This window comes from Streptococcus infantis SPAR10 (genome assembly GCF_000279535.1).
Lineage (GTDB): Bacteria > Bacillota > Bacilli > Lactobacillales > Streptococcaceae > Streptococcus > Streptococcus infantis_I.
On the sequence record NZ_ALCH01000005.1, the window covers coordinates 1 to 113,816 of the forward strand.

Here is a 113,816-nt window from a genome sequence, read left to right on the forward strand (position 1 = left end):
ACGTGCTTTTTTTACGAGGATTGCAACTAGTAGAAGTCATAATGCTATCTCCTAGTTTTTGTATCAAAAATAACTAATTGGTTTGATTTCCCACGATTTCATCCTCTTCAAAGTGTCCCACACCATCTTCAACAACAAATGGGCAAGTAACTTTCTTTTTTATTCCATTTTCATCATAGGAACTAGTGATGTTATAGATTCCATCGGAAAATGAATTTTTTGGTAAAGATAAGATTCTTTCCTTAAAGGCGTCCACAGGACTACCATTTTCTGCCTTTATAATCGAAAGGTCACAATCAAAATCGAGAGTAAGACCTTTGTTTTTCATGAGATCTTTTGTTGTAATATTATAAAATCCAGCTGCGTCAGAATCTCCTTTTTCTCGATTGCTGACAGCCTGCGCCATAATTGCCACATAGTAGTTTTCTATTGGATATTTTCCAAATTTAAAACTAGAAGCTATTGGTGTATCAAAAAGCTTATTTATTTTGTCAGCAGTAGTATTTTTGATACTATCTTCTTCTTGTTGTAGATTCGGTCTTTCTTTGTATACATCTAGTAAGAAACTGAATTCATCTTGTTTGACAGTGTGAAACAGTGCCTTTTCTTTGTCGTTAAGAAGTGTTTCAAGATCTGTTCCTGAAAGAAGAAAGAAATTTGATAAATGTTCTCCACTTCTTCCTTGAATTTGTGCAGTAGTAGTTTCTTTTAAAATAGTTCCATCGGATAATTTTTCTGTATATGTTAGCTTGTAGGCTGTTCCATAAAATGCTTCAATCTCTCTGTGTTTATCAACTACTTCAACCTTTCCTTTAAGCCCAAGTGATTGAAATTCTTCAGCGAAAGAAGGAGTAGTGTGTTTAGTAGTGTGTTTAATTGATGGAGAAGTGATTATAACTAGTGCTATGATAGTGAGAAAAATGATCATCCCCCCAAAGATAAAGCCAGCTATGGTAGCATTATCTTTTTCTTGCCCTAGCTTTATTGTCTGATAAATAGCAATCATGATAATGATAGAGTATACAATACTTGCGCAAACCAGTACGGGATAATTATCAATGTAATTAAGTGGAGCTCCCTTGAAACCTATTATTTGCATAAAAAATCCAATTGTAGCTAGGACTAACTGTATTGTAGAAGATTTTTGAATAAACGCATTATCTTCAAAGGAGGCTTTTAATTTTGAAATATCTCTAAACATAAAAATATTTCCTAGCACAATTGCCCCATATGAAAAGATAAGTTCTTTCCCCATGGATATAAAAGCAAAACCTCCGGAATCATAAGTAATCGAATAAGCATAATTAAAGATAAAGTATCCTATCATGATAAGACTGAGCCGAGCTACACTAATTTTGTATGGTTTCATAGGAGAACCTCCTCGTTTCTATTGACTAAATTATATCATATTTGAAGTGGAAAAGAGAGCGTTTACATAAAAGTGTAAATAAAAAAGATAGGCCGAATGACCTGTCTTTTTTTAATAGTTTAAATATTGTTCAATCTCAGATTTTTGGATTTCTTTACCGTAGTGACAAATCGGACAAGAAACGAAATAAGTTTTTCCGTAAGGAAAGAGTGGAATCCAATAAAGAGTGAACTTGCGTCCATATTCCGTAATTTCCCAAGTATCAACATTGTTACAATGGCCACATTCGATAGTAGTCTGTGTATGTCCCAACACTTTTTGGTAACCTTTTGACCCCCAAAATAGAATCATTTTACATCTCCTTATAACTAATGATGTTATTGTTTACTGAAATCGTAGTCTTTAACAATTTCGATACTATCGATAGTGATAGCAGTAGTCGGCTTGTCTTTTTCATCTTTTTCAGCCTTAGCAATTTTATCTACAACGTCCATCCCATCGATTACTTGACCAAAGACTGGGTGTTTTCCATCAAGAGTTGGATTTCCGCCTTCTTTGTAGGCTTCGATAATTTTCTTAGGATAGCTACTTGTAGGAAGTTTAGATGAATAGTCTGTTGTACTTTGGTTGATAAAGAATTGGCTACCATTTGAATTTGGCTGACCAGTATTGGCCATAGATAGAGAACCACGGATATTATAGAGATATGGAGAAATTTCGTTTTTGAAACCTGTTCCCTTGTCCTTGGTTTTATCCTTATCATGCCAGATAGATTCACCACCTGTTCCATCTCCCTTAGGATCCCCAGTTTGTACCATAAAGCCGTCAATTACACGGTGGAAAGTCACACCATTGTAGTAACCTTCTTTAGCATGAGTAAGGAAGTTTTCAACCGCAAGTGGAGCTAACTTAGGAAAGAGTTTGATACGAATATCACCTTGACTTGTGTGAAGGATAGCTTCAGCCTCATCTTCAGCTACTTCCTTAGAAAGTTGAGGGAAGTTAGCATTTTCGTTTGTTAAGGCGTCTTTCAAATCTTTTTCTGCTTGGGCAGCAGCTTTCGAACTCTCTTCAGCAGCAATTTTAGAATCCACGTAATCATCACCACGAAGTGCACGTTGGATGCTTGTGCATCCACCAAGAGCAAAAGTTGAAATGAGTAGTAGTGTAGCTAATTTTTTCATATTAGTCCTTTCAAAAATCATTTTTACTATTGTACCGTAAAAGAAAGGGGATTTCAAATTTTCAATTAAGAATATTTATCTAACACATGTAACTTTATAGCTTTACTTACTCCATTTTGTTCATTAGAGTCAGTAACTGCTTTTGCACAAGTTTTGACATCTCTAGGAGCATTCCCCATGGCTATACCTAGCCCTGCGGTTTCAATCATGGGAATATCATTATAATTGTCACCGAGAGTCATAATTGAGGTAAGGGGAAGTTGATAGTAATTTGCTAATTCTAACAGAGCTTGTTTTTTGGATACTTGATTATGTGTAACTTCTAGATAGTTATCTTTAGAGAGATAGAAGTCGGTTTGAGGGAAATCTATTGAGGATAAGGTTTTTTGAAGTTTCTGTATGGTATCCGTATTATCTATCAGCAAAAGTTTATGAACAAGAGTTTTCTCGTCTCTTATAAAATCTGCTAAAGATGTAACTTTTGGACTTTCTCCAGTAATAGTTGCTTCGATTTCTACCCATTCATCAATAGTATTCACAAGCCAATCTTTTCCAGAATAAACATTTATAGAAACTGTCGGGAATTCTTTTTTCAAAAAGTCATGAAGTAAGAGCAATTCGCTTTTATCAATAGAATACTGACTTAGGATTTTATCTCCTAAACTGATGAGTGCTCCATTATAGCAGGCAATAGGACAGTCGGTGATGCCAAGTTCTTTAGAAATTGGAGCTATACCGAGAGGAGATCTAGCAGAAGCTAGAACAAAAGGAATATTACATTGTTTTAAAAGTGGCATCAGTTCTATCAAATAAGAATCTAATTGGTGATTTTTATCCAAAATAGTGCCGTCAATGTCACTCATAATTAATTTAATTCTTGACATATTTTGCTCCTTTTTAAAATAGTATTGTTGTTCTACCATCTAAAGATTCTTGTATTTCTACATCAGGCTCTTTATCTGTAATCCAGTAATCAAAATCAGCTAGTTCAGAAAGTATAAAATGAGAGTGTTTGTTTATCTTTCCTGTTTCAGCTAACAAGACGCGAATTTTACTAGTTTTAAATGCTCTTTTTTTCATGAGAACATCTTCTTGATCCTCAAAACTAACTTGTCCGTCTGAAAGACTAGCAGCGCCAAAAAATGCTACATCAAATCTAATTCCCTCTAAAGTATTGGATTCTTCTAGTGAATAATAAAAACGATTCTGTCTATGAAATTTTCCACCGAGAATATGAAAATCGACATTTTCATTATTTCCTAAGATAAGTGCGTTATCTAATGAATGACTGAAAATAGTAACTTTTTTATCTATAATTTTTGCTAACTCAAGTATAGTGGTTGAAACATCAAAGAATATCAGTTGTGAATCAGAAATGAGTTGGGTAGCTAAATGAGCAATTTTCTCTTTTTCTTTAGAAGATTGTTCTGCTCTACCTTGAAAATCAAGAATCCTTTGCTTTTGAATTGGCAATAAACCTCCATGAGTTCTTCTTGCTCGTTTTTCCTTTGCGAGAATTGAAAAATCTCTACGGATGGTATCTTTGGAAACATGGAAATGGTCAACCATTTCTTTTGCTGACAGACTTCCTCTATCCTCTAAAAGTTTTATGATTTCTTCTAATCGTTGTTCTTGGTACATAGGAATTCCTCCTTTTTTTAATACTATACTCTTTTTATAAGCATTTGTCAATAATTGTAATGATTTGTAAGTGTTTTAAAAAATTACAAAAAAATCAACCAGCTTTGGTTGATTAAAGATTCTTTTTAGGATGGAGGTCAATGATTACTTGATGGTCTTTGAGAGCTTGTTCACCTTTTGGAGTTAGTTTATAGCCACGAATCGAAAAGCGGTTAGCTAATTCTTCTTCTGAAAAATGATCATGAAGTGCTTGATTCAATTCGGTGGCCTTCATCTTGGAGAGTCCAGTAACACCCTTCTTTTTAAGGATACTCTTTTTCATAGTAGCATTTAGATGGTAAAGCGAGTCAAAGGCGGTTTCGATAATAGCATATCCTTTTTCAACAAGCGTATCTAAATGTTTTGGGATATCAATGCCATAAGAATTACTATATTTTAAAAGAGTATATTTTCAAAGGATTTTTTCTTTCGGCTTCAATTCCTAATGAATCAATGAACTTAATACTAGGTCTCGAAAAGAATTATGCTTCCTATTTCTGTCTGAGTTCAAAGAGGTCTTCTACTTTCAGATTAAAAACTTGAGCAATTTTAAGAGCCATTTCCAGCGAAGGATTGTAACGATTATTTTCCAAGTGCAGAATTGTCTCGCGTCGCATGCCGATGAGGTCGGCTAACTCTTGCTGGGTCATGTCTGTGGACTCACGAACAGATTTGAGATTAGTAATAATATTGCTTTCTTTGGCCATGCTTATCCTCTACGTTCTAAGATAACATAGACAACCGCAAAGATGCAAATCAAGGCAGCTATGCTAATAAATATTTGGCCCATGTAAAGAGTGAGAGACCCCATATACCCAATGATAACTGCTAGGATCATCAGTGCGCCTAGTATAAAAACAAACATCAAGCTAGCTGCCTTGGCTAAATTAGCATAAAAGCGTTCGTCCGGAGTTTCCTTGACATTTTTCAAACAGAAAAAACCAAATACAATCACTTCAATAACGAGGCCAATTCCCAAAATCCATTCTTTAATACCAGAACTTACGCTTGGGGTCGCAAGCCAAATCCCTACTGTATAAAAAATGCTAGCTGCAAAAATAAGTATCGAGTAAAGCTTTGCAGACAAGTCAAAAATAATCTTCCCCTTATCTTTCTGACTCTTATGAGGCCGTGGTTTCATATGTAGCCAGCTCCAAATAGCTACAATCTGACCTAACGCTGAAATACCAACAATAACTAACTTGGGTTCCCAACTAAGATTAGAACCAAATAAAACAATAAAATCAATAAAGAGAGCTACGGCAATCATTGCAATGAGGCCACGCATTTTTTGACTTTTTTTCATGATAGACTCCTTTTTATGTTATAAATATATAACACTTAAATTTATGTTATAAATATATCACATTTAAATTTGGAAAGCAAGAATTTATGTGCCAATGAGGAAATTATTTGAAAAAACTTTTTAATTAAAGACCTCGCTAGTCAAACAACTAAAGAACTCTTTGAAGCAATGCATCGGATTTGGTTTGGATAGTTTTGTTAATAATATTTGATGATAAAGAATATTTGGAAAATCTAGATACTGTATGGATCTCTACTTTTTTTCTTAGACTGTTATAAAGTCTGTCAGAATAAGCTTTGTAGGTGTAGAAGTTCATTTTTTCTTTCTAATTTATCCCTATTAGTCTAAAAAATTTAAAAATTTTAAAGTCTGTCAAGTTTTTTTCTTGACACCTCTCAGAAATCTGTTATAATAGAACATGTGCTAAATAGCTTAGCTATTTCACCGAAATAAAAAATAAAAGAAAAGAGATATTAAAAATGGCAGTAAAAATCCGTTTGACTCGTATGGGTTCTAAGAAAAAACCTTTCTACCGTATTAACGTAGCAGATTCACGTTCACCACGTGACGGACGTTTCATCGAAACAGTTGGAACTTACAACCCACTTGTTGAAGAAAACCAAGTAACTTTGAAAGAAGACCGTATTTTGGCATGGTTGGCTGATGGAGCTCAACCTTCAGATACAGTTCGCAACATCCTTTCAAAAGAAGGTGTATTGAAGAAATTCCACGATTCTAAATTCTCAAAATAAGTTTAAAGTAGGTTGACAGATGGATACGATTGAAAATCTCATTATTGCAATTGTGAAACCTTTGATTTCACAACCAGATGCCTTAACTATCAAGATTGAAGATACACCAGAATTTTTGGAATATCATTTGGATCTTGACCAGAGCGATGTGGGTCGTGTAATCGGTCGTAAGGGTCGCACTATTTCTGCGATAAGAACGATTGTCTACTCTGTCCCAACTGAAGACAAAAAAGTAAGAATCGTTATTGACGAAAAATAAGAAAAGCGGGACAAGGTCTCGCTTTTTTTTGCAAGAAAATCCATGAATGTTCTTCATAATTAAAGAATCGTTATCCCTTTCTCCAACTTGTGAAAATCCCTGTAACATGATAAAATAAAGGGAGAAACAGATACAGGAGACAAGATGAACTACTTTAACGTTGGGAAAATCGTCAATACGCAAGGTTTGCAGGGTGAAATGCGAGTCTTGTCAGTGACAGATTTTGCTGAAGAACGCTTTAAAAAAGGGGCAGAGCTTGCCTTATTTGATGAAAAAGATCAGTTTGTGAGAACAGTGGTCATTGCAAGCCACCGTAAACAAAAAAACTTCGATATCATCAAGTTTAAAGATATGTACCATATCAATGATATCGAAAAATATAAGGGGCACAGTCTGAAGGTTGCTGAGGAAAATCTCAATGATCTTGATGATGGTGAGTTTTACTACCACGAGATTATCGGTTTAGAAGTCTATGAGGGAGATAACTTGATTGGAACTATCAAGGAAATCCTTCAGCCTGGAGCCAATGATGTTTGGGTAGTCAAACGCAAAGGCAAACGAGACCTACTCTTACCTTATATCCCGCCTGTAGTTCTCAATATAGATATTCCGAATAATCGTGTGGACGTTGAACTCTTAGAAGGGTTAGACGATGAAGATTGATATTTTAACCCTCTTTCCAGAAATGTTTTCACCCCTAGAACATTCCATCGTTGGAAAGGCTCGAGAAAAGGGTCTCTTAGATATCCACTATCATAATTTTCGTGACTACGCTGAAAAGGCCCGCCATGTGGATGACGAACCCTATGGCGGTGGTCAAGGGATGCTCCTACGAGCGCAACCCATCTTTGATGCCTTTGATGCGATTGAAAAAAAGAATCCGCGCGTGATCCTCTTAGATCCAGCTGGAAAACAGTTTGACCAATCTTATGCTGAGGATTTGGCGCAAGAAGAAGAGCTTATCTTTATCTGTGGTCACTATGAGGGCTATGACGAGCGGATTAAGGCCTTAGTAACTGATGAAATTTCTCTAGGAGATTATGTCCTTACTGGTGGAGAACTTGCAGCAATGACTATGATTGATGCGACGGTTCGCTTGATTCCAGAAGTTATCGGCAAGGAAGCTAGTCACCAGGATGATAGCTTTTCATCAGGACTCTTGGAATATCCTCAGTACACAAGACCTTACGATTATCGTGGAATGTTAGTCCCAGATGTGCTTATGAGTGGACACCATGAAAACATACGTCAATGGCGACTCTATGAGAGTCTTAAGAAAACCTACCAACGTAGACCTGATTTGCTGGAAGAGTATGAACTGACAGCAGAAGAAGAGAAAATGTTAGCAGAAATTAAAGAAAATAACAATTAAAAGGAGAAAACTATGCAAGTAATTAAACGTGATGGACAAGTCGCTGATTTTGATCCAGATAAAATCTACCAAGCTATCCTTAAGGCGGCTCAGACAGTCTATGTTTTGACTGACGATTTGCGCCAAAACCTAGCTCAAGTTACTAAAAAAGTTGTGTTGGATTTAGAAGAAGCAAAAGTAGAACGTGCGACTATCAGTATGATTCAATCAATGGTTGAGCACCGCTTACTTGGTGCTGGCTACATTACAATCGCAGAACACTATATCTCTTATCGTTTGCAACGTGATTTGGAGAGAAGTGGTTATGGCGACCACATCGCTGTTCACCTTCATTTTGAACAAATTCGCTAAGATAAAAAGAGTGAGATGATAGAAGCATCTCACTCTTTCTTAAATCTTCTTTTTTGGGCCGTTTGGATAGTAGAAGGAACGAAAGTTACTCTTCGAATATCCGACACTCGAATAATACGGCTGACGTTTTTGGCGAAATTTTTAACAATAATTTGTTGGCGGTCAGTATCATACTTGATAATATCGCCTGTAAAACTTGACTCAGCAAAAATAATGTGTACAGCTGTTTTTTTAGCTAGGGCTTCTTCAAGTCTAGCAATTAGGGGATCGCTTTTTTCAGGAATGGAATCTTCATGTCCATTAATAAAATCATGAACTTTTTGCAAAGCCTGTTTTAATAAATCTTTCATTCCGGCCTCCCTTCTTTTAATCATTATATAAAAATTTTATGAAATCTACAAGATTTTTCGAATAATCAATTGAGAACAAAAAGGAGAAAAACATGGCAGAATTTACATTTGAAATTGAAGAACATTTGCTAACTCTATCTGAAAATGAAAAAGGATGGACCAAAGAAATCAATCGTGTCAGCTTTAATGGTGCACCAGCGAAGTTTGACATTCGTAGCTGGAGTCCTGACCACACCAAGATGGGGAAAGGAATTACCCTCTCAAATGAAGAATTTCAAATCATGGTGGATGCTTTTAAGAATCAATAAACTTTCATCTAAGATTAATTAAAAAGAGGTTAGGGAAAATCCCTGCCTCTTTTATTTGCTTGAAAAATAAGCTTGTGTACGAAGACGTTGGAGTAGTGGTCGGCTGATGAAGCTAATGGCTACAATTTTGGCAAGATCAGGTATGATAAAGGGAATAACACCGACAGCCAGTGCTTTATCAAAAGGCATTCCAGCTAAGAAGTGGAGACTGAGAATACCACCAACAAAAACAAGTGAATCTCCCAAGAGATTTGCAAAGAAAATACGTAGGACACCACTATTGGTGTGAATGAGATAGGAAGCAAGCCCTGCATAGACAAGGTCGAACCAAAGATAACCAGCGCTTGGTCCAACTAAAACATGAAATCCAGCTCCACCGTTAGCAAATACCGGAAGACCAATAGCTCCAAGTAAGAGATAGAGTCCGACAGAGAGAACAGCTTCCCTTGGTCTAAAAACAGTAGCGATGAGTCCAATAGCAAAGTTTTGCAGAGTGAAAGGAACTGGACCAATCGGCATACTAATTTGGGCCAATACTGCAATAAGAGCCGCTCCAATAGCAGGAATAGCGTAAATGTGTGCTTTTTTCAAAATAGTTAACCTCTTCTATAAATTATAGTAACTATTATACTAAATGAGATATGAATGTCAACCTATTTTAAAATAAAAGGTTACAAATTTGTAACGGCCGATTTAGAGTAAAAAAGAGACCAAGGGGTCTCTCTTTTCTTTTAACGCATGGTCACAAATTCTTCTGAGCCAGTTGGGTGGATAGCGACAGTAGCATCAAAGTCAGCTTTTGTAGCTCCCATCTTGATAGCAACTGCGAAACCTTGAATCATTTCGTCAACGCCATAGCCGATTCCATGAAGGCCAACTACTTTTTCGTCTGCACCAGCTGTTACGAGCTTGAAGCGAGCTTCTTGGCGGTGACTAGTAACGGCAGAATACATAGATGCAAATTTTGAAGTATAGACTTTAACGTTTTCTTGGCCGTACTCTTTGATAGCTTCTTCCTCAGTCAGACCGACTGTTCCGATTGCTGGGTGTGAGAAAACTACAGTCGGAATAGTCGTGTAGTCCATTTTAGCATTGGTTTTACCGTTGAAAAGTCTTTCGGATAGGGTACGACCAGCCTTTATAGCGACAGGAGTCAGTTCCTTTTCACCTGTGACATCTCCAAGAGCGTAGATACCTTCAACGATAGTATTTTGGTATTCATCAACCTGGATAAAGCCGCGTTCATTGAGGGTAACACCAGCTTTTTCGAGTTGAAGTCCTTCAACATTTGGACGGCGACCAGTTGCCCAGATAACTTGACTGGCAGTATGAGAGCTGCCATCTTCGAAATGAATGGTAATACCTTGTTCAGTTTCTTCAAGTTTAGCAGGAACCTTATGGGTGTGGAGGTTTAGTCCTGTATTTTCCATTTCTTGAACTAGACTCTCAACGATATAGCCATCAAATCCACGTAGCGGACGTTCACGACGGACAAATAAATCTGTCTTTACACCAAGTGTATGGAGTACACCAGCTAATTCTACAGCAATGTAACCAGCACCTAGAATAGCTACCGATTCAGGTAACTCTTCCCAGGCGAAGATATCATCTGAGCTACCACCTAGTTCAGCACCAGGAATAGCAGGGATATGAGGATGAGCTCCAGTCGCAATTACAATATGCTTAGCACGGATCAATTCGCCATTAACACTGACAGTATGAGCATCAACGAACTCAGCACGTCCTTCAATCAAATCAACCCCGTTGCGCTTGAAGCTTCCATCGTAAGACGAGCGAGCACGATCAATATAAGCTTCACGATTCTTACGAAGTGTTGCGTAATCAAATTCGTTGTCAGTGCTTGTGAAACCATAGTCAGGTCCATATTTGTGGATACTCTCTGCAATTTGGGCTCCATACCACATGATTTTTTTAGGGACACAGCCGAGATTGACACAAGTTCCCCCTAATTTCTTTTCCTCAATAACTGCGGCTTTAGCACCATGTTCGCCAGCACGATTCATGGTAGCAATACCCCCGCTACCTCCTCCGATGGCGATAATATCATATTTTCTCATTGAAAGCTCCTTTACTTGTTTTCTAGTCATATTCTATCTTTTTTTGAAAGTCAATGCAAAAATTTACTACGTTTAAAATTTTTAAGAAAATGCTTGCAAAAATAAAAAAGAAGTTGTATTATATAACTAACACAACAATAAAAGATTTGGCAATTATTTTTGGATGGACAGAAAGCAATTGTCCAATTTTATGACTTGTGCTATAATCTTAATATATGTTTATAAAAGAGGTATGGATATGAAAAAGAAGTCAAAAGCTAAAAAATGGCCCCTATTTACAGCTATAGGAGTTACGTCAGTTCTTGTAGTAGGAGCAGCTGCTGTTCTTCTATTGAGACAACCAAATCAAGCTGCAACACAAGACGAAACTGCAAAAATCGTTCTTGCCAAAGAGGGATCAGTGGCTTCAACAGTTCTCTTATCTGGTACCGTAACAGCTCAAAATGAACAATATGTTTATTATGATGCTAGTAAAGGTGACTTGGATGAGGTTTCGGTCTCTGTCGGAGATAAGGTAAGTGAAGGCCAAGCTCTTGCTAAGTATAGTAGTACAGAAGCTCAGGCTGCCTATGATGCTGCCAGTCGTGCAGTTGCGAAAGCTGACCGTCATATCAATGAATTGAATGAGGCTCGAAATACCGCCGCAGCAACACCTGTGCTCCCTCAAGCTGGGGTTGAAGGCGCTACGGACCAAACCCAAGCACAATCTTCTACATCAGCTACAGCTTCTATCGATTCACAAATCAGTGATGCGCGTGATGTTCGTGCAGATGCAGCGGCACAACTTGAAAAAGCCCAGGCACAGTTGGATGCCGCTACAGTTTTGAGTACAGTAGAAGGTACAGTTGTCGAAGTCAATCGTAATGTTTCAAAATCTCCAACAGGAAATAGCCAAGTATTGGTACATATCGTTAGTAACGACAACTTGCAGGTCAAGGGAGAACTTTCTGAGTACAACCTTGCCAATCTATCTGTAGGCCAAGAAGTTACCTTTACTTCAAAGGTTTACCCAGATAAAACTTGGAATGGTAAGATTAGCTATATTTCAAATTATCCAAAGAACAGTAGCGAAGCAAGTAGTAGCTTAGCTGGTTCAAACACAGGTTCTAAATACCCATATACGGTCGATGTAACTAGTGAAATTGGCGATTTGAAACAAGGTTTTTCTGTCAGTGTCGAAGTGAAAAGTATGAGTAAAGCATTGCTTGTTCCTATTACAAGTATCGTCATGGAAGAAGATAAAAACTATGTTTGGATTCTTGATGAAAATCAAAAGGCCAAAAAGGTTGAAGTTGGATTGGGCAATGCAGATGCAGAAAACCAAGAAATCACATCTGGTCTGACAGATGGAGCAAAAGTCATCAGTAATCCGACAGCTTCCTTGCAAGAAGGAAAAGAGGTGAAGACTGATGAAGCAACTAATTAGCCTCAAAAATATCTGCCGTAGTTATCGAAATGGTGATCAAGAGCTTCAAGTTCTCAAAGACATTAACCTTGAAGTTCACGAGGGAGAATTCGTGGCTATCATGGGACCATCTGGTTCTGGTAAGTCCACCCTCATGAATACCATCGGTATGTTGGATACCCCTACAAGTGGTCAGTATTTTCTAGATGGAAAAGAAGTAGCTGGTTTGGGTGAAAAACAATTAGCCAAGGTGCGAAATCAAGAGATTGGCTTTGTCTTTCAGCAATTCTTTCTCTTGTCCAAAATGAATGCTCTCCAGAATGTCGAACTTCCCTTGATTTATGCGGGAGTTTCAGCTTCAAAACGTCGCAAATTAGCAGAAGAGTATCTGGAAAAGGTTGAACTGACTGAGCGTAGCCATCACTTGCCATCGGAGTTGTCTGGGGGGCAGAAACAAAGGGTTGCCATTGCACGAGCTCTTGTCAACAATCCATCTATTATCTTGGCTGATGAGCCAACTGGAGCTCTGGATACCAAAACGGGTAATCAGATCATGCAACTCTTAGTTGAATTGAACAAAGAAGGAAAAACCATCATTATGGTAACGCATGAGCCTGAAATTGCCGCCTATGCCAAGCGTCAGATTGTCATCCGTGACGGTATCATTTCGTCTGACAGTGCTCAAGTAGAAAAGGAGGAAAACTAAGATGCAGAATCTGAAATTTGCCTTTTCATCCATTTTGGCCCACAAGATGCGTTCCTTCCTGACCATGATTGGGATTATCATCGGTGTTTCCTCAGTTGTCGTGATCATGGCCTTGGGTGACTCTATGTCTCGTCAGGTCAATAAAAACATGACCAAGTCTCAAAAAGACATCCATGTCTTTTTCTCACCTACCAAGAGTAAGGACGGTTCCTTTACACAAAGACAATCTGCACTGACCTTGTCTGGCGGTCAAGAAGATTTTGTTGAACCACCAAAACCTCAAGAATCTTGGGTTAAAGAAGCTGCCAAACTAAAAGGTGTGGACAGCTACTATGTAACCAACTCAGCCAATGTGACCTTGACTTATAAGGATAAAAAGGTCGAACACGCTAACATGACGGGTGGGAATGTCACCTATATGGATGCGGTCGAAAATGAAATTATTGCAGGTCGTGGACTTAAAGCACAAGATTATAAAGATTTTGCAAGTGTGATCATTTTAGATGAAGAGCTTGCCAATAGCCTTTTTGGTTCTGCAAAAGAAGCCCTCAACCAAATTGTTGAAGTAAATGAAATCAGTTACCGTGTTATTGGTGTTTACGCAAGTAAGGAAGCCAAGGCAGCCAAAGCATTTGGTGTTGGAGGACTACCAATCACGACCAATATTTCCTTGGCAGCTAATTTTAACACAGACGAGATTTCAAATATTGTCTTCCGTGTTAACGATACGAGCTTGACTCAGACTTTGGGTCCAGAGTTGGCAAGAAGAATGACAGAGATTGCAGGTCTTCAACAAGGGGAATATCAAGTTGCAGATGCGTCTGCTGCCTTCCAAGAAGTTCAACAACTCTTTGGCTTCATAACAACGATTATTAGTGCTATTGCAGGGATTTCCCTCTTTGTTGGTGGTACTGGTGTTATGAACATTATGCTTGTTTCTGTGACAGAGCGTACCCGTGAGATTGGTTTACGGAAAGCACTAGGAGCAACTCGGGGTAATATCCTAGTTCAGTTTTTGATTGAATCCATGATTTTAACCTTATTAGGTGGATTCGTTGGTCTACTGCTTGCTGCAGGGGTGACTATGCTTGCAGGGGTTCTTCTTCAAAACTTGATTGCAGGAATCGAAGTTGGTGTATCCATCCCAATCGCTCTCTTTAGTTTAGCTGTCTCAGCTAGTATCGGTATGATATTCGGTGTTCTACCAGCCAACAAAGCCTCTAAGCTTGATCCAATCGAAGCTCTTCGCTATGAATAATTTAAAAGATAAAAAAACGAGATAGACATTTGTCTGTCTTGTTTTTGTATGGATTTCTCTATCGAAAATCACTAAAAATGTGGTATAATGAAGTGTTAGAAAAACAGGTTTCATTAGCCTGGAAAGGAAATATTATGTCTGAAAAGAATTTTTATATTACAACACCGATTTACTATCCATCTGGTAAACTTCATATCGGTTCTGCCTACACAACTATCGCATGTGATGTCCTAGCACGTTACAAACGCCTGATGGGCTACGATGTCTTTTATCTGACTGGTCTTGATGAGCATGGTCAAAAGATTCAACAAAAAGCAGAAGAAGCTGGCATCACGCCTCAAGCCTATGTTGACGGAATGGCAGTTGGAGTTAAAGAACTCTGGAAATTGCTTGATATCTCATACGATAAATTCATCCGTACCACAGATGACTACCATGAAAAAGTAGTAGCACAAGTTTTTGAACGCTTGCTAGCTCAAGATGACATCTACTTAGGTGAATACTCTGGCTGGTACTCAGTATCCGATGAGGAATTCTTTACAGAAAGCCAACTTGCGGAAGTTTTCCGTGATGAAGATGGAAATGTGACGGGTGGTATCGCTCCATCAGGTCACGAGGTTGAATGGGTTTCAGAAGAGTCTTATTTCCTTCGCCTCAGCAAATACCAAGATCGCTTGGTCGAATTTTTCAAATCACATCCTGACTTCATCACTCCAGATGGTCGCCTTAATGAAATGTTGCGTAACTTCATTGAGCCAGGTTTGGAAGACTTAGCAGTATCTCGTACAACCTTTACCTGGGGTGTACCAGTCCCATCAAATCCGAAACACGTCGTCTACGTTTGGATCGATGCACTTCTTAACTATGCGACAGCTCTTGGTTATGGTCAAGATGAACATGGTAACTTTGATAAGTTCTGGAATGGAACAGTCTTCCATATGGTTGGGAAAGACATCCTTCGTTTCCACTCCATCTACTGGCCAATCCTTCTTATGATGTTGGATGTTAAATTGCCTGACCGTTTGATTGCCCACGGTTGGTTTGTCATGAAAGACGGCAAGATGTCTAAGTCTAAAGGGAATGTCGTTTATCCTGAAATGTTGGTAGAGCGCTATGGTCTCGATCCACTTCGTTACTACCTCATGCGTAGCCTTCCAGTTGGTTCAGATGGCACCTTCACTCCAGAGGACTATGTAGGTCGTATCAACTATGAATTGGCAAACGACCTTGGAAACCTCCTCAACCGTACGGTTTCAATGATTAACAAGTACTTTGATGGTCAAATCCCTGCCTATGTAGAAGGTGTAACAGACTTTGACAATGAACTTGCTCAAGTGGCAGAACAATCAATTGCTGACTACAATACCTACATGGAAGCAGTTGACTATCCACGTGCACTTGAAGCAGTCTGGACTCTTATCTCACGTACTAATAAATACATCGATGAGACAGCTCCATGGGTACTGGCTAAGGATGAAGCTCACCGTGACCAATTGGCAAGTGTGATGAGTCACTTGGCAGCTAGCCTTCGTGTCGTAGCTCACTTGATTGAGCCATTTATGATGGAAACCAGTCGTGCAGTCTTGACACAACTTGGTCTAGCAGAAGTTTCTAGCCTTGAGAACTTGAGCTTGGCTGATTTCCCTGCAGGTGTATCCGTAGTTGCCAAAGGAACACCAATCTTCCCACGTCTGGATATGGAAGAAGAAATCGCTTATATCAAGGAACAAATGGAAGGCAACAAGCCAGCAGTCGAAAAAGAATGGAATCCAGATGAAGTCGAACTCAAACTAAACAAGGAAGAAATCAAGTTTGAAGACTTTGACAAGGTTGAAATTCGTGTTGCTGAAGTCAAAGAAGTTTCTAAAGTAGAAGGTTCTGATAAGTTGCTTCAATTCCGCTTGGATGCTGGAGATGGTGAAGACCGTCAAATCCTTTCTGGTATTGCAAAATACTATCAAAACGAACAAGAATTGGTCGGTAAGAAAGTACAAATCGTTGCCAACCTCAAACCACGTAAAATGATGAAAAAATATGTCAGCCAAGGGATGATTCTCTCAGCTGAACATGATGGAAAATTAACCCTTCTAACAGTTGATCAAGCTGTACCAAACGGAAGTGTGATTGGCTAAGATTTAAAAAGAACCAGTTTAAACTGGTTCTTTTCTTTTGTAAGGTATCAGTTGATAAAAGTGGCATTCTACTTTATAATGAAGAAAAACGGAGGAAATTGCCATGAAATATATTCCATTTGGTCAAGAGAAAAGAGAATTGTCCGAAATCGTTCTAGGCATGATGCGAATCAGTGACAAGTCGGTTAAAGAGGTTGAGGAGTTGGTTGAAACAGCCCTATCTGTAGGAATCAATGCCTTTGACTTGGCAGATATCTACGGTGGAGGTCGTTGCGAAGAATTACTGGGTCAAGTGTTAAAGCATCGTCCTGACCTGCGAGAAAAGATGTGGATCCAGTCCAAGTGTGGCATTCGCATAGAAGAATTTACCTATTTTGATTTTTCAAAAGATTATATTTTAGAATCAGTAGACGGGATTCTAAAAAGATTGCAGGTTGATTATCTAGATAGCTTGCTTCTCCATCGTCCAGATGCTTTGATGGAAGCTGATCAAGTGGCCCAAGCCTTTGAAATTCTACACAAATCAGGTAAAGTTCGAGACTTCGGTGTGTCCAATCAAAATCCTATGATGATGGAATTACTGAAGAAAGAGGTCAAACAACCTTTATCTATCAATCAATTACAACTAAGCGCAGCTTTCACGCCAGGATTTGAATCAGGTTTCCATGTCAATATGGAAGGTGACAAGGCAGCTTTGCGTGATGGTAGCGTCTTTGAATACTGCAAATTAAATGACATGGTTATTCAGGCCTGGTCAGTCTTGCAGTTCGGATATTTCAAAGGGAATTTTGTCGGCAATGAGAAGTTTCAACAACTAAACCAAGTCCTAAATCGATTAGCCTTAAAATACGGTGTGAGCCCTTCAGCTATTGCTATCGCTTGGGTGTTACGCTATCCAGCTAAGATGCAGGCAGTAGTAGGAACAACTAACCCTAAACATTTGATAGAAGCAAGCCAAGCAAGTAATGTTAACCTAACTCGAAAAGAATGGTATGAGATTTACCTCGCAGCAGGGAATGATTTGCCATAGGAAAAAATGCATTTTAAGAAATCACAGTCAAAAAGCCGTTGCAAAACGGTTTTTTGTTATAATAAAACAAGAGAACTATTAAGGAGAGAAACATGACATTTGAAGAAATCCTGCCTGGATTAAAGGCAAAAAAGAAATACGTGCGTATTGGCTGGGGTGGAGCTGAAAACTATGTGCAGCTTTTTGATACCATCGAGCAAAATGGCGTCGCCCTTGAAGTGACACCCTATTTCCTCATCAACGTATCTGGTGAAGGGGAAGGTTTTTCTATGTGGAGTCCAACTCCTTGTGATGTCTTAGCGACGGATTGGGTGGAAGTACATGACTAAACGGGTCTTGATTACAGGCGTGAGCTCAGGGATTGGTCTGGCGCAAGCTCGACTCTTTTTAGAAAAAAGTTATCAGGTTTTTGGAGTGGATCAGGTAGCGGATCCTCAGTTGCCAGGCGATTTTCACTTCTTACAGCGAGACTTAACCTTGGATTTGACACCAATCTTCGACTGGTGCCCTCAGGTGGATGTTCTCTGCAATACGGCTGGAGTCTTGGATGCTTACAAACCGCTTCTTGAGCAAAGCGCTCAGGAGATTCAGGAGGTTTTTGAAATCAACTATGTGACTCCGGTAGAGCTGACACGGCATTGTCTGACTAAAATGTTGGAGAAGAAGCAAGGGATCATTATCAATATGTGTTCCATTGCTTCTAGCCTAGCAGGAGGTGGCGGTCACGCTTATACTTCCTCCAAGCATGCTTTAGCAGGCTTTACCAAGCAGCTGGCTCTAGACTATGCTGAAGATGGAATTCAGGTCTTTGGGATCGCTCCAGGTGCTGTCAAGACTGGCATGACTGCTGCGGACTTTGAACCCGGTGGCTTAGCAGACTGGGTAGCTAGTGAAACGCCTATCAAACGCTGGATTGAGCCAAGTGAAATAGCTGAAGTTAGCCTCTTTTTAGCAAGTGGAAAAGCAAGCGCCATGCAAGGACAAATCTTGACTATTGATGGTGGCTGGAGCTTGAAGTAGGAGAATCTGATGGAAATCAAACACCGCTTTTTGTGTCTATGGTGTTTGCTATGAGAATGGGAAATTACTCTGCATTGAGAAAACGATAGGTCCGTATCAACACCGTTACAATCCACCTGGTGGTAGCTAGAAACTAGGATAAGGCAGAGTTACGAAGATTTCCAGAATTAGAACTGACAAGCTATAGAAATTGGAAGGTGAATGATGAGAAATCAACTAGCTCTTAGTGGCGAAAAAATTGTTGAAAAAGTTTATCCCCATTTATTGCACCACGTCGGCTTGATTCGTGGGGAATACTTGTTGAGAGAGCTCAACCAAAACATCCTGTTACCAAGTTGTCAGCAATTTGTAAAAGATTATCTAGACACTATTTGCCATTTATACTCAGATGAAGAAGTCTGGTATCGTTTTTCAGAGTTAACAAATGCAGAAGCAAATAGTCTAGACGGGACTAAAGAGTATTTTGACGAACGCCACCCATTATTTGGATATAGAGGGACTAGGCGTTTATTGGCGTGTCCAGATGAATTACAGGCTGAGGCACATGTCGTTACAGAAGTTTATCAAACCAATCCCAATCTGTCTGTTATTTTTCCTTTTGTGAATGATGCTGAACAGTTAAAACAAGCTATTAGGGTATTGCGCCAGCATGGTTTTACTGGAAAAGTTGGAACAATGATTGAATTGCCGTCAGCTTATTTTGACTTGGACAGGATACTGGAAACTGGTATTTCAAAGATTGTAGTGGGAATGAATGATTTGACTTCATTTATTTTTGCGACTATAAGAAACAGTCAATGGCATGATATGGAAAATCCCATTATGTTAGAAATGCTGGGACAGATGCAGGATAAAGCAAGGATGAAAAAGATAAATTTCGCTGTAGCAGGCTATCTGAATCCTTCTTTCATACAAAAAATGAATCAGATGGGGATTGAGTGCATTATCCACTACAGTTCTATTCCGGAGATTTTTAATTTAGAGATTGACCATCCAGATCATCTCAAATGTGTAAAAGAAGAAAGTAAAAAAATACAAAGGAGCAACCCATGACACCTCAAGAAATGTGGAATGCCTACAAGTAAATTAACCCCTCTATCGGAGATGAGATAGACGATTGGGCTTTTGGAGTGGCCCCAGACCTTTTGGCAGATTTGGTACTAAGAGGCGAAAAGACAGCAACTGCTTCAGCTTACGATCTTTACGCTCTAGAGGACGAACCCCTTCCACAAGAAGGGACCTTTGATATTATTTTAGACAGCCAAGACCAGGCTGTCTGCATTGTCGAAATTACAAAGGTTTCTGTTCAGCCTTTCTATCAAGTGTCAGCCGACCATGCCTACAAGGAAGGTGAGGGAGACAAATCTCTAGCTTATTGGCGTCAGGTTCATGAAGACTTTTTCAAAGACTGCTTTGGAGAAGCAGGTCTGACGTTTACACCTGACAGCAAGGTTGTTTTAGAAGAATTTCGCAAGGTTTACCCTCTATAGACTGCTATAAGAAAGAAAGTTTTGGAAATCACCGTCCAAAGCTTTTTTCTGATTTTAAATGATAAAATAGCCAAACAAAAAGCGGACAATCATGTCCGCTTTTTGAATCTATCAAGTGAAGTTGTGGATAAAGTATTGCAAAGATGTTTATCTTTTGAATCCCTATTCACGTCACTTCTACATTGGTTGATTATTTTTCGGTAAAAAAGAGAGAGCATTGCTCTCTCTTCTCTATAGAAACTTATCTAATATTATTTAGAAAGTTTACGTTTCATAACTACAGTACCTGCCAAGATTACCACACCTGCCAATACAAGTACTAGGCTTGTAGTCTCACCAGTAAATGGAAGACTTGGTCCTTCTTCTGTTGTAGTAGAACGACCTGGTTCTGGTGTTGTAGCAGGACGACCTGGTTCTTCAGTAGTCGTTGTTGTAGTTGGTGTTGGGGCTTCAGTAGACTTAGGAGCCTCAGTTGTTGTTGTAGTTGGTGTTGGGGCTTCAGTAGACTTAGGAGCCTCAGTTGTTGTTGTAGCTTCTGTTGTCGTTGTTGCTGCAGTTGTTGATTCAGTAGTCGTTGTTGACTCTGTTGTCGTTGTTGCTGCAGTTGTTGATTCAGTAGTCGTTGTTGACTCTGTTGTCGTTGTTGCTGCAGTTGTTGATTCAGTAGTCGTTGTTGACTCTGTTGTTGATGCAGTCGTTGATTCAGTAGTCGTTGTTGACTCTGTAGTCGTTGTTGTAGTAGTTGGTTTGTTTGATGTGTTGACGACCTTAATCACGTTTGCATCATCAATTTTTTCAACTTTAGAAGTATAACCTTCAGGTGTATTTGTTTCCACTACTGAGTACTCAATCTTCTTACCGTCTTTGATACCTGGTAATTTAGTAAATTCTGCTTTCCAACCAGTAGCTTTTGTAAGAGTTTGTGTCAACCCTTCTAAGGCTTGGCCGTCAGCATACAATTGAACAGTAATATCTTTACGGTCAGCTTCTTCGTCACCAACCCATTCTTTCTGAACGGTCACAGTTGTGTCACCAGAAACCCAGAATTTCAACTCATTGTTGTTCCAGAAGGCTGGGTCTGTTTGAGGTGTTGTGATTTCATCTGAAGTCAAGGTAGCGTTGTTATCGATACGGATAGTTGTCTTAGGAATGATTGTTTGGTATTCAACGATCAATTCATCGCTAGACGATGTTTTAAATACATCACTGACATCAGATAAGTTTACAGTGAATCCATTGCCATCTGCATCGAATTTCACATGTTTCCAGAAATCCCAACCAGAAGCAACTACTTGTCCACCTTTTCTTAAAGTGAAGGATGGTTTCAAGTAAGTTCCTACAAAGAATTCATTTGCAGCGTGGTTTGCAGCAGGAGCAAAAGTGATTTTTGAGTAATCGACGGCTGGAGCTTGGATTTTATCTGATACAACAGGGTTTGTGATGGCTTGTTTCTTACCATCTCCGTTGATACGGATGAACCATTTTGTTAGATAGTAGTCATCACCAACATTCATCCAGGCATAGTTTTCAGAAACGTCTAGTTTGAATTGCTTAGCTACATAGGAACCATCAAGGTTGTACTTGTTCAAAACAGATTCAAATACGCCAGGTCCATCAGGGCGAGTAATGATGACAGATTCTGAACCGACTTTAGAAGTGGCGGTCTTGTTTCCAGGATTTCCTGGAGTGCTATCCCACACTGCTCGGTATTGGAATCCACCCTTAACATTTTGGTTCATGGCTTCGATTGCTTTTTTAAAAGTAAAAGTAATCTTCTTGTTTGTCATTGACAAGGTAGCTACTTCAGCACCGTTGGCTTGAAGTGATTGCGTTGCGAGTTCTGTGATATTTAAACCTTCGGGAGCGTCGATGGTAAAAGTATCTCCTTCTTTAACAGATTTACCTGTTAAGTCCCAGTCAAAAGAAAATGTGACCTTTTGACCAGATGTATCTGCTTTAAGGTTTGTAATAGTCGGAGTGACAGTTGCTGCAGAAACTGGCTTGATGATTGACAAACCAAGAGCAACTACACTGAACATTGCTACAAACGCGAATAATTTTTTATAGAAAGTTTTCACTTGTTCCTCCATTCCTTTCTTCCATAAAATCTTCTTGTTTGGTAATAACACCCAAAATGTTGATTGATATCATTTAATAAAATTGACAGTCCTATTCTGACGTAAAATCCTTTCTTTATCGCAGTTTACTCCAGCTCCATTGAAGATAAATTAATGCAATAGTTTTAAGACTCCGTATGTTATTAACTAATTTACATTTAGAGTGACTTTTAAACGTAAAAGGGATTTTCTGCTAGTTTATTTCATGGACGTGAATCCAATATTTAAAAAATAACCAATGAATTTTTTAAATATTGGATTCACTTCTGAAGAAAACTAATAATAGAAGTGCAATATATTAAAAAAAACATAATGATTGTCATAGATTAAGTATTAATATACCAAACACACTAATTTTAGCACTAACGTATGCATTAGTCAACGAAATAGGTGCGAATTTCCTATAAATTTTGGAGTCTTTTGACTTGTTTTGACAAAATACCAAAACAGGCTTAAAATATAGAAATTCTAGGTGTTAATAAAAACCGTTTTCTTATTATTTTAGTTCAAAAAGACAAAAATTTTATAAAAGAACTTTCAAAGCTTTTTTCTGACTAAAAATATGATAAAATAGGTATGTTTGAACTAGAGCATATGCTCAGAAATTTAGAATAGGAGAATATGATGCAAGCAGTAGAACATTATATCGAAAAATTTGTTCCTGAACATTATGATTTATTTTTAGACTTGAGTCGTGAGACCAAGACTTTTTCAGGAAAAGTAACCATTACTGGTCAAGCTAAAAGTGACCGTATTTCCCTTCACCAAAAGGACTTGGAAATTGCTTCAGTTGAAGTAGCAGGTCAAGCTCGTCCATTTACAGTTGATAACGAAAACGAAGCCCTTCATATCGAACTTGCAGAAGCAGGTTCAGTTGAATTGGTTATTGCTTTTTCAGGTAAAATCACAGACAACATGACAGGAATCTATCCATCATACTACACAGTTGATGGTGTCAAGAAAGAAGTTTTGTCGACGCAGTTTGAAAGCCACTTTGCCCGCGAAGCCTTCCCATGTGTGGATGAGCCAGAAGCGAAAGCAACCTTTGATCTATCTCTTCGTTTTGACCAAGCAGAAGGCGAACTTGCCTTGTCAAACATGCCGGAAATCGATGTTGAAAATCGAAAAGAAACTGGTATCTGGAAGTTTGAAACTACACCTCGTATGTCTTCTTACTTGCTAGCTTTCGTAGCTGGTGATTTGCAAGGGGTAACTGCTACAACTAAAAATGGTACTTTGGTAGGTGTATACTCAACCAAGGCACATCCACTTTCAAACCTTGATTTCTCACTAGATATCGCTGTTCGCTCAATTGAATTTTACGAAGATTACTACGGTGTCAAATACCCAATTCCTCAATCTCTCCACATTGCCCTTCCTGATTTCTCAGCTGGTGCTATGGAAAACTGGGGACTTGTGACTTACCGTGAAGTCTACTTGGTTGTGGATGAGAACTCTACCTTTGCCAGCCGTCAACAAGTAGCCCTCGTCATTGCCCACGAGCTTGCTCACCAATGGTTCGGCAACCTTGTAACTATGAAGTGGTGGGATGACCTCTGGCTCAACGAAAGCTTCGCCAACATGATGGAATACGTCTGTGTGGATGCCATTGAGCCAAGCTGGAATATCTTTGAAGATTTCCAAACAAGTGGAGTGCCAGCCGCTCTTAAACGTGATGCAACTGATGGTGTTCAGTCTGTTCACGTCGAAGTCAAACACCCAGATGAAATCAATACACTCTTTGACTCTGCTATCGTTTATGCTAAAGGAAGCCGTCTCATGCACATGCTTCGTCGTTGGCTAGGAGATGCTGATTTTGCTAAAGGTTTGCGTGCTTACTTTGAAAAACACCAATACGGAAACACTATTGGTCGTGACCTTTGGAATGCCCTTGGTCAAGCATCAGGCCGTGATGTAGCAGCCTTTATGGATTCTTGGTTGGAGCAACCCGGTTATCCAGTTTTGACTGCTACAGTTGAAAATGATGTTTTGAAGATCTCACAAAAACAATTCTTCATCGGTGAGCATGAAGACAAGAACCGTCTTTGGGTAGTACCCCTTAACAGTAACTGGAAAGGTTTGCCAGACACACTCGAAACAGAAAGCATCGAAATCCCAGGTTATGCAGCGCTTCTTGCTGAAAACAAAACAGCTCTTCGTCTCAACACTGAAAACACTGCCCACTACATTACTGACTATCAAGGTGAATTACTGGATGCTATCCTTTCAGAATTAGTTGAACTTGATAACACAAGTAAGCTTCAAATCGTCCAAGAACGTCGTTTGCTTGCTGAAGCAGGACATGTATCATATGCAGACTTGTTGCCAGTCCTTGATAAACTTGCTAAGGAAGAGTCTTACCTGGTTGTTGCTGCAGTTTCTCAAGTTATTTCTGCCCTTGAGCGCTTTATCGATGAAGGAACAGAAGATGAGAAAGCCTTTAACACTCTGGTTGCTAAATTGGCCCGTCACAACTATGAGCGACTTGGCTTTGAAGCGAAAGACGGAGAATCAGATGAGGATGAGTTGGTTCGTCAATTGACCATTTCTATGATGATTCGTTCAAATGATGAAGAAGCTAGTCAGGTAGCAAGTCAAATCTTTGCAGCCCATAAAGAAAATCTTGCAGGACTTCCAGCAGCCATTCGTTCTCAAGTTCTTATCAATGAGATCAAACATCACGAAACTAAGGAATTGGTGGCGACTTATCTGGATCTATACACTCATGCAACGGATGCAGTTTTCAAACGTCAATTAGCAGCTGCGCTTGCATACAGTACAGATGCAGAAAACATCCAAACTCTTCTTGCAACTTGGAAGGACAAATTTGTCGTGAAACCACAAGACCTTTCAGCATGGTATCTCCAATTCCTTGGACACCAAGCTACCCAAGAAACTGTTTGGGTTTGGGCTCGTGAAAACTGGGATTGGATCAAGGCAGCCCTTGGTGGAGATATGAGCTTTGATAGCTTTGTTATCTTCCCATCACACATCTTTAAAACAGAACAACGTTTGGCAGAGTATAAGGCCTTCTTTGAACCACAACTTTCTGATCTTGCCCTTAGCCGTAATATCAGCATGGGTATCAAGGATATCGCAGCGCGCGTTGAATTGATTAAACGTGAAAAAGCAGCGGTTGAAGCAGTTGTTGCACAATATGGCAAGGCTTAAAAACTTCTTGACTAAATAGTATATAAAAACTCAACTTTCTCTTAGAAAAACAAGGAAAGTTGAGTTTTTTTTAAGATATTTTTGCTATAATGGATATAATAAGGAGGAATTTTTGATGATTAAAATTCTATTAGTGGAAGATGACCTAGGCCTGTCAAATTCAGTCTTTGATTTTTTGGATGATTTTGCAGATGTTATGCAGGTATTTGATGGCGAAGAAGGTCTCTACGAGGCTGAAAGTGGCGTCTATGATTTGATTCTCCTTGATTTGATGTTACCTGAAAAAAATGGTTTCCAAGTCTTAAAAGAACTACGTGAAAAAGGTGTTTCGACTCCTGTTCTCATCATGACAGCCAAGGAGAGTCTTGATGACAAAGGACATGGCTTTGAGCTGGGAGCAGATGACTATCTAACCAAACCATTTTATCTAGAAGAACTCAAGATGCGTATTCAGGCACTTCTCAAACGCTCAGGGAAATTTAACGAAAATACCTTAACGTACGGTGATTTGACAGTCAATCTATCTACTAATGAAGTTAAGGTTCAAGATGCCTCTGTTGAGCTGCTTGGTAAAGAATTTGAACTCTTGGTCTATTTCCTCCAAAACCAAAATGTCATCTTACCAAAAACCCAAATCTTTGACCGTTTATGGGGATTTGACAGTGACACAACCATTTCCGTTGTAGAAGTTTATGTATCAAAAGTTCGTAAGAAATTGAAAGGTTCAGCCTTTGCTGAAAATCTCCAAACTTTGCGTAGTGTTGGGTATATTTTAAAACATGTTTAAGAAATTAAAAAAGAATTGGTACGCAGAAGATTTTAGCTACTTTATCCGTAATTTTGGTGTTTTCACCCTAATTTTCTCTGCCATGACCTTGATTATCTTGCAGGTTATGCACTCCAGTCTCTACACATCAGTGGATGAGAAACTGCTATCTCTCAGCAACAATCCTCAGGACATCATTCAATTGGCCGTCAATCGTGCAACTGAAGACGTTAAGGATTTAGATAGTGGCAGTGTCGCTTCAGCATCTGATAAAAAGCCAAATGTGAGTTCCAATACTGAAGTGATTTTGCTAGATTCAAATTTGAATCAATTAGTGACTGGCAATCGCTTTTTGGGATTAGACAGAATAACTTTCAATAAAAAGGATTTAAACCATATCCGACAACTTCATGTTGTGAATAGCTACGGCCAGGATGAGATTTATCGGGTGGTCTTAACGGAAATGAATATTGATTCTGTTTCGACTAATATTAAGTATGCTGCTATACTGATTAACACAAGCCAACTAGAGCAAATTAGTCAAAACCACGAGCAGTTAATCGTGGTGGTAATGGCAAGTTTTTGGATTCTATCTATCTTAGCCAGTCTCTATCTTGCACGTGTCAGTGTTAAACCCTTACTTGAAAGTATGCAAAAGCAGAAAAGCTTTGTGGAAAATGCCAGTCATGAATTACGGACTCCGTTGGCAGTTCTTCAGAACCGTCTGGAAACTCTTTTTAGAAAACCAGAGGCGACTATTATGGAGTCAAGTGAGAGTATCGCTTCTAGTTTGGAAGAAGTTCGAAATATGAAGTTTCTAACGACTAACCTTCTCAATCTGGCACGTAGAGATGATGGAATCAAGCCTGAGTTTGGAGAGGTAGAGCCAGACTTCTTTAATACAACCTTTACTAACTATGAGATGATTGCGTCCGAGAATAATCGTGTCTTTCGTTTCCAAAATCGTGTTCATCGCACCATTATCACAGATAAACTCCTCCTCAAGCAATTGATGACCATTCTGTTTGACAATGCGGTCAAGTATACAGAAGAAGAAGGAGATATATATTTTGAGATTTCAACGAAAGAACGAAGCCTCTATCTAACGGTAGCTGATAATGGGATCGGTATTTCTGCAGCTGATAAAAAGAAAATTTTTGATCGTTTTTATCGCGTGGATAAGGCACGTACACGGCAAAAGGGTGGTTTCGGTTTAGGCTTGTCTTTAGCTAAGCAGATTGTCGATGCCTTAAAAGGCTCTATCAGTGTGAAAGATAACAAACCTAACGGAACAATTTTTGAAGTCAAGATAGCTATCACAACACCATCAAGACGAAAGAATAAATAAAAAAACCTTCGATTTATCGAAGGTTTTTATTTGAATTTTTTCTTGATAAAAGTGCGCTGAAATTGTAAAGCTATAAGACTGAGGCCGATAGCCAAAGCAAATGATAAAACAGTGTTCAATTTAAGCGATAAGAACATGAAACTAAAGATAGCTAAAAAGACACAGAAGCAAGCAATGTTAACAAAAAATAGGACTTCCTTTACACTAGCAACAGAAGTATTTTCTGGAACATAATCTTGAAACTGAGCAGTTTTTATACTTTCTTGTTCTAACTCATACGGGTGTAGTTTTCTTGCGGGCATATTTCTCTCCTTAACAGTACATTACTATTTTATCATTTTTTAAAGAGAGAATTATTACAGGATTGTTACAAATTGCATAAAATCTGTTATCAAGGCCAATTTAGGAATTCTTGACATGCTGATGGGAAAATGATAGGATGAGTAAACCGTTTAAACTTTATTATTTTTCTCTTATTTCAACGAGGGGAAATTTGATGGTTAAAACGAATAAAAATCATACACAGATGCAAATAAATTCAATTTTGAAGTAAGGACAGGATTCTTTTAAATTGATTCTAGTTGTTCATGACGAGATAGTTTTCTATCTTTAGTGCTATGGTAAAGAGGAGATTTGTTCCCTCGACAACAGAATACTTAAAGGAGATTGGCATGTATCTTGCTATCAAAGAAATTTTACAGAATAAACTGCGTTACAGTTTAATTCTAACAACTATTTTTCTTATTGCTTTTATGGTCTTTTTTATGACTAGTTTGGCTCTCGGGCTTGTTCGAAATAACAGGGCTGCTATTGATAATTGGCAAGCAACAGGAGTTGTGCTATCCGATTATGCAAATGATAATTTAACTGCATCCTTTATACCAGAAAAAGACTACAAAGATAAAGTGTCTGGGGATGCTGTTCCTCTAAGCTACATGTTTGCGGTGACAAACCTTGTCGATAGTAGTGACAAGATGAATGTCTCTATTTTTGGTCAAGAGTGGGACAGCTTTATCTCGCCAACCTTGATTGAAGGGCGTTACCCAGAAAATGACCAAGAAGTGGTAGTGGATCAGTCTTTTGAAAATTACGGCATCAAACTCGGGGACGCTATTCAACTCAACGGAAGTGAGACAAGTTTTAAGATTGTAGGTTTGACCAGAGAAAATAAATTTTTCACAGAACCTGTTGTTTTTACGAGCCTAACAACCTATTGGAATTTACAAGGAACAACAAAAGCTAATCGCTCTATCTCTGCATTGGTATTGCAAAATGATGTAGAAGTGACTGGCGATGGCTTGAAGCAGATTTCTATTAAAAAAATGATTTCGAAAATTCCTGGCTATACCCCTCAGGTCAATGTATTCTCAGGAATGATTCTGGCTATGATTGTCATTACAGGTCTGATTGTAGGAATTTTTATCTACATCATTACCATTCAAAAATTAGGCCTCTATGGCATTATGCGAGCGCAAGGGATTCAGATAAAATCCATCGTATGGTCCCTTTTCTGTCAGATTTTTCTTCTATCTGGTTTGGGTATTGGATTGGCCTTAGTAGCCATTTGGGCTGTCATCTTAGTTTTACCTGCAACCTTCTTTTTCTACTCTAGTTGGTTGGCATACTTTATGCTAAGCCTGGTCATTTGCTTGATGGCACTACTAGGTGGCGTCATTTCGCTTCCGCGTATACTTAAAGTAGATCCAATTACAGCGATTGCAGAATGATAAGGAGAATGATATGACGACATTAATTGAGATGGTTCAAGTGACAAAAACTTATGGCGAAGGCAATATGAAAGTTACAGCTCTCCATGAGACCAATTTTCAGCTAAACGCTGGGGAGTTTGTAGCGATTGTGGGGCCTTCTGGATCAGGTAAAACAACCTTTTTAACGACTCTAGGCCAACTTCAGGAAGCTTCAAGTGGAAAGATTCTAGTAAAGGGAAAAGAGACTGGGCATTTATCTGAAAAAGAAAAAACGGATTTGCGCTTTAGTGAATTTGGTTTCATCCTCCAGGCTTCAAATTTGATTCCATTTTTAACGGTTAAGGAGCAATTAGATTTAATTGACCGTTTGGATAAAAAGAAATCAGAAAAAAGTGACCGACAAGAGTTGTTCAATTTGTTGGATTTGGAAAAGGTTCAAAATCACTATCCCAAAGCTCTCTCTGGTGGTGAACGCCAACGAGCTGCAATTGCTAGAGCCCTTTATAATAATCCTAGTATTGTACTTGCAGACGAACCGACAGCTAGCTTGGATACACAACGTGCTTATCAAGTGACGGATATGTTGGCTTCAATTGCCCATGAGCAAGGCAGGGGAGTTGTCATGATTACGCATGATACTCGCTTGCTAGATAAGGTTGACCGTGTTTATGTGATGAATGACGGACGACTTGTTGAAAAGACACAGGCATAAATCTAAAAAGTGAACTGTTATTGGTACGGTTCACTTTTTTTAAAAATTTGGACTAACAAGACCCACTTTTCTATATAGCTGATTTTTTGGAAATGTGGTATAATTTTCTCTATGGAAAAGATTATCATTACAGCAACTGCTGAAAGTATTGAACAAGTAAAACAGCTACTTGAAGCTGGTGTCGACCGAATTTATGTCGGTGAGAAAGATTTTGGTCTTCGTTTGCCAACGACCTTTAGCCATGAAGAATTGCGTGAAATCGCAAAAATTGTTCATGATGCCGGTAAGGAATTAATCGTTGCGGTCAATGCTCTTATGCACCAAGACATGATGGACCGGATCAAGCCCTTCTTGGATTTTTTAGAAGAAATCAAAACGGACTATATCACAGTTGGAGACGCAGGTGTCTTTTATGTGGTTAACCGTGATAACTATTCTTTCAAAACGATTTACGATGCCTCAACCATGGTCACAAGCAGTCGTCAGATTAACTTCTGGGGACAAAAAGCAGGAGCGTCAGAAGCTGTTTTGGCGCGTGAAATCCCATCTGCAGAACTCTTCAAAATGCCTGAAATTTTAGAAATTCCTGCTGAGGTCTTGGTATACGGTGCTAGTGTCATCCACCATTCTAAGCGTCCACTCTTGCAAAACTACTATAATTTCACACAGATTGATGATGAAAAATCTCGTCAACGTGACTTGTTCTTGGCTGAGCCAAGTGACCCAGAGAGCCATTATTCTATTTTTGAAGACAATCATGGGACTCATATCTTTGCTAACAATGACCTTGATTTGATGACCAAGTTGACTGAACTAGTAGAACATGGTTTCACTCATTGGAAGCTTGAAGGTCTTTATACACCTGGCCAAAATTTTGTAGAAATTGCAAAACTCTTTATCCAAGCGCGCAATTTGATTCAAGAAGGTAACTTTACACATGACCAAGCCTTCTTGCTTGATGAAGAAGTTCGCAAGCTCCATCCTAAAAATCGTTTCTTGGATACTGGATTTTACGACTATGACCCTGATATGGTTAAGTAAACATCACAAAACCCGAAATAAAATGTTCGGGTTTTTCTAGTGTAAGGATGAATTTGAAGCGTATTCATGATATAATAGAAGTAGCTTTATTTGGAGGTGTATAAGTGGAAAATCTGAAAAAAATGGCAGGGATTAAAGCTGCCGAGTTCGTCAAAGATGGTATGGTTGTCGGGCTTGGAACAGGCTCAACTGCCTACTATTTCGTAGAAGAAATAGGTCGTCGTATCAAGGAAGAGGGCTTACAGATTACAGCTGTAACGACCTCTAGTGTGACCAGCAAGCAGGCAGAAGGACTCAATATTCCTCTTAAGTCTATTGATCAAGTGGACTTTGTAGACCTGACAGTTGATGGTGCAGATGAAGTAGACAGTCAGTTTAACGGAATCAAAGGCGGTGGTGGGGCCCTTCTCATGGAAAAGGTTGTCGCAACTCCATCTAAAGAATATATCTGGGTTGTTGATGAAAGTAAGCTAGTAGAGAAACTTGGTGCCTTTAAATTACCAGTAGAGGTTGTTCAATATGGTGCTGAACAGGTCTTCCGTCGATTTGAACGAACTGGCTATAAACCGAGCTTTCGTGAAAAAGATGGTCAACGTTTTGTGACGGATATGCAAAACTTTATCATCGATTTGGCCCTGGAAGTGATTGAAGACCCAATTGCTCTGGGACAAGAATTGGATCATGGCGTTGGTGTCGTCGAGCATGGGTTGTTTAACCAAATGGTGGATAAGGTCATCGTTGCTGGACAAGAGGGCGTTCAGATTTTAACTTCAACAAAAGCAAAATAATCAAAATAAAAAGGAGACACACTATGCCAAAATTTAATCGTATTCACTTGGTGGTACTAGATTCTGTAGGAATCGGTGCAGCACCAGATGCTCATAACTTTGTCAACGCTGGTGTTCCTGATGGTGCATCAGACACGCTTGGACACATTTCAAAATCAGTAGGTTTGAATGTTCCAAATATGGCAAAACTTGGTCTTGGGAACATTCCTCGTGAACAAGCCTTGAAGACTGTTCCAGCTGAGAGCAATCCAACTGGTTACGCTACGAAGTTAGAAGAAGTCTCTCTTGGAAAAGATACCATGACAGGTCACTGGGAAATCATGGGGCTCAATATCACTGAACCGTTCGATACTTTCTGGAATGGATTCCCAGAGGAAATCCTTACTAAAATCGAAGAATTTTCAGGACGTAAGGTTATTCGTGAAGCCAACAAACCATACTCAGGAACAGCTGTCATCGATGACTTTGGACCACGCCAAATGGAAACTGGCGAGTTGATTATCTATACATCAGCTGACCCAGTTCTTCAAATCGCAGCTCACGAAGATATCATTCCTTTGGATGAACTCTACCGTATCTGTGAATACGCTCGTTCAATTACCCTTGATCGCCCAGCTCTTCTAGGACGTATCATTGCTCGTCCTTATGTTGGTGAGCCTGGAAACTTCACTCGTACGGCTAACCGTCGTGACTTGGCTGTATCTCCATTTGCCCCAACTGTTTTGGACAAATTGAACGAAGCTGGTATCGATACATATGCAGTTGGTAAGATTAACGATATCTTCAACGGTGCAGGTATCAACCACGATATGGGCCACAACAAATCAAACAGCCACGGTATTGACAACTTGATCAAGGCTATGAAATCAGAAGACTTCAAACATGGCTTCTCATTTACAAACTTAGTAGACTTCGATGCCCTTTATGGACACCGTCGTGATCCACACGGCTATCGTGATTGTTTGCATGAGTTTGATGAGCGCTTGCCAGAAATCATTGCAGCAATGAGAGAAGACGATCTTCTTTTGATTACTGCTGACCACGGAAATGACCCAACCTATGCTGGTACTGACCATACTCGTGAATATATTCCACTTTTGGCATACAGTCCATCCTTTAAAGACAATGGATTAATTCCAGTTGGACACTTCGCCGACATATCAGCAACGGTTGCGGATAACTTTGGAGTTGAAACTGCCATGATTGGTGAAAGTTTCTTAGATAAATTAGTTTAAGATGATTCGCTACGCTCTACTTGTTAGAGGTATTAATGTCGGTGGAAAGAACAAGGTGGTCATGGCTCAACTGCGTCAAGAATTGACGGAGTTGGGATTAGAAAATGTAGAAACCTACATCAATAGTGGTAATATTTTCTTTAATAGCATTGTGCCTAGAACTAAATTAATAGAGAATTTACAGGCTTTCTTTGAAAGACGCTATCCATTTATTCAGAGTTTTTCCTTGCTGAGTCTTGAAGACTATGAAAAGGAGCTTAGAAATCTTCCTGATTGGTGGAATCATGAGATGGCTCGAAAAGATGTGCTCTTTTACACTGAGAGCTTGGATGTGGATCAAGTCATCAAGAAAGTGAACAGTTTGGAACTGGTCGATGAAGTGCTTCATTTTGGGGAATTAGGGATTTTCTGGGCTAAATTGTCAGAAGCTAGCTACTCTAAAACAGCTTATCATAAGCACTTGCTTAAGATGCCTTTCTATCGCAATATTACCATTCGTAACGCTAATACCTTTGACAAAATTGGTCAATTTTTAAAACATAAAGAAGGAGATACCTAATGACATTATTAAATAAAATCAATGAAACAGCTGCATTTTTGAAGGGCAAAGGAATCGAAGCTCCTGAGTTTGGCTTGATTCTTGGTTCAGGACTTGGAGAGTTAGCTGAAGAAATTGACAATCCAGTTGTTGTAGACTACGCTGACATTCCAAACTGGGGTCGTTCGACGGTTGTCGGGCATGCTGGTAAATTGGTTTATGGTGATCTTGCTGGACGTAAAGTTTTGGCCCTTCAAGGACGTTTCCACTTCTACGAAGGAAACCCACTAGAAGTGGTGACTTTCCCAGTTCGTGTCATGAAAGTGTTGGGATGTGAAGGGGTGCTTGTCACCAACGCTGCTGGTGGTATCGGCTTCGGTCCTGGTACCTTGATGGCTATCACTGACCACATCAACATGACTGGTCAAAACCCATTGATCGGTGAAAACTTGGATGACTTTGGTCCACGTTTCCCTGATATGTCGAAAGCTTACACTCCAGAATACCGTGAGACTGCTCATCAAGTAGCAGACAAATTGGGCATTAAACTGGATGATGGGGTTTATATCGGTGTAACTGGTCCAACTTATGAAACACCAGCTGAAATCCGTGCCTATAAGACTCTTGGTGCAGATGCTGTCGGTATGTCAACTGTTCTTGAAGTTATCATCGCGGCTCACTCTGGTTTGAAAGTTCTTGGTATTTCATGTATTACCAACTTTGCGGCTGGTTTCCAAGAAGAGCTCAACCACGAAGAAGTTGTGGAAGTGACAGAACGCGTCAAAGGCGACTTCAAAGGATTGCTGAAAGCGATTCTTTCTGAATTGTAATCATGTTACATGAGTTGAGGAGGAGTCTTCAGAAGATCCCATATAACCTCAAATTAGTTCTAGCGGTCATCATGCTAGGGCTAGTTTCAGGTATATTCGGAATTTTGCTCCATTATCTTTTAGAGCTGGTCGAAGGGATTGCTTTTGGTCAGACAGAGCATAACACTGGATTCTTGACAGATGGGGTTGCCTCATCACGGATAGGTATCAGTTTAATCATCCTAGGCGTCAGTTCTGCCTTGGTATGGTATTTCTTGCAAAGAAAAGCAAAGATTTTTTCCATCAAAGCGCAGATGAAAGATGAAACATCACAATACAAACTTCATTTTTTAAAACAACTAGTTCATTCAATTTGGCAGATTGTTGCAGTTGGAGGAGGAGCGCCTATCGGTAAGGAAGCTGCGCCACGGGAGATTGGAGCTTTATTTGCAAGACCTATTGCCAATATATTTTCTCTCTCCGTGAAGGACCAAATCTTTCTCATTGCCTGTGGAGCTGGTGCGGGTTTAGCAGCTGTCTATCAGGTTCCGTTAACGAGTGTGTTTTTCGTTTTTGAAACCTTGGGAATTGCTTTATCTGTCAAACGTTTTTTCTTGGTTGGTCTGACTACATATGTATCAGCCTTTATAGCAGGCTTTGTTGTTTCAGATCATGCTCTCTACCAGATTCCAGCTTTGACTTGGTCACTAGGTGATATGTGGCTTATTCCCTTATTAGTTCTTTTCCTGACTCCACTCGCTTGGCTTTTTAGTCGCTTCAACAAACAAGCTTCTTCAAAGAGAATTAAGGACAAGCGGATACTCTATACTCTGCCTGTAACATTCCTTTTCCTTGTTGGATTGGCTAGCCATTTCCCTCATCTACTTGGTAATGGGCGTATGATGGCTCAGGAAATTTTAAACGGCAGTAATGCAAAGACGGTAATCCTCTTATTTGTCTTGAAAGCCTTGGTCGTTTTAGTCACCCTTTGGGCAGGTGCCTATGGCGGTACCTTGACCCCATCTTTTGCCTTGGGGATGGCAGGAGCTGCACTCTTGACCATGTTTTTAGGTAGTGGCAACCAGCCAGCAGTTTTACTATTAGGTTCGGTTTGCTTTTTAGCTGTGACCTTGAAGGCACCCCTGTCTGCAACTGGATTGGTAATGGGTTTCACTGGTCAGTCATTTGAGGCTATGCCTTTTCTTTTGGTGACTGCTTATTTGGCATTTAGTTTTGCTAGAATGCTGGACCGAATCCCTTGGGAGAAATACTTAGACCAAAGACAAGGATAATAGAAAATTAATAAGAATACTCTAGTTTTTCTAATCCAAAATATATTTTAAATTTATAATCAATATCATTTAATAAAGAAAGGTAGAGCATGTGTTCAGATTTGAACACAAGCGGAAAGCTTTTTTGAACAAAATACACACAGAAAGGATGGGTTAACCGTATTCGCTGAACTGAATACTGTTTACTCTCCTCTAAATCATAAAATTTAAGAAAGAAAGGAATTGAACCCACCCTAAAAGCAGTGGGAAAAAGATAGTTGGTCTAGCGAGCATCGCTCACTGCGCCCAACTCCTATTTTCCCTTCGCTTTTTGACGGGTTTGGTATCTTATATTATGTCTATCCATATTGCTGCTAAGCAAGGTGAAATTGCTGATAAAATTCTTCTTCCTGGGGATCCTCTTCGTGCGAAATTTATCGCTGAGAATTTCCTTGAAGATGCTGTTTGCTTTAACGAAGTCCGTAACATGTTTGGTTACACAGGTACTTACAAAGGTCACCGTGTATCTGTTATGGGAACAGGAATGGGGATGCCATCCATCTCTATTTATGCGCGCGAGTTGATTGTTGACTACGGAGTGAAGAAATTAATCCGTGTGGGAACGGCTGGTTCTTTGAATGAGGATGTTCACGTCCGTGAATTGGTCTTGGCTCAAGCAGCTGCAACCAACTCAAACATCATCCGCAACGATTGGCCTCAATACGATTTCCCACAAATCGCTAGCTTTGATCTTTTAGATAAGGCTTACCACATTGCCAAAGACCTTGGTATGACTACTCATGTCGGAAATGTATTGTCATCAGACGTTTTCTATTCAAACTACTTTGAGAAGAACATTGAACTTGGTAAATGGGGCGTGAAAGCTGTAGAAATGGAAGCAGCAGCCCTCTACTATCTTGCTGCCCAACACCACGTCGATGCTTTAGCTATTATGACGATTTCTGATAGCTTGGTTAATCCAGAAGAGGACACTACAGCAGAAGAACGTCAAAACACCTTCACTGATATGATGAAGGTTGGTTTGGAAACATTGATTGCTGACTAAAAGAGAACGCAAAAGGAAGACTTTCTGGATGAAAATCTTCCTTTTTTAGTCATTCAGTCCATACTGTGACCTTAATGAAATGTTGCTCTATCGTCTATTTTGAAGAGATTGTAAGAAACAATCAATCTCTGCTTGAGAATGGAGAATGCGCATCTTCTTAGGGTATGTTTTGTTTAAGTATTGGTATCTATCCTTAGCATTTTTCGTTCGTCCATCCCAAAGAATCCAGCGGATAAACTCCCAGTCAAAACGTTCAGGACAACCGTCTGCCATACTTTCTCTAACTTTTCCTCTGTATCTTAGATAGCGTTTAAAGGCTCTTGCTAAACAATTCCATGCTGAGAAGTTTAAAAAGATAATCTGATCAGCTTGCTCCATTCTTTCCTCATAGCAACACCAGCTATAGTTGCCGTCGATAACCCAATCCTCATGTTTAGAAAGGAAAGTTTTCATTTTCTTTAACATCCAATCGCGATCGCTATCTTGCCACCCAGGCTGAAATTGCAATCGGTCTATATGGAGTTTAGGAATGGAGTAGTAGCTGGAAAGTTTTTCAGCCAGAGTAGATTTACCTGAGCCTGAATATCCTATAATAGCAATTTTCATGATAACCTCCAGAAAAATGTGTACAAAAAAAGCTCCGAAGAGCTCATTTTGTATCCAGTTAAAGATTAACCAAGTTTAGCTGCAAGACGTGCTTTATCACGGTTAGCTTTATTCTTGTGGATCAAACCTTTAGTTTCTGCTTTATCGATGGCTGAGCTAGCAGCACGGTAAAGTTCTTCAGATGGGTTTGCTTCAAAAGCTTTGATAGCAGTACGCATAGCTGATTTTTGAGCTGAGTTCTTTTCGTTTTGTTTAACGTTCAATTCAGCGCGTTTGATAGCTGATTTAATGTTTGCCAATGTTCTTACCTCCATATTTACTAACTATACCATTATATCTGAAAACTATTATTTTGACAAGGGGAAATCACTTTTTTAAATAAATTTCATCAATTTCATGATTTTTAGATTTATGAAGAATGACTTCAGCCCGATTTCTTGTCGGTTCGATGTAGTTTTGTAGATTGGTCAAATTAATACTTGTCCAAACCTGATGGGCAAAATCTTTGACTTCACTAATTGGTTGCTGGGTGAAACGATAGTAATAGTTGTTTGGATCATCTTGTGCAAAGCTAAGAAGTTTCAAGAAACGGTCCAAATACCAGCTCTCAATATCCTCGACTGCAGCATCTACATAGATTGAAAAATCGAAGAAGTCTGTAATATAAAGACGGCTATTACGTGGTGTTTGAAAGACGTTGATACCTTCTACAATGACAAAATCCGCTGCTTGAACTCTTTGTGTTATATCAGGTACGATATCGTAGATTTCGTGAGAATAAACAGGAATGTCAACATCCTGACCGTTTTTAAGTTGATCAAGGAAATCGAGCAAGCTTTCCATATCATAACTCTCAGGGAAACCTTTTCGGTTTAGGATATTTCGCTCATTTAAGATGCTGTTAGGATACAGAAAGCCATCAGTTGTCACTAATTCAACACTTGCTTCTGGAAAAATACGGGAAAGCAAAATTTGTAAGAGTCGGCTAGTAGTTGATTTGCCAACAGCGACACTACCTGAAATTCCGATAATAAATGGCTGATTTTTACTCTCCCTTTGGAGAAAAATCCCTTTTGAAAAGGCTAGATCTTCTTTGGAGCGTTTGTAGATTTGAATCAGATGAGCTAGCGGTAGGTAAATATCTGTTACATCTTGGAGACTAATCTGGTCATTAAAACTCTTAATCGAATCCAATTCCTCCTCGGTTAAAGGAGGTGTAGTTTTACGATGTAAAGATTGCCAAGTTCCGCGACTGATTTTTTCATAATGTATAAATTCGTTGGTCATAAAATTTCCTCGTTTGATACCTCAGTATACCATAATTTACAAAGAAAGACATCTGAATCATTTGAGAAAAAGTGCTCTCTTTGTTAGAATAGAGGTAGAATAAACATCAAAAGAGGTGGTGTTATGAGACTAGTGGTGAGTGATAAAATTCTAAAACTGACTAGCTTACTAGCAGTGATTCTGTGGTTATCTCCTACTTTGATTGAGTTTACCGTTAGTTTAGGAAGTCAAACCTTTAGCTGGTCTGCCTTTGTCTTGTTGTTCTTGCTACCAATTATTGGTTTTATCTACTTGATTCTCGCCATTTTAATAAGAAAATGGTGGCTTTTCTTGTTTGGTCTAGCCTGTATTTTTTCCTTTGCTATCACTATGGCATTGGGTTATTACTTGCTCGGTCCTTAAAAGGAAATTCAACTTATATTATTTTTCAATAAATCGATGGCAAAGAAAAGCCTTTGTTGTCATGTAAACGATTTACAATTAACTTATTTATGTGGTAAAATGAAACTATGAGTAAAATGTATTATGCAGAAAATCCAGATGCAGCCCATGATGTTCATGAACTTAGAGTTGAGCTACTTGGGCAAAAGATGACCTTTTTGACAGATGCAGGTGTCTTTAGCAAAAAAATGATTGATTTTGGAAGTCAGTTGTTGTTAAGATGTTTGGATGTCGAAAAAGGTGAAAAAATACTTGATGTTGGTTGTGGCTATGGTCCTATTGGCTTGTCTTTAATCAAGGCATATGGTGTTCAAGCGACTATGGTGGATATCAATAATCGTGCCCTGGATTTAGCCCAGCAAAATGCAGTGAAAAACAATGTTCAAGCGACTATTTTCCAGTCCAATATTTATGAGCAGGTAGAAGGGCAATTTGATCATGTCATTTCGAATCCACCCATTCGTGCAGGCAAGCAAGTCGTCCATGAAATCATCGAAAAAAGCATTGATTATCTTGTAGACGGTGGTGATTTGACCATTGTCATCCAGAAAAAACAGGGAGCTCCTAGTGCTAAAAACAAGATGGAAGAAGTCTTTGGTAATTGTGAGGTCGTGAAGAAAGACAAGGGTTATTATATCCTTAGAAGTGTGAAAGAATGAGAGCAGTAGATCTAATCCAGAAAAAAAGAGACGGTCAAGAACTAACCTCAAGTGAAATCAAATGGCTGGTAGAAGGCTATGTAGCTGGAACTGTTCCAGATTATCAAATGTCTGCTTTTGCTATGGCTGTTTATTTTAAAGGCATGACCACACGTGAGATTTCTGATTTGACTATGAACATGGTCAAGACAGGTCAGGAATTTGATTTATCCGCTATTGAAGGTATAAAGGTCGATAAACACTCTACCGGGGGAGTAGGAGATAAGGTTACCTTGATTTTAGCTCCATTAGTCGCTAGTTTTGACGTACCAGTTGCCAAGATGAGTGGTAGAGGTCTGGGGCACACCGGAGGTACTATCGATAAATTAGAATCTATCAAAGGTTTTCAAGTCGAACGCAGTCAAAATGACTTTATCAAACAGGTTCAGGATATCGGGGTTTCAGTTATTGGTCAATCTGACCAACTAGTCAAAGCGGATAAACTGCTCTATGCACTACGTGATGTGACCGCAACAGTTGATACTATTCCCTTGATTGCTAGTTCTGTCATGAGTAAAAAGATTGCAGCTGGAGCGGATGCTATTTTGCTGGATGTTACTGTCGGTGAAGGTGCCTTTATGAAAACAGTCGACGAGGCGCGTGAACTGGCTCAAACCATGGTGAATCTCGGGAAAGCTGTGGGGCGTAAGACAGTAGCAGTCATTACGGATATGAGTCAACCTTTGGGACGTGCCATTGGGAATCGCTTGGAAATTCTAGAAGCACTAGAAATTCTTCAGGGTAAAGGACGCGAGGATATTAGTCACTTTATCTGTGAGTTAGCCCAGATTATGCTTTCTCTGGCAAATGTTGAAAAAACAGTCGAGGAAGTAAGGCAACATCTTGAAAATGGTCAGGCACTCAAGAAATTCGAAGCGATGGTCCTCGCTCAAGGTGGAGATTTAGAAGATCTTTATCGACCTGTAATAGTTGATCATGTGGTAGAAATTCCTGCTCAGGAAGATGGTGTTATTGAGGCACTGCCAGCCATGGAGTTCGGCCTTTTCGCTATGAGATTAGGTGCTGGTCGTGCAGTCAAAACAGATGCTCTTGATTATGAGACAGGAATTGTTTTTGAGAAGAAAGTTGGGGAATCAGTCAAAAAAGGTGAAATTGTCGCAAAAGTATATGCAAATGGCAAAATTTCTCCGGAACTAGTTACAGATTTCCAAAAATATGTTAAAATTAAAATAAGTGATGAAACGCTTAAAACGCGTGAAATCATCGAAATTATCTCCTAATTTAAGGAAAATCCGAAATGAAATTAAATAAATACATTGATCATACGCTTTTAAAGCAAGATGCGACCGAACAACAAATCGATCGTTTGCTATCTGAAGCAAGAGAGTACGGTTTTGCCAGTGTTTGTGTGAATCCTTGCTGGGTTTCGCATGCAAAAGCTGGTCTAACAGATACTGATGTCAAGGTTTGTACAGTTGTAGGTTTTCCTCTTGGAGCTACAACTTCAGCTGTCAAAGCCTATGAAACCAAAGAAGCCATCCAAAATGGTGCTGACGAAATTGATATGGTTATCAACGTTGGTGCACTAAAGTCAGGAAATCTTGCATTAGTTGAGACAGACATTCAAGCTGTTGTTGAAGCAAGTGGAGACAAATTGGTTAAGGTTATTATTGAAGCTTGTTTGTTAACGGATGAAGAAAAAGTTCTGGCTTGCCAACTTGCTCAAAAAGCTGGTGCAGACTTTGTCAAGACTTCTACAGGATTCTCGACAGGTGGTGCGACCCTACCAGATGTTCAATTAATGCGTCAGACAGTTGGTCCTGATATGGGGGTCAAAGCAGCTGGTGGAGCTCGTTCTTATGCAGATGCAGTTGCCTTTGTTGAAGCAGGAGCTACTCGTATTGGAACATCTTCTGGTGTTGCGATCTTAAAAGGAGAATTAGCTGATGGCGACTACTGAGTTGATTGAATTAGCGATTGAAACTAGTAAAAAAGCTTACGTTCCCTACTCACATTTTCCGATTGGCGCTGTTTTGGTAGCCAAGGACGGAAGTATCTATACAGGGGTTAACATTGAAAATGCTAGCTACCCCTTGACCAACTGTGGCGAAAGAACTGCAATCTTTAAGGCGGTTTCTGAAGGACAACGAGACTTTTCAGAATTGATTGTCTATGGTCAAACTGAGAAACCAATTTCGCCTTGCGGTGCTTGTCGTCAAGTTATGGTAGAATTTTTTAAACCAGATCTAAAGGTGACTCTAGTCGCCAAAGATAAAACGACGGTCGAGATGACGGTCGGGGAATTACTTCCATATTCTTTTACAGACTTGCAATAGTCTGTGTCACTCTCTGAGTGGCAAGGGTCCTTGTGACCAATCAATTCATACTTGCAACTTAGTTGCGCATCTTATTTAGGAGGTTCAGTAATGAACAAGAAACAATGGCTAGGCCTTGGTCTAGTTGCAGTAGCAGCATTTGGACTTGCTGCATGTGGTAATCGCTCTTCTCGTAACGCAGCTTCATCTTCTTCTGATGTGAAGACTAAAGCAGCTATCGTTACAGATACTGGTGGTGTTGATGATAAATCATTTAACCAATCAGCTTGGGAAGGTCTTCAAGCTTGGGGTAAAGAACACAACCTTTCAAAAGACAATGGTTACACTTACTTCCAATCAACAAGTGAAGCTGACTACGCTAACAACTTGAACCAAGCAGCTGGAAGCTACAACTTGATTTTCGGTGTTGGTTTTGCCCTTCACAACGCTGTTGAAGAAGCAGCAAAAGAACATTCAGATAAAAACTATGTTTTGATTGACGATGTAATTAAAGATCAAAAGAACGTTGCTAGCGTTACTTTCGCAGACAACGAAGCAGCTTACCTTGCAGGTGTTGCAGCTGCTAAAACTACAAAAACTAAACAAGTTGGTTTTGTAGGTGGTATGGAATCTGAAGTTATTTCTCGTTTCGCAGCTGGTTTTAAAGCTGGTGTTGAGTCAGTTGACCCATCTATCAAGGTACAAGTAGACTATGCTGGATCATTTGGTGATGCGGCTAAAGGTAAAACAATCGCTGCAGCTCAATACGCTGCAGGTGCAGACGTTATCTACCAAGCAGCTGGTGGTACTGGAGCAGGTGTCTTCTCTGAAGCTAAATCATTGAACGAAAGTAAAAATGAAAACGAAAAAGTTTGGGTTATCGGTGTAGACCGTGACCAAGTTGATGAAGGTAAATACACTTCTAAAGACGGTAAAGAAGCTAACTTCGTGCTTGCTTCTACATTGAAACAAGTTGGAACAACAGTTAAAGACATCTCAAACAAGGCTGAAAAAGGTGAATTCCCTGGTGGTCAAGTTATCGTTTACTCATTGAAGGATAAAGGTGTTGACTTGGCAGTGACAAACCTTTCTGAAGAAGGTAAAAAAGCTGTTGAAGATGCAAAAGCTAAAATCCTTGATGGTAGCATCAAAGTTCCTGAAAAATAATTGAAGGAAGTCATTTCTTAGGAAGCGGCCAGTGGCCGCTTCTTTAAGGATTGAGACAAATGGTTTTGTCTCAATAGAGCTTGCTAAATTTCTTTAGCAGGTTTTATTGAAACAAAATATAATTCTGAAAGGAAGAGCACATGGCACACGAAAATGTCATTGAGATGCGTGAAATTACCAAAGTTTTTGGTGAATTTGTCGCTAACGACAAGATTAACCTTGAACTTCGTAAAGGTGAAATTCATGCACTTTTAGGAGAAAATGGAGCTGGTAAGTCCACTCTTATGAACATGCTAGCGGGGCTTCTAGAACCAACTAGTGGTGAAATTGTGGTCAACGGTCAAGTTGTAAAGCTAGATTCGCCATCAAAAGCGGCTAGCTTAGGAATTGGGATGGTCCACCAACACTTTATGTTGGTAGAAGCTTTCACTGTTGCTGAAAATATCATTTTGGGGAGTGAATTGACCAAAAATGGTGTGCTAGATATTGCTCGTGCAACTCGAGAAATCAATGAGTTGTCTGAACGTTATGGCCTTGCTGTGAATCCTTCTGCCAAAGTTGCAGACATCTCTGTTGGGGCTCAACAACGTGTTGAAATCTTGAAGACACTTTATCGTGGAGCAGATATTCTTATCTTTGACGAACCTACTGCTGTTTTGACGCCATCAGAAATTGATGAATTGATGGCTATTATGAAGAACCTGGTTAAAGAAGGTAAATCAATTATCTTGATTACCCATAAGTTGGATGAGATTCGTGCTGTATCAGATCGTGTTACAGTTATCCGTCGTGGTAAATCTATTGAAACAGTTGAGATTGCTGGTGCGACTAATGCTGACTTAGCTGAGATGATGGTAGGACGTTCTGTTTCCTTTAAAACTGAGAAACAGGAAGCTCAACCTAAAGAAGTTATTCTGTCTATTAAAGACCTAGTAGTAAACGAAAACCGTGGTGTTCCTGCTGTTAAAAATCTCTCACTCGATGTTCGAGCTGGTGAGATTGTCGGAATTGCCGGTATTGATGGAAATGGTCAATCTGAATTAATCCAAGCTATCACTGGTCTTCGTAAGATTGAGTCTGGTATCGTGGAGTTGAAAGGCCAGTCTATCGTAGGTTTACACCCTCGTCAAATTACAGAAATGAGTGTAGGCCACGTTCCAGAAGATCGCCACCGTGATGGTTTAGTTTTAGAAATGATGATTTCTGAAAATATCGCTCTTCAAACCTACTATAAGGAACCTCTTAGCAAGAAGGGAATCTTAAACTACACCAATATCATCGGGTACGCTAAACAGTTAATGCAAGAATTCGATGTGCGTGCTGCTAGTGAGATTGTTCCAGCATCAGCTCTTTCTGGAGGAAATCAACAAAAAGCAATTATCGCTCGAGAAGTCGATCGAAATCCTGATCTCCTAATCGTCAGTCAACCTACTCGTGGTTTGGACGTCGGTGCTATTGAGTACATTCACAAACGCTTGATTCAAGAACGTGATAATGGGAAAGCTGTCCTTGTAGTCAGCTTTGAACTAGATGAGATTTTAAATGTCTCAGATAGAATCGCTGTTATCCATGATGGTAAGATTCAAGGAATTGTTACACCAGAAACAACCAACAAGCAAGAGCTTGGTGTCTTGATGGCTGGTGGTGAATTGGAAAAGGAGAAGAGTGATGTCTAAAAAATTACAACAAATTTCGGTTCCCTTGATTTCTGTTATTTTAGGAATTCTACTCGGAGCCATCGTCATGTGGATTTTCGGTTACGATGCAATCTGGGGCTATGAAGAACTGTTCTACACAGCCTTTGGTAGTGTTCGAGGAATCGGTGAAATCTTCCGTGCCATGGGTCCTTTAATTCTGATTGCCCTTGGATTTGCAGTTGCAAGTCGTGCTGGTTTCTTTAACGTCGGACTACCAGGACAAGCTCTTGCAGGCTGGGTTATGAGTGGCTGGTTCGCTCTTTCTTTCCCGGATTTACCACGGCCATTGATGATTCTTGCAACGATTGTAATCGCCTTAGTTGCGGGAGGAATCGTTGGTGCCATTCCTGGTATTTTAAGAGCCTACCTTGGGACATCTGAGGTTATCGTAACCATTATGATGAACTACATAGTTCTTTATGTGGGAAATGCCTTTATCCACCACTTCCCTAAAGAAATCATGCAAAGTACTGACTCATCAATTCGAGTAAGTGCAAATGCAACATATCAAACACCTTGGCTTGCTGAGTTAACTGGAAATTCTCGTATGAACATTGGGATTTTCTTTGCTATCATAGCAGTTGCAGTTATCTGGTTCATGCTTAAGAAGACAACTCTTGGTTTTGAAATCCGAGCAGTTGGTCTCAATCCAAATGCTTCTGAATACGCAGGTATTTCAGCCAAACGCACCATTATTCTATCAATGATTATTTCTGGTGCCCTTGCAGGACTTGGTGGCGCAGTAGAAGGACTAGGTACCTTCCAAAACGTCTACGTCCAAGGTTCATCGTTAGCAATCGGATTTAACGGTATGGCAGTAAGTCTACTTGCTTCAAACTCACCAGTTGGAATTCTATTTGCAGCCTTCCTTTTCAGTGTTCTTCAAGTAGGTGCTCCTGGTATGAATGCTGCACAAGTACCATCTGAGCTTGTAAGTATCGTTACAGCCTCAATTATCTTCTTTGTCAGCGTTCACTATATCATCGAACGCTTTGTCAAACCAAGAAAACAACTTAAAGGGGGTAAATAAGGATGTCGATTACAACAATGTTAACCCTTATGGTTTCTTCAATGTTGATTTATGCAGCACCACTTGTTTTCACAAGTATCGGAGGAGTTTTCTCCGAACGTGGTGGAGTTGTTAACGTTGGTCTTGAAGGAATCATGGTCATGGGTGCCTTTTCTGGAGTTGTTTTTAACCTTGAATTTGCTCAAGATTTGGGAGCACTAACTCCTTGGTTGGCTCTCTTAGTTGGTGGATTAGTTGGAGCTATCTTCTCGCTCATTCACGCAGTAGCTACAGTTCATTTCCGTGCAGACCATGTTGTCAGTGGTACTGTGCTTAACTTGATGGCGCCAGCCTTGGCAGTTTTCTTGGTGAAGGTGCTTTATAATAAGGGACAAACGGATAACTTAACGCAAACCTTTGGGCGTTTTGACTTCCCGGTATTAGCTAATATCCCTGTTATCGGAGATATCTTCTTCAAGTCAACTAGTCTACTAGGTTACCTAGCAATTGCTTTCTCATTCCTAGCTTGGTTTATCCTCTTTAAGACTCGCTTTGGACTTCGCCTTCGTTCAGTTGGTGAACACCCACAAGCAGCAGATACTTTGGGAATCAATGTCTACAAGATGAGATATCTTGGAGTAGTGATTTCAGGCTTCCTTGGAGGAATCGGTGGAGCTATTTACGCTCAGTCAATCTCCGTCAACTTCTCAGTTACAACTATCGTAGGACCTGGATTTATCGCTCTTGCGGCCATGATTTTTGGTAAATGGAATCCTGTTGGTGCTATGCTTTCAAGTCTCTTCTTTGGACTATCACAAAGTTTGGCAGTTATCGGTTCTCAACTTCCTTTCTTGCAAGGAGTTCCAGCCGTTTACTTGCAAATCGCACCATATCTCTTGACCATTGTCGTCCTCGCTGCCTTCTTTGGTAAAGCTGTTGCGCCGAAGGCAGATGGTATCAACTATATCAAGTCTAAATAACATAAAAAAACGTCAGTTGAAACTGACGTTTTATTTTTTTGGTTCTTGGTGTGTTATGTTAAGTCCCCAAGGAATGAGATTTTCTGTTTTATTTTGGATCCGTTTGATATTGTCCTTGTGTCGTATAATCACTAGACTTGCAAGACCAATAATAATCAAAGTGAAAAGTAGGTCATAACTAGTTAAAATAAATCCAAAGAGAGGAAACAGAAGGACGCCAATAATTGCAGCAATAGCAGCAGAGATACTAGAGAGGGAAATCATACTTCCCAGATAAAGGATTCCAAAGAAAATGACTGCAAGGTAAAGGCAAAAGAGAGGAGCAAAACCAAAAATAACTCCAGCACTGGTTGCAACAGCCTTACCACCCTTAAATTTGGCAAAGATAGGGAAGGTGTGGCCAATGACTGCTAAAAGCCCAAAGACAATTGGTGAAACTCCCTGCACATGGAAGATTAGTGGAAGTAGAGTGGCCAAAGTACCTTTAAAGAAATCAATTACAAAGGTTGCCATTCCAGCTTTCTTGCCTAGGATTCGGAAGGTATTGGTCGTCCCAGTATTACCAGATCCATGTTCTCTTAGATTGATGTTAAAGAATATTTGTCCAATCCACAAGCCTGAAGGAATTGAACCTAATAAATAAGCTAAAATTAATAATACTATTGTCATCATGTTTCTATTATACCATGAAATAGGAGAGAAACGAAACTGAATCTTTTCACCATTTGTGACATCTGATAATTTTATAAGTAGAAAAAGTTTTAAATGAATAGTATGATTATTCGGAAGTCAAGTCTAAAGTTTTAAAAATTCATGAAAATTTCTGAAATGCTTTATATTTATGTTTATTTATGCTATAATGGGAACAATTATTTTTAGGAGGTGGAGTATGTCTTACTTATTCGAGATATTACCAAGTTTATTGAGCGGTGCGACAATGACTTTACAAGTTTTTGCACTGGTCATACTCTTTTCAATCCCTTTAGGCATTTTGGTTGCTTTTTGCTTACAGGTCCATTGGAAACCCCTCCATTACATGATTGATATCTATATCTGGGTGATGCGCGGGACACCCTTGCTCTTGCAACTAATTTTTATTTATTATGTCCTTCCAAGTATTGGGATTCGTTTAGATCGTGTGCCTGCAGCGATTATTGCCTTCACGCTTAATTATGCAGCCTATTTTGCTGAAATTTTCCGTGGAGGAATTGCAACTATTCCTCAGGGCCAATATGAGGCAGCGAAAGTTTTAAAATTCAATCCTATCGATACCGTTCGCTACATTATCTTGCCACAGGTGACCAAGATTGTCTTACCAAGTGTATTTAACGAAGTAATGAGTTTGGTTAAGGATACTTCTTTGGTTTATGCACTCGGTATTTCAGATTTAATCCTAGCCAGTCGTACTGCGGCCAATCGTGATGCTAGTTTGATTCCAATGTTTTTAGCAGGTGCTATTTATCTGCTTATGATTGGTATTGTTACAATCCTAGCTAAGAAACTTGAGAAGAAGTTCAGCTACTATAGATAGGAGGTTAACCATGTTAGAGTTAAGAAATATCAGCAAAAAATTTGGAAAAAAGAAATTTTATCCAATTTTAGTTTAACAATTCCTGAAAAGCAGATTTTGGCCATCGTTGGACCTTCTGGTGGTGGGAAGACTACCTTGCTTAGAATGTTGGCTGGACTTGAGACCATTGATTCAGGTGAGATTTTTTATAATGGAGAATCCCTACCTTTGGATGAACTTGAAAAGCGTCACTTGTTAGGTTTTGTTTTTCAAGATTTTCAGCTGTTTCCACACCTTTCCGTTATGGAGAACTTGATTTTGTCGCCAATCAAGACTATGGGTATGTCTGAATCAGATGCTAAGAAGAAGGCGGTAGAATTACTAACTCGTCTGGGTCTTGAAGCACACGCTGATGCTTATCCATACTCCTTATCTGGTGGTCAGAAGCAACGTGTTGCCTTAGCACGTGCAATGATGATAGATCCAGAAGTGATTGGGTATGACGAACCAACTTCGGCTCTTGATCCAGAGTTGCGTCTCGAAGTTGAAAAACTGATTTTACAAAATCGAGAATTAGGCATGACTCAAATTGTCGTAACCCACGATCTCCAGTTTGCAGAGAATATTGCTGATCAGATTCTCAAAGTGGAGCCTAAGTAGGAGGTGTCTATGAATCGAAAGAAAATCAGCCTTGTTTTGGTATTCTTTCTGGCTTTTTTCCTGGTAGGATGCACGCAAAAGGCTAGCAATCCTAAAGTAGATAATTGGGAAAAATACCAACAACAGGGAACAATTACTATCGGATTTGACAATACTTTTGTTCCTATGGGATTTGAAGAAAAGAATGGGCAATATGTGGGATTTGATATTGATTTAGCCCAAGCCGTTTCTGAAAAACTTGGGTTCAAGGTTCAGTTTCAACCCATTGATTGGGATATGAAGGAAACAGAGCTTCAAAATGGAACTATTGATGCTATTTGGAACGGCTATTCTGCGACAGATGAACGTCGTGAGAAGGTAGCTTTTAGCATCCCTTACATGGAAAATCAGCAAGTTCTCGTCTCTAAAAAATCGCAAAATATCCAATCAGTGTCTGATATGGCAGGTAAAGTTTTAGGTGCTCAGGCAGGTTCTTCGGGTTATCTAGATTTTGAAGCTCAGCCTGAACTCTTGAAAAATATCGTAAAAGATCAAAAAGCTAACCAATATCAAAGTTTTAATGAAGCCTTGATTGACTTACAAAATGACCGGATTGATGCCCTTCTAATTGACCGTGTTTATGCTAATTATTATCTTAAAACTGAAGGGATATTAGACCAGTATGAGATTTTTCCAGCTGGTTTTGAGAGCGAGTCTTTTGCAGTTGGAGTGAGACCAGCTGATAAGACCTTGTTAGCAAATTTGAATAAAGCTTTTGTCGAGCTCTATCAAGAAGGAAAATTCCAAGAAATCAGCCAGAGATGGTTTGGCGAAGATGTGGCTACGAGCCAAATTAAAGGAAAAGAAAACTAAGATTTTTATCTTGGTTTCTTTTTTGGTATAACTAGGTGATGTTTTTGCTAAAAAGACTTGGGAATAGGCTTTTTAACTAGAAAAACTTTGCAAAATCGCTAGAAAACCTGTAAAATAGTAAAGATGAACAAATAGGAGGTTCCTTGTGTCAAAAAAGGAAATCAATATTAACAATTATAATGATGACGCCATTCAGGTGCTAGAAGGGTTGGATGCGGTCCGTAAACGTCCAGGGATGTATATCGGATCGACTGACGGTGCTGGTCTCCACCACCTTGTCTGGGAAATCGTCGATAATGCTGTCGATGAGGCCTTGTCTGGATTTGGTGATCGGATCGATGTGACAATCAATAAAGACGGAAGTTTAACGGTTCAAGACCACGGACGTGGAATGCCGACTGGAATGCACGCTATGGGAATTCCAACGGTTGAGGTTATCTTTACCATCCTTCACGCCGGAGGAAAATTCGGTCAGGGTGGTTATAAGACATCAGGAGGTCTCCACGGGGTTGGATCTTCTGTCGTCAATGCCCTCTCTAGTTGGTTAGAGGTAGAAATTACTCGTGATGGAGCAGTTTATAGACAGCGTTTTGAAAATGGAGGCAAGCCAGTTACAACTCTAGAAAAGGTTGGGACTGCACCTAAGTCTAAGACAGGTACCAAAGTGACCTTCATGCCAGATGCCAGTATCTTTTCTACGACAGACTTTAAGTACAATACTATTTCAGAGCGTCTCAATGAGTCAGCCTTTCTATTGAAGAATGTAACCTTGTCATTAACGGACAAGCGAACAGATGAAGCAATCGAGTTCCATTATGAGAATGGGGTACAGGACTTTGTTTCTTATCTTAACGAAGACAAGGAAACCTTGACGCCAGTCCTTTACTTTGAAGGGGAAGACAATGGTTTCCAAGTAGAAGTAGCCCTCCAGTATAATGATGGCTTTTCAGATAACATCTTGTCCTTTGTCAATAACGTTCGTACCAAGGATGGTGGAACGCATGAGACTGGACTCAAGTCTGCTATCACTAAGGTCATGAATGACTATGCACGTAAGACGGGGCTTCTCAAGGAAAAAGATAAAAATCTGGAAGGGTCAGATTACCGTGAAGGTTTATCAGCTGTTCTTTCTATCTTGGTTCCGGAAGAACATTTGCAATTTGAAGGACAGACTAAGGACAAACTAGGAAGTCCACTAGCTCGTCCAATCGTTGATAGTATTGTTGCTGAAAAACTGACCTTCTTCCTTATGGAAAATGGGGAATTGGCTTCGAATCTGATTCGTAAAGCCATCAAGGCCCGTGATGCCCGTGAAGCAGCACGTAAAGCGCGTGATGAGAGCCGCAATGGCAAGAAAAACAAAAAAGACAAGGGATTGCTTTCTGGTAAATTAACGCCAGCCCAGTCTAAAAATCCAGCTAAGAATGAACTCTACCTAGTCGAGGGTGATTCTGCCGGTGGATCTGCCAAACAAGGTCGTGACCGTAAGTTTCAGGCTATTTTGCCTCTTCGTGGTAAGGTCATCAATACAGCCAAGGCCAAGATGGCAGATATCCTCAAAAATGAAGAAATCAATACCATGATTTATACCATCGGTGCTGGTGTGGGGGCAGACTTCTCTCTTGAAGATGCTAACTATGACAAAATCATTATCATGACCGATGCGGACACCGATGGTGCCCACATTCAAACCCTTCTCTTAACCTTCTTTTATCGCTACATGCGTCCACTAGTCGAGGCAGGCCATGTCTATATCGCCCTTCCGCCTCTTTACAAGATGTCCAAAGGTAAGGGCAAGAAAGAAGAAGTAGCCTACGCTTGGACGGATGGTGAGCTAGAAGAGCTTCGTAAGCAGTTTGGCAAAGGCGCAACACTCCAACGATATAAAGGTCTTGGTGAGATGAACGCGGACCAACTTTGGGAGACAACCATGAATCCAGAAACTCGAACTCTCATTCGTGTTACGATTGAAGACTTAGCACGCGCAGAACGTCGTGTCAATGTCTTAATGGGTGATAAGGTCGAACCACGTCGTAAGTGGATTGAAGATAATGTCAAGTTTACATTGGAAGAAGCGACTGTGTTTTAAGTAAATCTTCCTCCTTCAAAATCTTAGCTCTCTAAAAGAGGTATACATCATGATAAGTTTATTGTATCATACTCCTTTTCTTGCGATAGTTTTAGCTATAGGTGCAGTTATGTTTATAACAGCTAAACAAGGAAAACCTGAGAAAATTCGCTTTCTTGAATTCTTACTATTAGCTATAGTAACCGCCTGTGTCTTTTTATTTGATAATCCTTTTAGATCCAATCCTTATGCAGGTTTGCTATTCTATACTTTTGACATTTTTATTTTCACACCAGCTAGCTTAGCTTTTGGATTCACAGCTATTTATAAGAGCAATAAACATCTCAAACATTATCCTAGTAGTTACTCAAAACTTCTTAGGCTAAATGCCTGGTTTTTAGAAATATTTTCAGTTATTAATTTCCTATTTTTAATGCTGACGGAAGAAATGGGAATTATGTTGCTGCTACCATTTTTTGGAATTAGTTCTATCATTCAATTTATAGTCGGAGAGCTTGAAAGAAAAAGAGTTCGAAAACTACAACAACAAAAGAAAGAAGATGCTCCTTTTACTAACCATGTTTCAGATGAGGGTAAAATAGATGAGAACTGACCAGGAAATGTTTGAACTGATTTTTGGAATAGTTAAACCTTAAAAGTTGACACTGGTAAGAACACAAGTATCTCTTCTTGAATAATCTAACGGAAAATATCACTCAGACCTGTTTCTTTAGGGGTGTGGATGCTTCATATTATTACGAAGGGTATAACCTTTACTAGACAGGGAAGTTGTAAAGTTCAAGTAAAGGTGACGATCATCTTTTGTATGTAAACAATCGCTAAAACTATTGGAGGTGCGGTATTGATTACGTTATTAATGTTGCCTTTTTTCCTTGTTCTCCTAGCCATTTTTGGAATTATATATGATTTGATGACCAATAAAGGTAGAAAAGAGTGTGCTCGCACAGTATCTTTATTTATATTGAACATCCTCACTATTTGTATCTGTCTATTAGATCTACCAATGGAGAGTAAACCATACTCAGGAATAGGGTTTATCTTATTTTATGCACTTGCTTTCACCCCTTTGATGATTGTTTTTTCACTATATACTCTCTATAGGATTGGAAAACATTATAGGTATTTTAAGAGTAAGTTTGCTATAATACTCCTATTCAATGCTACTTTACTTTTCCTTCTTTCATTAGTAAATACTTTTGTATTATGGAGAAGCTTTAAAATATATCATAGAAACGATATGAATTTGTTTTATTTTATTTTAATCGTTTTGGGGATTTGCTCAACTAGCCAATTAATCGTAGGGGAACTTGAGAAGAAAAGAATACGAATCCTTCAAAAACAAGAGGAGCTAGATAGTTATGAAAAATAACTTGATTAAAGATAGGTGCAGAAAATATAGAAGTCAAGAGCAAATGCTGAGGTTGATTTCACAGACTGGACAAACTTTACAAGTTGATGCTGTGGCATTATCTGGTTCACGAACGGATACAAAAGCTCCAAAAGATGAGTTTCAGGATTACGACGTAGTCTATGTCGTAGATGACATAGACAATCTAACGAGTGACCTTTCTTGGTTGGACCAGTTCGGTAAACGCGTCATTGAGCAAGAAGTTGCTCTTGGACATCGCCATCTTTACCTCATGCTCTTTGAAGATGGGAATCGCATTGATTTGACTCTCTGCCCACAAGAACACATACAAGAATGGGTGGATAGTGAGGCAGGCTTCACAGTTTTAGAAGATAAGAAGGGTATTTTTGAGACTTACTCTCCAAGTCCAGAGCGTTTTTGGATACATCCAGCTAGTGAGACGGATTTTGAAAAAGTCTGCAATGAATTTTGGTGGGTATCAGCCTACGTGGTTAAAGGGATTTATCGTAATCAGCTCATCTACTCGACCGACCATCTCTACGGTATTTGTCAGCAAGAACTCTTGAAAATCTTAGCTTGGCAGGTAGCAAGTGATAGAGGTGCTGTCGACATTGGTAAAAATTACAAGTATCTCTTCAACTACTTGCCAATTGAGAAGGAGAAGGAATTCTCTGCTCTTCTTGATTTCTCAAGTTTAGAGAAAATAACTCAGTCTTTATTTGCTACCATGCAACTTTTCCACCAAGAAGCTCAATATCTTGCTCAAAAGATGGGCTTTAAGTATAAAAAAGAAGTGGCTGAGAAGATGATTGAGTATGCTAAGGAGAAATTGGAATAGTATGTTAAATTTTATTTTTACAATATTTTTTCTGGGATTCCCAGGAATACAGATTTTGGTAGCAGTGTTTTCTATTTTTCTAGCTCTTAAAAGAAATAAGTTGAATAAACGGATGTATGGGCTATTTTTCCCGATAATTTTAACAATGTGTAATATTTGGCTTATATCAATCGATCGAACCGAGATTTACGATGATGTTTTAAGATTTTATTTCTTTCTAATATCTTTTTGTTTTCCAATGCTCATTATAGCAGTAATTTATCATGCTTTTCGATTATCTTCTGTCAATTCTCTATTAAGGTGGAAGGTAATAGTTATTAGCTTCTGTTATTTAATTGGTTTAGTCTTCCATCTTGTTAATACTATGTATTGGAATGAAGTTTTTCAAGGGCATCAAAATGTATTTAATGCATTTCTTATTGGGACAGCTGTTATTTCATTTCTCCCTGCCATCTATTTATTTTTTGTCCAAAGAAAAATCAAACAAGCATCAACTAGCTAAATTTAAGTAAACTAAAATGTTTTAACCTGATATAAAAAATTAAAACTACAGAAAGGATAGTTTGGCTACTAGAGGTAACTGAACACGGGACTAATTTCCGTAAAGTATCCTTCACTGTATAAAAACCTACTCTACATTTTTTGAAAGGAGTTGAACACGCCCTAAATGCTGTGTGAAAAAGATAAATTCTCTTGTGAGCATCGCTCACTGTAAGAATTTCCTATTTTCACTTTGTATTTTACGGGCTTTGTATCCTATATGAGTAATATCCAAAATATGTCCCTGGAGGACATCATGGGAGAGCGCTTTGGTCGCTACTCCAAGTACATCATTCAAGACCGGGCTTTGCCAGACATTAGGGATGGATTGAAGCCGGTTCAACGCCGTATTCTTTATTCGATGAATAAGGATGGCAATACTTTTGATAAGAGCTACCGTAAGTCGGCCAAGTCTGTCGGTAATATTATGGGGAATTTCCACCCACATGGGGACTCTTCTATCTATGATGCCATGGTTCGTATGTCTCAGGACTGGAAAAACCGTGAGATTCTAGTTGAAATGCACGGAAACAACGGTTCAATGGACGGAGATCCACCTGCGGCTATGCGTTATACTGAGGCTCGTTTGTCTGAGATTGCAGGCTACCTCCTTCAGGATATCGATAAAAAGACAGTTCCTTTTGCTTGGAACTTTGACGATACGGAGAAAGAGCCAACTGTCTTACCAGCAGCTTTTCCAAACCTCTTAGTCAATGGTTCAACAGGTATTTCAGCTGGTTATGCCACAGATATTCCACCGCATAATTTGGCCGAAGTTATTGATGCGACAGTCTACATGATTGATCATCCGACTGCCAAGGTTGATAAGTTGATGGAATTTCTGCCTGGACCAGACTTCCCTACAGGAGCCATTATTCAAGGACGAGACGAAATCAAAAAGGCCTATGAAACTGGTAAGGGGCGCGTGGTTGTTCGTTCCAAGACTGAAATTGAGAAGTTAAAAGGTGGTAAGGAACAAATCGTTATCACTGAGATTCCTTATGAGATTAATAAGGCTAACTTAGTCAAGAAAATTGATGAAGTTCGTGTCAATAACAAGGTAGCAGGTATCGCTGAGGTTCGTGATGAGTCCGACCGTGACGGTCTTCGTATTGCTATCGAACTCAAGAAAGATGCGAACACAGAGCTTGTTCTCAACTATCTTTTTAAGTATACTGACTTGCAAATCAACTACAACTTCAACATGGTTGCGATTGACAATTTCACCCCTCGTCAGGTTGGAATTGTGCCTATCTTATCTAGCTATATTGCCCACCGTCGTGAGGTCATCTTGGCACGTTCTCGCTTTGACAAGGAAAAGGCTGAAAAACGTCTCCATATCGTGGAAGGTTTGATTCGTGTCATCTCTATTTTAGATGAAGTCATTGCTCTAATCCGTGCTTCTGAGAACAAGGCTGATGCCAAGGAAAACCTCAAGGTCAGTTATGATTTTACTGAAGAGCAGGCTGAAGCTATTGTTACCTTGCAACTATATCGTTTGACCAATACAGACGTAGTTGTCTTGCAGGAAGAAGAAGCAGAACTTCGCGAAAAAATTGCTATGCTGGCGGCTATCATTGGTGACGAACGGACTATGTACAATCTCATGAAAAAAGAACTTCGTGAGGTCAAGAGACAGTTTGCGACACCTCGTTTGAGTTCTTTAGAAGATACAGCGAAAGTGATCGAAATTGATACAGCTAGCCTTATCGCAGAGGAAGATACCTATGTCAGCGTGACGAAGGCTGGCTATATCAAGCGTACTAGCCCTCGTTCTTTCTCAGCTTCAACGTTAGAGGAAATTGGTAAACGGGATGATGACCGATTGCTATTTATCCAATCTGTTAAGACAACTCAACATCTCTTAATCTTTACGACATTAGGAAATGTTATCTACCGTCCTGTCCATGAATTAGCAGATATTCGTTGGAAGGATATTGGGGAACACTTGAGCCAAACGATTACAAACTTTGAAACCAATGAAGAAGTGCTATACGTAGAAGTTGTGGATCAGTTTGATGATGCGACGACCTACTTTGCAGCGACTCGCCTTGGACAAATCAAGCGTGTCGAACGTAAAGAATTCTCTCCATGGAGAACCTATCGTTCTAAGTCTGTCAAATATGCTAAGTTGAAAGACGAGACTGACCAGATTGTAGCTGTTGCACCAATCAAACTTGATGATGTTTTGTTGATTAGTAAAAATGGATATGCCCTTCGCTTTAATATCGAAGAGGTTCCAGTTGTTGGAGCCAAGGCTGCAGGTGTCAAAGCTATGAATCTGAAAGCAGATGATGAGCTTCAAGCTGCCTTTATCTGCAATACTTCATCCTTCTATCTGTTAACGCAACGTGGAAGCTTGAAACGTGTATCAACAGAGGAAATTCCAGCAACCAGTCGTGCTAAGCGTGGTCTTCAAGTTCTGAGAGAATTGAAGAGTAAACCACATCGCGTCTTCTTGGCCGGTTCTGTCTCAGAACAAGGATTTATCGGAGATCTTTTTAGCACCGAAGTGGAAGACGGAGAACAAACTCTTGTTATCCAATCAAATAATGGAACAATTTACGAAGCAATTCTGCAAGATTTGAATCTATCAGAGCGCACAAGTAATGGAAGCTTTATCTCAGATACTATTTCAGACGAGGAAGTTTTCGATGCCTATCTCAAAGAAGTCTTTAAAGAAGAAAAAGATAATTAATAAGAAAATCAGTCCTAGTGACTGATTTTTTATAAATAAAATTTTCAGAAAATTACAAATAATACTTGAATTTTTAGGAGAATAGTGTAGAATAGAACACAAAGCTTGATTAGAATAAAGGAGATTGTCATGACCGTTACGATTGATTGGGAAAATCTCGGTTTTTCCTATATGAAACTACCTTATCGTTATATCGCTTATTTTAAAAATGGACAATGGACTCAAGGAGAATTAACAGAAGATGCAACCTTGCATATTTCAGAGTCTTCTCCAAGCCTTCACTATGGACAGCAAGCATTTGAAGGATTGAAAGCCTATCGTACAAAAGATGCCAGTATTCAACTCTTCCGTCCAGATGAAAATGCTAAACGACTCCAACGTACCTGTGATCGTCTATTGATGCCCCAAGTTTCAACAGAAATGTTTGTAGAGGCTTGTAAGTCAGTAGTTCGTGCTAATGAAGAATACGTACCCCCTTATGGAACTGGTGGAACCCTTTACCTTCGTCCGCTCTTGATTGGTGTTGGAGATATCATTGGGGTAAAACCAGCTGAGGAGTATATTTTTACCATCTTTGCTATGCCAGTTGGAAATTACTTTAAGGGTGGATTGGTTCCAACAAACTTCTTGATTCAAGATGAGTATGACCGTGCTGCACCAAATGGGACAGGAGCTGCCAAGGTCGGTGGTAACTATGCAGCTAGTCTTTTGCCAGGAAAAATGGCTAAATCCCGTCATTTCTCAGACGTTATTTATCTTGACCCCTCAACCCACACCAAGATTGAAGAAGTCGGTTCAGCGAACTTCTTTGGAATTACAGCTGATAATGAGTTTGTAACCCCATTGAGTCCATCAATCTTACCATCTATTACCAAGTATTCATTGCTTTACTTGGCAGAGCATCGTTTAGGCTTGAAGCCTGTTGAGGGAGATGTACCAATTGATAGTCTGGATCGATTTGTAGAAGCAGGTGCCTGTGGAACAGCAGCAGTAATCTCACCTATTGGGGGAATCCAACATGGTGATGATTTCCATGTTTTCTACAGTGAAACAGAGGTTGGTCCAGTGACTCGTAAACTATACAATGAATTGACAGGTATCCAATTTGGTGACATTGAAGCACCAGAAGGTTGGATTGTAAAAGTAGATTAAAAATTATTAAAGGAGATCTTTATGAAAACGAAAAAGTGGATGTTAACAGCAGGAGTTGTCCTGAGTACAGCAGTTCTTCTTGTGGCTTGTGGTAAAGCTGATAAAGAAGCAGATGCACCTACAACCTTCTCTTATGTCTATGGAGTAGACCCATCATCTTTGGACTACAGTATTGCAACTCGTACTTCAACAACGGATATTATTGGTAACGTCGTTGATGGTTTGTTGGAAAACGATGAATATGGAAATTTGGTTCCTTCACTAGCAGAGGATTGGACTGTCTCACAAGACGGTTTGACCTATACTTATAAACTTCGTAAAGGAGTTAAATGGTACACGTCAGAAGGTGAAGAATACGCTGAAGTGACAGCGCATGACTTTGTTACTGGACTAAAACACGTAGCAGATGGTAAATCAGACGGTGTCACTCTTATTCAAAACTCCATTAAGGGCTTGAATGAATATATGACTGGTGAGACTAATGACTTCTCTACAGTTGGGGTTAAGGCATTGGATGACTACACAGTCCAGTATACTCTTAATGCACCTGAAAGTTTCTGGAATTCGAAAGTGACTTCAGCAACCATGTTGCCGGTAAACGAGGAATTCCTCAAAGCTTCAGGTAAGAACTACGGAGCAGTAAGTCCATCTGGAATTCTTTATAACGGTCCGTATATCCTGAAGACATTGACTTCAAAATCTTTAATCGAATACGAAAAGAACCCAAATTATTGGGATAAAGAGAAGGTTAAAATCGAGAAAGTAAAATTGACCTACTATGATGGTTCAGACCAAGAATCATTAATCCGTAGCTTCTCTTCAGGTGTTTATACAACAGCTCGTATCTTCCCAAGTAGCTCAAACTTTGCTTCTACATTGGAACAATACGGAGATAAAATCACATACAGTCCACAGGATTCAACTAGTTATTACTTTACCTTTAACGTAAACCGTCAATCTTACAATAAGACTGCGAAAACAAGTGAAGAACAGAAAACTTCTACAAAAGAAGCGATGTTGAACAAGGACTTCCGTCAAGCAATTAACTTTGCCTTCAACCGTCATTCTTATGCTGCACAGCTCAATGGTGAAGATGGTGCGGACAAGATTATTCGTAACAGTCTAGTTCCAGATAACTTTGTACAATCTGGCGGTAAAAACTTTGGTGATATCGCTCAAGCAGAATTGGTCAACTATGGAGACCAATGGAAAGGCGTTGAGCTTGTAGACGGAAAAGATACTATCTACAATCCTGACAAAGCTAAGGCTTCATTCGAGAAAGCTAAGAAAGAATTGGAAGCAAAAGGTGTAACCTTCCCAATTCATTTGGATGTTCCAGTTGAACAGACAGATACAATCGCCGTTCAACAAAGCAATTCCTTCAAACAATCAATCGAGTCAACTCTTGGTTCTGAAAATGTCGTGATTGATGTCCTTCAGATGACCGATAACGAAAAGGAAAGCATTACATCGCAAGCGCGTGTTCCAGCACAAAAAGACTATGACTTGAACAGTACTGGATGGGCTCCAAGCTACCAAGACCCAGCAAGTTATCTCAATATCATGGATCCTAAGACTGGTTCTGCTATGAAACACCTTGGTATTACGAAAGGTAAAGACAAGGAAGTAGTAGCTCAACTTGGTCTGGATGAATATAAGAAACTCTTGGATGATGCAGTTTCTGAAACAAACGATTTGGACAAGAGATATGAAAAATATGCTAAAGCGCAAGCTTGGCTCACTGATAGTTCTCTCTTGATGCCAACAGCTTCATCAGGTGGTTCACCAGTTGTCAGCAACGTTGTTCCATTCTCTAAACCATACTCACAAGTAGGTATTAAGGGTGATCCATATATCTTCAAGGGAATGAAATTGCAAAAAGAAATTGTATCTGCTAAAGAATATCAAGCAGCTCTTGAAAAATGGCAAAAAGAAAAATTGGAATCAAACAGTAAATACCAAAAAGAACTAGAAAGTCATGTCAAATAAAACAGACTAGTATTTTTGGAATAAAGGGGCCTATATGGAATGGATTAAACTAATAGGGATAGTTATCATTGTGGTTGGTTTTATCTATAAATTAGATACCATCGCAACGGTAGTCTTAGCTAGTTTAGTTACAGCTCTAGTTTCTGGAGTTTCTCTTGTTGAGTTCTTGGAAATTTTAGGAAGAGAATTTAGCAATCAACGAGTTCTTACGATTTTTATGGTAACCTTGCCCTTGGTTGGTTTATCTGAAACTTTTGGCCTCAAGCAACGTTCGATTGACTTGATTCAAAGGATAAAGGGGCTGACCGTAGGAAGTTTTTATACCGTTTATTTCTTTTTTCGGGAACTCGACAGCTTCTTTGCCATTCGTATCGGAGGGCAGCCACAGTTTGTAAGGCCTCTGGTTCAACCCATGGGACAAGCAGCGGCAGAGTCACAATTAGGTAGAAAATTAACGGAGCAGGAGAGCGAAGCGCTAAAAGCGCGTGCAGCAGCAAATGATAATTTTGCAAATTTCTTTGCTCAGAACACTTTCGTTGGTGCAGGTGGTGTCCTCTTAGTTGGGGGCACTCTGGACCAATTAGGTTACGAAAGTAATTATGCAGGGATCGCTTCGGATTCTCTTATTGTTGCAGGAGTTGCCCTACTTGTGGTAGGGATTTACAATTACTTATTTGATAGAAAACTGCTAGCGAATAAGCTTAGTAAAGGAAAAGAAGAATGACCAATCTAGCAAGACAGTTATTAGAGTTAACCTATATTGTGATTGGTTGTCAATTTCTTCACACGGCCTATTGTAGCTACAAAGACAAAACAAACCCAGTTCGATATGGAACAGCTGGGTTTTGGGCTTTATTGGGAATCAGTTTTATTGGTGGTTCCTATCTACCATCTATCTGTATTGGAATTATCGTAGTGCTCTTAGCCCTACTAACACTCTTTAAACAGGTTCGTATCGGAACCTTGCCGTCTCTGAATGAAGTCAAGGCAAATATTGAAGCTAAACGGTTGAAGAATAAAATTTTTATTCCGGTCATGTTGATGGCTTTGATTGCTTTAGTATTAGCAAAAATGATCCCTGAGTTTAGTAAGATTGCTATCAGCCTTGCAGCATTTCTTGCAACCATCTCTCTTTTATTGATTACTAAAAGTTCTCCTAAAAGCTTGCTGGCAGAAAATAATCGCATGGTTCAGCAAGTCTCAACTAGTGGGATTGTGCCCCAACTTTTAGGGGCTTTGGGAGCGATTTTTACCGTAGCAGGAGTTGGAGATTTAATGTCACATCTGATAAGTGGTTTTGTTCCTTCGGGGAGTCGGTTGATGGGTGTAGTGGCTTATGTGTTGGGAATGGTTCTATTTTCAATGATTATGGGAAATGCCTTTGCGGCCTTTACTGTCATTACTGCTGGAATTGGTGTTCCCTTTGTATTTTCCTTGGGAGCAGATCCAATCATGGCGGGTGCTCTTGCTATGACAGCAGGTTGTTGTGGGACTCTATTAACCCCAATGGCTGCCAATTTCAATACTCTACCTGTGGCCCTTTTGGATATGAAAGATCCAAATGGCGTTATCAAAGCGCAAATAGGAGTAGCTATTGTCATGATTATCATACATGTATTTCTGATGTACTTTTTGGCATTTTAGTAAAGGAAATAAAATGAGAATATTAGTTACAGGATTTGATCCTTTTGGTGGTGAAAAAGTCAATCCAGCTCTAGAAGCAGTTAAATCATTACCGTCTGTAATTCATGGAGCTGAGATACGCTGGGTAGAGATTCCAACAGTCTTTTATAAATCAGCAGAGGTTTTAGAAGCAGAAATAAATCGATACCATCCAGATGTTGTGCTTTGTATCGGACAAGCAGGAGGAAGAGCGAGTTTAACTCCTGAGAGAGTTGCTATCAATCAAGATGATGCTAGAATTCCAGATAACCAAAGAAATCAACCGATTGACACTCCAATTCGCCTAGATGGAGAAGCTGCCTACTTTAGCACACTCCCTATCAAAGCAATGGTACAAGCCATAAAAGAAGAAGGGCTACCTGCTTCAGTATCCAATTCAGCTGGAACCTTTGTTTGCAATCATCTAATGTATCAGGCTCTCTACTTAGCGGATAAGAAATTTCCTAATATGAGAGCAGGCTTTATGCATATTCCCTATATGACAGAACAAGTGGTAAATAAGCCTAATACTGCATCCATGTGCTTAAGAGATATTGTCCGAGGTATCGAAGTTGCTATTGGTGCTATCGTAGACCATAAAGATAAAGATTTGAAATTAGTCGGAGGGGCGACTCACTAATGATTCAATTTTCAAATTAAAAAATATTCCTTAAACTCTCTATCAAGATTAGCTTGATAGAGAGTTTTTTCTTGCTAGATTAGGGATTTTCTTGTAAAATAGAAAAAGTGAAAAGAGGTATGGTATGAGCAAAAAAGATAAAAAAATTGAGATTCAATTATCAGATGCTAAAGTAGCAGTTGGAAAAGATAAGTACGCTGGTTACACATTAACAATTGGTAAAAAGTTAATCGGTGAAATTGCCGAACTAGATGACCAATTTGCAATCATAAAGAATGGAAATGTCGATAGTTTTTACAAAAATCTTGAAAAAGCTGTGGAAATATTGATTGAGAACTATAATTTAGCAAAATAATGCTTGTTTTTTGCAAATTTTCATGATATAATAGTTTTCGTTGATTGTCGGAGAGATAGCGAAGAGGCTAAACGCGGCGGACTGTAAATCCGCTCCTTCGGGTTCGGGGGTTCGAATCCCTCTCTCTCCATATCATCAATGGGGTATAGCCAAGCGGTAAGGCAAGGGACTTTGACTCCCTCATGCGTTGGTTCGAATCCAGCTACCCCAGTTCTTAGGTAATAAATTCAAGATAAAAAGAAAAATATCTTAGGGTATTTTATTTTTATAATTGAAGGACGTTCGAGATGTTCATGTCGTTGCGGGTGCTTAGGAAAAAAATTATAAGTATGTCAAGTTAAAAAAGACTTGATTGTTGGAGGATTTTTTAGATGAATGAATTTGAAGATTTGCTAAATAGCGTTAGCCAAGTTGAACCTGGTGATGTTGTTAGTGCTGAAGTATTGACAGTTGATGCTAATCAAGCTAACGTTGCAATCTCTGGAACTGGTGTTGAAGGTGTCTTGACTCTTCGCGAATTGACAAACGATCGCGATGCAGATATCAATGACTTTGTAAAAGTAGGTGAAGTATTTGATGTTCTTGTACTTCGTCAAGTAGTTGGTAAAGATACTGATACAGTAACATACCTTGTATCTAAAAAACGCCTTGAAGCTCGCAAAGCATGGGACAAACTTGTAGGACGCGAAGAAGAAGTTGTTACAGTTAAAGGAACTCGCGCTGTTAAAGGTGGACTTTCAGTAGAATTTGAAGGTTTGCGTGGATTTATCCCAGCTTCAATGTTGGATACTCGTTTCGTACGTAACACTGAGCGTTTTGTAGGTCAAGAATTTGAAGCTAAAATCAAAGAAGTTGACCCTAAAGAAAACCGCTTCATCCTTTCACGTCGTGAAGTTGTAGAAGCAGCTACTGCAGCAGCTCGTGCTGAAGTATTCGGTAAATTGGCTGCTGGTGATGTAGTAACTGGTAAAGTTGCTCGTATCACAAGCTTCGGTGCTTTCATCGACCTTGGTGGTGTTGATGGATTGGTTCACTTGACTGAATTGTCACACGAACGTAACGTTTCACCAAAATCAGTTGTAACTGTTGGTGAAGAAGTTGAAGTTAAAATCCTTGACCTTAACGAAGAAGAAGGACGTGTATCACTTTCACTTAAAGCAACAACACCTGGACCATGGGATGGCGTTGAGCAAAAATTGGCTAAAGGTGACGTTGTAGAAGGTACGGTTAAACGTTTGACTGACTTCGGTGCATTTGTTGAAGTATTGCCAGGTATCGATGGACTTGTTCACGTATCACAAATTTCACACAAACGTATTGAAAATCCAAAAGAAGCTCTTACAGTTGGTCAAGAAGTTACTGTTAAAGTTCTTGATGTTAATGCTGATGCAGAACGTGTATCACTTTCTATCAAAGCTCTTGAAGAACGTCCAGCTCAAGAAGAAGGACAAAACGAAGAAAAACGTGCTCCACGTCCACGTCGTCCAAAACGTCAAGAAAAACGTGACTTTGAACTTCCTGAAACTCAAACAGGATTCTCAATGGCTGACTTGTTCGGAGACATCGAACTTTAATCAATCAGAACTAATTATAAATCCTTTGTTGTAAAACAAGGGATTTTTCTTTTTTCAACTAGTATTTTTTGATATAATGGACTTATGTTACATTCCGAAAAAGAATCAATTTACCAAATTGTAAATGAACAACTCTCTAGTCTTTTAGAAGGTGAGACCAATGTGTTGGCTAATCTATCAAATGCTAGTGCTCTCTTAAAAATGAACTTTCCTCGTACTGTCTTTGCAGGTTTCTATTTATATGACGGAAATGAGCTTATTTTAGGCCCTTTTCAGGGTGGAGTCTCATGTGTTAGAATCGCTCTCGGAAAAGGAGTTTGTGGTGAGTCAGCGGCTAGCCGTCAAACAGTTATCGTTGGTGATGTCAAGACTTATCCAAATTATATTTCTTGTGATAGTAGTGCTCGTAGCGAAATCGTACTTCCAATGGTAAAAAATGGACAGCTTTTGGGTGTATTAGATTTGGACTCATCTCATGTTGATGATTATGATTATATAGACCAACAGTATTTAGAAGAGTTTGTGTCCATTTTACTAGATAAGTCAGAATGGAAATTTTCAATGTTTGAGGAGAAAGCATAATGTATCAGGCGCTTTATCGAAAATATAGAAGTCAAAATTTTTCACAGTTAGTGGGCCAGGAAGTTGTTGCTAGAACCCTTAAACAGGCTGTGGAACAGGATAAGATTAGTCACGCCTACCTCTTTTCAGGGCCTCGTGGAACTGGTAAGACTAGTGTGGCTAAGATTTTTGCTAAGGCTATGAACTGCCCTAATCAAGTAGGGGGAGAACCTTGTAATAACTGTTATATCTGTCAAGCTGTTACGGATGGAAGTTTAGAAGACGTTATCGAAATGGATGCTGCTTCTAATAATGGGGTTGATGAAATTCGTGATATTCGTGATAAATCAACTTATGCTCCAAGTATAGCTCAGTATAAGGTTTATATCATTGATGAGGTTCATATGCTTTCGACTGGTGCCTTTAATGCTCTTTTGAAAACACTGGAAGAACCAACTCCAAATGTAGTCTTTATTTTGGCAACGACTGAGCTTCATAAAATTCCTGCAACTATTTTGTCTCGTGTTCAACGATTTGAGTTCAAGTCCATTAAGACTCAGGATATTCGAGATCATATCTTCCAGATTTTAGAAAAAGAAGGGATTGATTACGAAACAGAAGCTGTTGAAATTATTGCTCGCCGAGCTGAGGGTGGTATGCGGGATGCCTTGTCAATTCTAGACCAGGCATTAAGCTTAACCCAAGAAGCAACATTGACAACTGCAGTCTCAGAAGAAATCACTGGTACCATTAGTTTAAGTGCCTTGGATCATTACGTAGCTGCTTTAGCTCAGAAGGATGTACCAGGAGCCCTTCAAAATCTTGATTTGATTTTTGAGAATGGAAAGAGCATGACACGTTTTGTAGTCGATTTGCTGCAATATCTACGTGATATCTTAATTGTCCAAGCAGGCGGAGAAAATACACATCATAGTGATGCATTTGAGAAAAACTTAGCTCTTCCGCAGGATGTCTTGTTTGAGATGATTAGTCTTGCTACTAAAAGTCTAGCTGATATTAAGGCTAGCCTACAACCTAAAATTTATGCCGAAATGATGACTATTCGTTTAGCAGAAATTGATTCTCAACCAGAACTTTCAAGTGAGGTGGCTGAGGAATTGTCTTCTCTTCGAGAAGAAGTTGTACGATTGAAACAAGCTCTTGCCAATGTTGGTTCTAATCCCAAACAAACTGTTTCTACACCAAGTCGTCCGACTAACAGTAAGTCAATCTATCGTGTAGACCGAAATAAGGTGCAGTCTATTCTTCAAGAAGCAGTAGAAAATCCAGACTTGGCCCGTCAAAACTTAATCCGTCTTCAGAATGCTTGGGGAGAAGTCATTGAAAGCTTATCAGGGCCAGATAAGGCACTCTTGGCTGGTTCTAAACCAGTTGCTGCTAATGAACATCATGCGATTTTGGCTTTTGAATCTAACTTCAATGCTGGTCAAACCATGAAACGAGACAATCTTAACACCATGTTTGGCAATATTCTTAGTCGTGCTGCTGGATTTTCTCCAGAGATTCTTGCTATTTCTATGGATGAATGGAAGGAAGTTCGAGCTGCATTTTCAAGCAGAGCTAAAGGTTCTCAAGAACAGATCAATAAGGAAGAACCCGAAGAATCCATACTTCCTCAAGGCTTTGAATTTTTAGCAGATAAAGTGACCATAGCAGAAGACTAATAGGAAGTTGTGGTAAAAGACTATGAACAGACAACAATTTATTATCATGGCCTTATTTACTGCTGCTGAGACTTATTTCTTTAATGAATCCATCATGGAGCAACGGTATATCGTGGCCTTGCTTTGGGCTATTTTGATCCTGAGAAATTTTCGCGTGAGCTATATCATGGGTAAAATTGTGAGCGCTATAGATGATCATTTTCAAGGGAAGAAGTAGCTCCTAGCTTCTAGACAAAATCAAAGCCTTTTAGGCTTTTTTTGTTATACTATAAAGGTATATTTATTGACATTTTACCGTATTTTCTAAGACTTTAAAAAAGTTGAATTTTAGTGGGTACTGTAAAAAGGATTGAAAAGAAAGGAACTATCATGTCAGTATTAGAGATCAAAGATCTTCACGTTGAAATTGAAGGAAAAGAAATTTTAAAAGGAGTCAACCTGACTCTTAAAACAGGGGAAATTGCAGCTATCATGGGACCAAATGGTACCGGTAAGTCTACTCTTTCAGCTGCAATTATGGGAAACCCGAACTATGAAGTCACTAAAGGTGAAGTCTTGTTTGACGGTGTAAATATCCTTGAATTGGAAGTGGACGAGCGTGCGCGCATGGGACTTTTCCTTGCTATGCAATACCCATCAGAAATTCCTGGAATCACAAATGCTGAGTTTCTTCGTGCAGCCATGAATGCTGGTAAAGAAGATGACGAAAAGATTTCAGTTCGCGAATTTATCACTAAGCTAGACGAAAAAATGGAATTGCTCAACATGAAAGAAGAAATGGCTGAGCGTTACCTTAATGAAGGATTCTCTGGTGGTGAGAAAAAACGTAACGAAATTCTTCAACTCTTGATGTTGGAACCAACTTTTGCACTCTTAGATGAGATTGACTCTGGTCTTGATATTGATGCCCTTAAAGTTGTCTCTAAAGGTGTGAATGCTATGCGTGGTGAAGGTTTTGGTGCTATGATCATTACTCACTACCAACGTCTTTTGAACTATATCACACCAGATGTGGTACACGTTATGATGGAAGGTCGTGTTGTTCTTTCTGGTGGTCCAGAATTAGCTGCACGCTTGGAACGTGAAGGATACGCGAAACTAGCTGAAGAACTTGGCTATGACTACAAGGAAGAATTGTAATTCCCTCGTATCTTTTAGGAGAAGTAAATGACTAAAGAAACTATTAAACTTTTTTCAGAAATGCACGCTGAACCAAGCTGGTTGTCAGACCTCCGTCAAAAAGCTTTTGATAAGATTGAGAGTTTGGAATTGCCAGTCATTGAGCGTGTAAAATTTCACCGTTGGAATCTTGGTGATGGTACCATCACGGAAAGTGAACCATCAGCAAATATTCCTGATTTCACTGCTTTAGATAATCACTTGAAATTGGTGCAGGTTGGAACTCAAACAGTTTTTGAGCAAATTCCAGTTGAGTTGGCTGAACAAGGAGTGGTCTTTACAGACTTCCATTCGGCTTTAGAAGAAATTCCAGAACTCGTAGAAGAATTTTTCATGTCATCAGTAAAATACGACGATGACAAATTGGCAGCCTACCACACAGCTTACTTTAATAGTGGTGCTGTTCTCTATATTCCAGACAATGTCGAAATCACAGAACCAATCGAAGGAATTTTCTACCAAGATAGTGATAGTGATGTGCCATTTAACAAGCATATTCTGATCATTGCAGGTAAAAACTCTAAAATCAGCTACCTCGAACGTTTAGAATCACGCGGTGATGGTAGTGCTAAGGCGACTGCTAATATCACTGTTGAAGTGATTGCACGTTCTGGTGCTCAAGTGAAATTTGCTGCAATTGATCGTCTTGGTGAGAATGTCACTGCCTACATTAGCCGCCGAGGTAAATTGGGCAACGATGCAAGTATTGACTGGGCTATCGGTGTCATGAACGAAGGAAATGTCGTTGCTGACTTTGATAGTGACCTATTTGGAAATGGTAGCCATGCAGACCTTAAGGTCGTAGCTCTTTCAAGTGGTCGTCAGGTGCAAGGGATTGATACTCGAGTGACTAACTATGGTTGCAACTCTATCGGTAATATTCTTCAACATGGTGTTATCCTTGAAAAAGCAACTTTGACTTTCAATGGTATTGGCCACATCATCAAGGGTGCTAAGGGAGCAGATGCCCAACAAGAAAGCCGAGTGCTGATGCTTTCAGACCAAGCACGTTCCGATGCCAACCCAATTCTTTTGATTGATGAAAATGATGTCACTGCAGGTCACGCGGCTTCTATTGGTCAAGTTGATCCAGAAGACATGTACTACCTCATGAGCCGTGGATTGGACAAGGCAACTGCAGAACGTTTAGTTGTTCGTGGTTTCCTTGGATCTGTAATCGTTGAGATTCCTGTCAAGGAAGTTCGTGATGAAATGATTGCGACGATCGAAGAAAAATTGTCAAAACGCTAAGGGGAAGCATATGTTAGATGCAGAAGTGATTCGCAAGGATTTTCCAATTTTAGACCAGATTGTTAATGACGAACCTCTGGTTTATTTGGATAATGCTGCGACGACACAAAAACCACTAGCTGTTCTGGAAGCCATTAACCGCTACTATGAGCAGGACAATGCCAATGTTCACCGAGGGGTTCATACTTTGGCAGAGCGTGCGACAGCATCTTATGAGGCTGCTCGTGAAACCATTGGTAAGTTTATCAACGCAGGCTCTACAAAGGAAGTACTCTTCACTAGAGGAACTACGACTAGTCTCAACTGGGTGGCACGTTTCGCTGAGGAAATCTTGACTGAAGATGACGAGGTCTTGATTTCAGTCATGGAACACCATTCCAATATTATTCCATGGCAGGAAGCTTGCCGAAAGACTGGGGCAGAGCTTGTTTATGTCTATCTCAAAGATGGGGCTCTGGATATGGATGACTTGCGTTCTAAATTGACTGACAAAGTTAAATTTGTTTCACTAGCTCACGCATCAAACGTTCTTGGAGTGGTTAATCCTATCAAAGAAATCACGCAAATGGCTCATGAAGTTGGAGCTATTATGGTGGTGGATGGTGCTCAGTCTACACCTCATATGAAGATTGATGTCCAGGACTTGGATGTGGACTTCTTCGCCTTTTCGGGTCACAAGATGGCTGGTCCGACTGGTATTGGTATTCTTTACGGTAAAGAAAAATATCTGGAGCAAATGTCACCAGTTGAATTTGGTGGCGAGATGATTGATTTCGTCTATGAGCAATCTGCTAGTTGGAAGGAATTGCCTTGGAAATTCGAGGCTGGAACTCCTAATATGGCTGGTGCTATTGGGCTTGCAGCTGCCGTGGATTATCTTGAAAAGATTGGTATGGACGTCATTGAAGCCCACGAACAAGAATTGATTGCATACGTCTATCCAAAATTACAGGCAATTGAAGGTTTGACCATTTACGGTTCGCAAGATTTGGCTCAACGTTCAGGTGTCATTGCCTTTAACCTAGGCGATCTTCATCCTCATGACCTCGCGACTGCTCTGGATTATGAAGGAGTAGCAGTTCGTGCGGGTCACCATTGTGCCCAACCATTGCTTCAATATTTAGACGTCCCAGCAACAGCTCGTGCTAGTTTTTATATCTACAATACCAAGGCAGATTGCGACAAGCTGGTCGATGCCTTACAAAAGACAAAGGAGTTTTTCAATGGCACTTTCTAAACTAGATAGTCTTTATATGGCAGTGGTAGCGGACCATTCGAAAAATCCCCATCACCAAGGGAAGCTAGAAGATGCTGAACAAATCAGTCTCAACAATCCGACCTGTGGTGATGTCATCAATCTATCTGTCAAGTTTGATGCTGATAATCGTTTGGAAGATATCGCTTTTCTAAACTCTGGTTGTACCATCTCAACTGCCTCTGCTAGTATGATGACGGATGCAGTTTTAGGTAAGACCAAGCAAGAAATTTTAGAACTTGCGACCATTTTTTCTGAAATGGTTCAAGGTCAAAAGGATGAGCGTCAAGATCAACTTGGAGATGCAGCTTTCTTATCAGGAGTTGCCAAATTCCCTCAAAGAATCAAATGCGCAACCCTAGCTTGGAATGCCCTTAAAAAAACAATTGAAGACCAAGAAAATAAATAAGACAAGCTTTCTTTGTCTTATAAATCATTAGAAATAAAGAATGAAAGAAAGGATATTATGGCTGAAGAAAGAGTAGAACCAAAACCAATTGACCTTGGTGAATATAAATTTGGTTTCCATGACGATGTAGAGCCTGTCCTATCGACAGGAAAAGGATTGAATGAAGATGTCATTCGTGAACTATCAGCAGCTAAGGGAGAACCTGAGTGGATGTTGGAATTCCGTTTGAAATCTTATGAAACCTTCAAAAAAATGCCTATGCAAACTTGGGGAGCAGACTTGTCAGAGATTGACTTTGATGACTTGATCTACTACCAAAAACCATCTGATAAACCAGCCCGTTCTTGGGATGACGTTCCTGAAAAAATCAAAGAAACCTTTGAACGGATTGGGATTCCTGAAGCTGAGCGTGCCTATCTAGCTGGAGCTTCTGCCCAGTATGAATCAGAAGTGGTTTACCATAACATGAAGGAAGAATTTGAGAAGTTAGGAATTATCTTTACAGATACAGATTCTGCCCTCAAGGAATACCCAGACTTGTTTAAACAATACTTTGCGAAGTTAGTACCGCCGACAGATAACAAGTTGGCTGCCCTCAACTCAGCAGTATGGTCAGGTGGAACCTTTATTTACGTGCCAAAAGGTGTTAAGGTAGATATTCCACTTCAAACTTATTTCCGTATCAATAACGAAAATACTGGACAGTTTGAACGTACCTTGATCATCGTTGATGAGGGAGCAAGTGTACACTACGTAGAAGGATGTACAGCGCCAACTTATTCAAGCAACAGCTTGCACGCTGCTATTGTAGAAATCTTTGCTTTGGACGGAGCTTATATGCGTTATACGACTATTCAAAACTGGTCTGACAACGTTTATAACTTGGTAACCAAACGTGCTAAAGCTTTGAAAGATGCGACTGTTGAGTGGATTGATGGAAACTTGGGTGCCAAAACGACGATGAAATATCCATCTGTTTACCTAGATGGAGAAGGTGCGCGTGGGACTATGCTTTCGATTGCCTTTGCCAATGCAGGGCAACACCAAGATACTGGTGCCAAAATGATCCACAATGCTCCACATACGAGCTCGTCTATTGTCTCTAAATCAATCGCTAAAGGTGGAGGTAAGGTAGACTACCGTGGACAAGTAACCTTTAATAAAAACTCTAAGAAATCTGTTTCTCACATCGAGTGTGACACCATTATCATGGATGACTTGTCAGCGTCAGATACCATTCCATTTAATGAAATCCACAACTCGCAAGTTGCACTTGAGCACGAAGCCAAGGTATCTAAGATTTCAGAAGAACAACTCTATTACCTTATGAGTCGTGGCTTGTCAGAGACTGAAGCAACTGAGATGATTGTCATGGGATTTGTAGAGCCCTTCACCAAAGAACTTCCAATGGAATATGCAGTTGAGCTTAACCGCTTGATTAGCTATGAAATGGAAGGGTCAGTTGGATAATCATTATGAATAAAAACTGAGCAAATATTACATTTGTTCAGTTTTTTTAGATACAATTTTATAAATATTCACAAAATACATTATTTGTGGTAAAATAAAACAATTATTGTTAGTGGAGATCAAGAATGAATATTTTTAGAACAAAAGACTTCAGTCTAAGTAAAACAGAAATGCATCGTCATTTGAAATTATGGGATTTAATTCTCTTGGGAATTGGTGCCATGGTTGGTACAGGAATCTTTACTATTACAGGAACAGCGGCAGCAACATTAGCGGGTCCTGCCCTTGTTGTATCTATCGTAATTTCAGCTATCTGTGTTTCCTTATCGGCGCTCTTTTTTGCAGAATTTGCTTCTCGTGTTTCAGCAACTGGTGGCGCATATAGTTATTTATATGTGGTTTTGGGAGAATTTCCAGCTTGGATAGCTGGTTGGCTAACTATCATGGAATTTATGACAGCAGTCTCTGGTGTAGCTTCAGGTTGGGCTGCCTATTTTAAGGGGTTGCTTAGCCATTATGGAATTTCCTTGCCACAAGCCTTGAATGGAACTTTTAATCCTGAGCATGGTACTTATATTGATTTCTTACCAATTTTAGTGATTATGCTTGTTACAGCAGTCGTCCTCATGAATTCGAAAACTGCACTTCGCTTCAATTCGATTCTTGTCGTTTTAAAATTTTCTGCTCTTGCTTTATTTATCTTAGTTGGAGTCTGGTATATCAAGCCTGAGAACTGGTCAGACTTTGCTCCATTTGGTTTTGGTCAAATTTACGGTGGAAGCACTGGAATTATGGCAGGTGCTTCACTCATGTTCTTTGGATTCTTAGGTTTTGAGTCCATTTCTATGGCAGTTGATGAAATTCAAAATCCACAAAAGAATATTCCACGTGGGATTGTTTTATCCTTAATCATTGTAACTATTCTATATGCCATGGTTACCTTGATATTAACTGGTATCGTTCACTATAGTAAGCTCAATGTTGATGATGCAGTGGCTTTTGCTCTTAGAAGCATTGGTATTGGTTGGGCGGCTAATTATGTCTCACTCGTTGCAATTTTTACTTTGATTACGGTATGTATTTCCATGACCTACGCCTTGTCACGAATGATTTATAGTTTGGCTCGTGATGGGTTGTTGCCTAAGACTTTTAAAGAAGTGACCAAGACAAGTCGTGTTCCAAAGAATGCGACAATCTTAACAGGTCTTGTTTCAGCGATTGCAGTCGGAATCTTTCCTCTATCAAGTATCGCAGCCTTTCTCAATATCTGTACTTTAGCCTATCTCATTCTCTTAGCTTATGGAATTATTAAATTAAGAAAAGACAAGGGAGAGCCTAAAGAGGGAGAATTTAAAACGCCCTTGGTTCCTTTTCTACCAATCTTATCGATTTTAATTTGTCTGTCCTTTATGCTTCAATATACTCTTGAAACTTGGATAGCATTTGTATTAGCACTAGTAGTAGGAGTTATTATTTACTTTACTTATGGCTATAAAAACTCTACACTATCAAAAAATCAATAAAGAAAAAATCGCGATTTTTCGCGATTTTTTTATAATTTTTCATTTACAAATCGAACGAAACGATTCCACCATACTTTTAAGAAGAAGGCTTTCTCAACATTCTTTTCAGCGACCATTTCAAAGGTTGGTTTGTCAGTGGTGATATAACCTTGACCGACTAAGTCTTTGTCATCGTAAGTCAGATGTCCAACGACTGTACCTGCTTCAAGTGGTGCAGTATGCTCAGTACTATCAGGTGTGTAAGTAACAGATGACTGTGCTCGACTACCGAGACGTTGAACAATTTTTATATCTTCTTTAGCGACTGCTGTAACCGTATCTTGCTTCCCATCATAAACTGGAGATTTGCTATCTTGGTAACTTTCTCCTTGATTGACGATTGTTTGAAGAGCGAAATTGGATGAGATATAATCTAAAAGAGCTGAAGTTGCTGTGAAACGAGCGTAGGGATTGGTATCTTGGTTGTCAGCGTTAAGGACAACTGTAATGATACGCATTCCTTTTTCTACAGTTGTTCCGACAAAGGATGCTCCAGCTTTATCAGTCGTACCAGTTTTAAGACCATCAACACCACCACGATAGGCAGGTAATCCCTCTAACATATAGTTTGTAGAATGAATAGTCATCCCTGCAAAAGTAGAAGAAGGTTTCTTGGTGATTTCTAAAACCTGTGGGTATTTGAGGATAAGATTACGAGCGACAACTGCAACATCATAGGCACTCATCTTGTTTTCGTCATCTTTCTTAGAGCCAGGATAGATATTATCTCCAAGAGTTTCATTATTTAGACCAGTTGAATTGACGAGGGTAGCATCTTGAATTCCCCATTCAAGAAGTTTGGCTTTCATCATATCGACAAAGTCTTTTTCCGATCCAGCAACCTTTTCTGCCAACGCGATAGCTGCACTATTGGCACTAGATACCAATGTTGCTTCTAACAACTCTTCAACAGTATAGTTACGAGCTTCCATAGGAACGTTACTTGCCGCAGAATTGGTTGTCAACTGGTAGGGATAATCTGAAATTTCTACCGGAGTGGAAAGAGTGATTTTCCCTTGTTCTAGGGCCTCATAGACCAAGTAAACAGTCAGCAACTTACTGATAGAGGCAATCTCTACAGGTTGAGTGGCATCTTTTTCATATAAAACCTTACCAGTATTAGCTTCAACAGCGATGGCGTGTTTTGCTGGGACATCAAAATCCTGAGCAAAAACAGTAGTAGCCGAACCAAATGAAATAAGTGTTAGTAATGTTAAAAATAATTTCTTCATAGTAATTGTATTCTATCATAAAGACAAAAAATATTCTTGTTTTTATAATGAAGGTTATCAATCTTTTTCGAAATATGGTAAAATAGGAAAAAGAGGAGGTGGCTTATGTTTCGGAGAAATAAATTGTTCTTCTGGACCACTGAGATATTATTAATTACCTTAATTTTCTACTTATGGAGAGAAATGGGTGCTATTGTTACACCGTTTGTAAGTGTCGTAAATACAATCATGATTCCCTTCTTATTAGGAGGATTTCTCTACTACTTAACAAATCCAATTGTCATTTTTTTAGAGAAGGAATGTCGCATTAATCGAATCATTGGTATTTTGTTAACACTTTGTGTTCTCTTTGGAACCATAGTGATAGCTGTCGTCTATCTCTTGCCGATTTTAATTAATCAGTTGAGTAGCTTGATTAATTCTAGCCAAGATATCTATTCTCGAATCCAAGATTTAGTGATAGAATTATCGAAATATCCTACTTTCCAAGAGCTAGATATTCAACAAACAATCCAACAATTAAATCTTTCTTATGTCGATATTTTACAAAATATCTTAAATAGTGTGACAAATAGTGTAGGAAGTGTCCTTTCTGCTTTGGTAAGCACTGTTTTAATTATCATTATGACACCGGTTTTCTTGATTTATTTCCTTTTGGATGGTCATAAATTCTTACCGATGCTAGAAAGAACTATTTTAAAGCGAGACAAACTCAATATATCTGGTTTAATAACAAACTTGAATGAGACTATTTCCCGTTACATAAGTGGAGTATCAATCGATGCATTTATTATCGGGTGTTTGGCTTTTATCGGTTATAGTGTGATTGGCTTAAAATATGCATTAGTTTTTGCTATTTTCTCAGGTTTAGCAAATTTGATTCCTTATGTTGGACCGAGTATTGGACTAATTCCAATGATTATTTCAAATCTGTTTACGGATCCTCAAAAGATGATTATAGCAGTTATCTATATGCTGATTATCCAACAAGTAGATGGGAATATCCTATACCCTCGTATTGTTGGTGGAGTCATGAAAGTTCATCCGATTACAATTCTCGTGCTATTATTGTTGTCAAGTAATATCTATGGTGTCGTAGGTATGATCGTTGCCGTTCCTACCTACTCAATTCTCAAAGAAATATCCAAATTCCTAGTCCGACTTTATGAAAAACATAAAGAAGTACAAGAAGTGGTAGAAAAATAAAGATTTTAAAAAGAAACGGATTCATCTGTTTCTTTTTTATCAATAAATCGACAACTTATAGTAAGAACAAGAATAATTAATAAAAACTTTGTAAAACACTTGCAATTTAGCTAAAATTTGATAAAATAGTAAGGAAAGTTAGACTGTATTGCCTACTGTCTATCTATAAAATATATTTTATTGGAGGCTTTTACTCAAATGGCAAAAGAAAAATACGATCGTAGTAAACCACACGTTAACATTGGTACTATCGGACACGTTGACCACGGTAAAACTACCCTAACTGCAGCTATCACAACTGTTTTGGCACGTCGCTTGCCTTCAGCAGTTAACCAACCTAAAGACTATGCGTCTATCGATGCTGCTCCAGAAGAACGCGAACGCGGTATCACTATCAACACTGCGCACGTTGAGTACGAAACTGAAAAACGTCACTATGCTCACATCGACGCTCCAGGACACGCGGACTACGTTAAAAACATGATCACTGGTGCCGCTCAAATGGATGGAGCTATCCTTGTAGTAGCTTCAACTGACGGACCAATGCCACAAACTCGTGAGCACATCCTTCTTTCACGTCAGGTTGGTGTTAAACACCTTATCGTCTTCATGAACAAGATCGACTTGGTTGACGACGAAGAATTGCTTGAATTGGTTGAAATGGAAATCCGTGACCTTCTTTCAGAATACGACTTCCCAGGTGACGATCTTCCAGTTATCCAAGGTTCAGCTCTTAAAGCTCTTGAAGGTGACTCTAAATACGAAGACATCATCATGGAATTGATGAACACTGTTGATGAGTACATTCCAGAACCAGAACGTGACACTGACAAACCATTGCTTCTTCCAGTCGAGGACGTATTCTCAATCACTGGACGTGGTACAGTTGCTTCAGGACGTATCGACCGTGGTACTGTTCGTGTCAACGACGAAATCGAAATCGTTGGTATTAAAGAAGAAACTTCAAAAGCAGTTGTTACTGGTGTTGAAATGTTCCGTAAACAACTTGACGAAGGTCTTGCAGGAGATAACGTAGGTGTCCTTCTTCGTGGTGTTCAACGTGACGAAATCGAACGTGGACAAGTTATCGCTAAACCAGGTTCAATCAACCCACACACTAAATTCAAAGGTGAAGTTTACATCCTTACTAAAGAAGAAGGTGGACGTCACACTCCATTCTTCAACAACTACCGCCCACAATTCTACTTCCGTACTACTGACGTTACAGGTTCAATCGAACTTCCAGCAGGTACTGAAATGGTAATGCCAGGTGATAACGTGACAATCGACGTTGAGTTGATCCACCCAATCGCCGTAGAACAAGGTACTACATTCTCTATCCGTGAGGGTGGACGTACTGTTGGTTCAGGTATGGTTACAGAAATCGAAGCTTAATTCGATTTAGTTCCCAGAAGAACAATTATTTAAGTCAGACATTAAAAGAATCTTGCTATGCAAGGTTCTTTTTTTCTAGTTACACAAAGACAAAATAAGACAGTATGATAGTTGATTAGGAATATAGAAACTTAATTAAATAAATATCTTATTTATTAACGAATGTATATCCTAGTTTTTCAGAATAAATTTTTATTAGGTTAAAAAGCTTTTCACAAATGCCTGTTTTTTTGATAGAATAGAAGGAAGAAAAAAAGAAATGAGTTCGTCATGTCAAAAGGATTTTTAGTCTCTTTAGAGGGGCCAGAGGGAGCTGGTAAAACGAGTGTGCTTGAAGCTATCCTTCCTTTGTTAGAAGAAAAGAATATTGAGTTTTTAACAACACGTGAGCCAGGTGGTGTTTTGATTGGTGAGAAGATTCGAGAAGTCATTTTAGATCCTAGTCATACTCAGATGGATCCAAAGACAGAGTTGCTTCTCTATATTGCAAGTCGTAGACAGCACCTAGTAGAGAAGGTCTTGCCAGCACTTGCAGCTGGAAAATTGGTCATCATGGATCGTTTTATTGATAGTTCAGTTGCTTATCAAGGCTTTGGTCGTGGTTTGGATATTGAAGCTATTGACTGGCTCAATCAATTTGCGACAGATGGTCTTAAACCAGATTTGACACTTTATTTTGATGTTGAAGTGGAGAAGGGGCTTGAAAGAATCGCGGCAAATAGCGATCGCGAAGTCAATCGTTTAGATTTGGAAGGTTTAGACCTGCACAGAAAAGTTCGTCAAGGCTATCTTTCTCTTCTTAAGAAAGATGGTGAACGCATTGCTAAAATCGATGCAAGTTTACCGCTAGATCAAGTTGTTGAAAATACTAAACAAGTTTTGTTTGACAGAATGGGGCTGACAGAATGAATCAAGAGCAATTAAGAGCTTGTCAACCACAGCAATTTGACCGTTTTGTTCACATCTTAGAACAAAGACAGCTGAATCATGCCTATCTCTTTTCAGGGTATTTCGGAAGCATGGAGATGGCCTTATTTCTGTCTAAGAGTCTATTTTGTACAGATAAGCAGGGTGTCTTACCTTGTGAGTCTTGCCGAAATTGTAAGTTGATTGATCAGGAAGAATTTCCTGATGTCACTATTATTCGTCCGGTAAATCAAATCATTAAAACAGAACGAATCCGAGAATTAGTTGGCCAGTTTTCTCAATCAGGAATCGAAAATCAACGTCAGGTTTTTATTATTGAACAAGCAGAAAAAATGCATGCCAATGCCACCAATTCACTACTAAAGGTCATTGAAGAACCGCAAAGTGAAACCTATATTTTCTTCTTAACCAATGATCAAGAGCAGATGTTACCAACTATCCGAAGCCGGACTCAAAATTTCCAATTTAAGAAGCAAGTCGAAAGCCTTAGGAATCAACTTGAACAAGCAGGATTGGTCAAAAATAAAGCAATGCTTTTAGCTGAATTTAGTCAATCGCAAGCAGAAGCCGAAAAACTGACAAATCAAACAAGTTTTTGGACTCTACTTGAAGAAAGTGAACGATTCTATTCTTGGTTAGATGCTGGGAAAAAGGAATCTTATTTACAGGTCTCAAAATTAGCTAGTTTAGCAGATGACAAAGAAAAACAAGACCAAGTTTTTAGAATTTTAGAAGTTTTAGCAGGCCAAGAGATTCAAAAAAATGCAGCACGTGCAATATTGCAAAACCTTCTCAAAGCCAGAAAAATGTGGAAAGCAAATGTGTCTTTCCAGAATTCTTTGGAATACCTAGTTTTACAATAAAATGAACATGAAGACAGAAAAAGAAAGGGCTGTTCATGAACAAGAAAGAATTATTTGATGCCTTAGATGATTTTTCTCAACAGTTGTTGGCAACCTTGGCAGATGTCGAAGCCATCAAAAAAAATCTCAAGAGTGTTGTAGAAGAGAATACAGCTCTTCGCTTAGAAAACGATAAACTGAGAGAGCGCTTGAGTGAGGAAGAAGAAACAGCTCCAACTAAGACCAAGCATGTTAGAGAAAACGTGAGCCGAATCTATGACGACGGTTTTCATGTGTGTCGCGACTTTTATGGCCAACGTCGTGAACAAGATGCAGAATGTATGTTTTGTGATGAATTGTTGTTTAGGGAGTAAGCATGCAGATTCAAAAAAGTTTTAAAGGGCAGTCACCTTACGGTAAGTTATATCTTGTCGCAACTCCGATTGGGAATCTAGAGGATATGACCTTTCGTGCTATTCAGACTTTGAAAGAAGTGGACTGGATTGCTGCCGAGGATACTCGTAATACTGGTCTATTGCTCAAGCACTTCGATATTTCAACTAAACAATTCAGTTTTCATGAGCATAATGCCAAGGAAAAGATTCCTGATTTGATTGGTTGGTTGAAACAAGGTCAAAATATTGCTCAGGTCTCGGATGCTGGTCTACCTAGCATTTCTGACCCAGGTCATGATTTAGTCAAGGCGGCAATTGAAGAAGATATAGCAGTTGTCACAGTTCCAGGTGCTAGCGCAGGAATTTCTGCCTTGATTGCCAGTGGTTTAGCTCCACAACCCCACATTTTTTATGGATTCTTACCTCGAAAATCGGGACAACAAAAGCAATTTTTCGAATCAAAAAAGAGTATCCTGAGACCCAGATTTTCTATGAATCTCCACATCGTGTGGCTGATACTCTAGAAAATATGCTAGAGGTTTACGGTGATCGTTCAGTTGTCTTAGTTCGAGAATTGACTAAGATTTTTGAAGAATACCAACGGGGGAATATTACAGAGTTACTAGAAAGCATATCTGAAACACCGCTCAAGGGCGAGTGCCTTCTCATCGTAGAAGGTGCTAGTCAAGAAGTAGAAGATAAGGATGAAGAAGATTTATTCTCTGAAATACAAAATCGTATCCAAGAAGGTGTTAAGAAAAATCAAGCCATTAAGGAAGTCGCTAAAATATATCAGTGGAACAAAAGCCAGCTCTATGCATCTTATCATGAATGGGAAGAGAATCAATCGGATGACTAAACAGGGAAGTTTGCCTTCTTCCCTTTTTTTGTTATACTAGTAAAAGAAAAATTAGAAAGATTTGTGGGTGTCAAACAGTCCAGTAGCTTGTTTTTATTTGGACCTAGGTTCCACCCAAAGAGGTATTAGTGTCGTGTCTCAATCTTATATTAATGTTATCGGAGCAGGTTTAGCGGGGTCTGAAGCTGCTTACCAAATCGCAGAGCGTGGTATTCCAGTTAAACTCTATGAAATGCGTGGTGTCAAATCAACACCTCAGCATAAAACAGATAATTTTGCAGAATTAGTGTGTTCCAACTCATTACGAGGAGATGCTCTTACAAATGCTGTCGGGCTCCTTAAGGAAGAAATGCGTCGTCTTGGTTCTGTGATTTTAGAATCAGCAGAAGCAACCCGTGTTCCTGCAGGTGGAGCCCTCGCAGTTGACCGTGATGGTTTCTCCCAAATGGTCACTGAAAAAATTGCTAATCATCCTTTGATTGAAGTGGTTCGTGATGAAATTACAGAATTGCCGACAGATACTATTACAGTTGTAGCGACTGGTCCTTTGACTAGCGATGCCCTGGCTGAGAAAATTCATTCTCTTAATGGTGGTGACGGTTTTTATTTCTATGATGCGGCAGCGCCTATTATCGACGTCAACACCATCGATATGAGCAAGGTCTATCTCAAGTCTCGATATGACAAGGGAGAAGCTGCCTACCTCAATGCACCGATGACCAAGCAAGAGTTTATGGATTTCCATGAAGCCTTGATCAATGCGGAAGAAGCACCCCTCAACTCATTTGAAAAAGAAAAGTACTTTGAAGGGTGTATGCCAATTGAAGTTATGGCCAAACGTGGTATCAAAACTATGCTCTATGGCCCTATGAAACCAGTTGGTCTAGAATATCCAGAAGACTATAAAGGATCTCGTGATGGTGCCTTTAAAACACCGTACGCAGTCGTTCAGCTTCGTCAGGACAATGCGGCTGGAAGTCTTTATAACATCGTTGGTTTCCAAACTCACCTCAAATGGGGTGAGCAAAAACGTGTCTTCCAAATGATTCCAGGACTTGAAAATGCTGAGTTTGTCCGTTATGGTGTCATGCATCGTAATTCCTATATGGATTCGCCAAATCTTCTTGAACAAACATACCGTTCTAAGAAACAGCCAAATCTTTTTTTCGCTGGTCAGATGACAGGTGTGGAAGGATATGTTGAGTCGGCTGCTTCAGGATTAGTTGCTGGAATCAATGCTGCTCGTCTTTTCAAGGGAGAAAGTGAGGCTATTTTCCCAGAGACTACAGCTATCGGTAGTTTAGCTCATTATATCACTCATGCTGATAGCAAGCATTTCCAACCCATGAATGTTAACTTCGGGATTATCAAGGAGTTAGAAGGTGAGCGTATTCGTGATAAAAAGTCTCGTTATGAGAAAATTGCGGAACGCGCCTTGTCTGATTTAGAGAAATTTTTATCTGTCTAATTTTTTTGAAAGAATCGCTCATGATACTATAAAAATCCTTGAAATTGTGATAAAATAGGTAGGATGAAAAAAGGAGAGAGAAAATGGTAGAACCTAAGTATAAACGTATCTTAATCAAGCTATCTGGTGAAGCCCTTGCTGGCGAACGTGGTGTCGGTATTGATATCAAAACCGTCCAAAGTATGGCCCAAGAAATCAAGGAAGTTCACGAGCTAGGAATTGAAATCGCCTTGGTTATCGGTGGTGGAAACCTTTGGCGTGGAGAACCTGCAGCAGAAGCTGGTATGGATCGCGTTCAAGCGGATTACACTGGAATGCTTGGGACAGTCATGAATGCTCTTGTGATGGCAGATTCATTGCAACAAGCTGGTGTTGATACTCGTGTACAAACAGCTATTGCCATGCAACAAGTAGCAGAACCTTATATTCGTGGACGTGCCCTTCGCCACCTTGAAAAAGGACGTATCGTTATCTTTGGCGCGGGAATTGGTTCACCTTACTTCTCTACAGATACAACAGCGGCTCTTCGTGCAGCTGAGATTGAAGCGGACGCTATTTTGATGGCTAAGAATGGTGTAGACGGTGTCTATAATGCGGATCCTAAGAAAGATAAAACGGCTGTTAAATTTGAAGAATTGACTCACCGTGATGTTATTAATAAAGGACTCCGTATCATGGATTCAACAGCTTCAACTCTATCTATGGATAACGATATTGACTTGGTAGTCTTTAATATGAACCAACCTGGCAATATCAAACGTGTTGTATTTGGTGAAAATATCGGAACAACTGTTTCAAACAATATCGAAGAAAAGGAATAAGAAAAATTATGGCTAACGCAATTGTAGAAAAAGCTAAAGAGAGAATGACTCAATCTCACCACTCGCTTGCTCGTGAGTTTGGTGGTATCCGTGCTGGTCGTGCTAACGCAAGCTTGCTTGACCGTATCAATGTTGAATACTATGGTGTCGAAACACCTCTTAACCAAATCGCTTCTATCACAATTCCTGAAGCGCGTGTCTTGTTGGTAACACCATTTGATAAATCTTCATTGAAGGATATCGAGCGTGCTTTGAACGCTTCAGATCTTGGTATTACACCAGCTAACGATGGTTCTGTTATTCGCTTGGTAATCCCAGCTCTTACAGAAGAAACTCGTCGTGATCTCGCTAAAGAAGTGAAAAAAGTTGGTGAAAATGCTAAAGTAGCGATCCGTAATATCCGTCGTGATGCTATGGATGAAGCTAAAAAACAAGAAAAAGCTAAAGAAATCACTGAAGATGAATTGAAGACTCTTGAAAAAGAGATTCAAAAAGCGACAGACGATGCTGTTAAACACATCGACGACATGACTGCCAATAAAGAAAAAGAAATCTTGGAAGTCTAAAAAATAAACAGAAAAACTCAGTTGGCATTGCTGGCTGAGTTTTATTCGAAAGAAGGAAACATGAATACAAATCTTGCAAGTTTTATCGTTGGACTCATCATCGATGAAAATGACCGTTTTTACTTTGTCCAAAAGGATGGTCAAACCTATGCTCTTGCTAAGGAAGAAGGTCAGCATACAGTTGGTGATACTGTTAAAGGTTTCGCCTACACGGATATGAAGCAAAAACTTCGCTTGACAACTCAAGAAGTGACTGCGACTCAGGATCAATTTGGTTGGGGAACTGTAACAGAAGTGCGTAAGGATTTGGGTGTTTTTGTTGATACAGGGCTTCCTGACAAGGAAATCGTTGTGTCACTTGACATCCTACCTGAACTGAAAGAGCTCTGGCCAAAGAAGGGCGATAAACTTTATGTTCGTCTAGAAGTAGATAAGAAAGACCGTATCTGGGGAGTTTTGGCTTATCAGGAAGACTTCCAACGTTTGGCACGTCCAGCATACAACAACATGCAAAATCAGAACTGGCCTGCAATTGTTTATCGTCTTAAGTTATCAGGAACTTTTGTCTATCTACCAGAAAACAACATGCTTGGATTTATTCATCCAAGTGAGCGCTATGCAGAGCCACGTTTGGGCCAAGTGTTAGATGTGCGTGTCATTGGTTTCCGTGTAGTTGACCGAACTCTTAATCTATCACTAAAACCTCGCTCTTTTGAGATGTTAGAAAACGATGCACAAATGATTCTGACTTACTTGGAAAGTAATGGTGGATTTATGACCTTAAATGACAAATCATCACCAGATGACATCAAGGCTACCTTTGGTATTTCTAAAGGTCAGTTTAAAAAAGCTCTTGGTGGTTTAATGAAAGCTGGAAAGATTAAACAAGACCAATTTGGTACAGAGTTAATTTAGGGAGGCTTATGCGAAAATCATTTTATACTTGGCTTATGACAGAGCGTAATCCTAAAAGTCATAGTCCCAAAGCAAATTTAGCGGATCTTGCCTTTGAGGAGTCAGCCTTCCCAAAACATACGGATGATTTCGATCAGGTGAGCCGATTTTTAGAAGAACATGCTAGTTTTTCCTTTAATATGGGAGACTTCGATCGTATCTGGCAAGAATATTTAGAACATTAAAAAGGGCATTGGTGTTAAGGATAGCAATTTCTAATTGCCTTTGCTATAATAAAAAGAAATTAAAGAGTTAGAGAGGTTCTTTATTTGAAGGAACATTCAATAGACATTCAGTTAAGTCATCCAGATGACCTGTTTCATCTTTTTGGTTCCAATGAACGCTATCTTCGCTTGATGGAGGATGAGTTAGATGTTATCATCCATGCTCGTACAGAGATTGTACAAGTCTTGGGAGAGGAGTCTTCTTGTGAAGAAGCACGACAAGTAATTCAAGCCTTGATGGTCTTGGTCAATCGTGGCATGACAGTAGGAACTCCGGATGTGGTGACAGCCATCAATATGGTTAGAAACAATGAAATCGATAAGTTTGTTGCCCTCTATGAAGAAGAGATTATCAAAGACAATACTGGTAAGCCGATACGTGTAAAGACACTAGGTCAAAAACTTTATGTAGATAGTGTTAAGAACCATGATGTGACCTTCGGGATTGGGCCAGCGGGGACAGGTAAGACCTTCCTAGCAGTGACCTTGGCTGTTACAGCTCTCAAACGTGGCCAAGTCAAGCGTATTATCCTGACTCGTCCAGCAGTAGAAGCTGGAGAAAGCTTGGGATTTCTTCCAGGTGACCTTAAGGAAAAAGTAGACCCTTATCTTCGACCTGTCTATGATGCCTTGTACCAAATTCTTGGGAAGGACCAGACAACTCGTCTCATGGAGCGAGAAATTATTGAAATTGCCCCTTTGGCCTACATGCGTGGACGTACTCTGGATGATGCCTTTGTCATTTTGGATGAAGCGCAAAATACAACCATCATGCAGATGAAGATGTTTTTGACTCGTCTTGGATTCAATTCAAAAATGATTGTCAATGGAGATATTAGCCAGATTGACCTACCGCGTAATGTTAAATCAGGTCTGATTGATGCCCAGGAAAAACTTAAGAACATTCACCAGATAGACTTCGTTCATTTTTCAGCCAAGGATGTGGTTCGCCATCCAGTCGTTGCTCAGATTATCAGAGCCTATGAACCTCGACCTGTCAAAGCTGAAGAAAATCAAGAAGAAACAGAATAAAGAAAAAGAGCAGTTGAAAAACTGCTCTTAATTTTTTTTGAATTTCTTATTAAACAAGCTCACTAATAGGTGTATAGTCACGTTCTAAACCTTCAGCAACTGGTTGACTAGTCAATTGACCTTGGTAAGTTGTAACCCCTTCACGCAAACCAGCATCTTCAAGGATTGCTTTCTTAAATCCTTTTCCTGCCAAGGCTTCGATATAAGGAAGGGTCACATTTGTAAGGGCGATAGTAGAAGTACGAGCAACTGCTCCAGGAATGTTAGCAACCGCATAGTGAAGGACACCGTGTTTCTCATAGACAGGCTCATCATGGGTTGTCACACGGTCAGCTGTTGCAATAACACCACCTTGGTCTACAGCAACGTCTACGATGACAGAACCAGGACGCATTTGTTGAACCATGTCATCTGTCACTAATTTTGGAGCTTTAGCACCAGGAATCAATACTGCACCGATAACAACGTCTGCTTCACGCACACTTGCTTCGATATTAAATGGGTTAGACATGAGTGTTTGGATTTGGTGACCAAAGACATCTTCAAGTTCAGAGAGACGTTTAGCACTGATATCTAGAATAGTTACTTGAGCACCTAAACCAAGAGCGATACGTGCTGCGTGTGTACCAACGACACCACCACCGATAATGGTCACTTTTCCTTTTGGTACACCTGGGACACCACCTAAAAGAACTCCAGAACCACCAGCTTGTTTCGTCAAGAAGTGAGCTCCGATTTGGACAGCCATACGACCTGCAACCTCACTCATTGGAACCAATAGAGGAAGTTGACCTTCAGTATTGCGTACAGTTTCATAAGCAACACCAGTTGTTTTCGCTGCAAGCATAGCATCCGCTAATTCTGGGGCTGCTGCCATGTGCAAGTAGGTGAAGAGAAGTAAATCGTCACGCAAGAACTGGTACTCACTAGCAAGGGGTTCCTTGACTTTAACAACTAACTCTGCAGCCCAGGCTTCAGCAGCAGTTGCGACAATCTCAGCTCCTTGCTTTTCATAGTCAGCATCAGCAAAACCAGATCCAAGTCCAGCATTTGTTTCAATGAGGACTCGGTGACCACGACCGACAAGACTCTGTACACCAGCAGGTGTCAAAGCAACACGATTTTCATTATTTTTAATTTCCTTTGGAATTCCAATTAACATAGAGATTAGCTCCTTATTTAACATCTAGGTTCTTATACGAAATCATCACAGGAAGAACCCAGTCATTTCTTGTGATGTTCTTATTTTATATGAAACCGCTAAAAATTGCAAGAAAAACTTATTTCTCTACTTAAGATATGTCTTGAATAAGGAAGATTATTTTGCAAATAAGTAAGCAGTTGAAAAGATTTTTCAGCTGTTTTTTCTTTGCATTACGAATAAGATAAGAGAGGAGAAATTATGGAAGAACTTATTGAGATAATCAAAGAATATAAAATCATTGTTATCTGTGCTAGTTTGGGTTTGGTCTTGGGTGGCTTTTTCCTACTAAAGCCAGTCGCTCAAACACCGGCTAAGGAAAGCAATTTGCAAACAGAAGTTACAACTGTTTCAAAGGATTCGACGGATGAAAAGGATGATAAAAATCAGAAGGAAGAAGTGGTGAAGCAAGATCTGATTACTGTTGATGTAAAAGGTGCGGTCAAATCACCTGGAATCTATGATTTGCCAGTTGGAAGTCGTATCAATGATGCTGTCCAGAAAGCGGGTGGCTTGACAGATAATGCAGACAGTAAGTCTATCAATCTTGCCCAGAGAATTAGTGATGAAGCACTTGTTTATGTTCCATCTAAGGAAGAAGCTACCAGTCAAGAGGCGCATTCAAATGCTTCCAACACCAAAGAAAATAAGAAAGTCAATCTTAATAAAGCCAGTTTAGAGGAGCTGAAACAAGTCAAGGGGTTGGGAGGCAAACGTGCTCAGGATATCATCGACCATCGTGAGTCCAACGGTAAGTTTAAGTCAGTTGATGAGCTCAAAAAGGTTTCTGGTATTGGTGCAAAAACGATAGAAAAGTTAAAAGAGTATGTCACAGTGGATTAGTCGATTTCCCATCCCCAAAATCTATCTCAGTTTTCTCCTGCTTTGGCTCTACTATGCTATCTTTTCAGCAAGCTTTTTAGCACTCTTGGGCTTTGTCTTTTTACTTCTCTGCCTCTTTTTTCAATTTTCATGGAAGACTGTGGTCAAGGTTCTCTTTGTTTGTGCTCTTTTTGGGAGCTGGTTTATATTTCAAAAATGGCAACAAGAAGAAGCGAGTAAACATCTTGTTGACTCAGTTAATACGGTACGAATCTTGCCTGATACTATCAAGGTCAATGGAGATAGTTTATCCTTTCGTGGGAAGGCTGATGGTAGACTCTTTCAGGTCTATTATAAATTCCAGTCAGAGGCTGAAAAGGAAAGGTTTAAAGAGTTATCTGAACTGCATGAGATAGTAGTAAAAGGAAAGCTAGCTATTCCTCAAGGAGCAAATAATTTTGCGGGATTTGATTATCGGAACTATCTCAAAACACAGGGGATTTATCAGACCTTAACTATATCGGAAATTGTCGAATTAAAGAAAGCATCCAGCTGGGATATAGGAGAAAATCTATCCAGCTTGCGGAGAAAAGCAGTTGTTTGGATAAAAAGGAATTTTCCTGATCCCATGCGTAATTATATGACGGGACTCTTATTGGGTCATTTGGACACAGATTTTGAGGAAATGAATGAACTCTATTCCAGTCTAGGGATTATTCACCTTTTTGCTTTATCAGGGATGCAGGTTGGTTTCTTCATGAATGCTTTCAAAAAGTCACTCTTACGATTGGGTTTGACGCAAGAGAAGTTCAAATGGCTTGCCTATCCCTTTTCTTTGGTCTATGCAGGTTTGACAGGGTTCTCAGCTTCTGTTATTAGAAGCCTGTTGCAAAAACTTTTGGCTCAGCATGGTTTCAAGGGGCTGGATAACTTTGCTTTGACAGTCCTTGTCTTGTTTATCGTGATGCCGAATTTCTTCCTAACTGCTGGAGGAGTGCTCTCCTGTGCCTATGCCTTTATCCTGACCATGACTGGTGAAGAAGTAGCAGGGATAAAAGGTCTAGTTAGAGAAAGTTTTATTATTTCCTTAGGAATTTTGCCAATTTTATCATTCTATTTTTCTGAATTTCAACCTTGGTCCATACTCTTAACCTTTGTCTTTTCTTTTTTATTTGATATGGTCTTGCTACCACTTTTATCAATACTCTTCTGTCTGTCATGGATATATCCTATTACCCAGTTTAACTTTCTCTTTGAATGGCTAGAGAACATCATACGCTATGTTTCTCAACTATCTACTAGACCCTTTGTTTTTGGTCAACCGAATCTCTGGGTTTTGGTATGTCTATTAGTCTCTTTAGCGCTAATTTATGATTATCGTAAAAATTTGAAGAAAGCACCTTTGCTTATCCTATTTATCGTTTACCTTTTCTTAGTAACCAAACATCCACTGGAAAATGAAATCACAGTCCTAGACATGGAGCAGGGGCGAAGCATTTTCCTAAGAGACATGACAGGAAAGACAATATTACTGGATGTCGGTGAAAAGTTAGCAGTTGAGAAAAAAGAAGCTTGGCAGGAGAAAGTCACCTCGAGCGTTGCCAAACGGAGTTTAATTCCCTATCTGAAAAGTAGAGGAGTGGCAAAGATTGATCAGCTTGTTTTAACGGATAGTGAACCTAAGCAACTAGACAATCTACTAGAAATTAGTAAAGCCTTCAATCTTGGAGAGATTCTAGTAACTGAAGAAACTCTATCTAAAAGTGAATTTATGGATAAATTAAAGGAAAATAACTTGAAAGTACGTCCTATTAAAACAGGAGAGCAGTTATTTATTTTTGGGAGTAGTTTAGAAGTAATCGAAAATCAAAACAGTGATAGTAAAGCCTCAATAGCAATGTATGGGAAGCTACTAAATCAAACTTTTCTAGTCACTGGAAATATAGAGGAGAAGTTCTTAAACAAGTCTTATCCAAAAATCCAAGCAGATGTAGTGCTAACTCATCAGCAAGCATCGAAGAAAAAGACTGATGTCGAGGTCTTAAAAGCTTTACAACCTAAAATCTCAGTCATTTCTGTAGACAAGAAGAAAAAATTTAAAGAAAAAAATGGGGAGAATAACCAAGAACTTGGGAATTCGATTTACAAAACGGATCAAAAGGGGGCCATTCGTTTTAAAGGTTGGAGTGCTTGGAAAATAGAAACAGTTCGCTGAGCTTAGCTTTACAAGAAAATTAAAATTGTCTAAACAATCAATCAAAACTTGATTTTAGAACCTTTTTGCTATAAAATGGTAAAGATTAGTGTCAAACTTTTATATTGCAAATAGGAGAAAACATGACAAAAACTTTGAAACGTCCTGAGGTTCTATCACCTGCAGGAACACTTGAAAAACTAAAAGTAGCTGTTCAATATGGAGCAGATGCTGTCTTTATTGGTGGTCAGGCCTATGGTCTTCGTAGCCGTGCAGGGAACTTTACTTTCGAACAAATGGAAGAAGGAGTACAGTTCGCGGCTAAGTATGGAGCTAAGGTATATGTGGCTGCCAATATGGTTATGCACGAAGGAAACGAAGAAGGGGCCGGCGAATGGTTCCGTAAATTACGTGATATTGGGATTGCAGCGGTTATCGTGTCTGATCCAGCCTTGATCATGATTGCTGCAACAGAAGCACCAGGACTTGAAATTCACCTTTCAACCCAGGCTAGTGCGACTAACTACGAAACCCTAGAATTCTGGAAAGAACTTGGTTTGACTCGTGTTGTTTTGGCGCGTGAGGTTTCTATGGAAGAATTGGCAGAGATTCGAAAACGTACAGATGTTGAGATTGAAGCCTTCGTCCATGGTGCTATGTGTATCTCATACTCTGGTCGTTGTACTCTATCAAACCACATGAGCATGCGTGACGCCAACCGTGGTGGATGTTCACAATCTTGCCGTTGGAAATATGACCTTTACGATATGCCGTTCGGTAAGGAACGTAAGAGTCTCAAAGGAGAAATTCCTGAAGAATTCTCTATGTCTGCGGTTGATATGTCTATGATTGACCATATCCCAGATATGATTGAAAATGGTGTGGATAGTCTGAAGATTGAGGGCCGTATGAAGTCTATCCACTATGTTTCAACAGTAACAAACTGCTACAAGGCTGCTGTTGATGCCTATCTTGAGAGCCCTGAAAAGTTTGAAGCGATCAAGCAAGACTTGATTGATGAAATGTGGAAGGTTGCCCAACGTGAGTTGGCTACAGGTTTCTACTACGGAACACCATCTGAAAATGAGCAACTGTTTGGTGCTCGTCGTAAGATTCCAGAATACAAGTTTGTCGCTGAAGTTGTAGCTTATGATGATGCAACACAAATTGCAACTATTCGTCAACGTAACGTTATCAACGAAGGCGACCAAGTTGAGTTCTACGGTCCAGGTTTCCGTCATTTTGAAACTTTTATCGAAGACCTTCACGATGCCAAAGGAAATAAAATCGATCGCGCCCCAAATCCAATGGAACTCTTGACCATTAAAGTTCCTCAACCTGTTCAAGCAGGGGACATGGTACGTGCCCTGAAAGAAGGTCTGATCAATCTCTATAAAGAAGATGGAACAAGCGTCACAGTTCGTGCCTAGATAAGGAAAAAGAATGGTTCAAGCTCAGGGCTTACTAGTAGATCATGAAAGCAGATGTGTTCATTACCATAGTGATAAGGATATCGTAGCCTTACAGTGCTATGAGTGTCAGAAATACTATGCCTGTTATCAGTGTCATAATGAACTGGAGTCGCACATATTTTCTCCCTATCCTTTAAATCTGAAAAAGGATAGACCTATCTTATGTGGATCCTGTGGGAAAACACTAACGTATGAGGAGTATACAGAGACGGGCACTTGTCCATTTTGTAATGCTGCATTTAATCCAGCTTGTCAAAATCATTACTCAATTTATTTCAGATAAGAACTGACAAAACCGAGTTGTAAAACTCGGTTTTTTGTTTTCAGAAAACAAGGAAAGGTAGTGAAAGTGGTATGAAAAGACAATAAAATTTTCTATATAATTGTCTTGAAAATCCTAAAATTAGAAATAAATGATTCGAAACGCTTTCAATACTAGTAAAAAGTTGACAAAAGCAAATTTTAGGACTAAACTAGGGAGGTAAATTTAATTTAAAAAAGGAGAATTCGTCATGAATTTAACATTTTTCGGACTTTGTCTTGCCTGTATGGGTGTATCTATTGCTGAAGGATTGATTATGAGTAATCTCTTCAAGTCTGCCGCTCGTCAACCTGAAATTATTGACCAATTACGCAGCCTTTTAATTCTTGGTGTTGCCTTTGTAGAAGGTACCTTCTTTGTAACCCTAGCGATGGCATTTGTCATTAAATAGACAACTCTATTTAGAAATGGAGGTGTCAAACCATGGAAGAAAGTTTGAATCCAACCGTTAATATTGGACCAATATCCTTTGATTTGACCCTGCTTGCCATGTCTCTTGTAACTGTTTTGATGGTTTTTGCCTTTGTCTATTGGGCAAGTCGAAAAATGACCATCCGTCCCAAGGGCAAACAAAATGCTCTTGAGATGATTTATGACTTTGTAGTTAGTTTTGCAAAACCAAACATTGGAGATTCATACATCAAGGACTATTCCTTGTTCCTATTTTCTCTATTCTTGTTTATCTTGGTTGCCAATAATATTGGTTTAATGGCAAAAGTACAAACAACAAACGGTTATAACTTGTGGACTTCTCCAACAGCCAACCTTGGATACGATTTATCCCTCTCATTATTGATCACTTTGATCGCTCATGTAGAAGGAGTTCGTCGTAGAGGCGTTAAAGAATATTTGAGAGCATTTGTTACACCTGGCTTCATGACTCCGATGAACATTTTAGAAGAGTTCACCAATTTTGCCTCCTTGGCGATTCGGATATACGGAAATATTTTTGCCGGTGAGGTTTTAGCAGGATTGCTATTGGCCTTGTCACAACATGCCTTGTATTGGTATCCTTTTGCCTTTATTGCAAACATGTTATGGACAGCCTTTTCGATTTTCATTTCATGTATTCAAGCTTATGTATTTACCATGTTGTCATCTATGTACATTGGTAAAAAAATAAATGAAGGGGAAGAGTAAGTAGAGGAGGATTAGAAGATGGATTTAACTATTAGTACCATTATTGGTGACTTTATTCTGATCGCTGGTTCCTTCCTTTTATTGATCTTTTTAGTGAAGAAATATGCTTGGGGAAATATTACCAGTGTCTTAGATGAACGCGCTGAAAAGATTTCTTCAGATATTGATGGTGCCGAGGAAGCCCGTAAAAAGGCAGAGGAACTTGCTAGCAAACGCGAAGCTGAGTTAGCAGGTAGCCGTACCGAAGCTAAAACGATTATCGAGAATGCAAAGGAAACAGCTGAGAAAAGTAAGGCCGATATTTTGGCTGAAGCTAAACTTGAAGCAGGGCGCTTAAAAGAAAAAGCCAACCAAGAAATTGCTCAAAATAAAGCTGAAGCTTTACAAAGCGTTAAGGGAGATGTGGCAGACTTGACAATCAGTCTAGCTGGAAAAATCATCTCTCAAAACCTTGACAGTCAAGCCCATAAAGAACTCATTGATCAGTATATCGATCAGCTAGGAGAAGCTTAATGGACAAAAAGACTCTAAAGGTAATTGAAAAATACAGCATGCCTTTTGTCCAATTGGTGATTGAAAAAGGAGAAGAAGATTCTATTTTTTCAGACTTGTCTCAAATCAAGCAAGTAGCTGAAGAAACAGGCTTACCTTCTTTTTTAGCTCAGGTGGCAGTAGATGAGTCGGATAAAGAAAAAACGGTTCGTTTTTTCCAAGACTCTGTGTCACCTTTAGTGCAAAACTTTATCGAGGTTCTACTTTACAATCACAGATCAAACCTATTTTATGATGTGATTGTAGATTGCTTGAATCGTCTTGAAAAAGAAACCAATCGTTTTGAAGTGACTATTTTGTCTGCACATCCTTTGACTGATGAACAGAAAGAACGACTAATCCCTCTAATCGAGAAAAAGATGTCTCTAAGAGTTCGTAGCATTAAGGAAAAAATCGACGATAGTTTAATCGGTGGTTTTGTTATTTTTGCCAATCACAAGACAATTGATGTGAGTATTAAACAACAACTTAAAGTTGTTAAGGAAAATTTGAAATAGAAAGTGGTGTTCTTTTGGCAATTAACGCACAAGAAATCAGCGCTTTAATTAAGCAACAAATTGAAAATTTCAAACCCAATTTTGATGTGACTGAAACAGGTGTTGTAACCTATATCGGTGACGGGATTGCGCGCGCACATGGCCTTGAAAATGCCATGAGCGGTGAGCTATTGATTTTTGAAAATGGCTCTTATGGTATGGCGCAAAACTTAGAGTCAACTGATGTTGGTATCATCATTCTTGGGGACTTTACAGATATCCGTGAAGGCGATACAATTCGTCGTACGGGTAAAATCATGGAAGTTCCAGTTGGCGATAGCTTGATTGGACGTGTTGTCGATCCCCTTGGTCGTCCTGTAGACGGACTTGGTCCAATCAACACAGATAAGACTCGTCCAGTTGAAGCACCAGCTCCTGGTGTCATGCAACGTAAGTCTGTCTCAGAACCATTGCAAACTGGTTTGAAAGCTATTGACGCCCTTGTTCCAATCGGTCGTGGCCAACGTGAGTTGATCATCGGTGACCGTCAAACAGGGAAGACAACTATCGCTATTGACGCTATCTTGAACCAAAAAGGTCAAGATATGATCTGTATCTATGTAGCGATTGGACAAAAAGAATCAACAGTTCGTACACAAGTAGAAACACTTCGTCAGTACGGTGCCTTGGATTACACAATCGTTGTGACAGCCTCAGCTTCCCAACCTTCTCCATTGCTCTTCCTTGCTCCTTATGCAGGGGTTGCTATGGCAGAAGAGTTTATGTACCAAGGGAAGCATGTCTTGATCGTTTATGATGACCTATCTAAACAAGCGGTAGCTTATCGTGAACTTTCTCTCTTGCTCCGTCGTCCACCAGGTCGTGAGGCCTTCCCAGGGGATGTCTTCTACCTTCACAGCCGTCTACTTGAGCGTTCTGCAAAAGTATCTGATGAGCTTGGTGGTGGATCTATCACGGCTCTTCCATTTATCGAGACCCAAGCAGGAGATATCTCAGCCTATATCGCGACAAACGTAATCTCTATTACGGATGGACAAATCTTCCTAAGTGATAGCCTCTTTAATGCGGGTATTCGTCCAGCTATTGATGCGGGTTCTTCTGTATCTCGTGTTGGTGGTTCAGCTCAGATTAAAGCCATGAAGAAAGTTGCTGGTACTCTTCGTATCGACCTTGCTTCATACCGAGAGTTGGAAGCCTTCACTAAATTTGGTTCAGACTTGGATGCTGCTACTCAGGCTAAATTGAACCGTGGTCGTCGTACTGTAGAAGTATTGAAACAACCAGTTCACAAACCACTACCTGTTGAGAAACAAGTAACCATTCTGTATGCCTTGACTCATGGATTCTTGGATACTATATCAGTTGATGATATTGTTCGTTTTGAGGAAGAATTCCATGCCTTCTTTGATGCGCAACATCCAGAGATTTTGGAAACTATTCGTGAAACAAAAGACTTGCCAGAAGAAGCAGTCTTGGATGCTGCGATTACTGAGTTTCTCAACCAATCTAGCTTCCAATAAGAATAGAGGTGTCAGATGGCAGTATCTCTAAATGATATTAAAACAAAAATCGCCTCAACGAAAAATACTAGTCAAATTACTAACGCCATGCAGATGGTTTCTGCAGCTAAGTTAGGTCGTTCTGAAGAAGCTGCACGTAACTTCCAGATTTATGCTCAAAAAGTCCGTAAACTCCTTACAGACATCCTTCACGGAGATGGTGCTGGCGGATCAACAAATCCAATGTTGATTAGTCGCCCTGTCAAAAAAACAGGCTATATCGTCATTACATCTGACCGTGGTCTTGTTGGAGGATATAACTCTTCAATCTTGAAGGCTGTCATGGAACTGCAACAAGAATATCATCCATCAGGTGATGATTTCGAAGTCATCTGTATTGGTGGTATGGGAGCAGACTTCTTTAAAGCTCGTGGTATTCAGCCAATTTATGAATTGCGTGGTCTCGCAAGTCAACCAAGCTTCGATGAAGTTCGTAAGATTATTTCAAAAACCATTGAAATGTATCAAAATGAACTTTTCGATGAGCTCTATGTTTGCTACAACCACCACGTGAATACACTGACAAGTCAAATGCGTGTGGAGCAGATGCTTCCAATTGTCGACTTGGACCCAAATGAAGCAGATGATAACTACAGCTTGACATTTGAGCTTGAAACAAGTCGTGAAGAAATCTTGGATCAACTATTGCCACAGTTTGCAGAAAGTATGATTTACGGTGCTATTATTGATGCCAAGACAGCTGAAAATGCGGCAGGGATGACGGCTATGCAAACAGCTACAGATAATGCTAAAAAAGTTATCAATGATTTGACTATCCAGTATAACCGTGCCAGACAGGCGGCGATTACACAAGAAATTACAGAAATTGTAGCAGGAGCTAGTGCTTTAGAATAGGCTCTAGTCCAGCTCGTATGAAAATGAACTTATACTCAATGAAAATCAAAGAGCAAACTAGGAAGCTAGCCGCAGGCTGTACTTGAGTACGGTAAGTCGATGCTGACGTGGTTTGAATTAGATTTTCGAAGAGTATTAGGACCTAGTTGAGCTAGGAACCGACAGTATCTTATACAGAATAGGAGAAGTAGATGAGTTCAGGTAAAATTGCTCAGGTTATCGGTCCCGTTGTAGACGTCATGTTTGCAGCAGGTGAGAAACTACCAGAGATTAATAATGCACTTGTCGTCTACAAAAATGACGAAAGAAAAACAAAAATCGTCCTTGAAGTAGCCTTGGAGTTGGGAGATGGTATGATTCGTACCATCGCTATGGAATCAACTGATGGCTTGACCCGTGGTTTGGAAGTATTGGACACAGGCCGTCCAATCTCAGTACCAGTTGGGAAAGAAACTCTAGGACGTGTCTTCAACGTTTTGGGAGATACCATTGACTTGGAAGCTCCTTTTGGTGAAGATGCAGAGCGTCAGCCAATTCATAAAAAAGCACCAACTTTTGATGAATTGTCTACCTCTTCAGAAATTCTAGAAACAGGGATCAAAGTTATCGACCTTCTTGCCCCTTATCTTAAAGGTGGTAAGGTCGGACTCTTCGGTGGTGCCGGAGTTGGTAAGACCGTATTGATCCAAGAATTGATTCACAACATTGCCCAAGAACACGGTGGTATCTCAGTATTTACTGGTGTTGGGGAACGTACTCGTGAAGGGAATGACCTTTACTGGGAAATGAAAGAATCAGGCGTTATCGAAAAAACAGCCATGGTATTTGGTCAAATGAATGAGCCACCAGGAGCACGTATGCGTGTTGCTCTTACTGGTTTGACAATTGCTGAATACTTCCGTGATGTAGAAGGTCAAGACGTTCTTCTCTTCATTGACAACATTTTCCGTTTCACACAAGCTGGTTCAGAAGTATCTGCCCTTTTAGGTCGTATGCCATCAGCCGTTGGTTATCAACCAACCCTCGCAACAGAAATGGGTCAATTGCAAGAACGTATCACTTCAACTAAGAAGGGGTCTGTAACCTCTATCCAGGCCATCTACGTGCCAGCGGATGACTATACTGACCCAGCGCCAGCAACAGCCTTCGCTCACTTGGACTCAACAACTAACTTGGAACGTAAATTGGTTCAATTGGGGATCTACCCAGCCGTTGACCCACTTGCTTCAAGCTCACGTGCCTTGGCACCTGAAATTGTTGGAGAAGAGCACTATGCAGTAGCTGCTGAAGTGAAACGTGTTCTTCAACGTTACCATGAGTTGCAAGATATCATCGCCATCCTTGGTATGGATGAACTTTCTGATGAAGAAAAGACTTTGGTTGCTCGTGCACGCCGTATTCAGTTCTTCTTGTCACAAAACTTCAACGTTGCGGAACAATTTACAGGTCAACCAGGATCTTATGTTCCAGTAGCTGAAACTGTTCGTGGCTTCAAGGAAATTCTCGACGGTAAACACGATCATTTGCCAGAAGATGCCTTCCGTGGAGTAGGTTCAATCGAAGATGTTATTGCTAAGGCTGAAAAAATGGGATTTTAAGAGGTGATCTATGGCACATTTAACTGTCCAGATCGTGACACCAGATGGCCTCGTCTATGATCACCATGCCAGCTTTGTATCGGTACGAACTCTGGATGGTGAGATGGGGATCTTGCCACGACATGAAAATATGATTGCGGTTCTAGCAGTTGATGAAGTAAAGGTTAAACGCATCGATGATGATACTCATGTGAACTGGATTGCAGTAAACGGAGGAATTATTGAGATTGCTAAAAATGTCATTACCATTATTGCTGACTCAGCTGAACGTGCGCGCGATATTGATGTTAGTCGTGCAGAACGTGCTAAACTTCGTGCAGAACGTGAAATCGAAGAAGCACAAGACAAACACTTAATCGATCAAGAGCGCCGTGCTAAAATTGCATTGCAACGTGCTATTAACCGTATCAATGTCGGAAATAAATTATAAAATAAAAAATGAACTTGATTTAACAAGTTCATTTTTTATTAGTTCTTATTTATTGAAACTTATGCAGACTGCTTCAGGAACATGAAATTCATTAGAGATTTCTGCCAGTCTACCAGTTTCAGGATTGCGCTTAAAGACTGTAGCGTTATCAGAATCCTGGTGAACAGCGATAAGGAATTCTTGGTCAGGTGACAAATCAAAATCACGTGGATTTTTCCCATTGGTTGGAACAATCTCTAATAATTCCAAGCTTCCATCTGCTAAAATGCTATAAACAGCGATAGAATCATGGCCTCGGTTAGAAGCGTAGAGGAATTTGCCATCTTTAGAAAGACGAATAGCCGCAGTACCATTAAAGCCATTATAGTCATCTGGTAAGGTTGAAATGACCTGCATTTGTTCAAATTCTCCGACTCCATCGTAAATCAAAACTTCAATCGTACTGTTGAGTTCACAGATGAGATAAGCAATCTTGTAGTGGTGGTGGAAAACAAGGTGACGAGCACCAGCGCCAGGATTACAATTATAAGTTGCTAGTTTAGTCAACTTTCCTTCTAGATCGACATCATAGGTAGTGACCTCGTCAGTACCCAAGTCACAAGTTACCAAATATTGGTCTGGTGTTAAATCGGTGTAGTGTACGTGGGGAGAAGATTGATTTTCATGTGGACCATGGCCAGTGTGTTGAACTTTGTCTGCCAATTCAAGACAGCCATCTTCTTTACGTTTGTAGACTAGAACTTGACCTTTATGATAGTTAGCGCCATAGACTAGACTCCGTGTCTCATCGACTGCAACATAGCAGTGAGGAGCACCTTCTTCAACGACGTGATTCAGGAGGACACCATCAGTTTTGTATGCTGCGATTCCACCTTTGTCCTCATGGCTTCCGACAGTATAGAGATGCTGATGCTGATCAAAGGCTAGGTAGGTTGGACTTGGTTCTGCTGCAAAGAGTTCTAGATTTGAGAGTTTGCCAGTCTCAGTATCAAAATCAGCCTTGTAAATCCCTTGAGAAATACGTCGTGTATAGGTTCCAAAATATACTATTTCTTTCATATTCATACCTCTAGAAAAAGATAATTCAATTATAACATAAAAAGGCCTGCTAGATGAAAAATCTAAGTCAGAAAAAACAGCTCTTCCCTTGTCAAGAAGACAAATTTATCTCTTGCTAAAAGACTATAAAAAACCCTTATTTTTCTTAAAACATGGTATAATGTTAGGACAAAGGAAAGGAAGAAAAAATGGAACAAAAAGAGAAACACTTTACCTTATCTTGGTTTTTTAAATGGTTTTTAGACAATAAAGCGACCACTGTTTTCTTGGTGACCTTGTTATTAGGTCTCAATATTTTTATTCTCAGTAAAATTAGCTTTTTATTTTTCCCAGTTATAGACTTTTTATCAGTAGTGATGTTGCCGGTTATTTTATCGGGTCTACTTTTTTACCTCTTAAATCCACTAGTAGATCTGATGGAGAAGTACAAGATTAACCGTGTCTTAGCCATCAGTATTATCTTTATCATTATTGCAATACTCTTGATTATTGGACTAGCCGTTGCAATTCCAAACCTTCAACGTCAAGTAGTCGTTTTTGCGCAAAATGTCCCAAGTTATCTCGAGGATGCTGACAGAGTTATTGATGATCTTGTTACCAAGCGTTTGCCGGATGACTTTAGACCACAATTGGAGCAAGTTTTAGCTAATTTTTCAACACAAGCAACTGCTTGGGCAAGTAATATTTCTTCTAAGGCTGTTAACTGGGTGAGTGCTCTTATCAGTGGAACGTCACAGGTCATTGTCGCTCTGATCATCATGCCATTTATGCTCTTTTATCTCCTTCGAGATGGAAAAGGACTTAGAGACTATATTACTCAATTCTTACCAAATAAATTGAGAGAACCAGTTGGTAAGGTTCTTTCAGAAGTCAATCAACAACTTTCCAATTATGTTCGAGGGCAAATTACAGTGGCTGTAATCGTCGCCATCATGTTTATTATCTTATTCAAGATTATAGGACTTCGTTATGCTGTTACTTTAGGTATTACAGCCGGTTTTCTCAATTTAGTTCCTTATCTAGGTAGTTTTCTTGCAATGATTCCAGCCCTTATTTTGGGTTTGATTGCTGGTCCTGTTATGCTCTTAAAAGTTATTATCGTTTTCATTGTAGAGCAAACTATAGAGGGACGTTTTGTTTCTCCACTGATTTTGGGTAGCCAATTGAATATTCACCCAATTACCATTCTTTTTGTACTGTTGACTTCAGGATCCATGTTTGGTATTTGGGGTGTATTGCTAGGTATTCCAATCTATGCTTCCGCAAAAGTAGTCATCTCAGCAATTTTTGATTGGTATAAAGGAGTTAGTGGACTTTATGAACCAGTAGAGGAGACTGAAGGTGAACAATAGTCAACAAATGCTCGAGGCCTTGGAGCAACAAGATTTATCAAGAGCTGATTCTTTTTTCCAAAATGCCCTAGAGGAAGATTCAGATGAAGTTCTTCTTGAACTTGCTGCATATCTCGAAGGGATTGGTTTCTATCCACAGGCAGCACAGATCTATGAGAAATTAGCGCCGAAATTTCCAGAAGTCTACATCAATCTAGCTGCAATAGCTGGTGAGGATGGACTTATCGAAGAAGCTTTTGATTATTTAGAGAAGATTGGTCCAGAAAGTGAATGGTACGTATCAGCTCTTGCCTTAAAAGCAGATTTATATCAGATGGAAGGATTGACAGATGTTGCGCGTGAGAAGCTTTTAGAAGCTCGTAGCTACTCTGATGATCCTCTCCTGATATTTGGACTAGCTGAACTAGATAGTGAGCTAGGAAACGATTTAGAAGCCATTAAGGGCTATGCTCAACTAGATAATCGAGTTATCTACGATCAAACTGGAATTTCGACCTATCAGAGAATTGGTCTTGCTTATGCACGTTTAGGTAAGTTTGAATCTGCAATAGAATTTTTAGAAAAAGCCTTAGAGTTAGAATATGATGATCAAACAGCCTTTGAGCTTGCAAGTCTCTATTTTGACCAAGAAGACTACCAGAAAGCCGTACTATACTTTAAACAACTAGACACTATTTCTCCAGATTTTGAGGGTTATGAATATGGTTATAGTCAAGCACTGCATAAGGAGCATCAGACAGAAGAGGCTCTTAAAATAGCTCAACAAGGCTTGTCAAAAAATCCTTTTGAAACTCGGCTCTTACTCCTTGCATCTCAGCTATCTTATGAGTTGCATCAACCTGAGCAAGCAGAAGCTTATCTGATTCAAGCACAAGAAAATGCTGATGACCAGGAAGAAATTTTGCTACGCTTAGCTACCATCTACCAAGAACAAGAAAGATACGAAGATATTCTAGCTTTAGCAGTCTATGAACCTGAAAACCTCTTGACTAAATGGATGATTGCGCGAAGCTATCAAGAGACTGAAGAATTAGATGCAGCATATGATCTCTATAAGGAACTTGCTACTGAACTCAAGGATAATCCAGAGTTTTTGGAACAGTTTATTTATTTGTTAAGAGAGTTAGGTAAGCTAGAAGAAGCAAAAGACTACATTCAATCCTATCTACAATTAGTACCTGATGATTTACAAATGCAAGATTTGTATGATTATTTATCTTAAATACAAAAGATAATCACCAAGCAAAGGTGATTTTCTTTTTTTATTAAAAAGAAGTATAAATTGCTTTAAATTTGGGTGGATTGAGTATGAACTTTTAGTATTTTTTTGATATAATTGTTATAGTTATAAGTTGAACAATCAACAATAGTAAAAATAGAAAGATTGGCAAAATGACAAAAGTAAAAATTGTAACGGATTCTTCGGTTACTATTGAACCGGAAGTGGTTAAAGAATTTGATATTACTGTTGTTCCACTATCTGTGATGATTGATAGTGTCCTTTATTCAGATGCAGATCTTGAAGAAGGAGAATTTCTTCGCTTGATGCAAGCTAGTAAAAATCTTCCTAAGACTAGTCAACCACCAGTGGGACTCTTTGCAGAAATTTTTGATGATTTGGGTAAGGATGGTAGTCAGATTCTAGCTATTCACATGTCCCATGCTTTATCAGGAACTGTTGAAGCGGCTCGTCAAGGAGCAAGTTTGTCAACAGCAGATGTAACTGTTTTGGATAGTTCATTCACAGATCAGGCCTTGAAATTCCAAGTTGTGGAAGCTGCTAAACTAGCTCAAGAAGGAAAAGACCTTGAAACTATTCTAACCCATGTAGAGGAAGTAAAAAATCACACCGAACTCTACATCGGTGTTTCAACTTTAGAAAATCTTGTAAAAGGTGGTCGCATTGGCCGTGTTACTGGTTTGCTGAGCTCTTTACTGAATATTCGAGTAGTCATGCAGATGAAAGATAATGAATTGCAACCGATTGTCAAAGGTCGTGGTTCAAAAACCTTTAAGAAATGGTTGGATGAGTTAGTAGCCACTCTTTCAAATCGTTCAGTAGCTGAGATTGGTATTTCTTATGCAGGTACAAATGAATTTGCAAACGAGATGAAAGCTGTTCTACAACCTTACGTTGAAAAACCGATTTCAGTCCTAGAAACAGGCTCAATTATCCAAACTCACACCGGGGAAAACGCCTGGGCGATCTTAATTCGCTATAATTCCTAAAAAAATGAAGAAAAATCAATAAAAACGTGTTTTTGACTTGACCTAAAAGCAATTTTAGGTTATGATTATAAGTGTTAATTAGAAATAATTTTGGAGGATTCATTAACATGGCAAACAAACAAGATTTGATCGCTAAAGTAGCAGAAGCTACAGAATTGACTAAGAAAGATTCAGCAGCAGCAGTTGACGCTGTATTCGCAGCTGTAACTGAATTCCTTTCAGCTGGTGAAAAAGTTCAATTGATCGGTTTTGGTAACTTCGAAGTTCGTAAACGTGCAGCTCGTAAAGGTCGCAACCCACAAACTGGTAAAGAAATCAAAATCAAAGCTTCTAAAGTTCCAGCATTCAAAGCTGGTAAAGCTCTTAAAGAAGCAGTTAAATAATGATTTTATAAAAAACCTATTAATCAAGCGTCAAGCTTGGTTCGTAGGTTTTTTTATTTTGTAGAGGACTTGTTACGAAAGTAGAAGTAGAAATAAGAATTTGGACTATTATAAGCTATAAAAAAATTAAAGCTTGAAAAAATAAAGGAAACAAAAAAACAACTCCGAATCGAAGTTGTTTTCGTTTAACCGTATACAAGTGATGCGGTTGATTATTTGAGACCGTATTTTTTGTTGAAACGATCCACGCGTCCATCTGCTTGAGTGAACTTTTGACGTCCAGTGTAGAATGGGTGTGAGTCTGATGAAATTTCCACACGGATCAATGGGTAAGTTTCGCCTTCGAACTCAACTGTTTCGCTAGAGCGTTTTGTTGAACCGCTAAGGAATTTGTAACCAGTAGTTGTGTCCATGAAGACAACTGGGCGATATTCTGGATGGATATCTTTTTTCATTTTGCAATATTTCCTTTCTGCCATGGTCTCTTTGCGAGCCATAGATTGTTACCATACTAGTCTATCAGATTCTGAAAAGTTTGGCAAGCTTTTTATCTATTTTTCAGCAAGTTTTTTAATTTTTGGTAGATGAGCTTATTCTCTTCTAAACTATAGGAATTTGCTCCACTAGCAAGAGGATGGCCACCGCCATCATGTTCTTTTGCAACTTCATTGATTGGGACAAATTTACTGCGAAGACGTATGCGGTAGTGACCATCTGCTTGCTCCACAAAGATTCCCCAAAGGCTAACAGTATCAATACGGCCTGGAGCTCCAACGATGGCTGCTGTTTCCGCATCAGTAACGTCGTATTTCTTCAAGATTTCTTGGGTGAGAATAACACGTGCAGCACCATTTTCATCAACTTCTAAGTGGTCATAAACATAACCCTGGAGTTTGGCAATCTTAAAGCTCATAGTATCCATTTTACGTGTTAATTCAGCATAGTCAAAGTTATGTTCTCTGAGTTGACTTGCGATACGAAGCGTACGTGCAGAAGTAGAAGGGTAGAGAAAACGGCCGGTATCACCAATAATTCCAGAGCAGAGCATTTTAGCAGCGTAGTCAGATAATTCTAAGTTAGTTGCTTCAGCAAAAAGAGCAATCATCTCACTCGCACTACTAGAGTTCGTGTCTACCCAAACAAGATCGCCGTAGACTTCGTCATTTGGATGGTGGTCAATTTTGATAATTGTCTCAGCATTAAGATAACGTTTATCATCAATACGTGCTGTGTTTGCAGTATCACAGATAATGGCAAGTGCACCTTGATAGTCTGTGTCCACTACCTGATCCATTTTAGCAAGCCAAGTTAAGGTTGGTTCATTAAAACCAACTACTTTTATCGTTTTTTCTGGAAAATGATGCTCAAGCAAGGCTTTTAAACCTACCTGGCTCCCCAGAGCGTCAGGATCTGGTTTCATATGACGGTGGATGATAATAGTATTGTATGCTTTGATTTTTTCTAAAATTTGGTGGCAAATCTCCATAAATAACCTCAATTCTTTCTCATATCATTGTAGCACAAGAGTTTTTATTTTTAAAATGAAAAAGATGTGATATAATGGAGGAAGATTAATTGAGGAGGACCTTATGGCATTAGCAAAAATTGTATTTGCCAGTATGACCGGTAATACTGAAGAAATCGCTGATATTGTAGCAGATAAATTAAGAGAATGTGGTTTAGAAGTGGATGTTGATGAGTGTACAACCGTTGATGCTTCTGACTTTTTAGAAGCAGACATCGCCATTGTCGCAACCTATACCTACGGAGATGGAGAATTACCAGATGAGATGATGGATTTCTACGAAGATCTAGCAGACCTCAACTTGAGCGGTAAAATCTATGGTGTAGTCGGATCAGGTGATACTTTCTACGATGAATTCTGTAAAGCTGTTGATGACTTCGACCGAGTATTTATCGCTACTGGAGCTGAAAAGGGTTCAGAGTGCGTTAAAGTTGACCTTTCTGCCGAGGAAGAAGATATTGAACGCTTGGAGCAATTCGCAGAAGAATTAGCTGCTAAAGTAGGATAAGCATGAAGTGCACTGATGAAAATTGTCAGTGCAGTTTTTATTAAGCAGGATTAGGACTTTACTAGCCTACTTAGTGCTTTTTTGGTACAATAGTTCAATTAAAAAGGAGACTCTATGGATTTAGATACTATTCGACAAGAAATCGATAAAATCGATGACCAGATCGTTCAACTTTTAGAAGAGAGGATGCATTTAGTTGAAGGAGTAGTTGCCTATAAAAAAGCTTCAGGAAAACCTATTCTAGATACTAAAAGAGAAGAAGTTATCTTTGAAAAAGTCAAAAGTCGTGTAGGCAATAAAAAATACGAAGATACAATTGTTGCGACTTTTTCAGACATTCTCAAACGTTCACGTGATTATCAGGATAAAACGTTCAAATGAAAAAAGAAAAATTTTACCCTCTAGGAATCTTTCTAGCTGGTATGCTGGGAGGAATTGTGCGTTTTCAGATTTCGAGATGGTTGCCATCTAGTCCAGACTTCCCTTGGGGAACACTAGTAGTCAACTATTTAGGAATTTTTTGCCTTGTCTACCTTGTAAAAGGTTATCTGGTTTATAAGGGAAGTAGTAAAGGCACCATTCTAGCGCTTGGAACAGGATTCTGTGGTGGCTTAACGACATTTTCTAGTCTCCTATTAGATGCTGTGAAATTGCTGGACACAGGACGATACCTTAGTTTGGTGATGTATTTGCTTTTGAGCATTGGTGGCGGACTTTTATTAGCTTATTGTCTAGGGAGGAAGAAATGGTAGTATTTTATCTAGCGCTTGCTTGTGGACTGGGTGCCCTTGTTCGTTATTTCTTTTCCCGTTATAATCAAGGGTCAGTGCTACCACTAGGAACACTCATAGCTAATCTTCTAGGTTGTTTTTTGATTGGATTATGCTATAACTATGTGGAGTCAAAAGAAGTCTATTCTATACTTGCGACTGGTTTTTGTGGTGGTTTGACTACTTTCTCAACTTTGAATGATGAACTCCAAAGACTGATCAATGACAAGAAGGCATTTTATAGTTATTTATTATTAACCTATTTGCTTGGTTTTCTTGCAATTTTTTTGGGAATTTTGCTTTAAATTTCTTTACTTTTTCTAGGAAATTTGATAAACTGTATCTTGTGTGTAATGGACGCACAAAAATACAGTTTATCCGCTGAGGAAGTTTCCTCAAGATTGACAAAGATAGGAGAATAAAATGAATCCATTAATCCAAAGCTTGACTGAAGGTCAACTTCGTACAGATATCCCTTCATTCCGTCCTGGTGACACTGTTCGTGTACACGCGAAAGTTGTCGAAGGAAACCGTGAACGTGTTCAGATCTTTGAAGGTGTTGTTATTGCACGTAAAGGTGCTGGCATCTCAGAAAACTACACAGTTCGTAAAATCTCTAACGGTGTAGGTGTTGAACGTATCTTCCCAATCCACACTCCACGTGTTGAAAAGATCGAAGTTGTTCGTTACGGTAAAGTACGTCGTGCGAAATTGTACTACTTGCGTGCTCTTCAAGGTAAGGCAGCTCGTATCAAAGAAATCCGTCGTTAATTCGATGAAAAAACTCTGCTGCAAGGCAGGGTTTTTCTCTAGCTCCCTTAGTTCAATGGATATAACAACTCCCTCCTAAGGAGTAGTTGCAGGTTCGATTCCTGCAGGGAGCGAAACTAGTCACAAAAACACTGGATAACCAGTGTTTTTTCTTTGAACAAATTTTGAACCATTCATAAGATATCCATGGTGTGGTATAATGGACATAGAAAGTCTAGGAGAAAGAGATGAAAAAAGGCTTATTAATCGGTTGCTTATCCATGGTTATACTATTCGCAATATTCATAGTCCTTAGTCCTATTATTGCAATGATGGATATGTGGGGTCTATTTGCCCATGCAAGTCGGAATGAACTTGAGCAAGCTGTACATCGTTCTTATGAGAACTACGGTCTTACAGGACAGTTTGAGTTAGAAGAATATGATAAAAACTATACAAGTGTAGGAGGATATCTAATCCATGGTACGTATAGTGAAAATATAGCTGGTAAAACCTATCAGGCTAAGACTCTTTTTAAATACTATACTCGTCCTTCAGAACTTAAAAATTATAAAAAAACAGATGCGGAAGTAGATTATAAACAAAACAAAAAAATCTATCAAACTTTTCCAGAATTAGCTTATTTAGGGATTGAAATAAGTCCAGGCACCAGTGAGTTTTTAAAAACATTGGATACTTCAATAACAGATCCCAAAATGACTGCTTTGAAGTACGAAGGAATTGATTTTCAATTTAATAGTAAATCTGGCAACATGTATCTTTATGATGAAATCTTAGAGGAAAATCAAAGAAAAGGACAAGCATTACAAGGGATGTATCCTATGGATGCTCAATATCTTTTCCAAAAAGATATTTTTATACCAGAATTTCAATTTCGATACTACACTCCAGAAGACAAGAAAGATCAGTTATATAATGCCTATCTTGAAGACCTTGAATCGCAAATGAAAGAATTCTTTAACAATCAACCCTTACCAAACGGCCTTTATGCTGTAAAGATTGATAGATACGAAGGGGATAAACTTGTTAATAATAGCGGTGGATATTATGTGAGAATAGCAAACCGTCAAGTTGTGGCCTTTATCAAAGATTTACAGTAGGAGTTACTATGCTAATGCTGTTTATAAAGTCTTATAACACAATGATATAAGATTGAAGGTAGAATATTCAGAGTGCTAAAGTGTGAGTAAAGGAGTAAGGACGATGTTAGCCATTTATATTGATTCTATAGGGGATAAGTCAGCGACCTATAAGTTGTTAAGAAACTATTCATCCTTGCCTCTTTCCTTAATTCAATCAAGAATAAAAAATCATGATTCAGTTATGGATGTGGATATTCTAGATTTGGAAGAATTAAAAAAAGTAAGGGTCCTTATTCATGACTTGAGTGGCATTGGAACCATGGTTACTATGAAAGATTCGACTGGTGTTATCACCTTAAAAATATTAAATAATATTATTACTACCTATGAAGAGATTGCGGCTGAAAGAGAAGAATTAGACGCACTTATGTTTGATGAGGAAGAATAATCCGTAATTTAAAACACCCCAGGAGTTAGTTTTTTATCTCTAACTTCTGAGGTGCTTTTTCTATATTTTAATAATTTTACAAGACCCAAGTACGAATAGCATGGGCAACGCCTGATTCATCATTTGTTTTGGTGATGTATTTGGCGATTTTTTTGAGTTCTGGATTTCCATTTTCCATAACAACTGGATTTCCAACGACTTCAAGCATGGCACGGTCATTTTCTTCATCTCCGATAGCCATAGTCTCATCTTTTGTCAATCCTAGTTTTTCAGCTAGATGTGTAATAGCTGAGCCCTTGTCTACACCTTTTTTGAGAAGTTCTAGGTAGAAAGGAGCAGATTTGTTGATAGAGTAGCGCTCGTAAAATTCTTCAGGAATCTTTTTAATCGCAGCATCAAGAATCTCAGGCTCATCGATAAACATACACTTGACGATTTTCTTGTCAGCCATTTCTTCAGGAGTGCGGTAAAAGATAGGCATGCTGACGAGGGTTGATTCGTGTACGGTATATTTACCGATATTACGATTGGCTGTATAGATACCATCTTTGGTAATAGCATGCATATGAACTCCAAGTTTACGGCTGAGAAATTCCATATCCAGATAGTCTTCGTAGGTCAAGGATTCGCTGATGATCTCATGTCCTGTAGCAGTTTCTTGGACAAGGGCGCCGTTGAAGGTAACAACATAGTCGCCCTCATCTCTCAACTGTAAGTCGTCAAGGAGTTTAGCAACACCGGCAATAGGACGACCTGTTGCAATCACAACCTTAACACCAGCTTGTTTGGCATCTTGGATAGCTGCAAAGACTTCTGGCGTAATTTCTTTCTTGCTATTGACTAGGGTACCATCGATATCGACGGCGATTAGTTTAATACTCATAAATTTCCTCTGTTATTTCTTGTCTGGAGTAAAATGATCATTTTCAATCAAATGTGAAAATTGTTGAATGGTAGAAGCAAAAATATTGTTTGGATTCAGCATTTCTTTTGGGAAGTAGAAACGGTTGTCACCATGACGACTTCCTGCAAGAGATTGGACGATAGGTGAAAGACTAGATAGTTCAGCTAACTCACCATTTTTTTGCACAATCTCAATCTGTGTTCTAGGATTTTCAGACTCTGGTCGATAAATATCGTAAGGAAGGTCAAAATTCTTGTGGATAGCTGTGTAATAGTTGGGATCAAAACCAATTTCCTCTACTAAACCTCGCATGATTTCAAGTTGATTCTGGTCTTCCTGAGAAAAAGTAATAGATTTAAAGACCTTCCGATTGATGAAACGTTGGGAAAGGTCAGCCAATATCTTGTCTGTACTTGTCATCCAGAGTTGGAAGTAAGTATTCATCACACCATCATCTAGGGCAAGATAGTCAGCTAAGCTTACATTCTTCTCAAAAAATGGAAGGAGATGAGGCGAAGTAAGAGCGAAGAATTCTTTATTTTCTGGATAGAGTTCTTTGGCACGTTTCAAAAGATTTTGCAGAAGAACCTCCATGGCCCGTGTAGCTGGGTGGAAATAAACCTGCATATACATCTGGTAACGACTGAGTACATAGTCCTCGATGGCATGCATCCCATTACGCTGAAAGGCAATGCCATTTTCAACAGGACGAATGACACGAAGAATACGAGTGAGGTCAAACTGGCCATAAAAAGCACCGGTGAAGTAGGAGTCGCGTAGGAGATAGTCCATACGGTCTGCATCAATCTGACTAGAAATGAGCTGAACCACTTGTTTGTTTGGATAAGTGTGGTCGATAACGCTGGCTACTTTTTTTGGAAAGTCCGGTGCAACCTGCAAAAGAACCTGATGAATCTCTGTATCAGGGCTTTGGATAATTTCCTGGGTAATTGCCTCATGGTCGGTGTCAAAGAGATTTTCAAAAGTATGAGAGTAGGCACCGTGTCCGAGATCATGTAGTAAAGCTGCAGTCATGGTTAGTAGTGACTCGTTAGAATCCCATTCCTCAGGATATTTCTCCTCAAAAATCTCAGTGATTTGACGGGCAATTTCGTAGACACCCAAACAGTGAGAAAAACGACTATGCTCTCCACCATGGAAAGTATAGCTAGATGTCCCAAGCTGTTTGATGCGACGGAGCCGTTGAAATTCTTTGGTATTGATCAGGTCATAAATGACTTGATTATTAACGTGGATATAGTTGTGAACTGGGTCACGAAATACTTTTTCATTCATAAGACCATTATAGCAAATTCCTTGCCTTTTTGGTAAAATAGTAGGGATAAGTGAGAAGAAAGAGGAATAGTTGTGAAGATTAGAATGAGAAATACCATCAAGTTCGATGACCAATTGGAAGTAATCGACCAACTTTATGATGTTGAATTACGGGAAAAGGGCGATTTTTCCTATCTCCTTTTTTACAATGAAGACCAAGAAAAAGTAGTTTTGAAATTTAATGGGGAGGAACTTGTCATGACACGTTTCTCAAATCCCAAGACCATCATGCGTTTTCTCAAGGATTCTGATAGTTTAGCCTATATTCCAACACCTATGGGACTGCAGGAGTTTATCATCCAAACAAGCCACTACGAAGTTGGTGAAGAGAAGATTGAACTAGCCTATCAACTACAAAACAAAGAAGGAGTTCCATTTGCCAACTACCGTTTAGAAATTACTTGGGGATAAGAAAAAGAGGCTGGGAAAAAAGTTCTAGCCTCTCAATTGTATTTGGAGTGTCGAGCAAGACGCAGTGGTTGAGTGGGCTCTAATACGCTGATTTCATCAGCTTTTACAGCCCTACTCAACTGTGCGGAGGTGGGACAGAAATCGAATTCTAACGAATTACCGATTTCTGTCCCACTCTCATTTGATATAGAGTTCTTGATTTTTTAGGACGATTTCACGTACACTTGCAAATTTCTTAAGTTTTTTAAGTTCTTCTGGATGGGTTACAAGGGTGATGACATAGCCATCTTTACCCATACGCCCTGTACGACCCGCACGGTGAGTGTAAGTTTCCGTGTCTCTAGGGACGTCAAAGTTAATCACGCATTCCAAGCTATCAATGTCGATACCACGAGCCAGAAGGTCTGTCGCAAGAAGTAGTGTCAGTTGATTATCTTTGAATTTTTCTAGAATAACTTTTCTAAATTTAACGTTGACATCGCTAGCTAGCGAAACTGCTAAAACATCACGGTATTGTAATTTTTCCTCGGCGCTTCCAAGATCAGACAAGCTATTAAAGAAGACAAGACCACGGAAATCTTCAACCTGTGCCAGTTTACGAAGCATATCTACTCTGTGACGTTGGTCTACTTGCATGTAGAAGTGTTGGATGTTGTCTAACTTTTGGTCTGAGAGGTCAATGATGCGCGTGTTAGGTGCAATCTTATCTTGGTCAAATTTGGTAGTGGCACTCATGTAAATAAGTTGATGGTCACGAGGTGCGTAGTTGGTAATTTTCTCGACAAAATGAATTTGAGAATCATCAAGGAGTTGGTCGAATTCATCAAGAATGATTGTTTCCACGTTCATCATCTTGATTTTTTTCAATTTGACCAGTTCAAAGATACGACCAGGTGTTCCAATCAGAATTTCTGGTCCTTTTTTAAGTCGTTCAATTTGGCGTTTCTGGCTCGAACCGGATAGAAATAGCTGAGCTGTTAATCCGATAGCCTCACCCCAGGTTTTAGTGACTTCAAAAATTTGTCCAGCAAGCTCAGTATTAGGTGCTAAAATCAATAATTGTTGGGCTTTTTTCTTTTGCAGTTTGAGAAGACTAGGTAGGAGATAGGCTAAAGTTTTCCCTGTACCAGTTGGACTGACTCCAAGTAGGTTTTCACCTTCTGTTATTGGTTCAAAAAGTTGAGTTTGAATGGGAGTAAATTCTTGGAATCCCAGTTGATCAATCAATTCTTGCCATTCGGTAGGTAGTTTGGTTTTCATTTTTCTGCCTCAAATCTAATGCCAGCATTCTGGCGCATGGTATAAAGTAGCTCATGGACGTGTGTCGCATCATCAATCCAAGATTGGTAGAGATTCAGGTCTGCTTGCTTAATCATATGTGCGAAAGCAGCAACTTCCTCAGTCATGGTGTGAGGAGCCTGCTGGATAGGAAGTTGAACTTCATTTCCTTGATGGTCTGTAAAAGTAGCTGATTGGACATGCTCGATTGTATTAAGTGTCAAGGTTCCATCAGTAGTATAAATCTCACAAGGAAGATTAGAAGTGATATTCTTTCCTGCTTTGATGTGTACTTGATAGTCAGGATAGTAGAGCATGCCGTCACCGTTCAAATCGATACTATTATCTAGTTTCTGAGCTTGATAGGTTGCATGAGTCGGTTTTCCAAATAAGCGAACAGCAGCGTAGATAGGATAAATACCAAGATCCATAAGTGCACCACCTGCATAACGGTCTGAGAAAACATTAGGAGTATCGCCAGCAAGTAGGTTAGGCATCTTAGAAGAATATTTAGCGTAGTTAAAGTCAGCACCAAGAATTTGTTTGTTCGCAAGAAAGTCTTTGATTGTGGCAAAAGCATCTTCGTGGTAGTTACGTGCTGCTTCAAAGATAAAACATTTATTATCTTTAGCCGTTTGAACTAAATCCTGCCATTCTTGTGGTTGAGTGACAGCTGGTTTTTCAAGGATAACATGTTTTCCAGCAGATAAAGCCATCTTTGCCTGACTAAAATGCAGGGAATTCGGACTAGCAATGTATACCACATCGAATGAATCATTAAAGAAATCATTTAGCTGATCAAATAGCTTCACGCCTTGATGCTGTTCAGCAAACTTTTCTGCGGTTTCTATTTTTCTAGAATAGACTGCACCCAGTTGAAATTCTCCACTAGTATGGGTAGCCTCTAGAAAATGATGGTTGATTGAACTAGTTCCTATGATACCAAGTTTTAGCATAGTTACTCCTTTTCCACAAGTAATGATTGATTTCATTATAACATAGAAAGAGTCAACTCGTTACCTTGAGATAATTCTTTTGCTTTGATACTTCGAAATTTCTAGAAAAAATGGTACAATAGTCACAGATATTTAGGAGATTAGTATGAGATTATTACCT

The 113,816-nt window shown here is 39.4% G+C and carries 122 protein-coding genes, 3 tRNA genes and 3 pseudogenes (1 of these 128 running past the window's edge); 102 read left to right on the plus strand and 26 right to left on the minus strand.

Going from position 1 to position 113,816, the window contains the following annotated elements; translation table 11 throughout:
• Positions 1 to 73: 73 nt before the first annotated feature.
• The 8 genes from SPAR10_RS08600 to SPAR10_RS08635 all read right to left on the minus strand — a co-directional run bounded on the left by SPAR10_RS08600 (position 74) and on the right by SPAR10_RS08635 (position 5,539).
• The gene (locus tag SPAR10_RS08600; protein ID WP_004253049.1) at positions 74 to 1,369 is read right to left on the minus strand and encodes a hypothetical protein; all 1,296 of its coding nucleotides are present in this window, start codon (positions 1,367 to 1,369) and stop codon (positions 74 to 76) included.
• A 111-nt stretch (positions 1,370 to 1,480) separates the two neighbouring features.
• A complete protein-coding gene (locus SPAR10_RS08605; protein WP_004253050.1) occupies positions 1,481 to 1,720 on the minus strand; it encodes a zinc-ribbon domain-containing protein in 240 nt (79 codons plus the stop codon).
• Between the two features lie 26 nt (positions 1,721 to 1,746).
• The gene (locus SPAR10_RS08610; RefSeq protein ID WP_004253053.1) at positions 1,747 to 2,553 is read right to left on the minus strand and encodes a peptidylprolyl isomerase; all 807 of its coding nucleotides are present in this window, start codon (positions 2,551 to 2,553) and stop codon (positions 1,747 to 1,749) included.
• Between the two features lie 65 nt (positions 2,554 to 2,618).
• A complete protein-coding gene (locus SPAR10_RS08615) occupies positions 2,619 to 3,437 on the minus strand; it encodes a Cof-type HAD-IIB family hydrolase (protein WP_004253054.1) in 819 nt (272 codons plus the stop codon).
• Positions 3,438 to 3,450: 13 nt separating this feature from the next.
• The gene (locus SPAR10_RS08620; RefSeq protein ID WP_004253055.1) at positions 3,451 to 4,194 is read right to left on the minus strand and encodes a DeoR/GlpR family DNA-binding transcription regulator; all 744 of its coding nucleotides are present in this window, start codon (positions 4,192 to 4,194) and stop codon (positions 3,451 to 3,453) included.
• A gap of 112 nt (positions 4,195 to 4,306) precedes the next feature.
• The gene (locus SPAR10_RS08625; RefSeq protein ID WP_004253056.1) at positions 4,307 to 4,516 is read right to left on the minus strand and encodes a hypothetical protein; all 210 of its coding nucleotides are present in this window, start codon (positions 4,514 to 4,516) and stop codon (positions 4,307 to 4,309) included.
• A gap of 208 nt (positions 4,517 to 4,724) precedes the next feature.
• Positions 4,725 to 4,940, minus strand: a complete 216-nt coding sequence (locus SPAR10_RS08630) for a helix-turn-helix transcriptional regulator (protein ID WP_004253057.1) — start codon at positions 4,938 to 4,940, stop codon at positions 4,725 to 4,727.
• A 2-nt stretch (positions 4,941 to 4,942) separates the two neighbouring features.
• Positions 4,943 to 5,539: a hypothetical protein gene (locus SPAR10_RS08635; RefSeq protein WP_004253062.1), complete on the minus strand. Its 597-nt coding sequence runs from the start codon at positions 5,537 to 5,539 to the stop codon at positions 4,943 to 4,945.
• Between the two features lie 479 nt (positions 5,540 to 6,018).
• Between SPAR10_RS08635 and rpsP the strand changes: the two genes are divergently transcribed.
• From rpsP to SPAR10_RS08660, 5 genes are all read left to right on the plus strand, one after another.
• Positions 6,019 to 6,291, plus strand: coding sequence for a 30S ribosomal protein S16 (gene rpsP / locus SPAR10_RS08640; protein ID WP_004253064.1), 273 nt, complete (start codon positions 6,019 to 6,021; stop codon positions 6,289 to 6,291).
• A 19-nt stretch (positions 6,292 to 6,310) separates the two neighbouring features.
• A complete protein-coding gene (gene kphA, locus SPAR10_RS08645) occupies positions 6,311 to 6,550 on the plus strand; it encodes an RNA-binding protein KphA (RefSeq protein ID WP_000379617.1) in 240 nt (79 codons plus the stop codon).
• Positions 6,551 to 6,694: 144 nt separating this feature from the next.
• The gene (gene rimM, locus SPAR10_RS08650; protein WP_004253065.1) at positions 6,695 to 7,213 is read left to right on the plus strand and encodes a ribosome maturation factor RimM; all 519 of its coding nucleotides are present in this window, start codon (positions 6,695 to 6,697) and stop codon (positions 7,211 to 7,213) included.
• Positions 7,203 to 7,922 (plus strand): tRNA (guanosine(37)-N1)-methyltransferase TrmD, encoded by a 720-nt coding sequence (trmD, locus tag SPAR10_RS08655; protein ID WP_004253068.1) that lies wholly within the window; start codon positions 7,203 to 7,205, stop codon positions 7,920 to 7,922. Before rimM ends, trmD begins: the two co-directional genes overlap by 11 nt.
• 12 nt (positions 7,923 to 7,934) lie before the next feature.
• Positions 7,935 to 8,273, plus strand: a complete 339-nt coding sequence (locus tag SPAR10_RS08660) for an ATP cone domain-containing protein (RefSeq protein WP_004253071.1) — start codon at positions 7,935 to 7,937, stop codon at positions 8,271 to 8,273.
• 29 nt (positions 8,274 to 8,302) lie between these two features.
• On the opposite strand, the gene SPAR10_RS08665 is transcribed toward SPAR10_RS08660, so the two are convergent.
• On the minus strand, positions 8,303 to 8,623 hold the full coding sequence (locus SPAR10_RS08665; protein ID WP_004253077.1) for a hypothetical protein: 321 nt from the start codon (positions 8,621 to 8,623) through the stop codon (positions 8,303 to 8,305).
• A gap of 92 nt (positions 8,624 to 8,715) precedes the next feature.
• Here SPAR10_RS08665 and SPAR10_RS08670 point away from each other — a divergent pair, with 92 nt between their 5' ends.
• On the plus strand, positions 8,716 to 8,931 hold the full coding sequence (locus tag SPAR10_RS08670; RefSeq protein WP_004253080.1) for a YdbC family protein: 216 nt from the start codon (positions 8,716 to 8,718) through the stop codon (positions 8,929 to 8,931).
• Between the two features lie 51 nt (positions 8,932 to 8,982).
• Here SPAR10_RS08670 and SPAR10_RS08675 read toward each other — a convergent pair whose 3' ends face one another.
• Positions 8,983 to 9,522, minus strand: a complete 540-nt coding sequence (locus SPAR10_RS08675; RefSeq protein WP_004253081.1) for a biotin transporter BioY — start codon at positions 9,520 to 9,522, stop codon at positions 8,983 to 8,985.
• A gap of 140 nt (positions 9,523 to 9,662) precedes the next feature.
• A complete protein-coding gene (gene gor, locus SPAR10_RS08680; RefSeq protein WP_004253083.1) occupies positions 9,663 to 11,009 on the minus strand; it encodes a glutathione-disulfide reductase in 1,347 nt (448 codons plus the stop codon).
• Between the two features lie 238 nt (positions 11,010 to 11,247).
• Here gor and SPAR10_RS08685 point away from each other — a divergent pair, with 238 nt between their 5' ends.
• The 10 genes and pseudogenes from SPAR10_RS08685 (at position 11,248) to SPAR10_RS08725 (ending at position 20,050) form a co-directional block, all read left to right on the plus strand.
• Positions 11,248 to 12,435 carry an efflux RND transporter periplasmic adaptor subunit gene (locus SPAR10_RS08685; RefSeq protein ID WP_004253084.1) on the plus strand — a complete coding sequence of 396 codons (1,188 nt, stop codon included), beginning with the start codon at positions 11,248 to 11,250 and terminating at the stop codon, positions 12,433 to 12,435.
• A complete protein-coding gene (locus tag SPAR10_RS08690) occupies positions 12,419 to 13,120 on the plus strand; it encodes an ABC transporter ATP-binding protein (protein WP_004253086.1) in 702 nt (233 codons plus the stop codon). The genes SPAR10_RS08685 and SPAR10_RS08690 overlap by 17 nt, the downstream gene beginning before the upstream one ends.
• Before the next feature lies 1 nt (position 13,121).
• Positions 13,122 to 14,378 (plus strand): ABC transporter permease, encoded by a 1,257-nt coding sequence (locus tag SPAR10_RS08695; protein ID WP_004253087.1) that lies wholly within the window; start codon positions 13,122 to 13,124, stop codon positions 14,376 to 14,378.
• 134 nt (positions 14,379 to 14,512) lie between these two features.
• Positions 14,513 to 16,510, plus strand: coding sequence for a methionine--tRNA ligase (gene metG / locus SPAR10_RS08700; protein ID WP_004253089.1), 1,998 nt, complete (start codon positions 14,513 to 14,515; stop codon positions 16,508 to 16,510).
• Between the two features lie 103 nt (positions 16,511 to 16,613).
• Positions 16,614 to 17,540: an aldo/keto reductase gene (locus SPAR10_RS08705; RefSeq protein WP_004253092.1), complete on the plus strand. Its 927-nt coding sequence runs from the start codon at positions 16,614 to 16,616 to the stop codon at positions 17,538 to 17,540.
• 92 nt (positions 17,541 to 17,632) lie between these two features.
• Positions 17,633 to 17,869, plus strand: coding sequence for a DUF2829 domain-containing protein (locus tag SPAR10_RS08710; protein WP_000141907.1), 237 nt, complete (start codon positions 17,633 to 17,635; stop codon positions 17,867 to 17,869).
• On the plus strand, positions 17,862 to 18,560 hold the full coding sequence (locus SPAR10_RS08715; RefSeq protein ID WP_004253094.1) for a 3-oxoacyl-ACP reductase: 699 nt from the start codon (positions 17,862 to 17,864) through the stop codon (positions 18,558 to 18,560). Before SPAR10_RS08710 ends, SPAR10_RS08715 begins: the two co-directional genes overlap by 8 nt.
• 9 nt (positions 18,561 to 18,569) lie before the next feature.
• Positions 18,570 to 18,687 (plus strand): annotated as a pseudogene (locus SPAR10_RS11260) (NUDIX hydrolase); the annotation flags it as partial.
• A gap of 77 nt (positions 18,688 to 18,764) precedes the next feature.
• Positions 18,765 to 19,613 carry a putative PEP-binding protein gene (locus tag SPAR10_RS08720; RefSeq protein ID WP_004253096.1) on the plus strand — a complete coding sequence of 283 codons (849 nt, stop codon included), beginning with the start codon at positions 18,765 to 18,767 and terminating at the stop codon, positions 19,611 to 19,613.
• A gap of 32 nt (positions 19,614 to 19,645) precedes the next feature.
• Positions 19,646 to 20,050, plus strand: coding sequence for an ASCH domain-containing protein (locus SPAR10_RS08725; RefSeq protein ID WP_232672998.1), 405 nt, complete (start codon positions 19,646 to 19,648; stop codon positions 20,048 to 20,050).
• A 251-nt stretch (positions 20,051 to 20,301) separates the two neighbouring features.
• Here the strand turns inward: SPAR10_RS08725 and SPAR10_RS08730 are convergent, their stop codons facing one another.
• Positions 20,302 to 22,140, minus strand: coding sequence for a Cna B-type domain-containing protein (locus tag SPAR10_RS08730; RefSeq protein ID WP_232672996.1), 1,839 nt, complete (start codon positions 22,138 to 22,140; stop codon positions 20,302 to 20,304).
• A 651-nt stretch (positions 22,141 to 22,791) separates the two neighbouring features.
• Between SPAR10_RS08730 and SPAR10_RS08735 the strand changes: the two genes are divergently transcribed.
• The 3 genes from SPAR10_RS08735 (at position 22,792) to SPAR10_RS08745 (ending at position 27,452) form a co-directional block, all read left to right on the plus strand.
• On the plus strand, positions 22,792 to 25,338 hold the full coding sequence (locus SPAR10_RS08735; RefSeq protein ID WP_004253102.1) for a M1 family metallopeptidase: 2,547 nt from the start codon (positions 22,792 to 22,794) through the stop codon (positions 25,336 to 25,338).
• Between the two features lie 115 nt (positions 25,339 to 25,453).
• Positions 25,454 to 26,125, plus strand: coding sequence for a response regulator transcription factor (locus SPAR10_RS08740; protein WP_004253103.1), 672 nt, complete (start codon positions 25,454 to 25,456; stop codon positions 26,123 to 26,125).
• On the plus strand, positions 26,118 to 27,452 hold the full coding sequence (locus SPAR10_RS08745) for a sensor histidine kinase (RefSeq protein WP_004253105.1): 1,335 nt from the start codon (positions 26,118 to 26,120) through the stop codon (positions 27,450 to 27,452). Before SPAR10_RS08740 ends, SPAR10_RS08745 begins: the two co-directional genes overlap by 8 nt.
• A 26-nt stretch (positions 27,453 to 27,478) precedes the next feature.
• On the opposite strand, the gene SPAR10_RS08750 is transcribed toward SPAR10_RS08745, so the two are convergent.
• Positions 27,479 to 27,754, minus strand: a complete 276-nt coding sequence (locus tag SPAR10_RS08750) for a DUF3270 family protein (RefSeq protein WP_004253106.1) — start codon at positions 27,752 to 27,754, stop codon at positions 27,479 to 27,481.
• 369 nt (positions 27,755 to 28,123) lie between these two features.
• On the opposite strand from SPAR10_RS08750, the gene SPAR10_RS08755 reads away from it, so the two are divergent.
• From SPAR10_RS08755 to deoD, 9 genes are all read left to right on the plus strand, one after another.
• On the plus strand, positions 28,124 to 29,179 hold the full coding sequence (locus SPAR10_RS08755) for an ABC transporter permease (protein ID WP_004253108.1): 1,056 nt from the start codon (positions 28,124 to 28,126) through the stop codon (positions 29,177 to 29,179).
• A gap of 13 nt (positions 29,180 to 29,192) precedes the next feature.
• Entirely contained in the window at positions 29,193 to 29,873 is a 681-nt protein-coding gene (locus SPAR10_RS08760) for an ABC transporter ATP-binding protein (protein ID WP_004253116.1), read from the plus strand.
• 111 nt (positions 29,874 to 29,984) lie between these two features.
• Positions 29,985 to 30,914, plus strand: coding sequence for a peptidase U32 family protein (locus SPAR10_RS08765; protein ID WP_004253128.1), 930 nt, complete (start codon positions 29,985 to 29,987; stop codon positions 30,912 to 30,914).
• A 104-nt stretch (positions 30,915 to 31,018) separates the two neighbouring features.
• The gene (rpiA, locus tag SPAR10_RS08770; RefSeq protein WP_004253130.1) at positions 31,019 to 31,702 is read left to right on the plus strand and encodes a ribose-5-phosphate isomerase RpiA; all 684 of its coding nucleotides are present in this window, start codon (positions 31,019 to 31,021) and stop codon (positions 31,700 to 31,702) included.
• 23 nt (positions 31,703 to 31,725) lie between these two features.
• A complete protein-coding gene (locus SPAR10_RS08775; RefSeq protein ID WP_004253132.1) occupies positions 31,726 to 32,937 on the plus strand; it encodes a phosphopentomutase in 1,212 nt (403 codons plus the stop codon).
• A 1-nt stretch (position 32,938) separates the two neighbouring features.
• Positions 32,939 to 33,496, plus strand: a complete 558-nt coding sequence (locus SPAR10_RS08780; RefSeq protein ID WP_004253133.1) for a DUF1697 domain-containing protein — start codon at positions 32,939 to 32,941, stop codon at positions 33,494 to 33,496.
• Positions 33,496 to 34,305, plus strand: coding sequence for a purine-nucleoside phosphorylase (locus tag SPAR10_RS08785; protein ID WP_004253136.1), 810 nt, complete (start codon positions 33,496 to 33,498; stop codon positions 34,303 to 34,305). The genes SPAR10_RS08780 and SPAR10_RS08785 overlap by 1 nt, the downstream gene beginning before the upstream one ends.
• Positions 34,306 to 34,307: 2 nt before the next feature.
• Positions 34,308 to 35,576, plus strand: a complete 1,269-nt coding sequence (locus tag SPAR10_RS08790) for a chloride channel protein (protein ID WP_025170569.1) — start codon at positions 34,308 to 34,310, stop codon at positions 35,574 to 35,576.
• A 334-nt stretch (positions 35,577 to 35,910) separates the two neighbouring features.
• Positions 35,911 to 36,621 carry a purine-nucleoside phosphorylase gene (deoD, locus tag SPAR10_RS08795; RefSeq protein ID WP_004253139.1) on the plus strand — a complete coding sequence of 237 codons (711 nt, stop codon included), beginning with the start codon at positions 35,911 to 35,913 and terminating at the stop codon, positions 36,619 to 36,621.
• A gap of 87 nt (positions 36,622 to 36,708) precedes the next feature.
• Here deoD and SPAR10_RS08800 read toward each other — a convergent pair whose 3' ends face one another.
• The 3 genes from SPAR10_RS08800 to coaA form a co-directional block, all read right to left on the minus strand.
• A complete protein-coding gene (locus SPAR10_RS08800; RefSeq protein ID WP_004253141.1) occupies positions 36,709 to 37,227 on the minus strand; it encodes a DNA topology modulation protein in 519 nt (172 codons plus the stop codon).
• Positions 37,228 to 37,292: 65 nt separating this feature from the next.
• Positions 37,293 to 37,541 (minus strand): 30S ribosomal protein S20, encoded by a 249-nt coding sequence (rpsT, locus tag SPAR10_RS08805; RefSeq protein ID WP_029689886.1) that lies wholly within the window; start codon positions 37,539 to 37,541, stop codon positions 37,293 to 37,295.
• Positions 37,542 to 37,593: 52 nt separating this feature from the next.
• A complete protein-coding gene (gene coaA, locus SPAR10_RS08810; RefSeq protein ID WP_004253144.1) occupies positions 37,594 to 38,514 on the minus strand; it encodes a type I pantothenate kinase in 921 nt (306 codons plus the stop codon).
• Positions 38,515 to 38,649: 135 nt separating this feature from the next.
• On the opposite strand from coaA, the gene SPAR10_RS08815 reads away from it, so the two are divergent.
• From SPAR10_RS08815 to SPAR10_RS08855, 9 genes are all read left to right on the plus strand, one after another.
• On the plus strand, positions 38,650 to 38,916 hold the full coding sequence (locus SPAR10_RS08815) for a 1,4-dihydroxy-2-naphthoate prenyltransferase (protein WP_232672997.1): 267 nt from the start codon (positions 38,650 to 38,652) through the stop codon (positions 38,914 to 38,916).
• 107 nt (positions 38,917 to 39,023) lie between these two features.
• Positions 39,024 to 39,614, plus strand: coding sequence for a class I SAM-dependent methyltransferase (locus tag SPAR10_RS08820; protein ID WP_100249494.1), 591 nt, complete (start codon positions 39,024 to 39,026; stop codon positions 39,612 to 39,614).
• Complete coding sequence (locus SPAR10_RS08825) at positions 39,611 to 40,894, plus strand: pyrimidine-nucleoside phosphorylase (protein ID WP_004253169.1); 1,284 nt, start codon at positions 39,611 to 39,613, stop codon at positions 40,892 to 40,894. Before SPAR10_RS08820 ends, SPAR10_RS08825 begins: the two co-directional genes overlap by 4 nt.
• Positions 40,895 to 40,911: 17 nt before the next feature.
• A complete protein-coding gene (gene deoC / locus SPAR10_RS08830; RefSeq protein ID WP_004253171.1) occupies positions 40,912 to 41,574 on the plus strand; it encodes a deoxyribose-phosphate aldolase in 663 nt (220 codons plus the stop codon).
• Positions 41,561 to 41,950, plus strand: a complete 390-nt coding sequence (locus SPAR10_RS08835; protein WP_004253174.1) for a cytidine deaminase — start codon at positions 41,561 to 41,563, stop codon at positions 41,948 to 41,950. Before deoC ends, SPAR10_RS08835 begins: the two co-directional genes overlap by 14 nt.
• 90 nt (positions 41,951 to 42,040) lie before the next feature.
• Entirely contained in the window at positions 42,041 to 43,096 is a 1,056-nt protein-coding gene (locus SPAR10_RS08840; RefSeq protein ID WP_004253177.1) for a BMP family lipoprotein, read from the plus strand.
• A gap of 140 nt (positions 43,097 to 43,236) precedes the next feature.
• Positions 43,237 to 44,772 carry an ABC transporter ATP-binding protein gene (locus tag SPAR10_RS08845; protein WP_004253180.1) on the plus strand — a complete coding sequence of 512 codons (1,536 nt, stop codon included), beginning with the start codon at positions 43,237 to 43,239 and terminating at the stop codon, positions 44,770 to 44,772.
• Positions 44,765 to 45,823 (plus strand): ABC transporter permease, encoded by a 1,059-nt coding sequence (locus tag SPAR10_RS08850; RefSeq protein WP_004253183.1) that lies wholly within the window; start codon positions 44,765 to 44,767, stop codon positions 45,821 to 45,823. Before SPAR10_RS08845 ends, SPAR10_RS08850 begins: the two co-directional genes overlap by 8 nt.
• Positions 45,824 to 45,825: 2 nt before the next feature.
• A complete protein-coding gene (locus SPAR10_RS08855; RefSeq protein ID WP_025170570.1) occupies positions 45,826 to 46,782 on the plus strand; it encodes an ABC transporter permease in 957 nt (318 codons plus the stop codon).
• A 30-nt stretch (positions 46,783 to 46,812) separates the two neighbouring features.
• On the opposite strand, the gene plsY is transcribed toward SPAR10_RS08855, so the two are convergent.
• On the minus strand, positions 46,813 to 47,454 hold the full coding sequence (plsY, locus tag SPAR10_RS08860) for a glycerol-3-phosphate 1-O-acyltransferase PlsY (RefSeq protein ID WP_004253190.1): 642 nt from the start codon (positions 47,452 to 47,454) through the stop codon (positions 46,813 to 46,815).
• A 217-nt stretch (positions 47,455 to 47,671) separates the two neighbouring features.
• Here plsY and SPAR10_RS08865 point away from each other — a divergent pair, with 217 nt between their 5' ends.
• The 27 genes and pseudogenes from SPAR10_RS08865 (at position 47,672) to SPAR10_RS08990 (ending at position 74,043) form a co-directional block, all read left to right on the plus strand.
• The gene (locus SPAR10_RS08865; protein WP_004253193.1) at positions 47,672 to 48,313 is read left to right on the plus strand and encodes an amino acid ABC transporter permease; all 642 of its coding nucleotides are present in this window, start codon (positions 47,672 to 47,674) and stop codon (positions 48,311 to 48,313) included.
• Positions 48,314 to 48,323: 10 nt separating this feature from the next.
• A pseudogene (locus SPAR10_RS08870) lies at positions 48,324 to 48,952 on the plus strand (amino acid ABC transporter ATP-binding protein).
• A gap of 9 nt (positions 48,953 to 48,961) precedes the next feature.
• The gene (locus tag SPAR10_RS08875; protein WP_004253198.1) at positions 48,962 to 49,804 is read left to right on the plus strand and encodes an amino acid ABC transporter substrate-binding protein; all 843 of its coding nucleotides are present in this window, start codon (positions 48,962 to 48,964) and stop codon (positions 49,802 to 49,804) included.
• Positions 49,805 to 49,949: 145 nt separating this feature from the next.
• Entirely contained in the window at positions 49,950 to 51,893 is a 1,944-nt protein-coding gene (gene parE / locus SPAR10_RS08880) for a DNA topoisomerase IV subunit B (RefSeq protein ID WP_004253201.1), read from the plus strand.
• 49 nt (positions 51,894 to 51,942) lie between these two features.
• A complete protein-coding gene (locus SPAR10_RS08885; RefSeq protein WP_025170571.1) occupies positions 51,943 to 52,485 on the plus strand; it encodes a hypothetical protein in 543 nt (180 codons plus the stop codon).
• Positions 52,486 to 52,749: 264 nt separating this feature from the next.
• On the plus strand, positions 52,750 to 53,262 hold the full coding sequence (locus tag SPAR10_RS08890; RefSeq protein WP_004253207.1) for a hypothetical protein: 513 nt from the start codon (positions 52,750 to 52,752) through the stop codon (positions 53,260 to 53,262).
• Positions 53,252 to 54,100 (plus strand): aminoglycoside 6-adenylyltransferase, encoded by an 849-nt coding sequence (locus SPAR10_RS08895; RefSeq protein ID WP_004253210.1) that lies wholly within the window; start codon positions 53,252 to 53,254, stop codon positions 54,098 to 54,100. Before SPAR10_RS08890 ends, SPAR10_RS08895 begins: the two co-directional genes overlap by 11 nt.
• A gap of 1 nt (position 54,101) precedes the next feature.
• On the plus strand, positions 54,102 to 54,602 hold the full coding sequence (locus SPAR10_RS11190; protein WP_025170572.1) for a hypothetical protein: 501 nt from the start codon (positions 54,102 to 54,104) through the stop codon (positions 54,600 to 54,602).
• Between the two features lie 258 nt (positions 54,603 to 54,860).
• Positions 54,861 to 57,338: a DNA topoisomerase IV subunit A gene (gene parC, locus SPAR10_RS08900; protein ID WP_051018403.1), complete on the plus strand. Its 2,478-nt coding sequence runs from the start codon at positions 54,861 to 54,863 to the stop codon at positions 57,336 to 57,338.
• A 129-nt stretch (positions 57,339 to 57,467) separates the two neighbouring features.
• Positions 57,468 to 58,490 (plus strand): branched-chain amino acid aminotransferase, encoded by a 1,023-nt coding sequence (locus SPAR10_RS08905; RefSeq protein ID WP_004253216.1) that lies wholly within the window; start codon positions 57,468 to 57,470, stop codon positions 58,488 to 58,490.
• A 21-nt stretch (positions 58,491 to 58,511) separates the two neighbouring features.
• Positions 58,512 to 60,479, plus strand: a complete 1,968-nt coding sequence (locus tag SPAR10_RS08910) for a peptide ABC transporter substrate-binding protein (RefSeq protein ID WP_004253218.1) — start codon at positions 58,512 to 58,514, stop codon at positions 60,477 to 60,479.
• A 34-nt stretch (positions 60,480 to 60,513) separates the two neighbouring features.
• On the plus strand, positions 60,514 to 61,203 hold the full coding sequence (locus tag SPAR10_RS08915) for a DUF969 domain-containing protein (protein ID WP_004253220.1): 690 nt from the start codon (positions 60,514 to 60,516) through the stop codon (positions 61,201 to 61,203).
• Complete coding sequence (locus SPAR10_RS08920) at positions 61,200 to 62,123, plus strand: DUF979 domain-containing protein (protein WP_004253222.1); 924 nt, start codon at positions 61,200 to 61,202, stop codon at positions 62,121 to 62,123. The genes SPAR10_RS08915 and SPAR10_RS08920 overlap by 4 nt, the downstream gene beginning before the upstream one ends.
• A 13-nt stretch (positions 62,124 to 62,136) precedes the next feature.
• The gene (pcp, locus tag SPAR10_RS08925) at positions 62,137 to 62,781 is read left to right on the plus strand and encodes a pyroglutamyl-peptidase I (RefSeq protein WP_004253225.1); all 645 of its coding nucleotides are present in this window, start codon (positions 62,137 to 62,139) and stop codon (positions 62,779 to 62,781) included.
• Positions 62,782 to 62,905: 124 nt separating this feature from the next.
• Positions 62,906 to 63,136 (plus strand): DUF2969 domain-containing protein, encoded by a 231-nt coding sequence (locus tag SPAR10_RS08930; RefSeq protein WP_004253228.1) that lies wholly within the window; start codon positions 62,906 to 62,908, stop codon positions 63,134 to 63,136.
• A gap of 49 nt (positions 63,137 to 63,185) precedes the next feature.
• A tRNA-Tyr gene (locus SPAR10_RS08935) sits at positions 63,186 to 63,266 on the plus strand.
• Between the two features lie 9 nt (positions 63,267 to 63,275).
• Positions 63,276 to 63,347 (plus strand) — tRNA-Gln (locus SPAR10_RS08940).
• 160 nt (positions 63,348 to 63,507) lie between these two features.
• Complete coding sequence (gene rpsA / locus SPAR10_RS08945; protein WP_004253232.1) at positions 63,508 to 64,710, plus strand: 30S ribosomal protein S1; 1,203 nt, start codon at positions 63,508 to 63,510, stop codon at positions 64,708 to 64,710.
• An 84-nt stretch (positions 64,711 to 64,794) separates the two neighbouring features.
• Positions 64,795 to 65,292: a GAF domain-containing protein gene (locus SPAR10_RS08950; RefSeq protein WP_004253235.1), complete on the plus strand. Its 498-nt coding sequence runs from the start codon at positions 64,795 to 64,797 to the stop codon at positions 65,290 to 65,292.
• Entirely contained in the window at positions 65,292 to 66,956 is a 1,665-nt protein-coding gene (gene dnaX, locus SPAR10_RS08955; RefSeq protein WP_004253238.1) for a DNA polymerase III subunit gamma/tau, read from the plus strand. The genes SPAR10_RS08950 and dnaX overlap by 1 nt, the downstream gene beginning before the upstream one ends.
• Before the next feature lie 22 nt (positions 66,957 to 66,978).
• The gene (locus SPAR10_RS08960) at positions 66,979 to 67,173 is read left to right on the plus strand and encodes a DUF3272 family protein (RefSeq protein ID WP_004253242.1); all 195 of its coding nucleotides are present in this window, start codon (positions 66,979 to 66,981) and stop codon (positions 67,171 to 67,173) included.
• 152 nt (positions 67,174 to 67,325) lie between these two features.
• Complete coding sequence (gene sufC / locus SPAR10_RS08965; protein ID WP_000114489.1) at positions 67,326 to 68,096, plus strand: Fe-S cluster assembly ATPase SufC; 771 nt, start codon at positions 67,326 to 67,328, stop codon at positions 68,094 to 68,096.
• Positions 68,097 to 68,123: 27 nt separating this feature from the next.
• The gene (gene sufD, locus SPAR10_RS08970; protein WP_004253247.1) at positions 68,124 to 69,386 is read left to right on the plus strand and encodes a Fe-S cluster assembly protein SufD; all 1,263 of its coding nucleotides are present in this window, start codon (positions 68,124 to 68,126) and stop codon (positions 69,384 to 69,386) included.
• Between the two features lie 10 nt (positions 69,387 to 69,396).
• On the plus strand, positions 69,397 to 70,623 hold the full coding sequence (locus SPAR10_RS08975; protein WP_004253250.1) for a cysteine desulfurase: 1,227 nt from the start codon (positions 69,397 to 69,399) through the stop codon (positions 70,621 to 70,623).
• Complete coding sequence (gene sufU, locus SPAR10_RS08980; RefSeq protein ID WP_004253252.1) at positions 70,610 to 71,050, plus strand: Fe-S cluster assembly sulfur transfer protein SufU; 441 nt, start codon at positions 70,610 to 70,612, stop codon at positions 71,048 to 71,050. Before SPAR10_RS08975 ends, sufU begins: the two co-directional genes overlap by 14 nt.
• 57 nt (positions 71,051 to 71,107) lie before the next feature.
• Positions 71,108 to 72,520 carry a Fe-S cluster assembly protein SufB gene (gene sufB, locus SPAR10_RS08985; RefSeq protein ID WP_004253255.1) on the plus strand — a complete coding sequence of 471 codons (1,413 nt, stop codon included), beginning with the start codon at positions 71,108 to 71,110 and terminating at the stop codon, positions 72,518 to 72,520.
• 125 nt (positions 72,521 to 72,645) lie between these two features.
• On the plus strand, positions 72,646 to 74,043 hold the full coding sequence (locus SPAR10_RS08990) for an APC family permease (RefSeq protein ID WP_004253256.1): 1,398 nt from the start codon (positions 72,646 to 72,648) through the stop codon (positions 74,041 to 74,043).
• Positions 74,044 to 74,072: 29 nt separating this feature from the next.
• Here the strand turns inward: SPAR10_RS08990 and pbp3 are convergent, their stop codons facing one another.
• Complete coding sequence (gene pbp3, locus SPAR10_RS08995; RefSeq protein WP_004253258.1) at positions 74,073 to 75,314, minus strand: D-alanyl-D-alanine carboxypeptidase PBP3; 1,242 nt, start codon at positions 75,312 to 75,314, stop codon at positions 74,073 to 74,075.
• A gap of 105 nt (positions 75,315 to 75,419) precedes the next feature.
• On the opposite strand from pbp3, the gene SPAR10_RS09000 reads away from it, so the two are divergent.
• The 12 genes and pseudogenes from SPAR10_RS09000 (at position 75,420) to SPAR10_RS09055 (ending at position 86,003) form a co-directional block, all read left to right on the plus strand.
• Entirely contained in the window at positions 75,420 to 76,520 is a 1,101-nt protein-coding gene (locus tag SPAR10_RS09000) for an AI-2E family transporter (RefSeq protein ID WP_025170573.1), read from the plus strand.
• A 198-nt stretch (positions 76,521 to 76,718) separates the two neighbouring features.
• A complete protein-coding gene (gene tuf / locus SPAR10_RS09005) occupies positions 76,719 to 77,915 on the plus strand; it encodes an elongation factor Tu (RefSeq protein ID WP_004253262.1) in 1,197 nt (398 codons plus the stop codon).
• A 270-nt stretch (positions 77,916 to 78,185) separates the two neighbouring features.
• Positions 78,186 to 78,824, plus strand: coding sequence for a dTMP kinase (gene tmk, locus SPAR10_RS09010; RefSeq protein ID WP_004253264.1), 639 nt, complete (start codon positions 78,186 to 78,188; stop codon positions 78,822 to 78,824).
• A complete protein-coding gene (locus tag SPAR10_RS09015; RefSeq protein ID WP_004253265.1) occupies positions 78,821 to 79,705 on the plus strand; it encodes a DNA polymerase III subunit delta' in 885 nt (294 codons plus the stop codon). Before tmk ends, SPAR10_RS09015 begins: the two co-directional genes overlap by 4 nt.
• Positions 79,706 to 79,740: 35 nt before the next feature.
• Positions 79,741 to 80,058: a DNA replication initiation control protein YabA gene (yabA, locus tag SPAR10_RS09020; RefSeq protein ID WP_004253267.1), complete on the plus strand. Its 318-nt coding sequence runs from the start codon at positions 79,741 to 79,743 to the stop codon at positions 80,056 to 80,058.
• A 2-nt stretch (positions 80,059 to 80,060) separates the two neighbouring features.
• Positions 80,061 to 80,938, plus strand: a pseudogene (rsmI, locus tag SPAR10_RS09025) (16S rRNA (cytidine(1402)-2'-O)-methyltransferase).
• Between the two features lie 133 nt (positions 80,939 to 81,071).
• Positions 81,072 to 82,406, plus strand: a complete 1,335-nt coding sequence (trmFO, locus tag SPAR10_RS09030) for a methylenetetrahydrofolate--tRNA-(uracil(54)-C(5))-methyltransferase (FADH(2)-oxidizing) TrmFO (protein ID WP_004253276.1) — start codon at positions 81,072 to 81,074, stop codon at positions 82,404 to 82,406.
• 83 nt (positions 82,407 to 82,489) lie between these two features.
• On the plus strand, positions 82,490 to 83,227 hold the full coding sequence (gene pyrH, locus SPAR10_RS09035) for a UMP kinase (RefSeq protein WP_004253279.1): 738 nt from the start codon (positions 82,490 to 82,492) through the stop codon (positions 83,225 to 83,227).
• Between the two features lie 8 nt (positions 83,228 to 83,235).
• The gene (gene frr, locus SPAR10_RS09040) at positions 83,236 to 83,793 is read left to right on the plus strand and encodes a ribosome recycling factor (protein ID WP_004253281.1); all 558 of its coding nucleotides are present in this window, start codon (positions 83,236 to 83,238) and stop codon (positions 83,791 to 83,793) included.
• Between the two features lie 60 nt (positions 83,794 to 83,853).
• Positions 83,854 to 84,708, plus strand: coding sequence for an RNA-binding virulence regulatory protein CvfB (gene cvfB / locus SPAR10_RS09045; RefSeq protein ID WP_004253284.1), 855 nt, complete (start codon positions 83,854 to 83,856; stop codon positions 84,706 to 84,708).
• A gap of 8 nt (positions 84,709 to 84,716) precedes the next feature.
• The gene (locus SPAR10_RS09050; protein WP_004253287.1) at positions 84,717 to 84,932 is read left to right on the plus strand and encodes a YozE family protein; all 216 of its coding nucleotides are present in this window, start codon (positions 84,717 to 84,719) and stop codon (positions 84,930 to 84,932) included.
• Between the two features lie 84 nt (positions 84,933 to 85,016).
• A complete protein-coding gene (locus SPAR10_RS09055; protein WP_004253290.1) occupies positions 85,017 to 86,003 on the plus strand; it encodes a PhoH family protein in 987 nt (328 codons plus the stop codon).
• Between the two features lie 49 nt (positions 86,004 to 86,052).
• On the opposite strand, the gene ald is transcribed toward SPAR10_RS09055, so the two are convergent.
• On the minus strand, positions 86,053 to 87,165 hold the full coding sequence (ald, locus tag SPAR10_RS09060) for an alanine dehydrogenase (protein ID WP_004253293.1): 1,113 nt from the start codon (positions 87,163 to 87,165) through the stop codon (positions 86,053 to 86,055).
• Between the two features lie 240 nt (positions 87,166 to 87,405).
• On the opposite strand from ald, the gene SPAR10_RS09065 reads away from it, so the two are divergent.
• The 12 genes from SPAR10_RS09065 to SPAR10_RS09115 all read left to right on the plus strand — a co-directional run bounded on the left by SPAR10_RS09065 (position 87,406) and on the right by SPAR10_RS09115 (position 98,645).
• Positions 87,406 to 88,047, plus strand: a complete 642-nt coding sequence (locus SPAR10_RS09065; RefSeq protein ID WP_004253296.1) for a helix-hairpin-helix domain-containing protein — start codon at positions 87,406 to 87,408, stop codon at positions 88,045 to 88,047.
• Positions 88,031 to 90,241 carry a ComEC/Rec2 family competence protein gene (locus SPAR10_RS09070; protein WP_004253303.1) on the plus strand — a complete coding sequence of 737 codons (2,211 nt, stop codon included), beginning with the start codon at positions 88,031 to 88,033 and terminating at the stop codon, positions 90,239 to 90,241. Before SPAR10_RS09065 ends, SPAR10_RS09070 begins: the two co-directional genes overlap by 17 nt.
• A gap of 122 nt (positions 90,242 to 90,363) precedes the next feature.
• Complete coding sequence (locus tag SPAR10_RS09075; RefSeq protein WP_004253306.1) at positions 90,364 to 91,650, plus strand: peptidase U32 family protein; 1,287 nt, start codon at positions 90,364 to 90,366, stop codon at positions 91,648 to 91,650.
• 13 nt (positions 91,651 to 91,663) lie between these two features.
• Positions 91,664 to 91,975 (plus strand): CHY zinc finger protein, encoded by a 312-nt coding sequence (locus tag SPAR10_RS10920; protein ID WP_080581402.1) that lies wholly within the window; start codon positions 91,664 to 91,666, stop codon positions 91,973 to 91,975.
• A gap of 229 nt (positions 91,976 to 92,204) precedes the next feature.
• Positions 92,205 to 92,405, plus strand: a complete 201-nt coding sequence (locus tag SPAR10_RS09080) for a F0F1 ATP synthase subunit C (RefSeq protein WP_004253309.1) — start codon at positions 92,205 to 92,207, stop codon at positions 92,403 to 92,405.
• 32 nt (positions 92,406 to 92,437) lie between these two features.
• The gene (gene atpB, locus SPAR10_RS09085) at positions 92,438 to 93,154 is read left to right on the plus strand and encodes a F0F1 ATP synthase subunit A (protein WP_004253312.1); all 717 of its coding nucleotides are present in this window, start codon (positions 92,438 to 92,440) and stop codon (positions 93,152 to 93,154) included.
• Between the two features lie 18 nt (positions 93,155 to 93,172).
• Positions 93,173 to 93,667 carry a F0F1 ATP synthase subunit B gene (atpF, locus tag SPAR10_RS09090; protein WP_004253314.1) on the plus strand — a complete coding sequence of 165 codons (495 nt, stop codon included), beginning with the start codon at positions 93,173 to 93,175 and terminating at the stop codon, positions 93,665 to 93,667.
• The gene (locus SPAR10_RS09095; RefSeq protein ID WP_004253318.1) at positions 93,667 to 94,203 is read left to right on the plus strand and encodes a F0F1 ATP synthase subunit delta; all 537 of its coding nucleotides are present in this window, start codon (positions 93,667 to 93,669) and stop codon (positions 94,201 to 94,203) included. Before atpF ends, SPAR10_RS09095 begins: the two co-directional genes overlap by 1 nt.
• 14 nt (positions 94,204 to 94,217) lie before the next feature.
• Complete coding sequence (atpA, locus tag SPAR10_RS09100; protein WP_004253321.1) at positions 94,218 to 95,723, plus strand: F0F1 ATP synthase subunit alpha; 1,506 nt, start codon at positions 94,218 to 94,220, stop codon at positions 95,721 to 95,723.
• A 15-nt stretch (positions 95,724 to 95,738) separates the two neighbouring features.
• Positions 95,739 to 96,617 carry a F0F1 ATP synthase subunit gamma gene (locus SPAR10_RS09105; protein ID WP_004253324.1) on the plus strand — a complete coding sequence of 293 codons (879 nt, stop codon included), beginning with the start codon at positions 95,739 to 95,741 and terminating at the stop codon, positions 96,615 to 96,617.
• A 191-nt stretch (positions 96,618 to 96,808) separates the two neighbouring features.
• A complete protein-coding gene (atpD, locus tag SPAR10_RS09110) occupies positions 96,809 to 98,215 on the plus strand; it encodes a F0F1 ATP synthase subunit beta (RefSeq protein ID WP_004253325.1) in 1,407 nt (468 codons plus the stop codon).
• Positions 98,216 to 98,225: 10 nt separating this feature from the next.
• Positions 98,226 to 98,645, plus strand: coding sequence for a F0F1 ATP synthase subunit epsilon (locus tag SPAR10_RS09115; RefSeq protein WP_004253329.1), 420 nt, complete (start codon positions 98,226 to 98,228; stop codon positions 98,643 to 98,645).
• A 45-nt stretch (positions 98,646 to 98,690) separates the two neighbouring features.
• Here the strand turns inward: SPAR10_RS09115 and SPAR10_RS09120 are convergent, their stop codons facing one another.
• Positions 98,691 to 99,704 carry a lactonase family protein gene (locus SPAR10_RS09120; RefSeq protein WP_004253331.1) on the minus strand — a complete coding sequence of 338 codons (1,014 nt, stop codon included), beginning with the start codon at positions 99,702 to 99,704 and terminating at the stop codon, positions 98,691 to 98,693.
• A 188-nt stretch (positions 99,705 to 99,892) separates the two neighbouring features.
• On the opposite strand from SPAR10_RS09120, the gene SPAR10_RS09125 reads away from it, so the two are divergent.
• From SPAR10_RS09125 to SPAR10_RS09140, 4 genes are all read left to right on the plus strand, one after another.
• A complete protein-coding gene (locus SPAR10_RS09125) occupies positions 99,893 to 101,056 on the plus strand; it encodes an AI-2E family transporter (RefSeq protein ID WP_004253334.1) in 1,164 nt (387 codons plus the stop codon).
• Positions 101,046 to 102,278 carry a tetratricopeptide repeat protein gene (locus SPAR10_RS09130; RefSeq protein WP_004253338.1) on the plus strand — a complete coding sequence of 411 codons (1,233 nt, stop codon included), beginning with the start codon at positions 101,046 to 101,048 and terminating at the stop codon, positions 102,276 to 102,278. Before SPAR10_RS09125 ends, SPAR10_RS09130 begins: the two co-directional genes overlap by 11 nt.
• Positions 102,279 to 102,448: 170 nt before the next feature.
• Positions 102,449 to 103,285 (plus strand): DegV family protein, encoded by an 837-nt coding sequence (locus tag SPAR10_RS09135; protein ID WP_004253342.1) that lies wholly within the window; start codon positions 102,449 to 102,451, stop codon positions 103,283 to 103,285.
• Between the two features lie 107 nt (positions 103,286 to 103,392).
• A complete protein-coding gene (locus SPAR10_RS09140; protein WP_004253345.1) occupies positions 103,393 to 103,668 on the plus strand; it encodes an HU family DNA-binding protein in 276 nt (91 codons plus the stop codon).
• Positions 103,669 to 103,880: 212 nt separating this feature from the next.
• Here SPAR10_RS09140 and SPAR10_RS09145 read toward each other — a convergent pair whose 3' ends face one another.
• On the minus strand, positions 103,881 to 104,123 hold the full coding sequence (locus SPAR10_RS09145; RefSeq protein WP_004253349.1) for a type B 50S ribosomal protein L31: 243 nt from the start codon (positions 104,121 to 104,123) through the stop codon (positions 103,881 to 103,883).
• Positions 104,124 to 104,215: 92 nt separating this feature from the next.
• The gene (locus tag SPAR10_RS09150; protein ID WP_004253352.1) at positions 104,216 to 105,154 is read right to left on the minus strand and encodes a DHH family phosphoesterase; all 939 of its coding nucleotides are present in this window, start codon (positions 105,152 to 105,154) and stop codon (positions 104,216 to 104,218) included.
• 103 nt (positions 105,155 to 105,257) lie between these two features.
• Between SPAR10_RS09150 and SPAR10_RS09155 the strand changes: the two genes are divergently transcribed.
• The 8 genes from SPAR10_RS09155 (at position 105,258) to SPAR10_RS09190 (ending at position 108,772) form a co-directional block, all read left to right on the plus strand.
• Entirely contained in the window at positions 105,258 to 105,701 is a 444-nt protein-coding gene (locus SPAR10_RS09155) for a flavodoxin (RefSeq protein WP_004253355.1), read from the plus strand.
• Between the two features lie 114 nt (positions 105,702 to 105,815).
• Positions 105,816 to 106,082 carry a chorismate mutase gene (locus SPAR10_RS09160; protein ID WP_004253358.1) on the plus strand — a complete coding sequence of 89 codons (267 nt, stop codon included), beginning with the start codon at positions 105,816 to 105,818 and terminating at the stop codon, positions 106,080 to 106,082.
• A complete protein-coding gene (crcB, locus tag SPAR10_RS09165; protein WP_004253361.1) occupies positions 106,079 to 106,453 on the plus strand; it encodes a fluoride efflux transporter CrcB in 375 nt (124 codons plus the stop codon). The genes SPAR10_RS09160 and crcB (SPAR10_RS09165) overlap by 4 nt, the downstream gene beginning before the upstream one ends.
• Positions 106,447 to 106,776 (plus strand): fluoride efflux transporter CrcB, encoded by a 330-nt coding sequence (gene crcB / locus SPAR10_RS09170; protein ID WP_004253364.1) that lies wholly within the window; start codon positions 106,447 to 106,449, stop codon positions 106,774 to 106,776. Before crcB (SPAR10_RS09165) ends, crcB (SPAR10_RS09170) begins: the two co-directional genes overlap by 7 nt.
• Positions 106,777 to 106,894: 118 nt before the next feature.
• Positions 106,895 to 107,242, plus strand: coding sequence for a 50S ribosomal protein L19 (gene rplS / locus SPAR10_RS09175; RefSeq protein ID WP_001068670.1), 348 nt, complete (start codon positions 106,895 to 106,897; stop codon positions 107,240 to 107,242).
• Between the two features lie 41 nt (positions 107,243 to 107,283).
• Positions 107,284 to 107,355: transfer RNA gene (locus tag SPAR10_RS09180), tRNA-Arg, on the plus strand.
• A 114-nt stretch (positions 107,356 to 107,469) separates the two neighbouring features.
• Positions 107,470 to 108,342 carry a hypothetical protein gene (locus SPAR10_RS09185; protein ID WP_004253367.1) on the plus strand — a complete coding sequence of 291 codons (873 nt, stop codon included), beginning with the start codon at positions 107,470 to 107,472 and terminating at the stop codon, positions 108,340 to 108,342.
• Positions 108,343 to 108,445: 103 nt separating this feature from the next.
• The gene (locus SPAR10_RS09190; RefSeq protein ID WP_004253370.1) at positions 108,446 to 108,772 is read left to right on the plus strand and encodes a hypothetical protein; all 327 of its coding nucleotides are present in this window, start codon (positions 108,446 to 108,448) and stop codon (positions 108,770 to 108,772) included.
• Positions 108,773 to 108,848: 76 nt separating this feature from the next.
• Here the strand turns inward: SPAR10_RS09190 and yidA are convergent, their stop codons facing one another.
• Both yidA and SPAR10_RS09200 read right to left on the minus strand, forming a co-directional pair.
• Positions 108,849 to 109,655, minus strand: coding sequence for a sugar-phosphatase (gene yidA, locus SPAR10_RS09195; protein ID WP_004253372.1), 807 nt, complete (start codon positions 109,653 to 109,655; stop codon positions 108,849 to 108,851).
• Between the two features lie 12 nt (positions 109,656 to 109,667).
• Complete coding sequence (locus tag SPAR10_RS09200; protein WP_004253375.1) at positions 109,668 to 110,972, minus strand: HD domain-containing protein; 1,305 nt, start codon at positions 110,970 to 110,972, stop codon at positions 109,668 to 109,670.
• A 72-nt stretch (positions 110,973 to 111,044) separates the two neighbouring features.
• On the opposite strand from SPAR10_RS09200, the gene SPAR10_RS09205 reads away from it, so the two are divergent.
• The gene (locus tag SPAR10_RS09205; protein WP_004253378.1) at positions 111,045 to 111,422 is read left to right on the plus strand and encodes a YwiB family protein; all 378 of its coding nucleotides are present in this window, start codon (positions 111,045 to 111,047) and stop codon (positions 111,420 to 111,422) included.
• A 177-nt stretch (positions 111,423 to 111,599) separates the two neighbouring features.
• Here the strand turns inward: SPAR10_RS09205 and SPAR10_RS09210 are convergent, their stop codons facing one another.
• Both SPAR10_RS09210 and SPAR10_RS09215 read right to left on the minus strand, forming a co-directional pair.
• A complete protein-coding gene (locus SPAR10_RS09210; protein ID WP_004253381.1) occupies positions 111,600 to 112,682 on the minus strand; it encodes a DEAD/DEAH box helicase in 1,083 nt (360 codons plus the stop codon).
• A complete protein-coding gene (locus tag SPAR10_RS09215; RefSeq protein ID WP_004253384.1) occupies positions 112,679 to 113,656 on the minus strand; it encodes a Gfo/Idh/MocA family protein in 978 nt (325 codons plus the stop codon). The genes SPAR10_RS09210 and SPAR10_RS09215 overlap by 4 nt, the downstream gene beginning before the upstream one ends.
• A 145-nt stretch (positions 113,657 to 113,801) precedes the next feature.
• On the opposite strand from SPAR10_RS09215, the gene SPAR10_RS09220 reads away from it, so the two are divergent.
• Positions 113,802 to 113,816 carry the 5' portion of a YoaK family protein gene (locus tag SPAR10_RS09220; protein ID WP_004253388.1) on the plus strand. 669 nt of this gene lie beyond the right edge of the window, so 15 of the gene's 684 nt are visible here — the first part of the coding sequence; its start codon is at positions 113,802 to 113,804; the stop codon falls past the right edge of the window.

Coding starts and splice junctions, on each gene's coding strand:
- SPAR10_RS08600 (WP_004253049.1), bottom strand. CDS start 1,369: ATGAAACCATACAAAATTAGTGTAGCTCGGCTCAGTCTTATCATGATA.
- SPAR10_RS08605 (WP_004253050.1), bottom strand. CDS start 1,720: ATGATTCTATTTTGGGGGTCAAAAGGTTACCAAAAAGTGTTGGGACAT.
- SPAR10_RS08610 (WP_004253053.1), bottom strand. CDS start 2,553: ATGAAAAAATTAGCTACACTACTACTCATTTCAACTTTTGCTCTTGGT.
- SPAR10_RS08615 (WP_004253054.1), bottom strand. CDS start 3,437: ATGTCAAGAATTAAATTAATTATGAGTGACATTGACGGCACTATTTTG.
- SPAR10_RS08620 (WP_004253055.1), bottom strand. CDS start 4,194: ATGTACCAAGAACAACGATTAGAAGAAATCATAAAACTTTTAGAGGAT.
- SPAR10_RS08625 (WP_004253056.1), bottom strand. CDS start 4,516: ATGAAAAAGAGTATCCTTAAAAAGAAGGGTGTTACTGGACTCTCCAAG.
- SPAR10_RS08630 (WP_004253057.1), bottom strand. CDS start 4,940: ATGGCCAAAGAAAGCAATATTATTACTAATCTCAAATCTGTTCGTGAG.
- SPAR10_RS08635 (WP_004253062.1), bottom strand. CDS start 5,539: ATGAAAAAAAGTCAAAAAATGCGTGGCCTCATTGCAATGATTGCCGTA.
- rpsP (WP_004253064.1), top strand. CDS start 6,019: ATGGCAGTAAAAATCCGTTTGACTCGTATGGGTTCTAAGAAAAAACCT.
- kphA (WP_000379617.1), top strand. CDS start 6,311: ATGGATACGATTGAAAATCTCATTATTGCAATTGTGAAACCTTTGATT.
- rimM (WP_004253065.1), top strand. CDS start 6,695: ATGAACTACTTTAACGTTGGGAAAATCGTCAATACGCAAGGTTTGCAG.
- trmD (WP_004253068.1), top strand. CDS start 7,203: ATGAAGATTGATATTTTAACCCTCTTTCCAGAAATGTTTTCACCCCTA.
- SPAR10_RS08660 (WP_004253071.1), top strand. CDS start 7,935: ATGCAAGTAATTAAACGTGATGGACAAGTCGCTGATTTTGATCCAGAT.
- SPAR10_RS08665 (WP_004253077.1), bottom strand. CDS start 8,623: ATGAAAGATTTATTAAAACAGGCTTTGCAAAAAGTTCATGATTTTATT.
- SPAR10_RS08670 (WP_004253080.1), top strand. CDS start 8,716: ATGGCAGAATTTACATTTGAAATTGAAGAACATTTGCTAACTCTATCT.
- gor (WP_004253083.1), bottom strand. CDS start 11,009: ATGAGAAAATATGATATTATCGCCATCGGAGGAGGTAGCGGGGGTATT.
- SPAR10_RS08685 (WP_004253084.1), top strand. CDS start 11,248: ATGAAAAAGAAGTCAAAAGCTAAAAAATGGCCCCTATTTACAGCTATA.
- SPAR10_RS08690 (WP_004253086.1), top strand. CDS start 12,419: ATGAAGCAACTAATTAGCCTCAAAAATATCTGCCGTAGTTATCGAAAT.
- SPAR10_RS08695 (WP_004253087.1), top strand. CDS start 13,122: ATGCAGAATCTGAAATTTGCCTTTTCATCCATTTTGGCCCACAAGATG.
- metG (WP_004253089.1), top strand. CDS start 14,513: ATGTCTGAAAAGAATTTTTATATTACAACACCGATTTACTATCCATCT.
- SPAR10_RS08705 (WP_004253092.1), top strand. CDS start 16,614: ATGAAATATATTCCATTTGGTCAAGAGAAAAGAGAATTGTCCGAAATC.
- SPAR10_RS08710 (WP_000141907.1), top strand. CDS start 17,633: ATGACATTTGAAGAAATCCTGCCTGGATTAAAGGCAAAAAAGAAATAC.
- SPAR10_RS08715 (WP_004253094.1), top strand. CDS start 17,862: ATGACTAAACGGGTCTTGATTACAGGCGTGAGCTCAGGGATTGGTCTG.
- SPAR10_RS08720 (WP_004253096.1), top strand. CDS start 18,765: ATGAGAAATCAACTAGCTCTTAGTGGCGAAAAAATTGTTGAAAAAGTT.
- SPAR10_RS08730 (WP_232672996.1), bottom strand. CDS start 22,140: ATGGAGGAACAAGTGAAAACTTTCTATAAAAAATTATTCGCGTTTGTA.
- SPAR10_RS08735 (WP_004253102.1), top strand. CDS start 22,792: ATGCAAGCAGTAGAACATTATATCGAAAAATTTGTTCCTGAACATTAT.
- SPAR10_RS08740 (WP_004253103.1), top strand. CDS start 25,454: ATGATTAAAATTCTATTAGTGGAAGATGACCTAGGCCTGTCAAATTCA.
- SPAR10_RS08745 (WP_004253105.1), top strand. CDS start 26,118: ATGTTTAAGAAATTAAAAAAGAATTGGTACGCAGAAGATTTTAGCTAC.
- SPAR10_RS08750 (WP_004253106.1), bottom strand. CDS start 27,754: ATGCCCGCAAGAAAACTACACCCGTATGAGTTAGAACAAGAAAGTATA.
- SPAR10_RS08755 (WP_004253108.1), top strand. CDS start 28,124: ATGTATCTTGCTATCAAAGAAATTTTACAGAATAAACTGCGTTACAGT.
- SPAR10_RS08760 (WP_004253116.1), top strand. CDS start 29,193: ATGACGACATTAATTGAGATGGTTCAAGTGACAAAAACTTATGGCGAA.
- SPAR10_RS08765 (WP_004253128.1), top strand. CDS start 29,985: ATGGAAAAGATTATCATTACAGCAACTGCTGAAAGTATTGAACAAGTA.
- SPAR10_RS08775 (WP_004253132.1), top strand. CDS start 31,726: ATGCCAAAATTTAATCGTATTCACTTGGTGGTACTAGATTCTGTAGGA.
- SPAR10_RS08780 (WP_004253133.1), top strand. CDS start 32,939: ATGATTCGCTACGCTCTACTTGTTAGAGGTATTAATGTCGGTGGAAAG.
- SPAR10_RS08785 (WP_004253136.1), top strand. CDS start 33,496: ATGACATTATTAAATAAAATCAATGAAACAGCTGCATTTTTGAAGGGC.
- SPAR10_RS08790 (WP_025170569.1), top strand. CDS start 34,308: ATGTTACATGAGTTGAGGAGGAGTCTTCAGAAGATCCCATATAACCTC.
- deoD (WP_004253139.1), top strand. CDS start 35,911: ATGTCTATCCATATTGCTGCTAAGCAAGGTGAAATTGCTGATAAAATT.
- SPAR10_RS08800 (WP_004253141.1), bottom strand. CDS start 37,227: ATGAAAATTGCTATTATAGGATATTCAGGCTCAGGTAAATCTACTCTG.
- rpsT (WP_029689886.1), bottom strand. CDS start 37,541: ATGGAGGTAAGAACATTGGCAAACATTAAATCAGCTATCAAACGCGCT.
- coaA (WP_004253144.1), bottom strand. CDS start 38,514: ATGACCAACGAATTTATACATTATGAAAAAATCAGTCGCGGAACTTGG.
- SPAR10_RS08820 (WP_100249494.1), top strand. CDS start 39,024: ATGAGTAAAATGTATTATGCAGAAAATCCAGATGCAGCCCATGATGTT.
- SPAR10_RS08825 (WP_004253169.1), top strand. CDS start 39,611: ATGAGAGCAGTAGATCTAATCCAGAAAAAAAGAGACGGTCAAGAACTA.
- deoC (WP_004253171.1), top strand. CDS start 40,912: ATGAAATTAAATAAATACATTGATCATACGCTTTTAAAGCAAGATGCG.
- SPAR10_RS08835 (WP_004253174.1), top strand. CDS start 41,561: ATGGCGACTACTGAGTTGATTGAATTAGCGATTGAAACTAGTAAAAAA.
- SPAR10_RS08840 (WP_004253177.1), top strand. CDS start 42,041: ATGAACAAGAAACAATGGCTAGGCCTTGGTCTAGTTGCAGTAGCAGCA.
- SPAR10_RS08845 (WP_004253180.1), top strand. CDS start 43,237: ATGGCACACGAAAATGTCATTGAGATGCGTGAAATTACCAAAGTTTTT.
- SPAR10_RS08850 (WP_004253183.1), top strand. CDS start 44,765: ATGTCTAAAAAATTACAACAAATTTCGGTTCCCTTGATTTCTGTTATT.
- SPAR10_RS08855 (WP_025170570.1), top strand. CDS start 45,826: ATGTCGATTACAACAATGTTAACCCTTATGGTTTCTTCAATGTTGATT.
- plsY (WP_004253190.1), bottom strand. CDS start 47,454: ATGATGACAATAGTATTATTAATTTTAGCTTATTTATTAGGTTCAATT.
- SPAR10_RS08865 (WP_004253193.1), top strand. CDS start 47,672: ATGTCTTACTTATTCGAGATATTACCAAGTTTATTGAGCGGTGCGACA.
- SPAR10_RS08875 (WP_004253198.1), top strand. CDS start 48,962: ATGAATCGAAAGAAAATCAGCCTTGTTTTGGTATTCTTTCTGGCTTTT.
- SPAR10_RS08885 (WP_025170571.1), top strand. CDS start 51,943: ATGATAAGTTTATTGTATCATACTCCTTTTCTTGCGATAGTTTTAGCT.
- SPAR10_RS08890 (WP_004253207.1), top strand. CDS start 52,750: ATGTTGCCTTTTTTCCTTGTTCTCCTAGCCATTTTTGGAATTATATAT.
- SPAR10_RS08895 (WP_004253210.1), top strand. CDS start 53,252: ATGAAAAATAACTTGATTAAAGATAGGTGCAGAAAATATAGAAGTCAA.
- SPAR10_RS11190 (WP_025170572.1), top strand. CDS start 54,102: ATGTTAAATTTTATTTTTACAATATTTTTTCTGGGATTCCCAGGAATA.
- parC (WP_051018403.1), top strand. CDS start 54,861: ATGAGTAATATCCAAAATATGTCCCTGGAGGACATCATGGGAGAGCGC.
- SPAR10_RS08905 (WP_004253216.1), top strand. CDS start 57,468: ATGACCGTTACGATTGATTGGGAAAATCTCGGTTTTTCCTATATGAAA.
- SPAR10_RS08910 (WP_004253218.1), top strand. CDS start 58,512: ATGAAAACGAAAAAGTGGATGTTAACAGCAGGAGTTGTCCTGAGTACA.
- SPAR10_RS08915 (WP_004253220.1), top strand. CDS start 60,514: ATGGAATGGATTAAACTAATAGGGATAGTTATCATTGTGGTTGGTTTT.
- SPAR10_RS08920 (WP_004253222.1), top strand. CDS start 61,200: ATGACCAATCTAGCAAGACAGTTATTAGAGTTAACCTATATTGTGATT.
- pcp (WP_004253225.1), top strand. CDS start 62,137: ATGAGAATATTAGTTACAGGATTTGATCCTTTTGGTGGTGAAAAAGTC.
- SPAR10_RS08930 (WP_004253228.1), top strand. CDS start 62,906: ATGAGCAAAAAAGATAAAAAAATTGAGATTCAATTATCAGATGCTAAA.
- rpsA (WP_004253232.1), top strand. CDS start 63,508: ATGAATGAATTTGAAGATTTGCTAAATAGCGTTAGCCAAGTTGAACCT.
- SPAR10_RS08950 (WP_004253235.1), top strand. CDS start 64,795: ATGTTACATTCCGAAAAAGAATCAATTTACCAAATTGTAAATGAACAA.
- dnaX (WP_004253238.1), top strand. CDS start 65,292: ATGTATCAGGCGCTTTATCGAAAATATAGAAGTCAAAATTTTTCACAG.
- SPAR10_RS08960 (WP_004253242.1), top strand. CDS start 66,979: ATGAACAGACAACAATTTATTATCATGGCCTTATTTACTGCTGCTGAG.
- sufC (WP_000114489.1), top strand. CDS start 67,326: ATGTCAGTATTAGAGATCAAAGATCTTCACGTTGAAATTGAAGGAAAA.
- sufD (WP_004253247.1), top strand. CDS start 68,124: ATGACTAAAGAAACTATTAAACTTTTTTCAGAAATGCACGCTGAACCA.
- SPAR10_RS08975 (WP_004253250.1), top strand. CDS start 69,397: ATGTTAGATGCAGAAGTGATTCGCAAGGATTTTCCAATTTTAGACCAG.
- sufU (WP_004253252.1), top strand. CDS start 70,610: ATGGCACTTTCTAAACTAGATAGTCTTTATATGGCAGTGGTAGCGGAC.
- sufB (WP_004253255.1), top strand. CDS start 71,108: ATGGCTGAAGAAAGAGTAGAACCAAAACCAATTGACCTTGGTGAATAT.
- SPAR10_RS08990 (WP_004253256.1), top strand. CDS start 72,646: ATGAATATTTTTAGAACAAAAGACTTCAGTCTAAGTAAAACAGAAATG.
- pbp3 (WP_004253258.1), bottom strand. CDS start 75,314: ATGAAGAAATTATTTTTAACATTACTAACACTTATTTCATTTGGTTCG.
- SPAR10_RS09000 (WP_025170573.1), top strand. CDS start 75,420: ATGTTTCGGAGAAATAAATTGTTCTTCTGGACCACTGAGATATTATTA.
- tuf (WP_004253262.1), top strand. CDS start 76,719: ATGGCAAAAGAAAAATACGATCGTAGTAAACCACACGTTAACATTGGT.
- tmk (WP_004253264.1), top strand. CDS start 78,186: ATGTCAAAAGGATTTTTAGTCTCTTTAGAGGGGCCAGAGGGAGCTGGT.
- SPAR10_RS09015 (WP_004253265.1), top strand. CDS start 78,821: ATGAATCAAGAGCAATTAAGAGCTTGTCAACCACAGCAATTTGACCGT.
- yabA (WP_004253267.1), top strand. CDS start 79,741: ATGAACAAGAAAGAATTATTTGATGCCTTAGATGATTTTTCTCAACAG.
- pyrH (WP_004253279.1), top strand. CDS start 82,490: ATGGTAGAACCTAAGTATAAACGTATCTTAATCAAGCTATCTGGTGAA.
- frr (WP_004253281.1), top strand. CDS start 83,236: ATGGCTAACGCAATTGTAGAAAAAGCTAAAGAGAGAATGACTCAATCT.
- cvfB (WP_004253284.1), top strand. CDS start 83,854: ATGAATACAAATCTTGCAAGTTTTATCGTTGGACTCATCATCGATGAA.
- SPAR10_RS09050 (WP_004253287.1), top strand. CDS start 84,717: ATGCGAAAATCATTTTATACTTGGCTTATGACAGAGCGTAATCCTAAA.
- ald (WP_004253293.1), bottom strand. CDS start 87,165: ATGTTAATTGGAATTCCAAAGGAAATTAAAAATAATGAAAATCGTGTT.
- SPAR10_RS09065 (WP_004253296.1), top strand. CDS start 87,406: ATGGAAGAACTTATTGAGATAATCAAAGAATATAAAATCATTGTTATC.
- SPAR10_RS09070 (WP_004253303.1), top strand. CDS start 88,031: ATGTCACAGTGGATTAGTCGATTTCCCATCCCCAAAATCTATCTCAGT.
- SPAR10_RS09075 (WP_004253306.1), top strand. CDS start 90,364: ATGACAAAAACTTTGAAACGTCCTGAGGTTCTATCACCTGCAGGAACA.
- SPAR10_RS10920 (WP_080581402.1), top strand. CDS start 91,664: ATGGTTCAAGCTCAGGGCTTACTAGTAGATCATGAAAGCAGATGTGTT.
- SPAR10_RS09080 (WP_004253309.1), top strand. CDS start 92,205: ATGAATTTAACATTTTTCGGACTTTGTCTTGCCTGTATGGGTGTATCT.
- atpB (WP_004253312.1), top strand. CDS start 92,438: ATGGAAGAAAGTTTGAATCCAACCGTTAATATTGGACCAATATCCTTT.
- atpF (WP_004253314.1), top strand. CDS start 93,173: ATGGATTTAACTATTAGTACCATTATTGGTGACTTTATTCTGATCGCT.
- SPAR10_RS09095 (WP_004253318.1), top strand. CDS start 93,667: ATGGACAAAAAGACTCTAAAGGTAATTGAAAAATACAGCATGCCTTTT.
- SPAR10_RS09105 (WP_004253324.1), top strand. CDS start 95,739: ATGGCAGTATCTCTAAATGATATTAAAACAAAAATCGCCTCAACGAAA.
- atpD (WP_004253325.1), top strand. CDS start 96,809: ATGAGTTCAGGTAAAATTGCTCAGGTTATCGGTCCCGTTGTAGACGTC.
- SPAR10_RS09115 (WP_004253329.1), top strand. CDS start 98,226: ATGGCACATTTAACTGTCCAGATCGTGACACCAGATGGCCTCGTCTAT.
- SPAR10_RS09120 (WP_004253331.1), bottom strand. CDS start 99,704: ATGAAAGAAATAGTATATTTTGGAACCTATACACGACGTATTTCTCAA.
- SPAR10_RS09125 (WP_004253334.1), top strand. CDS start 99,893: ATGGAACAAAAAGAGAAACACTTTACCTTATCTTGGTTTTTTAAATGG.
- SPAR10_RS09135 (WP_004253342.1), top strand. CDS start 102,449: ATGACAAAAGTAAAAATTGTAACGGATTCTTCGGTTACTATTGAACCG.
- SPAR10_RS09140 (WP_004253345.1), top strand. CDS start 103,393: ATGGCAAACAAACAAGATTTGATCGCTAAAGTAGCAGAAGCTACAGAA.
- SPAR10_RS09145 (WP_004253349.1), bottom strand. CDS start 104,123: ATGAAAAAAGATATCCATCCAGAATATCGCCCAGTTGTCTTCATGGAC.
- SPAR10_RS09150 (WP_004253352.1), bottom strand. CDS start 105,154: ATGGAGATTTGCCACCAAATTTTAGAAAAAATCAAAGCATACAATACT.
- SPAR10_RS09155 (WP_004253355.1), top strand. CDS start 105,258: ATGGCATTAGCAAAAATTGTATTTGCCAGTATGACCGGTAATACTGAA.
- SPAR10_RS09160 (WP_004253358.1), top strand. CDS start 105,816: ATGGATTTAGATACTATTCGACAAGAAATCGATAAAATCGATGACCAG.
- crcB (WP_004253361.1), top strand. CDS start 106,079: ATGAAAAAAGAAAAATTTTACCCTCTAGGAATCTTTCTAGCTGGTATG.
- crcB (WP_004253364.1), top strand. CDS start 106,447: ATGGTAGTATTTTATCTAGCGCTTGCTTGTGGACTGGGTGCCCTTGTT.
- rplS (WP_001068670.1), top strand. CDS start 106,895: ATGAATCCATTAATCCAAAGCTTGACTGAAGGTCAACTTCGTACAGAT.
- SPAR10_RS09185 (WP_004253367.1), top strand. CDS start 107,470: ATGAAAAAAGGCTTATTAATCGGTTGCTTATCCATGGTTATACTATTC.
- SPAR10_RS09190 (WP_004253370.1), top strand. CDS start 108,446: ATGTTAGCCATTTATATTGATTCTATAGGGGATAAGTCAGCGACCTAT.
- yidA (WP_004253372.1), bottom strand. CDS start 109,655: ATGAGTATTAAACTAATCGCCGTCGATATCGATGGTACCCTAGTCAAT.
- SPAR10_RS09200 (WP_004253375.1), bottom strand. CDS start 110,972: ATGAATGAAAAAGTATTTCGTGACCCAGTTCACAACTATATCCACGTT.
- SPAR10_RS09210 (WP_004253381.1), bottom strand. CDS start 112,682: ATGAAAACCAAACTACCTACCGAATGGCAAGAATTGATTGATCAACTG.
- SPAR10_RS09215 (WP_004253384.1), bottom strand. CDS start 113,656: ATGCTAAAACTTGGTATCATAGGAACTAGTTCAATCAACCATCATTTT.